We start from the raw sequence: 115,343 nt of genomic DNA on the forward strand, positions 1-115,343 counted from the left end.
ATTGTCTTTGATGAATTCTTGCCTCAGTGGAATTACACTGCTCAGCCAGAATTACAGGTTATTTAATCCACGATCCTAAGAACCAAGACCAAGGCATAGTAATCAACAAATGGTATGGATCGCGCCAGTAGTAATACCATTTATTAATCCCCTGAACGTTTAACCGTCCATTCTGCCTGACAATCGAAATAATTGGTTTACGGGGGAGACGACGCTTTGCTTTTGTCATTTGTCATTTGTCATTCGTCATTTGTCCTTGGTTGGAGGTGATTCCAACTCATGAATCGCAACTTGTGAGTTAGGCTTTACCAACTACCTCTAGATAGATATTCTGACTTGATTTGGTAAAAGAAGGGAAACAGTTGTTAATAGAGAGTGACTAGTGGCTAGTGACTGGTGACTAGAATTGCTCCTGAAGTTCCTCTGCTTCCTTGTCCCCCTTGTCTTCCTTGTCCCGACTTCTATCTCGTTTTCCGGCGACGACGATCGCGATCTGTTCTCATTCCTTGCTCGTCACGGTTTTTTTCCGTTAGCGGTATGGCATTTTTTGTTGGTACGATGCGAGAACCATATCTTCTAGCATAAACTTGAGTAAATTCTGCACCGAAAAAGAGGATTTGGGCAGCATAGTAAACCCAAACTAAGATAATGACGACTGAACCTGCCGCGCCGTAGGTAGAACCAAAACTACTGTTTCCTAGATACAGTCCCAAAGCAAACCTACCAATTGAGAATAGCAGCGAAGTAACGATCGCGCCGCTCCAAACATCGCTCCAGGCAATTTTGACATCTGGCAAGACTTTGTAAATCAGTCCGAATAGTAGTGTCGTCACGGCAAAAGAGAGGACGAAGTTAGCTATCTGTAACAATGCTCCGATTCCCGGTAGCAAGCTGCCCAAAAAATTAACCAATCCTGATAAACCTGCACTTAAAACCAGGGAAACGAGTAGCAAAAAGCCTACACCGAGTACCATCGTGAATGACAAAAAGCGATCGCGCAAGATGCCGATTAAACCCCGTCCTGGTTTCGGCTGAACTTCCCAAATCGTGTTCAAAGAGTCTTGTAGCTGAGCGAATAAACCAGAAGCGCCAAATAGTAAGACAGCAATACTAATCAGGGAGGCAATGGTTCCTGCTTTAGGTTTACTAGCGCCTTCAATTGCCGTTTCAATAAATTGTGCCCCGTCCCTACCTACCAAACCTTGAATCTGCGTCACAATTTCGCCTCTGGCTGCTTCTTCACCAAAAACTGCTCCAGCAATCGCGATCGCAATAATCAACATCGGGGCGAGGGAAAATACCGTGTAATATGCCAATGCTGCGGCTAGTCGCGAAGCTTTATCTTCGTTCCATTCAGTAAATGTCTCTCGCAATAAACTAATAATTGTCTTAATTCTCACTGCTAAATCTCCTCTTTGCCAGATGCACGGTCATTTTGATGACTATGACAAAATCGGAAATTTTACACATCTCCAAGGAGATAGAAAAAATTTAAATTTGTCTGATTTGATACTCAAAAACTAAATTCTAGTATTGTTAGTCACTATCTCAACTCGGCTAGGTTTATTTCGAGCAAAATTGATGAAGCATCTGCAACATTTTTTTAAAAAGTTATACACTCTCGCTCTCTGCAATCGAAATTACTAGATTATTCTGACGCAAACGGTTTTCATCCTCCTGGAAGAAGAAAGGCGAATTTGCCATAGTTAGCATTTCAGAGAAATCACAAATTTTCATAAATTCAAATTAGAACGAGGGAAGTTAGCAATGGCTAAAGTTAATCCTATCCAGCTGCAAAAGCATCTCAAGGGTATGGAATATCCTGCTTCTAAGCAAGATATTGTGGACTATGCCAAACAACAAGGCGCAGATGATAATGCGATCGCTATTTTAGAACAGTTACCAGAAGAAGAATATGAAACTCCTACTGATGTCAATAAAGCAGTAGGAGAAGTGCAATAGTTAGTTACTATAGCAGTTCTAAATGATTTGTAAAGCAGGCTTCTAGCCTGCTCCACGTTTATGAATTAAATAGGATTGCTATAGTTGTTAATTGTTGGTTGATAGTGCTGCAATTACAAATAGCTGTAGCTATTTTCTAATTGGATGGGGTACGAAGATCTTTAGGGGCGAATAGATGTGCGCCCCTACGAATGTATTTCACTATATAGGAAACGTTATATCAACTAACACCTGTGAAATATTATCGTTTACTAAAGATCGAATAAACCTTGATAAATTTCTAAGTGCTGCTGAGTAATATTTTGCCAGGTAAAATTTTCGCTAAAAGCTCGACTGGCTTTAGCCTGTTGTCTTCGTTTTTCGGGGCAATCGATCAGTTCTATTAATACAGTTGTCAGGGCAGCAACATCATGCGGCGGGACAAGGAATAATGGATGCGTATCTGGTAAATACGACGGCATATAAGTGGCGATCGCTGGTAAACCGTGAGATAAAAGCGACATCAAAGAACTATTATTGAGACTCACATCGCGATCTAACACTCCGATATCCGATCCTGCGAGATAGCGAGACACAATTTCCTCGTCCAAATATCCTGTGAAATGGACGAACGAATGTAATTCGAGTGCGTCAATCGTTGTTTGCAGTTGTGTTAAGTATGTATTATCGTCTTGAATCGTTGATTTTGAGCTATCTTTCCTATCCATCACCAGCAGCCTTGCTTGAGGTTGAGTTGTGAGAACCTGTTTAAAAGCTAGTAGTAAAGTCGCTAACTCCTTCCCAGAATGGAGAAAGCCTAAATAGGTAATGACGAACGTATCTTCATGCCAATTGCAAGTTTGTCGTAAAATCTGGCGTGCTGCACTACTGTCCGTTTCGCTGGCTTGTACGTTAGGAACTTTGGGAACGTGCCACAAACGACGCTCTATATTAGGTAATTTCGCTTGAATTAAGGTTTTTGCTTCCGGCGCGATCGCAATTGTAGCGTTGCTTAACGTTAGCAAAAATCCCCCTTCTCGATCCCACCACGTATACTGGTGCAACCAACCCGAAAATCGAGATAGCAATCCTCGTTGCCACTCCCAATTACCATACTCGTGTACTGTCGTCACGATGGGCGATCGCCACCCAGATAAACGCAATAACAACGGTAGTAACAAGATTGCGGGCTGATGACCGTAAATTTGCGGATGGTACTGAATGTGTACGGCATCCGCACCACTATCCCATACTGCTTTGACCAAAGCCTTTAGATCGACCCACCGCCATCCATGTACGACTCCTAACGCATGAGGATCGTAAGCCGCTTCTGCCGCGTAGTAAGTTGTCAGTACAATAGATTCCACACCGCGATCGCGGAGGGAAGTATGTAGGCGAGCAGTGTAGTCTGAAACACTATCGCTTTCTGGTAAGTACGTACCAGCAATGAAAGCAATGCGGCTCATGGCACAAGACGGCGGGTAGAAGCCAATATCTCCTTCTTGACTCTGGCTTGTACGAGTACGATCACTGCTAACAACTACTATCACGATCGGTAAATAATTTACTATTCTTCGATGATGAAAATAAAGCTGGCAGAGTTCCTAATTCTACAGTAATAATACTGATTTCAAACACCAGAAAGAGAATAATATCAGCGAAATTACGGTCTTTACTTCTTCAGGTATATGCGATCGGTCAAAGATTAGTCAACGAAAAAAGGTGAGCATTGCCCACCTTACACTGTTTTAATCATTAATTTTTAATTTTGGTACGGGAAGGTTTACTCAATAATTCCTACTCAGATAAATATTATGAATTATGAGTCAACCCATTGCTACAAATTTGACTTATGCTCCGTGCTTTCGATACCAATCAATCGTATTGGTCAATCCCTGTCTGAAACCTACTTGAGTCACAAAACCATAGGCTTGTTTTGCCCTTTCGGTATCTAAACAGCGACGGGGTTGACCGTTGGGCTTATCGGTTTGCCAAATAATTTCCCCGTCATATTCCATTAATTCGCAAATTAAATGAATCAAGTCGCGAATTGAAATTTCCTCGCCCGTTCCCAAATTAACAGGTTCGGGGTCGTTATAAAACTGAGTCCCCATGACAATTCCTCGTGCTGCATCTTCTGAGTAGAGAAATTCGCGGGTGGGAGTACCATCACCCCAAACAGGAATTTGCTTGTCTCCCCGTAGTTGAGCTTCATGCACTTTGCGGATCAAAGCTGGGATGACGTGGGAACTCTTAGGGTCGAAGTTATCTTCAGGACCGTATAAGTTGACTGGCAAGAGATAGATACCATTAAAGCCGTACTGTTGGCGATAAGCTTGCAATTGTACTAATAGGGCTTTTTTGGCAATGCCATAGGGGGCGTTGGTTTCCTCTGGGTAGCCATTCCAGAGGTCATCTTCTTTGAATGGAACTGGTGTAAATTTAGGGTAGGCACAGATCGTACCGACACAGACAAACTTTTCCACTCCTGCTTGATAAGCCGAGTGGATCAGTTGCGCCCCCATCATCAAGTTATCGTAAAATAGCTCGGCAGGTTTAGCTTGATTCAGCCCAATACCGCCAACGTGGGCAGCCAGATGAATAATAATATCTTGCTGGTCAACCGCACGCTGACAGTTTTCTAAGACTCGTAAATCGCAATCGCGCGATCGCGTTACGGTAATCTTATTTTTATCTGCACCAGCTTGACATAGTTGGTCTATTACCTGACGACCTAAGAACCCAGCACCACCAGTCACGAGAATGCGTTTGTTGTTTAAATCTAAGGCGGTCATGAGTTCAGCCTCGTAGGTAGGTTTTAGGACTAGGATAGGTAGCTGACCATATCTTGACGGATTGTTGCGATGTCATGGATGACTGAAGCACCATTTCCATTCGGGGCAGATAGACCGATCGCTTTTAAATCTGCGTCCACCATTAAAGCAACAAGCTGCTCGAATGTCACGCTAGGAGTCCATCCCAATTTTTGTCGTGCCTTGGTAGAATCTCCAATTAGTAATTCTACCTCTGCTGGTCTGAGGTAGCGATCGTCAAATTCTACGTAGTCTTGCCAATTTAAATTTACATAGCCAAAAGCTAATTCGAGAAACTCGCGCACGGAATGGGTTTCACCCGTAGAAATTACGTAATCATCAGCTTGAGACTGCTGTAACATCAACCACATTGCCCTTACGTAATCTTTCGCATAGCCCCAGTCGCGCTTTGCGTCTAAGTTACCCATGTAGATTTTCTTCTGCTTACCACCCACAATGCGGGCAACAGCGCGGGTAATTTTGCGCGTCACGAAAGTTTCACCCCGACGCGGGCTTTCGTGGTTAAATAAGATACCGTTACAGGCAAACATCCCATAAGATTCGCGATAGTTGATTGTTTGCCAGTGAGCGTAAACTTTAGCACAAGCGTAAGGACTGCGAGGATAGAAAGGAGTTGATTCTTTTTGCGGAATTTCCTGTACTAATCCATACATTTCTGAAGAACCAGCTTGATAGAACCGAACTTCTATACCCGTCCGGTGTTGGTAATCGCGAATTGCTTCTAATAACCGTAACGTTCCCATGCCTACAGAGTCCACCGTGTATTCAGGGGAGTCAAAGCTAACGCGGACGTGGGATTGAGAACCTAAATTATAGATTTCTATAGGTTTGACTTCTTCTAAAATGCGTCGGAGTGTCGTGCCGTCGGTCAAGTCCCCATAGTGCAGAAACATCCGCACTCCTTCTTTGTGCGGGTCTTCATAAATATGATCGATCCGGTCTGTGTTAAACGTCGAGGTACGGCGAATGATTCCGTGTACCTCATAACCTTGTTCCAACAGAAACTCGCTCAGGTACGAACCGTCTTGACCTGTAATACCAGTAATTAAAGCTCTCTTTGTTTGCGTCATACTTAATACTATATTTTTCTTTTTCCCTAAAACAATAGAGCGAGAACGCTGCTACAACTTAAGCAAATAATGGCAAAATTGCCCTCAGAGAGATCACCTAGTCGTGCAGTTGCCGTCTGGTTGGCGTTAATGCCAGCTTGGCTAAAATACAAATTAACTTAAAGTTTGCTTTTCATTATTAAGTAATTATTGAGTAATTGCAAAGATTGCGTGGATTGAGAGGGCGATCGCTTCAGGCTGCTCGCTCTCGGCACTGTTTAGAACAGCACTAAATATACCGCTCGTAGAAACCGTAGGACAATGGATCGAAAAGAAAAGTAGTGTTTCCGATCGAAAAGGGGCAATTGATGCCCCTAAACGCAAAACTGATAATTTTCAGCAAACCATAACAAATCTCAAATGCTGACGGCTACAAGCTAACGGATACACTTAATAAGCGCCGTTATTTTTTGGTACAATTACCACAAATACCGTCTTTAAAATGACCCACACATCTAGCCACATGCTGTAAGAGCTGGCATAGTGAACGTCTATTTGCACTCTACGATTGTAAGGAATGTCATTTCTGCCCGACACTTGCCACAAACCAGTAATTCCTGGCTTGATGGTTAAGACCTTATCAATATGACGACCATATCGCGGTAGCTCTTCTGCTACCAAAGGTCGGGGACCGACGATACTCATATCACCCATAAGCACGTTCCAAAATTGGGGAAATTCATCTAGGCTAGTTAAGCGCAAAAAATGACCGACTTTGGTAATGCGCGGGTCTTGTTTTAACTTGAAATTATCCTCAAATTCCTGCCGCAATCCTGGCGACGAGGCAATCAATTCTGACAAAATCTCATCAGCATTGGCTACCATAGTACGGAATTTAATACAATAAAAAGGCTTGTGATTCCTGCCTACTCGTTCTTGAACGTAAAAGATCGGTCCAGGCGAACTCAAGGCGATCGAGAAGCCTAACACCAGATAAACTGGCGCAAATAAAATTAGAACGGAAAGCGAAAATAAAACATCGAACAATCTTTTGGCAAACTCTTTATTGAGTCGAGCGAGCAATAAACCCTTCGGTTTAGCTCTGGTTCTAAACGGCTCTTGCCCGCGTTTGACAAAAGCCTGTAACCGCTTGCCAAAGAGGAGTGAGCTTTGGGCTGTCATCATACTCCTAAACCATCCACACCACACATAGTCCCGATCTTAAAGCCAGAAGCACCATTCTGAGGCATATTTAATTTTAGAGGCTGTAAAACCAGCTAAAAATCAACTCCTAAGAACTAGGGACGAAGAACTCCTGACACGAGCGTTCTAGAAAAGCTAAAAACTGCTCTTCAAAGATTTTAGGGGTAAATTGAGTTGCCTGGGTGCGAATGCGATCGGAATCGAACGCTACCCAGTTGGCTTCAAATTTTTCCACAGCTGCCACCAATGCGTCTACTGTTTGCTCTAAAAAAAATATTCCCGTTGCGCTATCGGGGTAGCGGTGCAAGTCTCGCACTGTTTCCAACGCTCCCCCAGCACCCAAGGCGATGACTGGAGTGCCGCAAGCTTGAGCCTCGACGATCGCGATGCCAAAATCCTCTAGAGCTGCATAAACAAACGCTTTTGCTTGAGCCATATATTTCTCTACTACATCATTAGGCTGCGCTCCTAAAATTTGAACGTGCGACTGTGCCAGTTTGCGAATCTCTGGTAGTTCTGAACCCGTACCGATTACGACTAAAGGTTTTTTGAGTTGATTGAAGGCGCGGACAATGGTTGAGACTTGCTTGTAGCTGACCAATCGCGAGACCGTGAGGTAAAAATCTTGTTTGTCTTTCACCACGGGGAAGCGATCGATATCTACAGGCGGATAAATTACTGTAGCAGGACGACGATAGCAGCGCCAAATCCGGCGTGCCGTATGGTGAGAGTTAGCAATGAAATAATCAACACGGTTAGCGGCGATCGCATCCCACTGGCGCAGGTGATGGAGTAAATACCTAGTGGCAATTCCAGGTAGACCGCGACCCATGCGGCTAGAGCGGAGGTAATCGAACGTCATATCCCAAGCAAAGCGCATCGGACTGTGACAATAACAAACATGAAGCTGCTGGGGACTGGCAAGTACGGCTTTGGCAACGGTATGAGACGAAGAAACGATCGCATCATAGGCACGCAAATCTAATTGTTCGATCGCCAACGGCAACAAAGGGAGATATTTCTGTACGCCATTGCGCGAGAACGGTAAGTGTTGCAAAAATGTCGTACCAATTTTGCGTCCGAACAAATAACTTTGGGAATTTGTAGATTCAAAGTCAATCAGTGCATAGAGATCGGCATTGATGCATCTGAGAATTTCTCGCACGACTAATTCCGAACCGCCAGTAGCTTGAGGCGTTAACCACTCATGGACAAGGGCATATTTCAAGGTTACACTTAGCTGAATTTTGACTCTATGAGAATTTATAGCTTAAAAGAGAGTGACTAGTGACTAGAAAAACATCTAGCCACTAGCCACTCACCCCTAAACTGAGAGTAGACGAATTGGGGTTGGGTAATTATGCGAATTTTGATTATGGGTGGTACGCGCTTTATTGGTGTTTACCTAACCAAAATCCTAGTGGCGCAGGGTCATGAAGTGGTGTTGTTTAATCGCGGTAATCGCCCTATTCCAGTTGAGGGGATAACTCAGATTCAAGGCGATCGCACTTCTCCAGAACAATTAAAGGCAAAGCTATCTCAAGAACATTTTGATGCCATTTATGACAATAACGGCAGGGAACTGAGCGATACTCAACCGCTAGCTGAGATCTTTCACGACCGGGTGCAGCACTTTGTCTATATGAGTTCGGCTGGCGTGTACCTCCGCTCCGACCAAATGCCTCACGTAGAAGGCGATCCAGTCGATCCTAAGAGCCGCCACCGAGGAAAATACGAAACAGAGGCATACTTAGCTCAGGTAGGCTTGCCCTTCACGGCAATTCGTCCTACGTATATCTACGGAGCTAGTAACTACAACGATTTGGAAAGCTGGTTTTTCGATCGCATCGTCCGCGATCGACCTATTCCTATTCCCGCTAACGGGCTACATATAACTCAAATGGGTCATGTTGAAGATCTAGCTCAAGCTATGGCTCGGGTATTAGGCAACGAGAGAGCCATAGGGCAGGTTTATAACGTCTCTGGCGATCGCTACGTTACTTTTGATGGTTTAGCTCGCGCTTGCGCTGTAGCTGCCGGAAAATCGCCGGAGGAGCTAGCGATCGTACACTACGAGCCGAAAAATTTCGATTTTGGCAAGCGCAAAGCTTTCCCCTTGCGAGTACAGCATTTTTTCGCCAGTGTCAATAAAGCCATTACAGAACTAAACTGGCAGCCAAAATACGACTTAATTTCTGGGTTAAAAGACTCTTTCCAAAATGACTACATAGCTACTGGACGAGACAAAGCCGAGGTAGATTTTTCTGTAGACGAAGAGATTTTGAAGTGAGGAGTGAGGAGCGAGGAGTGAGGAGTGAGGGAATTTTAGATTTTGAATTGCAATTCTTCCTCGTCCCCCTCGTCCCTCTTGTCCCCCTTGTCTCCCCTGTCCCCCTCAGCTCTCTTGTATTCCCCTCGCTCCTCGTTCCTCGCTCCTCGCTCCTAAAAAGTAAATCAACCCCGAAATCAAAGTCAAAGCGACAGAAAGCCAAAAAACTCCTAGTGCAGGAAGATGCCAAGTTGGGGGTAAGGGAGCGATCAATAAGGCGATCGCGGTAATTTGACTGACTGTTTTGAGTTTGCCCCAAAGATTTGCTCCCGCGATCGCATTTGTGCCTGTCAAGCTAGGAGAAACGCGCCAGCCTGCTATACCCAATTCTCGCGCCAAAATCAAAAATACTCCCCAAGCAGGAAGTTGTCCTAGCTGAATCAGCGATAACAGTGGAGCCAGTACCAGCAATTTGTCTACCAAAGGATCGAGGAATTTCCCCAGTTCAGTGATAGCGTTCAGTTTCCGGGCTAAATAACCATCCAGCCAATCCGTCAAAGCTGCAACCAAAAATACTGTTAAGCAAAACCAACGTGCGGTTGTTGTCGGTACTGGCAAAAGATAAAGCAGCAAAGGCAGGGCTAGAAGTCGAGAGAGAGTGACCCAGTTAGGTATATTCATCTATGCGAATGTGAGGAAATCATGAAGTTTAGATGAAGCTCAAGTCAGTAATTTGAAGAGAAATTGACTGCTGGACAGCTCTATTTTTTGAGTAAAATCTTTGAAGGAGCCAACTTTATATTATCTTTACAAAGTCCGAGTGGAACCAGGTTCTTGATAAAGATTCGGCAAAATGTAAGTTAAAGTACTGTCATTCTAGCCAAGAGAGAGATTATATTCGGGATACAAGTTCAGTAAATCTACTTCGGTAAATCTACCTCAGTAATACTACGATCTATCCGATCCAGGTTTTAGTCGTGACAATGTACCAAGCACCGTTCCCCACCGCCATCAAAACTGTCGAACTTAAGTCTCCCCAGACACTAGATGCAGTTCATCCATCAGCCAGATCGGCTTTTAAGAGATGTTTGGACATCGTTGGCAGCTTAGTCGGACTGTCGATCTTGGCAGTTATCTTCATCCCTTTAGCGATCGCCATTAAGTTAGACAGCCCAGGACCAATTTTTTACGGACAAGAGCGCTACGGACTGCAAGGAAAAACATTCCGTATGTGGAAGTTTCGTTCAATGGTTCCCAACGCAGACGCACTGAAGTCTCAAGTGCAAAATGAAGCATCGGGACTAATTTTCAAAAACACGCAAGACCCAAGAATTACGAGAGTGGGTCGTTTCTTAAGAAGCACCAGCCTAGACGAACTACCCCAATTTTGGAACGTATTAGTTGGAGACATGAGTTTAGTGGGTACTCGTCCACCAACTGCTGACGAAGTTGCTCAGTACAACGATCGCCACTGGCAAAGATTAAACGTGAAGCCGGGATTAACAGGAGAGTGGCAAGTCAGCGGACGCTCTAGCATTAAAGATTTTGAAGAGATTGTCAATCTCGACCTGCGCTACCAAAAAATGTGGCATCCCTTCTACGACTTGTTTATTATTGCTAAGACTGTGTACGTAATTTTTGCTAAAGTAGGTGCTTGCTAAGCAGCGGTTAACGATCGGCAACCAGTTGATATAGAATTCCTTGGGGGACGACCAGCCTGTATACGGCTGGTTTTTATTATGTCTAAATTATAAATGTAGGGGCGCATAGCTATGCGCCCCTACAAACATTATTACCACGAGATTTGCGATCGCTCTCGTACGACTTGTTGATACACTGCTTGGGTTTGTCGGGCTAACTTGCTCCAATTAAAGCGGCGATCTAAATCCTCATATGCATTGTCAACTAACCATTGCCGATAACCAGGATTTTTCAAAACCTCTAAAATTCCCCATGCCAGGGAGTCAGAGTTATTCGTCCAAGTCACAACTCCAGTCTTAGTATGCTGCACGACTTCTGGAAATCCGCCAGTATCGGAGACAACGACAGGCACGCGGGCAGCAAAGCTTTCTAGGGCAACAATACCAAACGGTTCGTAAAGGCTAGGAAACACGGCACAATCAGCTACCGCTTGGAATTTATCAAGAAAGTCATCGTACATAAAGCCCGTGAAATAGCATTTGTGCCAAATACCTAGATCCCAAGCTTGCCGCTTCAAAGCTTCGGTATTACCACCACCAACGAGTACGAATTTAGCACGACCTCCCATTTCCCACAGCACTTTGGGAGCTGCATTCAGCATTACGGATACGCCTTTTTCGTAAGTCATACGACCGACGTAGTAAACGATCTTCTCATCATCGTCAGCATATTGACGGCGGAAGTGCCAATAATCAAAATCTTGCCGTCTGTGCTTCTTTTCAGGACGGATACCGTTATAGATTACGTCGATTTTGTCCCAAGGACTCGCTAGCGCCCGTTCTACTTCGCGCCGCATGTAGTCGGTACAGACGATAATTCGCCAAGCATCATAAGCGAGTAATTGCTCTTTGCCATTGATGTAGCGCTGTTCTTCGGTATAGATACCGTTGTAACGACCGTGTTCTGTAGCGTGAATGGTGGCAATCAGCGGGATTTTAAAATTATGCTTGAGGGCGATCGCCGCATCTGCTACCAACCAGTCATGGGCGTGGATTAGATCGAACGGTTCTTCTTCTAAGATCAACTTTGCACCGTGGCTACCCATGCTCTCATTCATGTTCGCCACCCAATGGAAAAAGTCATTTCCCCAGGCAACGGGAACCCGGTGTACGTGGATTCCCTCAAAAAGCTCGTACATTGGTGCATGACCGAATTCCACTGTCACCATGTGGACTTCATGTCCTAGTTTGACGAGTTCGGGGTATAATTCCCCAACATGACGAGCAATGCCTCCTACAATGCGCGGCGGAAATTCCCAGCTTAATACGAGTATTTTCATCGACCCCAATCCCTGCGACTTACTTGCTGCTTACCTAAATCTATCAATCTATCTAAATGTATAGGATTGGGAATTGAATGAGTATTATCACTCAATTCTTCACAAAAATTAACTGTGTTGGTTTAGATTATAAGACTGCGATCGCCCCCCATTACCGATTACCAATTACCAATTGCCAAATTACAAATTTTGCCGAAAAGCCAACCAAGCAGATGTGGCTTCGGGAAGTGAAGTGACACCTTTATGCAGCAAAATGACTCCATCTTGAAAGCCGACGATTCCATATTCGCCAGTATTAAAGAGCCGATCGATCAGTTTTACAATGTCTTGCAACTGCTGGCGATCGCCCGTGAAAGCTACTTGATATTGTTGCAGTTGCCAGAGGTCGGCAATTATATACTCTACCTGAATGACTTCCCTGGCATCGTTACGCAATTGCAATCCTGGTAGACGCAGAATCTCGCGACGGCTGGAAAGGTGAGGCACGATATGGGTCGTTGCCGATACACTGGCTTGTGGGGGAATTTGTGCTAGCAGCGATCGCATTTGGTTGACGTGTTGCCATTGACGCGGGAGGGAAATATGTACCCAAGGTTGAATCGAGTCGGGAATTAAAAAGTAAAGCGTCCGATTGGGATTGTAGGCAATTGTAATTACGAGGGAAAGGCAAATACATCCAATCCAGAAGCGCTGAAACTTGGGCTTAAAGACTTTAGGATGCATTGACCACCACAAAATCGCGCCGTAAAATAATCCTGGGACGACACTCATGGCATAGCGAATCGTAATTGCTAGAACGGATTCACCTTGACCTAAGAATAGTTTCAAAAGAGGGAAACCCGCGATCGCCCAAGCCGTGCCAGAAAGCGCGGGAACGAAAGCCAAAGGCAACCACTGCCCTAGTAAATACAAAAATGTCCCAGGAAAAGGAGCGATCAATTCTACGAGCAATCGCCAAGGATTGCTGACAATGCCCCAAATAATCTCAACGGTAGAAGCATCTTCCCCAGTGGCATACTGTCCGAATCGCTCCATCATGAAACGCTTGGAAATATCCTCTGAAAATAGCGGCATGATCAGATTTGTCAAAGCCAGCATGTAGCCAAAACTAAGAATGCAAGTCGCTAAACCAGCACGGGGAAAGCGCCGACTTAAAACCATATAAGCGCCTACCCCAAATAACCCAATGCCGCTATCTTCTCTCACAGCTAAAAGCAACACTGCCAACAACCAAAATACCCACCACTTGCGCTTTTCCATTGCCAGCAGAATACCAAACGTCAATAAAGGTATTTGGCTGATGTCGTGGAAATTGGTTAAAGTTGGAGCAACAACAGCGATCGCGCCATAAAAACTGACGCCAACCATCGCCGCTAAGAGTGGTTCGAGATACAAGCGAGCCAAGAAATATAAAACAATCCCAGCAGCGGTTACTAGAGCGACCTGTAACACGCTCAAAGTCGCCGGGGAGGGGAAAAGGGCATATAGCGGTAGCCAAACGAGTAAGGCAGGGGTAAAATGCTGTCCTAGACGATGGTAGTAAACCTCTGGGATTTCTCCAGCATGGACGACATTCGTGGAGAGGCTGGAAGAAAGAGAACTCTGGAAAAATCTACCGTGAATCCCATTCCAGAAAACTTGATTAAATATGCCCTGGTCGAAAGTAGCATAGAAGCTATAGTACCGATGTAAGACCAGAATTAATCCCACGAGCAAAAAAGCGATCGCACCACCGAGGAATAAATGGGTTCCTGGCTGCTTTTGCCATTTCAATAACATGACTCACTCACACTTAAATTAGGAAGACAAGGGAGACAAGGGAGACAAGGGAGACAAGGGGGACAAGGGGGACAAGGGGGACAAGGGGGACAAGGAGGACAAGGAGGACAAGGGGGACAAGGGAGACAAGGGAGACAAGGGAGACAAGGGGGACAAGGGAGAATTAATTGCACGCTTGCTACTCGCTAATCACCAGTCAAGCAAGGATCTATCAAGCTCAAGCGACATCTCGGTATTTAGAATATAGTCTTTTGACACGCTCCTCACATCCCTGGTAGAGAAACACCTACAATCGAATAGTGACGACTTGAAGCCAAGATTGATTTTCACTAGGTCGATCTACATTAATTTGTATGCGCTGTAGTTATCAGAACTGCTCGTAAGAACAATTTTGCTATTTTTGACTTTTAATTTTTGACTTTTGACTTTTCTTTCCCATGCCTACTGCGCTTGCCGATACCAAAAACTTGCTCGCTGATGCGATCGCAAAATACTCTCACAAAGTCGATTATTTACTCATTCGCCTCGAAGAGTCCCAGGGAACAGATATTATGCTGCGGGGGAATAAGATAGAAACATTGAGCGAAGGAATTTCTATCGGCGGACAAGTTCGCGCGTGCTACAAAGGCGGTTGGGGATTGAGTAGCTTTAATCAGTTGTCCCAGTTCAACTCTCGCATCGAAGAAGCGATCGCGGCAGCACGAATAGTAGGTAATGATGAAACCCTACTAGCAGATATAGAACCAGTGCAAGCCACCTGCTTTGTCCCCTTAATGGGAACCGATCCGCGTCACGTTCCGCTAGCACAAAAAAAGGAATTGTGCGATCGCTATGGCGAAATTCTCAAAAGCGCCAGCGATCGAATTACGACTACGTCAGTCCGCTACGGTGATATTTGCCAACGAGTTATCATCACCAGTTCGGAAGGAACGTTAATCGATCAATCTTGGGTGGATATGGAAATGCGCTTTGCTGCAACTGCACGCGATGGCGATACAGTCCAGACAGGTAGAGAAACCACTGGTTCTCGCAAGGCTTATGAGGATTTAGTGAATTTGGATGCCCAAGTCCAAAGTGCAGCTCAAAGGGCTGTAGCGGCTCTTTCTCTACCTTCAGTTAAAGGCAATACTTATACTGTCGTGATCGATCCGATCCTCGCTGGTTTATTCGTTCACGAAGCCTTCGGGCATCTTTCTGAAGCAGATATGGCGTATGAAAACCCCGATCTGCTAGAAGTTATGAGCATGGGACGGCGCTTTGGACCCAAGGAGCTACAAATTTTTGATGGTGCAGCACCCCAAGGGCATCGCGGTAGTTATTTCTACGACGATGAAGGGACTCCGGCGACAACGACGCAATTAATTCAAGATGGCGTTTTGGTGGGTAGACTCCATTCACGCGAAACCGCTGGCAAGTTGGGAGAAACGCCCACGGGAAACGCTCGTTGTCTCAGCTATCACTACGCTCCCATCGTCCGCATGACAAACACTTGGATCGAGCGGGGAAGGACACCAGTGGCAGATTTATTTACCGATATTAAAGACGGAGTATACGCCCGCAACTGGTTGGGAGGGATGACTAATGGTGAAATGTTTACCTTCAGCGCGGGAGAAGCTTGGATAATCCGCAATGGTAAACTTGCCGAACCCGTGCGAGATGTCACACTGTCGGGAAATGTCTTTCAAACCCTAGCAGATATCGAGGCGATTGGAGATGATTTCTACTGGGATGAATCTGGTGGCTGCGGTAAAGGCGGGCAAAATGGTTTACCCGTTGGTTGCGGTGGTCCCAGTTTGAGAATTCGGAATGTGGTTGTAGGTGGAGAAGCGTATTGAATTCGGAATTCGGAATTCCGAAATCGGAATTAAATGTTTACTTCTCGTTCTTTGCGCCATTCTTTTAGAATTAAAGCCGATCGCAGAAGAAAAATTAGTAGAAAGATCCCCGCGATCGCATCTGACCAAATTAATAAATGCATCTTTCCAGAAAATACATGTTGAGCTGAATAAAAGTAATGTCCTGGGCTAGAAAGTCCAGTTATAGAATAAATTCCTAAACATGCATACGCAGCCAAAAACATATCTTTAACGTACAATAAATAACCGACAACGCCAAATATTGTTAATACACTCCACGCAAGATAAATACTGTTAGGAGTAATCCAAGTAGGTTGGGAATATTTGTCATAGTTTACAAAATTATCAATGTAGTGAAGAATAGTTGAAATTCCATTAACAATTAGTAGAGCAAGTAGTAAAATTCGGTTTTTCTGAGTATTCATCTTGCTATTTGTCCTAATTCTTCATCTTTTATTGGTCGCGCAAAGCCGCGAAGACACAAAGAAAGCTTTGCGACTTTGCGTCTTTGCGCGACAATTTTAATACAGCTTACTCTACAAGGCAAAAACAACAGTCGTCTTGTCAAATCTTCTCAAAAATAGTCAAATCTTGCTCAAATGCGATCGCGATACTTTTTGGGGGTAACGCCTGTATGCTTACGAAAAATACTCGTAAAACGACTTTGATCGTGAAAGCCAACTTGTAAAGCAATATCAGCAATAGATAAGTCTTGCTTTGCTAGTAAAGATTTTGCTGCTTGAATGCGACAATTAAGTAAATATTGATGTGGAGAAAAACCAGTTGATTGCTTGAATAATCTAGCAAAATGATGGGGACTAATTTGTGCTAACGCGGCTAATTCAACTAAACTTAAATTTTTCTCTAAATGAGTTTGAATATAATCAATGACTTTTCTTAGTTTTGATTTAGGTAAACCTCCAGAAACTTCTTTTAGAGTAGAGGTTTGGGTAGAATAATGACGAACAATATGAGCAGCTAACATTGTGGTTGCTGACTCAGCGTAAAGGCGATCGCCCCCTCCACTAGATTCTAATTCTGTTTTCAGCGCCATGCCAATACTATAAATTAGCGGATCGTTAATAGCAGATTGAGGAATAATTTTATAGCAATCAATATTTATAGAATTATCTACAAAACGGTTTAATGTTTGCGGATCGAGATCGATTTCAATAAATTCAATTTCATCATTCCAATTTACTATATGCGGGGCAAATGCCGGGTAAATTCCAACTACACCCTTGGTATAAGTTTTTTGTTGCCAGCGCCCCTCTGCTTGCAATTCTACGTTTACAGGTTGCCCTGTATAAATCGTAATTGTGTGTTGTAAAAATGTTGCTTCAGGGGTTTCCCAGGCAGGCTGACGATAATACCCGACGTGAATGCCATCCCAATCTCGATTGGCGCTAGAAAGAATGGGCGCGACTGGTAGTATGGGAAAAATTGTCCCTTGCTGAAACGTGTCAACGACTAAAGGACTTTTTGTCATCGATCGTTGGTCATTGGTTATTGATGGTGATTCTCTTTAAATTATCAGAGTGAAAAATGTAATAAGGGCATACATTTGTATGCCCCTGCGATCGCGAATATGAGTGAAAATTATTTATAACTGGTTCCGCTCTACGACTCGTTTTGAGATGTGCGGTTTTTTCAGCGGTTTTTTAAATTGGGCAAAACTGTTATTGGTAATTACAGAAATTGCCCGTGCATACTGGGGGTCTTGCCGCGTTGCAATTGAAGAAGGATTTGCAGCTAGCTGGCGTTTCTGAGCGTCGTTCAAGTCGATTTTAATATCTGGTGTAATGCCTTTATGACTAATATCCGTACCTTTAGGCGTGTAGTAATGGGCAACTGTTACTGCTAGTCCCGAACCATCGGACAGAGAATGGACTGATTGGACTAAAGCCTTACCAAAGGTTTGGCTACCAACTACGACAGCGCGTTGATGATCTTGCAATGCTCCCGCTAAAATTTCACTGGCACTGGCAGAATTACCATTGACCAAAACAACTAGAGGGCGCTGAGTCAGTGCGGTTTGATTGGCTGGTATTTCTTGACTAGCTCCCTGTCGGTCTACTGTTTTGACGATAGAGCCTTTATTCAGCCACATCCGTGAGATTTCTACCCCTGCTTGCAGCAAGCCACCTGGATTATCGCGTAAATCCAGAACGAAGGCATTCACATTCTGGCGATTCAGGTCTTGAATTGCTTTTTGCATCTGCTCTGAAGCATGAGCGCTAAATTCCCGCAAGCTAATATAACCAACCCGCTTATTGCCCTCCCGCTTTAGGGTGTGTGTAACTGTAGGCAGCTCAATTTTCGCCCGCGTTAGCTTGAGGTCGAAGGCACTTTTGCCTTGCCGCTCGATTTTCAATGTGACAGGCGTACCTGCTTTGCCCCGAATTAGGCTTGAGGCAGCCTGCACGTCCATTTGTTGAGTTGGTTTACCATCAATTGCGACTATTTTGTCCCCGGCTTTAACTCCCGCTTTGACAGCAGGGGAATTTTGAATAGTCTCAACTACAGTTAAACGCTTAGTTTGTTTATTTAATTCCATCCGAATCCCCACTCCAGTAACTTCTCCTGAAGTTTGGCTCGTCAATGCCTCATACTGCTTGGGGTCGAGAAAGCGAGTATATGGGTCGTTCAGCTTAGCCAGCGCGACTCGGACAGCGGCGTAAGCTTGTTCGCGGTTAGTATATTCTCTACTTAATAAATCTTGTCTCGTTGCTTGCCAGTCTGTCTTGTTGAACGTGCCATCCACATATTCTCTAGTAACGAGTTGCCAAACTTCGTCAACTAAAGCTTTAGGGCTATTTTGCATCAGTGCGGCACGGACAGAACCACACCAGGGAGATAGCGCCAGAAACGATGTAGTGGCGATCGCTCCACCAAACAGAGCAAGTTGTAGGGAGGAGAGGCGTTTAATATATTGCATGAGGTTAGCAAGCAGAGGTTAGCAAATCGAAAGCTATATTGCTCATTACCCAACGGGTTGAGACAGAGTAGATTTCTTTTGAATATACACCCAGATAGCGTGTGATGGCAGCGAAATCGCAATTGCGATCGCCCTTTTATCTCTTTGTTCAAGCCATTATTCCCAACATACTCAGACAGATTAGGTTCGTCACAAACACTCTGTGACAGTTTACCTATTGTCCGAAGAAATATAAAGTTTAGATTTTGTCTAGATTTGCACTGCTATTTGTAAGATTAGCAACTATTGGTCAATTATATCTATTTCATTTTTGACGAGCGATTAATGTATTTTAGTAAAGTTTTTCACATATTTATTAAATCAATTTTCAGTTATTTAGTTATTAGTGAAGAAAGGGAATTGGGAATTGGGAATTAGGAATTGGTAGTTGGTAATTGGTTGTCTTGCTCCCTCAGCTTCCTCAGCTCCCGATCGCTCCCTCAGCTCTCTTCTCCCCTGCTCCTCTGCTTCCTTGTCCCCCTTGTCCTCCTCACCCCTCACTCCTCACTCCTCACTCCTAATTGAGCGGCATGGGCTTGAATGGTAGAGAGAGGAACCGTAGAAAAATACTGGCGTTGGAATTGTTCTTCTCGGACAGCTTGGGCAAATTTGTCTATTGCTTGCATGTAAGCGGCATCGGTAGCATAGAGATTTGTAGATGCGGCAACGTGCCACGGTACTTCTTGAGAAATATGAAAATAGCGGTCTTGAAAGCTAACATAAAAGCCCAAGTAGGAAAGAGCAGTAAATCCTAATCCTAAAAGGCGATCGCTAATTCCAAGCTTTTGACTGAGTTGCACGCGAGTCACCGTTTGTCCGGTACGGCAAAGGTATTTAGCAATTCCGACTAACTGTTGCCAGACTTGTGGTGGTGAGACTGGTTCGGGTGTAGTCCATGCCAAAACTAAAGACTTATTTTCAAACTGCGATCGCCGCATCCAGACACGTAACTCGTCCCAACAAGTGGGACAGGTACGCACGACAAGCGAGGATGGATCGCCTGTGAATGTATCGTCAACTGGGGCGATCGCCATACCACGGCAGTCGAGAATTTGAGGAGTGAGGGGCGTTAGCGAAGCGGGACGAAGTCCGGAGTGAGGAGTGAGAGATAAAGAGTCGGAAGTACGGACGGCAATGAGGCGGACTTCGTAACGTTGTTTATTTTTGAACGAGTTGTAGTCGAGTTCTACAATACAGTCACAGCGTCCAGTCGGGATCTCGTCTTTATAATGTCCCCACCACACGCCAGGAAAACTAGTTTTAGTCGAGTCATCCCGCAAATTAAAATCTGTTTTGATATATTGCACTTTGTTTCCCCGCCAATCTTGCTGATTGCGATGCCAAGCATTTTCAAACCAGCAATTTTGGATCAGCAGTTTTGGCACGGGATTACCCATACCGCAAGGTTCGAGTAGTTTCAGTTCTAAAAACAAATCTCTCCCTAAATCGGCTACTGTCACCACCAGATCTGCTTGTACGGATGGCACGGCGATCGCGCTTCCCTGCTGTCGGAGTTTTTGGTTAATCGCTGCGGTAAATAGCGGTATATTCTCAACGGGTATGCTTAATCCAGCCGCAAAAGGATGTCCGCCAAACCTATGCAGTAAATGCGCTTGATCTTTCACTAACTGGTACAAATCGATATTACCGACAGACCGAGCTGAACCGCGAGCAAGTGCGGGAGTTGGGAGAGTGGCTAGTGGCTGGTGACTAGTGGCTAGAATTGCTCCCTCAGCTTCCTCAGCTCTCTTATCCCCCTTGTCGCCCTTGTCTACCTTGTCCTCCTTGTCCCTTTGTTCCCCTTCCGTACTCAACAAAATCGTAGGACGACCCGTTTCTTGAGCAATTTGTCCGGCGACGAGTCCTAAGACTCCAGGCGACCATTGGGAATCTACGAGAACGATAACGCTAGTGGTGGAGAGATCGATTTCTGACTTGAGTTTTTGGGCAACTTGCTGGGAAACTTCTTTTTGTAAAGACTTGCGACGAGTGTTTGCCAATTCGGTTTCTTGGGCAAGGCGCTCGACTAAGTTGAGATCGTCGCTGGTCAGTAATTGAACGCAAAAGCTTGCGTCACCTTGAATTCGGCTCACGGCGTTGATGCGGGGACCCAAGCCGAAAGAAATATCTGTGGGGCGATCGCCACTTTTCTGACACATTTCTAATAATCGCCCTACTCCTGGTCGCCGTCGCTGTTGAACTGGTTGTTTATAATCCTGTTGCATCCGTTCAATACCCAATTGAGCTAAATAACGGCAATCTCCACTCAGTTGTACTAAATCGGAAATTAACCCAATAGCGACGAGATCGAGTAAATCTTCTAATGGTTGTCGCGGTACATTTGGTAAAAATTGATATAAAGCTTCGACAAGTTTGTAGGCAACTGCAACCCCAGATAGATGAAAGAATTGATGCTCTGAAGGAAAGTAACGCGGATTAATTATTGCAGTCACAGGTGGACGTTCTGCGGGTAAAGTGTGGTGATCGGTGACAATCGCATCAACGCCCAAAGATTTCGCATAGAGAATTTCTGCAACATTCGTGCTACCAGTGTCGCAAGTCACGATTAACTTACAGTTATCGCGGGCAAGCAGATCGATTCCAGGGCAGTTCAACCCGTGCGACTCGGTAAGGCGGTTGGGGATGTAATAGGAAAGTTGGGTATGTTGACAGAAAAATTGTCCCAATCCATCCCATAAAACCGCTGTAGAAGTGATACCATCAGCATCAAAATCACCCCAAATTGCCACTTTTTCTTGGCGATCGCGAGCAATTTGCAATCTTTCTACTGCTAAGTGCATTTCTTGCCCAAATTCAAATGGGCTAGCAGGTTGATAGCAGCGAGGATTGAGATATCCAGGTAACTCCTCTCGCGCTTGAACTCCCCTTTGCCATAACAGTTGTGCCGCAAATCCTGCGCTAGGGGCATATTCCCTAACTGCTTGCACGAACCACTCTGGGGGCTGTTCTGTTGGGACGATCCATTGTGGCTGGGAGACGTTCATAGGGAAGGGACAAGGGGGACAAGGGGGACAAGGGGGAACTCGCTCTTCCCCGCGACCGAAGGGAGTGGGGATTAGGGGGCGAAGGGGGACAAGGAAGTAATTCCAGCCACCAGCCACCAGCCACCAACCACCAGCCACTCACCAACTACCAACTACCAATTACCAATTCCATTTGCGATCGCAGGCATAATCGCTTTATGACTATTTGAAGTGTAGCGACATGACTACTAAGCGCGTACTCGTTATTGATGATGAAGATGGTGTCAGAGAAATTATCCAATTCAGTCTCGAAGCAGTAGCAGGGTGGGAGGTTTTGCCAGCAGCTTCTGGTAGTGAAGGCATAGACATAGCTCAAGCTCAACAACCTGATGCGATTCTACTAGATGTGATGATGCCAGACTTAGATGGACCCGCAACATTTCAGCAACTACAGGCAAATACTACTACTTGTCATATTCCCACAATCTTTCTCACTGCCAAAGTCAGAACCAGCGAACAACAGCAATTACTTGATTTAGGCGTAGCGGGTACGATCGCCAAACCTTTCAAAGCCCAGGAATTGGTAGCACAAATCTGCGATATCCTGCAATGGAGTGAATAAGGAAAGATGGGAGTCGGGAGTCGAGAGTTGGGAATTGTAGGGGCGGGTTTAGCCAAAGATTTACAACTAAAGCAATCTCCCCTCAAAACCTGCCCGTACCAGAATCGGGGGAAGGTAGCAGAGGAGGCTAGGAGCAGAGGGGCAACAACCAAAAAACCATCAACCGTCAACAGTTCACAAATTATTCACATTAATATCCTAATTTCAAATTGTCGGTCACGAGTTGACTCTTTCCCGACTTGAGCAAGGCAGAATCTTCTATTTTCTTCCGATTGTTAAGACCGCTTCTTTCTTCTCCCTTGCCTTCCCTACCCGCTTACCGAGCATGGTAGAGCTGGAGCGAGAGATCGAGACTGCCTCAGCTAGCTTCCATCTTGCCAGACTAGATACTCCTACTTGAAGCGAAGCATAATTGGAATACATCATGAAATTCAAACACTCTCAACTGCTTTCTACTAAATTCGTAGCTGGATATTTGTTGTTTCCTCCTAAAAACAAAAGCAAGAGAGTCAGGATAGGAAGACAAAGATCGCTTCAACAAGCGGAAGGGCAATTGCCCGTTCAAGTTACTTTAATTAAGCAGCAAGTAAAAACTGTAGCACCTCGAAATCATCTTCAGCAGCAATCGAAACCAGCTAAACGACGAGTTTTTACTATTAAAGAGTTGTTTGAGAAATATGAAGAATCCTATCAAAACGCTCTATATTTGGAAGCAATCAAGTTTATTCTAGAGCAGATTTTTTGGGATAGCTCTAGTTATCTAGAGGAATAAGTTTAGCCAACAAGGTTAGTACGATAAATATGCGATCGCCTGGGTAGCGATCGTTTTTTGCACTCAGTTAACGTATCATGTGTTATCTAAGCAATCGGGATGATACTATGGCAGCAGGCTGGAGAACATAAATTCACTAGCAGACGATTTCACTAAATAAACTCCGATCTCCTTTCTTTTTCAGAGGTATTTAGCATGATAGATTTTCAATTGCAGGGTATCAATCATATTGCCTTGGTCTGCAAAGATATGGCGCGTACAGTAGATTTTTATACTAATACTTTAGGGCTAAAACTGATTAAAACAATTGCCCTCCCTGATGGTGGGCAGCATTTCTTCTTTGATGTTGGTAACGGCGACGCGATCGCATTTTTTTGGTTTCCCCAAGCACCAGCCGCTGCGCCTGGAATTGCATCAGTTAATCCTGAAGGATTGCAAAATGGTAATTTCACAACCGCCCATGCTTCGATGAATCATCTTGCTTTTAACGTACCTCTAGAAAAACTAGAAGAGTACAGAGAAAAGTTAGCTGCTAAAGGTGTAACAGCTACACCTGTATTACATCATGCAGATGTTCCATCTGGTTTTGTTAACGAACTCGATGAAAATACATTTATTTCATCCTTTTATTTCTTCGACCCCGATGGAATTTTGCTTGAATTTGCTGCTAATGTTCGCACTTTAGGCGATCCTGCAAGAGATATTTCACATATGCCTGCAACAGTAAATAGTAATTAAAGAGGAAACTGACAACGGGCAAAAAGAAACAGTGAAATTTAAGTTTAGAAATGAAAGTTTAGGGTGGGCATTGCCCACTGTATTACAAAATATCTGTTGTTCGTAAACGAGCTAGAAGTGATAGACGGACAAACATGGTATTAAATTGCACGAATTCATTAGTCACGTTAGCAACTCAAGATTTTGAATTGCTAGTCAATTTTTATCAGCAACTTCTAGAGCAAACTCCGCTCGATCGAATTCCTAATATTTATGCAGAATTTCAGGTGACTGGTTTGCGTTTGGGCATATTTAAACCTAAAGCATCAAACCAAGCAGAATTTATGAACTCAACTCAAAGCAGCATGAGTTTGTGTTTAGAAGTAAAAGATCTAGAAGCAGCGATCGCCCATCTCACTAAAATCGGCTGTCCACCACCAGGGCAAATTGTTACAGCCTCCCACGGCAGAGAAATTTACGCATACGATCCTGATGGTAATCGGATTATATTACATAGCAGTTCTAAATGATTTGTAAAGTAGGCTTCTAATCTGCGGCAGGCTAGAAGCCTGCTCCACGCTTATGAATCAAATAGGTTGCTATATCAGGCAAAAAACTAGGCTGTAATAGTAGTATGCAATAGAGGTGCTCGCGAAAGAATTTTGAGTACATCTGCTGAGAGAAAAAATTTTATGACATAATTTGCGATCGATACCAATACGATCGCACGACTTCTGTTTTTTTTATGAATTTCAAAAAATCTCTGTTTAGATGGTTGCCGCAGCATTCGTCACACTTCGCGATCGCGCTCTTTTTTGTAGGCTTGTTGTTGACAGCGATCGCTCTATTCAGTCAACCTAGCTTTAGTAGTTCAATTTCTGCCATGCAGCCAGCGATTCAGGAGTATGCTATGAGTAACTCTCAACTATCTGAAGCAGAATTAAAAAAAGCTTTGGGAGAATTGAGCGGCTGGAGTATAGAAGCAGGAAAACTCCACCGTCAGTATCAGTTCAAGTCTTTTGTAGAAGCCTTTGGTTTTATGTCGAGTCTGGCACTAGTTGCCGAATCAATGGGTCATCATCCAGAGTGGTTTAACGTCTACAATCGCGTTACGATCGATCTAACGACTCACGATGCTGGCGGAATTACAGCCAAAGATGTAGAACTTGCCCGTAAAGCCAACCAACTCGCGCCATCTAAGTGAGTAGTGAAGAGTGACTAGTGGCTAGCGATCGAAAAGATTCAAGCCACTAGCCGCCAGCCACTAGCCACCTACTCATAACCAATGACTAAGGAAAAACCTTTATCAGAAGCAGCACTCATCAAAGAGGTTTGTCGGCGAATTCGCGTTGCTAGAAGCTACTGGGATGCTCATAATAATGCTGCTTGTCGTGGCGAACGCGATCGCGCTTTAGCGCTCTACAATACTCTCACGCCGGAGCAAAAAGACCAAATTCCCCAAGTTTTAAGAGTTTGGCTGCGTTATCGCAGTGAAAAGTATTTCGGTTCCCACAGAACCCCACCCCGCTCGCAAGTCAAAAGTCAAAAGTCAGAAATCAAAAGTCGCAATTAACTGGTAACAGGTCACTGGTCACTAGCCACTAGCCACTAGCCACTAGTCACTGGTCACTGATGCCGGTGTTCTAGCCAAGTTAAAACTTCCTGATGCGATTCGAGTTGGAAGGTGCGATCGCTAGTTGGCTCGTAGATTTTCCATCGCGTCTGTCCGGTAGAATCTGTTATCTCGCTAATCTGCGGCTCGTTGTTGCTACACCACAAATTTTGCCAGGAACCCCAAATGTCTCGAAACAAAGACAGTATTTGGACTTCTAGTAACTCTTTGGCTGGTGGATGTCTTCTGATTAGTTCCAGCTCTCTGTAGTTGCGCCATTGTTCGTAAGTTCTCATCATAATCTTCCTCACACTTTGTTACGTTTGTTGTTTACTGAATCGATTCAGTTTCCATTTCATGCTAAACAATTTTTCTGAATCGATCAAGTTCCCTAAAATCGTATTTATAGGGAAAATTGGAGGAAGATAGATGTTAAAGGCATGAAGCAGAGTAAAGCTAGAAAATCCATCACGCTACTGGATGTTGCTAGAGCAGCAGGGGTATCTCGTACAACGGTATCAAATGCGTTTAATCGACCCGATCAACTTTCTCCAGAAGTTCAACAGAAGGTGTTGGCGGTGGCGAAGGAGATGGGTTATGCGGGTCCAAACCCAATGGCAAGAATGCTGCGGACAGGACAAACAGGTGCAATCGGCTTGATATTTTCTGAAGCACTACCTTATGCTTTTAACGATCCGGTATCGATCGCCTTTTTACAGGGAGTATCGAAAGTATGCGAGCAGGCAAAGGCTAGTTTATTGATCGTTCCAGCTTTAGACTCCGATGTTGCTCAGCAGACGATTCAACAAGCAGCAGTAGACGGCTTTATCCTTTACTGTATTCCCGATGAGAGTGAGGCAATCGTGCGTGTTTTGGAACGACAGATGCCAGTAGTAGCAGTCGATCAACCCGTACTAAAAGGTATACCATTCATTGGCATTGACGATCGCCAAGCTGCTCGTACCGCAGCATTACATTTACTCAGTCTCAATCGCAGGGACTTAGGCATCATTGCGATGGATTTACACAACGACTCCTATGCAGGACCAGTTGATGCCCAACGACTCAAAAGCGCCATTTTTCGCAATGCATTGCACCGTTGGCGCGGTTATGCTGATGCCATCCAAGCGGCAGGTATCGATCCTACTCTAGTGCCAATCGAAGAGACTCCCAACAGCCACGGTGTAGAGGGGGCTTTTGCTGCGGCGATCGCTTTATTGCAGCGTCATCCCAGACCGACAGGAATTCTTGCTATGAGCGACATGTTAGCACTGGGGGCATTACGGGCAGCAGAAAATCTAGGGTTAAAAGTTCCCGAAGATGTGGCAATCGTTGGCTTTGATGGTATTCCCCTTGCCGCTCAAGTGCGACCCTCGTTGACAACTATACAACAACCTTTAGTCGAAAAAGGCGCGATCGCGGCGGAAATTCTCTTAGGTATTCCCAATAAAAAAACAACTCTTATCTTAGAGACAAAACTCATCGTCAGGCAATCTTCTGTAAAAGGGAGCGGGGAGTAGGGAGCGCACGAGCAGGGAGCTGAGAAACTGAGAGGCTTCAGTCTCCTGCCGCAATCTCTTCTAGCTTATGGCGATCGCGCAGCACGATTTGACCACCGCGATGATAGCTGACAATTGGTTGCAACTGTTTGAACAAACGCACGCATTCTTCATAGGTAATGCCGATGCTGCGGGCAATTTGATAATAGGGAAGACGCGATCGCAAACATAGACCCGCTGTCGTTGTCTCCGTGCCTTCTTCCACCACAGAAGTATGAATTAACCGTGCCAGCCGCACGATCGCTCGTTCTGATGCCAATCCATGAACGGTATTGTGCAAATGTTGTAGGCGATCGTTCATCACAACTAAAATCCGCAAGGCAACTTCTGGATTTTGACGAATCATTTCTAAGAGTACAGCGCGATCGACGGTGAGAATTTGGCAGTCGCGATCGCTCACCACTGTTGCAGGTGAAATTCCATTACCAAATAGGGAAGGTGCGGCAAATAATTCTCCTGCTGACAAGGTTCGCAGAATGGTTTCTTTCCCCGTAGAAGCGGTTTTCTTGACCTGAATTGTGCCACTTAGAACTGAAAAGAGTTTCGCAGGTAGGCGATCGCCCTCGTGTAAAATAATTTCTCCGCGTAGATAGTTTTTGACTAAAGTATGTGGTTTTAAATATGCCAGTTGTTCTGGTTCCAAACCTGAAAAAATTGAAATTTGCTGCAATTGTTCAGTTGTTGCCTGCATAACTAACAGTTATCAGTTCTCAGTTCTCAGTTATCAGAGCATTGCCCACCTTACCATAATAGGTGGCATCTAACGAATTTACAATTAATAATTAATGAAGATTCTTCCTCTCAGACTCAAGCCCAGCCAAGATTTAAGACAAAGTTTAAAAGACTTCGTTCAGACACAGAATATCGAAGCAGAGTTTATTTTAACTGCAATTGGGAGTTTGAAGCAAGCAGCGATTCGCTTTGCCGATCGCGAGGAAATTACAACATTACACGATAAATTTGAAATTCTTTCTCTTAATGGCACGGTTGCTAATACAGGCGTTCATTTACATATTGCCATTAGCGATCGCAATGGCAAAACAATTGGTGGACATTTAGTTGATGGTTGCATCATCTACACCACTGCTGAAATAGTTATTGGTGTGAGTGAAGAATTTCGTTTTCTTAGAACCACAGATCTAGAAACGGGTTATTTAGAATTAGAAATTGATTTTAATAAATAGGAAATCTACTTTCATCATTAGTTTTTGATAACTTTCCTTTGAACAACGACACATGAATAAAAAAGATAAACTACCTTTTGCGCTCTTCTTTGCGTCTTTGCGTCTAACGCTACGCTTCGCCTACGGCTGATGCGCGAAATAAAAACATTTCTTTAAACGCACTAGGTACTGTTGTGTTTTAAAACATGAGCTACCTTAAAGAAATTCTTGCTAGGAATTGTCAGGATGTGAATAGCACGAGTACAAGCAGAGAACGATATGGTAGCCGCTCAAAAAAACACTATTGCGTCTCAAGTCGAAACCCTCGCCAGACTTTACTTAGAAGGCAACCCCGCTGAAATTTCAGATGAAGCGATCGCCCAGATGTGCGATTGGCTGATGGGTGAGTTTCAACAACTGCCTCTGAATCTGCAATTTTCAGACTATATGCGCTATGACAATCCCAAACAGATGTTTGCCGATATTGAACGAGGTCATCTCTGGGTTTCTGCTGATAGCTACGATAGCTCTATTTACCCCAACCCGATCTACGGCTTTATCTTCTTGGCAATGCACGATTACGACCACTATCTGACTGGAAGTGATTTCACCCTAGAAGGAGAAATCGCCGCATACAATGCCGCAGCCAAACGCGCACTGAGTTTAACTATTCAGAAGATTTTGTATTCGGAAATTGTCTTGCGATCGGCAGCACATTTATTTTTAGGTCATGCACCTAATCCTAAAGTTGTTTTTCCCTAGTTGGACTGCATTTGCAAGACTAAAAACGACCTGGATCGTCATCCAATGCAAGTAAGAAATTAATTAAATCGGTTTGCTGTGCCGGAGTAAATCCTGTAGTTTTATCTACATAAAATTCATGTCCCGTTCCATCTAAATTACTGCGTACTAAAGCGGGGTTAGCTTGATTAGCCGCAATAACTTGACTGCGTAATTGACGATCTAGTAAAGCCCGCAAACTACTTGCACTATCAGCAGATTGACCGATGCTGAGAGTTCCAGTTAAACCTAAACCCGTGCGATCGACTACCGTAAAACTGCCATTAGATTGTATCTTCAAGCTGCCTGCTCTGACTGCTACTCCACCATCATGCAGATAAGGTGCGCTGAGATATACTCCCCGCAAGGAAAGAGTCTTGTAACCGCCATCTGGTAAGAAACCTTTTGGTAGAGTGGTTGGACTGTCGCTAATCCCCTCTGTTGGTACGTCTAACACTTCGGCATTTGCAGGAATGGGAACGGGATTGTTAAGCGTGTAGATCTTGGGTGGTACTAGCACGTCTTTCAAAGCAAGACGCGATCGCGCACGGGCTGAGTTATTACCTAATTGTTTCAAAGGGTGAATTTTGTTGTCTGTAAAGAAAGGAGGCGCGTGACAAGTCGCGCAATTAGCTCGTTGAAAGACTTGAGCGCCGCGCCGCACGGAACCGTTTTTCAGTGCCGTGATGTTCTCTTGGGTTCGATTGGGAGGTGGTACTAGGCTATTTTGAAAGGCAGCCATAGCATTGTCGGCAAATAAGAAGGGTCCGCTAGCAATATCGTCTTGAACAAAGCTGTCAGGGCTGAAAATTGCTCCATTGTAGGTAAATAAGCTAGGTCGCAAATTGGGATACGTACCAGCACCAGGAGCCGGAATCTGATCTTCTAGTTCTGCTTGTCTGGGGTCGGGAGCCACCTGGCGCAGCCATTCCGAAGGTTTTACCCGTACTCCTTCTGGTAAACGCAAGCGAGGATCGGCAGCATTTTGCAGGACAACACCTAAATAAACTTCAGGATCTAAGCCCAGAGTCTCGGTGCTGAGCTGTGCTGCTGCTAGCAAATTACCTTCAGATGAGTGAACGCCGTTACCAGTAGCACTTAATCCAGCAAAGGGACCGATCGCAAACTGCCCGTCGAAAAAGTAGGGACCGCTCTTAAAAGTGAAAACGCTTGGTATTTGAGTGGTGTTGTTGATGCCATCAGGAGAACTCTCAAAGTGACCGAAAGGCACGTCTAATAAAGTATCGTCGAAAGCATCCTCAAACTTTTGCGGATCGGGTAAAGTGACTAAATTGCCGCGACTATCAACGATCGCCTTACCGTTGCCTTGATATTTAGGGTCGAGCGGGTCGAGATCTAAGCGAGCAAAGCCTGCTGTGGAGTTGGGTGCAAGCGCAATCAAAAAGCGAACGTTGAGATCGCCATTAGGTACTCCCTTGAGGCGATCGCCGAGTTGAGACGTAACATCATGACATACCGCACAAGTAAAGTTGCCATCAGGCTTTAAACCAATCGGGAAAGTAGCTCCCAAAAGGACATCCAGACCAGTATCGAGCGTGCTTCCTTTGGCATAGAAATGACTGCCCAGTTTTAAATCTTGCTGGAGGGTAAGTTGTAAATTAGTGGTTGGTCGCCCGCCTAATTTTCGTATTGCTGCGATTAACTCTGGTTGAATCCGAGCTAAGCCCGTACCGAAACCAAGGACACCTTGAATTCCCAGCGTGTCACCAACTTTGCGATTGAGGAAAATATCATCCCCAGCTTCTATCAACTGTTGGGTAATCTGGACAGCGCCAATTCGTTCAAAAGCACCAGGAGCGCTCGGATCTAAACCCTTTTGGCGCACGAGTTTCTCGGCTGCTTGCGGGGTGAGTAATTTTCCAAAATAGTCGTAGTAACCAAGTGGTTGAGTTGGGGCTGGTTGTAGCAGGGCTTCTGTGGCAAGAGTCAGCTTCGGAGCTAGTAAGTTTGTCGATAGCAATACCGCAGTTAAACTCACTACTAGCAACAAGCCAAACAGAGAAAATCGCTTCCGCCAACGCATATTTACCCCCAGGAAAACCCCATTCCTTGAGATTTTTCTGTAGTTTAAAATACATATTTATGATGGGTAGTAATACAATACAAAAAGTTGGGAATTTCCGTTACTTAAGTTCAAAATTTGGCATTGCAGCGATTATTTGTAATGTTTTGCGAAAAAAGATTACTGAGAGTATAAAATTTCGCTCCATCATATAGCATTCTTAGAACTTTCACGGAGCCTATCCATAAACGATCGCCACAGGCTTGACTCCCGCTGCCTATACATTTATCGATTTATCGAAACAGATGTGGCGAGAATTGAACCGCACTATTTAACTATCGGCTGCAATCCATTCCCTAGCTGCTTTTTCTGCTGCCTCAGCCGTGTAGTAAATTTTTCCCTCGCCAAAAACACCTGTTCCCCGCAACACGCGAAATTGCCATACTTGTTGTTCCTCGCAGTAAAACACCAACAGAATCAATCTGCGATCGCTAACTAGTAAGTGAATGCGAGTGGAGGTCACAAGCAATCGAGCGGGCGAATAAACACTCTTGTGTATAGAGTACCGCTAAGACAGAACCAGCGATCGCCACTAGCTTAAATTCCACCATCAAGCCAAGTATAGATTTATCTCTATACTAATTGCAATTAATCCTGTGGATAAATTTAGAACGTAAGACTGTAGATTGATGAATTAAGGATTAATTTTGGCTCGAAGTGCGTAAATTGCCAAAGGAGCGATCGCAATGCTGACTTTTTTATTGATTGTAGGAGCAATGGGCGGGGCGATTTTTTATGTTGTGTGGAGTGAAAAACAGCTACAAGAGTTAAAAAACAGGGAATAGAGGCGTTGCAATGCAATGCCTCTTTCTTTTTTAACGTTATTTAATGGCGAGATCGCTTTTTCTCAGGTAAATTCCGCAGGGGAATTTCTCGACCTTGATAAAATTGCTTTTCCAGCCTACCTAACCACAGCCAAACCGCACCTAGAATTAAAGCCACTGTTGCAAACAGAAGCGAACCTGTAGCGGCATTTTCTCCTAGAAACAGAGTCAGAGGTGGATTGATAATTGCGATGACTGCTGCAACAATCGCGAGTCCTAACCGCAGGCGTTGAAGATTTGCCAGTGCTGCTCTACAACTAGCACATTTAGAAGTATGAGAGCGATCGCGATCTAACAACTGTGCTGTTGATAACGCCGGTGGTAAAGTTTCCCCTGGGAATGGATTAGCATTGTACTGATTAACCCACTGACGCAACTCAATCACGAAAGCATCAGCCTGAGTCGGTAGATAAAAAGCTTTAGTAAAATTACCACTCCCCCCACTAGCTTCGAGATATCGCTCTTGGTAATGCAGAAAAATTTGATCGTCCTCCAAAACAGAGTTCTGCCCCAAATGAGAATACCAGCGGGGTGTGAGCTTAATTATCCAACCAGGCAATTTAGAAGCAAATTTAAACGGAAAACGGGCAAATAGCCGACATTCACCCTTGCGAATCGGAGTAGCGTAGACAGCAGTAAGGGTTCGTCCAAATTGCTTTGATGTCAAGTCGTGCCACATCAACCCTGGAGCTACAAAAGTCGTGTCTTGCCGTCCCAAAGTTCCGCGTCGAGGTCCTTCCTGCCACACCCCTGTAAAACCGTGCTTGCCAGACTCGACTACCTCCAATTCTACCGAACTGGCATTCGCCCTATTCCCTACAGAACGGTGATGAGTAAAAGGAACGTGGCTAGCGTCCAAGACATTTTCCATTAGTGTTAGCGCATCATAGGGTAAGTCGCGAAACGTGTCGATGCAAACCCATCCCTCTAAGGATTCTTCCAAGGGTTCAATAACAGGAACTTTAGTCTTGGTTGCATTCTCAGCTTTGCCGGGATAGACAAACAGCAGCCCTTGCTTAACTATTGTAGGAAGCGATCGCACGCAGGCTCTCGGAGAAGTCACTGCTGCTTGACCCGCTACCTGTTGGGGAATGCGCTGACAGTCTCCCGCACCAGCAAACGCCCATCCGTGGTAAGGGCATTCTAACAACCCATCCTCAGCTATTCTCCCTTGCGACAGAGGCGCGAGGCGATGAGGGCATTTATCCTCAAACACGCGCCAGCACTCAGCTTGCTGCTCCCACCAGATCGCAATATCTTGTCCCAATAGAGTAAATGGTGTGGGCTTAGATTTATCCAAATCTTGCACGTAATGGACGGGATACCATACTTCTTGGCAGTCAAAGAATGCTGGGTCAGTTCCACCTGCAAGCATTTGCTCGGGTTCTAGATGCGCCGTAATATTTCTCTCTACTGTTTCCATAAATCAGTTGTCAGTTATCAGTTATCAGTGTAAAGACGTTACATGTAACGTCTTTACAAAGTTGTCAGTGAAGAAAGGGAGTCGGAAGCAGTAAGATCGTGAACCAGCGATGGCGAGCCTTCACCTATCTCTATTTTCTCGCTTCTTCTCAATAACCAACAACTAGCAACCGAAATCGCCAACTACCAACTACCAACCACCAGTTATATTTGAGTGGCGAAACCTTCAGCTGGTTGAGTGCGTCGAGATTGACACATTCCCAATTTCGTGCTGTCATTTGCTACTAGTTCAGCTTCCACGCGCCGAGGTTGTTACACTACATACAGCAAATTCAGATGGGCGATACCATCTGTGATGCACTGCTTAACTCCGTGTTACCCACACTACTAATGATGCCTTCTGTACCTGCTTTTTGCCGTCCTCCTTTTTGCTGGCGCTGGATCGTACCAGTGACGCTAGCGATCGCTTCCATTTTCCTCCCATCAATTGCCAAAAGCCAAACTCCGCCACCGTCACAGGATGCTAGTCAATCTCTGACAATTAACTCTGACATTCAGGAAGCTGACTCCAAAAGTGGCATCTTTACAGCTCGCGGTAACGTACAAATATTTTATCCAGCTCGCCAAATTCAAGCTACGGCAGCTCAAGCACAATACTATCAGAAAGAACGCAAAATCGTGTTGAGTGGTAACGTTAATGTGTTGCAGCAGGGTAACAGTCTTAAAGGAGAAAGTATTACTTATTTAATCGATCAAGGTCGCTTTATTGCCACACCCAAGGCAAATCAACAAGTGAGATCTACTTATATTGTGAACGACACCAACCCTCAAACTGCCGCTCCAGCGCCAGCAACTCCCAATTTTAAACCCAAACCGCCTACATCAAAACCTCCAGCGCCCGCAACTCCCCGCTTTAACTCCAAACCCACCACCAGCACCCCAACTGCTCCGAAATGATATGTTGTCAGTTATCAGTTATCAGTGTAGAGACGTTACATGTAACGTCTTTACAAAGTTGTCAATTAGTTCTGACTTTTAACTTTTGACTTTTAACTTTTAACTTTTGACTTTTAACTGCTCTTTACTCACTCCTCCTCTCCATGAGATTTGCTCTAGAGAATATCTACAAGTCCTATAAGCAGCGCACTGTTGTCAATCGTGTCGATATTTCTGTCTCGCAGGGCGAAGTTGTCGGGTTACTCGGACCCAATGGTGCGGGAAAAACAACGACTTTTTATATTGCTACAGGGATAGAAAAACCCGATCGCGGCGTAGTTTGGTTGGATGACCGAGACATTACCAGCTTACCCATGCACAAAAGAGCGCGGTTAGGTCTTGGTTATTTAGCCCAGGAACCCAGTATATTTCGTCACCTCAGCGTACAAGATAATCTTCTTTTGGTGCTGGAGCAAACTCAAGTACCGCGTCGGGAATGGCAAACTCGACTCCACACTCTTCTGCGAGAATTCCGATTAGAAAAAGTCGCACATACGAAAGGAATTAGCGTTTCTGGGGGAGAAAGGCGCAGAACTGAATTAGCTAGAGCCTTAGCATCAGGAGTAGAAGGACCGAAGTTTTTATTCTTGGACGAGCCATTTGCTGGAGTTGACCCGATCGCAGTCGCAGAAATTCAAGGTATGGTACAAAAGCTACGCGATCGCCAAATTGGTATCCTAGTCACAGATCATAACGTCCGCGAAACTCTAGCCATTACGGATCGCGCCTATATCATGCGAGAGGGAGAAATTTTAGCTGCTGGTAGTGCGGACGAACTCTATCACAACCCCTTAGTACGAAAATACTATCTCGGTCAAAATTTTCAGTTGTAAGTGAGTAGTGAGTAGTGGCGAGCGATAACCAACAACTACCAACTACCAATTACCAGTCACCAATCACCAATTACCTTCAACCACTCCCTAGTTTTCATTCCAATGACATTTGCCAAACACAAACGCTTCCAAGCCTTTCAATTGCTGGTTCCCAAGCCAGCACTGATGGATCGCTACATTGCGGCTGAGTTAATTCCACCGTTTTTATTTGGCGTAGGAGCTTTCTCTTCAGTTTTAGTCGCAGTTGGTACAGTGTTTGAGCTGGTGCGGCGGGTGGTGGAATCGGGACTCCCAATCTCGATCGCATTTGACGTATTTCTCTTAAAGCTACCGTCTTTTGTCGTGCTGGCTTTTCCTATGTCCACTCTCCTAGCAGCTTTAATGACTTACAGTCGGCTGTCTAGCGATAGCGAACTAACGGCTCTACGTAGTTGTGGAGTCAGCATTTATCGGCTGGTATTGCCCGCATTGGTACTGAGTACTTGTGTTATGGGTTTGACTTTTTTATTTAACGAGCAAGTCGTCCCAGCTGCTAACTATCGAGCTACAACGACTCTAAGTCGAGCCCTGAAGGAAGAAAAACCCCAATTTCAAGAACAAAACATTTACTATCCAGAATATCAGGAAATTGAGCTAGCAGATGGCAGAGAAGTTAAGCGATTAACTCGCCTATTCTATGCTGATGCCTTTGACGGGCAACGAATGAGGGGTTTGACAATTATCGATCGCTCCCGTGGCGATCTCAACCAAATTGTGGTGTCAGATTCAGCCGAGTGGAACCCCAAACAGAATAAGTGGGATTTTTATAATGGCACGATCTATCTAGTTGCACCTGACAGTTCCTATCGCAATATTGTCCGGTTTGAGCATCAACAGTTACAACTACCGCGCACCCCCTTAGATGTTGCTGCTAACACCCGCGACTCAGATGAAATGAATATTGCTCAAGTCAGCGAACAATTGCAAGTCGCGATGATGAGTGGTAACGAACAAAAAATCCGCCGTTACAGCCTGCGGATTCAAGAAAAAATTGCTTTTCCATTTATTTGCACTATCTTTGGCTTAGTAGGTGCAACTCTAGGGACCAATCCTAAGGGTAAAGGTCGAGCGACCAGTTTTGGAATTAGCGTCATTATTATTTTCAGTTACTATATGCTGCTGTTTATGTGTGACGCTTTGGGTTTATCTGGCGTTCTCTCCCCGTGGTTAGCAGCATGGTTACCTAATATTTTTGGTTTTGCCACGGCTGGCTTTCTCTTATTCCGTGCTGATAAATGATATTGTTATTTGTCATTGGTCATTAACCACAACAAATGACCAATGACCGAGACAAATGAGCTTATGCTAGCTGTCTCGATTCAGCTTCGAGTAATTGAATCAGGTGGTTGTCACCTTTTTTTCTAGCTATTTGCAGCCGTCGTTCTAAGTTACGACGCAAGTGATCTAGATGGGTGCTGTGTAGTTCTTGCAACACCTGCTGGCGATCGCTCTTAGCTGGCTTTTGTTTAGTAGCGATCGCTGTCGTATTCGCAGTTGCTCCATTGACTTGCGTGTATTCTCGCCGCAACCGCACAACTTCTACATCGATTGGATCGCCAGTGGAATAAGCAACGCCGCGATACTTCAAGTCAACTTTGGGCTGCGGTACGGGAATATGTCTGAGATATTGATGGTTCCAGGTTGCACCGCGATACGTTCCGCCAGCTGCGCCTGCCATAGTTTCTATTTGGGGTGAATTTTGTTCGTAACTGACACCGCGATATGAGAGTTTCATGGCTTCGCCTCTATAGTTCAAATTTTTTAGGTCAAATTTTTTTAGTAGTTTGACTAGAATGAGGCGCGTTCCTTCGGGATGGCTCCCTACTTCCGTCTCCACATCACATCTGCCAGAAGACAGAATTTGAAAAAATTGTAGAGATGAACGATTTTGTTTCTGTATTATATTTTACTGTTTTCTAAAAAAAGCGGCAATTTTAATAAAAATTAATTGAATTTTCATTGTTAGTAAGGTGGGCAATGCCCACCTTACTCTTATCGCTTGCGCTAGCCTGCCCCAGCTCAAATATCCGTGGGAGTCAGAGACGAGCGGTGAAGATTGACCCTAAGATTCCTATCTTTTTGATTATCGACGTAATTACAAAAGAATCGACAGGACTTCAAAAAATTATCCATTGTTTTGCTGTTTTGCTTCTTCTAACTTAGTTTTTCTAGTGACTGCCTCAGCAGATGAGCAATGCAAGAGAAGAAAAAGTAAGACTATGAAGATGTTTCGCCGCGCGATCGCGTTCTTATTGGCTGTGAGTTTAATTGCTATTTCGATCGGATCGGGAAGTTCTGTCAGTGCTGACGACAATATAGCCGTCAGAAAAAATATTATTGACCTCACTTCTACAGAGAAAGCAGCCTTCATCCAGGCAATTAAAACCCTAAAAAATACCACTTTACCCGAGCATCAAATTAGCATTTACGACGAGTTTGTCGCCCAACACGTCGCGGCAATGGGGCTAATGTCAAACAATGCTAAAGGTCCAGCAGCTGGGCATGATGGCGCTCACGAAAGCTCGATATTATTACCTTGGCATCGCGAATTTATCTGGCGATTTGAAACAGCTTTGCGATCGGTCGATCCTAACGTCACGCTTCCTTATTGGGACTGGACGAACCCCCAAGCGTTAGCAGCAATTTTCTCAGATGACTTTGCGGGTGGCAACGGCGAAGGAGTCACAATCTCAATTCCAAACGCAGGCAATTTTTCGGGTGGTGCAGTTCCCGGTACTTTTAGCGCCGCCAATGGCTGGAGTTTGTACCCAGAATTGCACATTACACCAGATGGACAACCGATGGGTGAAGTGCTACTGCGCTTCATGCAACTTCCGCCAACCAACAGCTACCCAGTGCCTCAAGCAGATGTCGATCGCATTCTGGCTGCAAACGACTACGATACTTTTCGCCAAGCGATCGAAGGGTTCATTCAATTAAATCCCTCCGGTCAACCAACGACTGGAGTATTTATGCATAATTATTTTCATAGCTTTGTGGGTGGAGCTAATTTCGACCCTAGTGTAGGTCGTCCCGAACCTCTAGGTACAATGGCTTCTCTTGCGAGTTCGATTTACGATCCGGTATTTTGGTTAATCCATGCTAATGTGGATCGACTCTGGGCGGAATGGCAGCAAAGCGGTCATGCTGGTAGTCAATATTATCCCGCTCAAGGTGGTCATTATGGGGAAAATTTGAGCGATCGCATGTGGCCCTGGGATGGGGGTGAATCAACCCCAGCCAATCAAGGGACGGGAGATCAACTATCTTTATTACCTGCTGTATCTGCAAATGATATCGTTACCCCAGCCGACACATTAGATTTAACTAAGTATGACTACACATACGACACGTTGAAGATGACAAATTCTAGATCTAGCTCTCGAATAGCTGTTTTGAGTCTGACTATCTTTGCTACGATCGCTTGGCGATTGCAGTTCCAGCAATTAAGTCGTAGAAGTTAGATTTGGCGATCGTTTTGAGTGCGATCGGCAGCAGTGTTAAATCAATAGCGCTGCTGAAATTAATTTTTTATTAAACTAGTCAATTTTTTTTATACCTAACTTGTCTTCATCACTTAGTTTTTGTCGTGATGTGAAGAGCTGAATCTTAGGTTTTTCTGGGCTGAATCTGAGTGACTTTTAATACAGTAAACGCGATCGGGCGTTCTAGAAATGATTGTTTGCTACTCGAACTCTGACTGAGACTTTAGATAAGATTACACGCAAATCAACGACAAACAACACAATAGCTACTGTATTCTTAATCCCGCGTCTATCAAAAGCATGAGATTGTATGGTTTCTAAAGGTGTGTTCGATCGCACTAATTTACATAAGAGCGAGCATGAGCATATGCGTTTATATTATTTGCGTATACAGCACAACAACTCTCTAATTAAAAACAAGAATTTTCATTTTGATAGTAATTACTTATCAATATTTGCTAGCTGAATCAAAAAAAAACAAGTTAGACATAAATCAGACATAAACTACACATAGTGGCTTTCGCAGGTAGACAAAATCTCTGTTAAGCTCTTGATTAGTGACTTGTTCAGCTTTCTCAAGTATTTCCGTGTTAAGTCCGTTGCTTAATACGTATTTTCTAGAGTAACACTTAATACAGTAAACGCTTGTCTGCTAAATTGGATTGGACATATGTAGTATCTACGCTACTCTGCTCTGAAACTGTAATTAAATAGGTTATTACCGAGCGAATTTAACGACTCTTGCATTCAATGGAAGGACAAGAGTGTTGCAAAATGCTTTTGACAGATCTGTGTCATTCAGATAAATCCTTCCCATGTTAATAACGTTTTCATGGCAGAGGATATGGTGAAAAAGATTCTGGTGATAGAAGAGAGCGTCCAAACTCGCAATTTATTTTTAGAGTGTTTGGAGGCTAAAGGTTTTCATGCCATTAGTGCTGAAAATGGTGCGGTTGGTATACAACAAGTCCAAAAGCAATTACCCGATCTAATCGTGTGTGGCATTGCTAGAATAGCTGAATACGATGGGTTTGGTGTTCTAACTGCCATCCGCAAAAACCCTGCCACAGCAGTTATTCCGTTCATCTTTGTTACTAGTAGAACAACGCGAGATGACATCCGTAAAGGCATGGAGTTAGGAGCAGATGATTATCTAACTAAACCTTGTACTTTAAAGGAATTACTCAGAGCAATTAACGTCCAACTGGAAAAGAGAGAGACTATTCAGAAATGGTATACATCTAACGATCGGCAGACACTTTCAAAAGCAGCGGTTGCTGAAACTTTAAACTCTACAGCTTTGCACTCAATCTTTCCGGCAACTTCTCAAATGGCAGCTGTGTTTCGCTTCATTGAAGAGAATTACTGGCAACCAATTACTCTGTGTGACATAGCACAAGCTGTGGGTTATTCTCCAGCTTATTTAACTAATTTAGTCAGACAGCAAACTGGTAAGAGCGTTCATCGCTGGTTAGTAGAACGCCGAATGGCGCAAGCAATTTGCTTGCTGCAAAAAACCGAGCAGACTATCGGTCAAATTGCTGAAACCATTGGCTATCAAGACGTTTGCCATTTCAGTCGTTACTTTCGTCAGTTTTACGGTACGAGTCCTCAAGCTTGGAGAAACGAACACCGCTGTCGCGTTGCCGCGAGCTAAATCTAAGCTAAATCAAAAGAAATGGCAAGCGCATCAAAAAATTACTCATTGGAACCACTATGCCGCGTTATGTAAGCTTTTCGGTTAGTACCTCGCCAATTCACTTTATAATTTTGATTCTATCGGCGATCGCAGTACTGACAATTAGCTAAACCATAACTCTTAAAAGTGGCTTATTTTTTGGCGTTGAATTTGGAAGTCATCTACACGAAACTGACTGCAAATTAGCAATTGCTAATCTAAATTGACTAGCAATTCCAACTCAACGGAAGTTAGAAACAAATTTCAGCTCTAATATTTCTTTCCAGGTTTGAGTTTCTACGTTCTGACGATTCGATCGCGATCGGAACGTGCTGAAAATCCTATCACCCAAACAGCAATGACCGACAACCACATTCGCTCATCTCCTTCTATCGACTCAGAAACCACATTCCATCCAGACACTGGTAGCGCCGAATCAGCATCGTCTCTCGATCCTAGCTATAAGTATTACAACTCCAAAGATTCCAGCAACATCGCAGCCAAGCCGGGAGATAACAATACTAGTACTCAGATGCTTGTGTTGCCCTCAGTTGCAGATGCGATCGCGCAGATGCTAGCAGACTTAGGCTTCAAATATGCCTTTGGAGTTGCTGGAGGTGCAATGGCAACCATTTGGGGTGCTTTGTCTAATAGCAGCATCCAGGTGATTCACTGCCGTCACGAAGGAGGAGCGGCTTTTGCAGCTGTAGAAGCATGTTTTGCTAGCGATCGCCCCGTTGTTGTCTTTACCACTGCCGGACCGGGACTAACGAACTCGCTAACGGGATTGCTAGCAGGGCGGGGAGAAGGAGCAAAAGTTATATTAATCTCAGCTTGTACCTCTGCCGCACAGCGCGGACGCTGGGCAATACAAGAAACTAGCACCTACACCATGCCACAAGCGGGAATTTTTACCCCAGGAGTGCTGTTCGACTACGCGATTACACTTGAGTGTGCCGAGCAATTACCGCAAATTTCCCGCCAACTTGCCCTCGGACTGTCACAATCTGGCGGTTTTGTCGCTCATTTGAGTATTCCGACAGGCGTACAAACTAGCAGTCTGAGCATACCATTGCCTCAGTTAGACCTTTCCCACGCTCTCATAACCCCCAGTGAGGAAACGATCGCCCATTGCGTGCAACTTTTAACCGAAGCACCTTTTGCGATCTGGGTGGGTTTTGGCGCGAGAAATGCTGCTGAAGAGATTTATCAGCTAGCCGAACGTACCGGAGCCGCAGTGATGTGTTCTCCCCGTGGGAAAGGGATCTTTCTCGAAGACCATCCACAGTTTGTTGGCGTTACAGGCTTAGGTGGTCACACCTCAGTTCTGAAGTACATGCAAGAATCTCCACCATTGCGAACTTTAGTACTGGGAACGCGATTAGGAGAACCCACTTCATTTTGGAATCCGACGATGGTTCCTGCGAGAGGATTTATTCATGTAGACATCGATCCAGTAGTTCCAGGAGTTGCTTATCCAGCAGCTGAAACAGTACCAGTCCAAGCTGATATCGGTGCATTTTTGCGATCGCTGCTCAAGTACTTAGACAAGACGCAAAGCTTTGCAACTCTGAAAAGTCGCGCAAATAGAACGCTACCCCACCCGGAACCAGAAACAATTACCGCTGCAACTAGCGATTTAATTAGACCTGAAGTCTTGATGGCAGCAATTCAAAAGGTGATGGTTGAAGGTAGCAATGCGGCAATCGCGGCTGAGTCTGGGAATTCGTTTACTTGGGCAACGCACATGTTGCGAATTGACAAACCAAATCGCTATCGAGTCAGCACCGGAGTTGGTTCGATGGGACATATGGTCGCAGGTGTGATTGGTATAGCCTTGGGACGTAAGAGTAAAGCCGTTGCCATCACTGGAGACGGTTCAATGCTGATGAATAACGAGTTGAACACTGCCGTCAAGTATCAAATTCCTGCTATCTGGATCGTGCTGAATGACGGACGGTACAATATGTGCGAACAGGGGATGAAGATGTTGAAACTGCAAGGTGCAGATGCAACGATTCCCCAAGTCGATTTTGTGGCGATCGCCCGCGGGATGAGAGCTGATGGCATTCGCATCGAAAAAGAGTCTGAGCTTGAAGCAGCATTACAATGCGCGATCGATTCTCCTCTTCCTTTTGTCGTCGATGTCATCATCGACCCTTCGCGACTCGCACCTTCCGGCGGACGTAACAAGAGCCTGCAAGCGCAAGGGGTTAAATCAACTGCTAAAGAACAAGTTTCATTCCCCATGATTAGCGAATAGTGAATAGTGAGTGGCTAGTGGCTAGTAGCTAGTTAATTGCGACTTGCGACTTGCAACTTGAATTGTCCCCAGCCCCTAATTTGAGGATAGATGCGTGAAGCTGTTTGAGACCGTTAAAGAAATGGGACACGAGCAAGTCCTGTTTTTTCAAGATAAAGAACTGAATTTTAAAGCCATAATTGCTCTCCACGACACGAGTTTGGGACGAGCGATGGGCGCAACTCGGCTATTTCCTTATGCTAGTGAAGAAGATGCTTTACAAGATGTTCTGCGTCTGAGTCGCGGTATGACCTATAAGGCTGCTTGTGCCAATATTCCAGTAGGTGGTGGCAAGGCAGTAATTATTGCCAATCCCGACCAGAAGACAGACAAAATGCTCAGGGCGTATGGGCGTTTTGTCGATAGTCTTCAAGGACGTTTTATTACAGGTCAAGATGTGAATATTTGTCCTGAAGACGTGCAGGAGATGCGGCGCGAAACTAGATATGTTGTTGGATTAACGGGAAAAGCTGGTGGTCCAGCTCCAGCAACAGCTTTAGGAGTGTTTTTAGGAATTCAAGCTGCTGTTTTCTTTCAGTTCAACAAACAAGATTTGAACGGACTGCGAGTTGCCGTTCAAGGATTAGGAAATGTTGGCGGAAAACTGTGTGATTATTTACATCGGCGTGGGGTAAAACTTTTTGTCACGGATCTAAATCACAATAGAGCAGAGGAAATTAAGCAACTCTATGGGGCAAAAGTTGTAGAACCTGAAGACATATATTCACTCGACGTTGATATTTTTGCTCCTTGTGCAATGGGAGCAATTCTTAATAGCGAGACAATTCCCTTAATCCAAGCTTCTATTATTGCAGGCTGTGCTAATAATCAACTGCAAGATGAGAACATTCACAGCGCAATGCTGAAATCAAAAGGAATTATTTACTGTCCCGATTATGTAATTAATTCTGGCGGCTTAATTAATGTTTACCACGAACTTACATTTTCAGATGAGGCAAGTTACTTAAAACAAATTCATAGCATCTACGATACTTTGCTAGAAATTTTCACCAAGTCAAAAGCAGAAAATATCACAACTCAAGATGCTTCTAAGCGTCTTGCAGAAGAACGGATATTAAAAGCAAGAAAACTTGCGATCGCGGCGTAAATCAGTTCTCAGTGTAAAGACGTTACATGTAACGTCTTTATAAAGTTATCAGTATCTACATGCTACTGACAAATGACAAATAACCAATTAGTAATTCTCAATTCGGATGGAAAAAAATACGTTTGCTACGTCAGCTTATATTGCGACTTCACCAGAGATAGCTTTTGACTATCTTTGTAGTTTAAAGAATCTGGATGAATGGACTCTTTTTAGCCGGATGATCGAACAGATCGATGAGAATACCTGGCGAGGAACTGCTTCTGGCTATCAACGAGATCTTTTCTACCACGTTAGAAAGATTGAAAATCCGCTTTTTTTCGGTATAGAATGGCACTGTGGCTTTGAGTACCAAAAATACTTTCAAGTGTATCCTGTTCTATTATTTCCACCCGAATATGTAGAGCCAGGAACAGATGAGAAAGGAGTTTATTTTCACTGGTTGAGTTTTGTCGATCCAGCGCGCCGAACTCCAATGATTATGGAGGGAATTCATACAGTTCATACATCTGAATGTCGATCGCTCAAGGCAATTTTGGAACGCAATGCTGGCGAGACTCAAGCAGCTCAAGGACGTTACAAAATTGATACTGATACGATTTACATTGACGCGCCGCTTGATACTGCGATCGCCTACTTACGAGATTTACGTAATTTAGATGAATGGGCGCATCTACTCCGAGCGGATGGTGAAGTCAGTAGCGAATCTGGTGAATTCTTAGATGAATATAACCAGAAAGTAAAAGTTACATTTCGCACCCACGATCTCAAGAATTACTACCTTGTAGAACAGGATTATTTTTATCCTGAATACAATTTTATTCAGCGCAGTCCTGTGATTCTGATTCCTTGTGCCTATGCCTTTGGTAACTCAGAAGCCCGTGGATGTATCCAACATCGCATTAGTTTCTGGGAAGTCGGCAAAGCTCCGCGTCACGGTAAATTAAAAGTAGAGGACTTTGGCGCTGAAAGTATGAATATTAAGCGTTTTCTAGAAGCTAAAGCTGGTAATTTTGACACCTTTGCCAGAGGGATGAGCTATCTTTTACCTTCTGCTTAGAAGAATACGAGAAGGCGCGATCGCGTTTTGTTTTTAAATTGAGGAAAAGGGATTCGGTGTCTTCATCAGGGGCATTAAAATTTTTCACTTCATTTACTAATTAGTTGCCAAAAGTATGAAGCTCAAACAACTTACGATTGCACTTATAACTGTTTCTATTGCCCTTGTTTTTGGACCGCAAGCCGCCAGAGCTGCGTCATTAACAACACTCGCTGATGGACTCAACAATGCACGGGGTCTTAGTTTTGACTCTGACGGTAATGCCTACATAGGCGAGACAGGATTAGGGGGTGATGGTGTGTGTCAACCGTCTCCTAGTACCCAATTTGAGCTAATTTGTGAGGGGAACACTGGTTCAGTCACAAAAGTTACGCCTGACGGAACGCAAAGTCGCGTTATCGACGGGACTGAATCTTTAGCCTTACAACAAACCAAAGAGCAAGGTGCAGGTCCGCAAGAACTCAATTTTGATTCTAGTGGTAATGCTTATCTGCTGACCGGTTTTGCTGGTAATCCAGCCAACCGAGATGCAGAATTAAATGCTCTTTCTACTAACATCCAGTTCCCTTCTCAGCAACAGCAGGCTGCACCTCCAGTTGCGCCCGACCAAGTGTTAGGCACGACTACTTTGGGAAAATTGTACAAAACAGATCTAAACACGGGTAGTTTAACAGAGGTTGCCGATTTGTCGAAAGCCGAACTTACAAGTAATCCCGACGGCGGCGATGTAATTAGCAATCCCTATGATTTTGTGATTAAAGATAATACTGCGTATATCGGTGATGGGGGTGCTAACGTTATTTGGAACGTGAATCTTGATAGCGGCGAGACTAAAGCAACTAAAATTCCTGGGCAAACCTTAGAAAATCCAGAATTTCCCCCAAATGTATCTATTCCAGGTGCGGGGCAAGAGCAACCTCCAGCCGGACAGCAAGGACAAGATGCGATTCCTGGCGTACCAGCCGAGCAAGAGGCATCTGGACCACCAGCAGGGCAAATACCAAGCCAGGTAGATATTCAATCGGTAGTTACAGGTGTAGATATCGGTCCTGATGGAGCCGTATATGCTGGCGAACTCACGGGCTTTCCATATCCCGAAGGTAAAGCAAAAGTTTGGCGGATCGGGGAGAACGGTGAGCCAGAAGTTTTTGCTGATGGTTTTACGCAAATTACCGATATCAAATTCGATCGAGACGGTAATTTACTGGTGTTGCAATTTGCTGATGAAGCCCAGTGGAAAGGTGGTGGTCAGAGCTTACAAGATCTACCAGGGTCTCTAATCAAACTTGCTCCTGATGGTACGCGCACGACTCTTGTAGCTGCGGGTGAAGGACTCGCCTCGGCTGCGGGTCTGAATATTGGTCCTGATGGTGAGATCTATGTCGTTAACAATGGGGTTGGACCAGGTACGGGGGAACTCGTACGAGTTGATGGTGTCGGGTCTGCGGCAGCCGTTCCCGAACCTTCATCTATTTTGGGCTTAGTCGTATTTGGCGCGATAGGTAGCGGTGCTTGGCTAAAGCGCAAGCGCAACCAGCAGCTACTAAGTGAAGTAAAGTTCGCTAGTGACTTGGATGATTAGGGCAACATTGTTAATAGTTATTGGTGTCTTCATCAGGGGTATTGAAAATTCTCATTCCACTTATCACTTGGTTGCCAAAAGTATGAAACTCAAACAGATTACGATTACATTTATAACTGTTTGTATTGCCACTATCTTTGGACCGCAAGCAGCACGAGCTGTATCGCTAACACCAATTGCTGATGGTCTTAATCAACCACGCGGAATTGACTTTGGTTCTGATGGTAGTATCTATGTGGGAGAGACAGGTTCTGGCGGAGATGGAAATTGTCAAGGCTCGCCTAGTACGCAAGGTGAACTAATATGTGCTGGGAATACTGGCTCAGTCACCAAAATTGCACCGGATGGTCAGCAAGAGCGTCTTTTTGAGAATTTTGAATCTCTAGCGTTACAGCCAACTGGCAATCAGGGAGCTGGTCCTCAAGAACTAAGTTTTGACTCAAGCGGTGATGCTTATCTTCTGACTGGGTATGCTGGTTTCCCAGGCAACCGCGATCCAGAATTAAATGCCCTTTCAACTAATATTCCACTTTCACCAGAGCAAGGTCCTTTTGCTCCAGTTCCAGCAGATCGATTGTTAAATACTCCTGACTTAGGACAATTGTACAAAGCTGACTTGAACACCCAACAGTTGACACCTATTTTCGATTTTGCCAAATACGAACTTCTCAATAACCCAGATGGGGGAGATGTAGTTAGCAATCCCTACGATATGACAATTAGTGGTAATACTGCTTATGTTGCTGATGGCGGCGCAAACGTCTTGTATACTGTGAAACTCGACGGTAGCGATACCAAAGCAATTCCAATACCCAGGCAAACCATAGAGAACCCAGAATTTCCACCCGCTCCACCAGGACAGGAGCCGTTTCGACTACCAGGACAAACCGAGACGGAGGCAGAGGTTCAAGCAGTACCGACAGGTGTTACCATTGGACCCGATGGTGCTGCATATCTTGGCGAATACACGGGTTATCCTTATGCAGAAGGTGGAGCAAGAGTTTACCGCCTTAACGACAAGGGCGAACTAGAAGTTTATGCTGATGGGTTTAACGCAATTACCGACATCAAGTTCGATAAAGACGGCAATTTGTTAGTCTTACAATTCACCGATGAAGCTGAGTGGAAGGGTAAAGACATAACTCAACTACCAGGCTCTCTCATCAAAGTAGCGCCTGATGGGACTCGCACAGTTCTGGTGAGTGCGGGTGAAGGGTTGGAGTCGGCTACTGGTCTCGCAGTTGGTTCTGACGGTCAAATTTATGTCACAAACAAAGGCGTTGGTCCAGGAAACGGGGAAGTTTTTCGCGTTGATGGTACTGGTGTTACAGCAGAAGCCGTTCCCGAACCTTCTTCTATTTTGGGCTTGCTCTTGTTTGGTGTTATAGGCGGTGGTACGTGGTTCAATCGCAAACAGCAACAAGATCGAGAAGCGATCGCACCAGAACTAGAACAAACCTTATCTCAGTCCGCAATTTATACCACATAATCATACATTTGCTCGGCAAGAGGAGTCAGACAGATGAGTTTATTTAGAAATTTCTCGATCGCGATCGCTACTGCTGGATGTGTCATCGCCACCACAACCCAAGCTAACGCTTCCATTACCTTAGAATATGAGGGTGATATCGGTAGACCAGCCAACTTTGCCGCAGGAGAAACTCCATTCACTCCAGGTACGCTTGCCATTCCCCAAGGCGTAGCAGTACAGGAAGAAACAGGAAATGTTTTCGTAGCTAATGACGTAACCGATCAAATCCAAGTTTTCGATTCCCAAGGTAATTATCTTCAAGGCATTGGCGGTACGGGTAGCGGACCTGGGCAATCTGACGGACAATCAGCGATCGCCTTTGAACCAAATACTGGGAATTTGTATGCGGGTGATGTTAACAACAACCGGATTAACGTCTTCGATCCGCAAGGCAACTATGTCAATTCCATTGCTCAAGGTCAATTTAGCGGACTTATTGAAGGCAGACCTTTCTTTGGACCATCGGGCATTGTATTCGATAATAAAGGCAATGGATACGTGGGTGATTATAGTAGCGATCGCATCTTGAAATTTAATTCATCAAGTGGCGAGGTTACTGGTTCTATTGGCAGCAGTGGAACTACACCTGGACAATTTCAAGGACCGTCAGGCATAGCAGTCAGGTCTGATGGAAATTTAGTTGTGACCGATCAGTTCAACAACCGCATTCAAGTCGTTAGCCCAGAAGGTGACGCGCTGCTTACTTTTGGCAAAGAAGGCACTGGAGAGGGAGAATTCAATCAGCCAATCGATGTTGAAGTGGACGAGAAAGATAATCTCTACGTGACGGATTCTATCAATAGTCGCGTTCAAGTATTCGATAAAAATGGTAACTTTCTAAGTGCATTTGGCGAACCTGCCCGCGATGCAAATGGCAATGTCGTACCACCTTTATCGTTAGGCGCACCCTCTCCCTATGGCGATCCCTTAGATCTCGAACCTGGTAAGTTTAACTGGACGGCAGGTTCGGACTTGAAAGATGGCAAGCTTTATGTTGGCGACTTTTTCCAAGGTCGCGTCCAAGTGTTAGATGTTGTAGATAGCTCCTCATCATCTGCTGAAGTTCCCGAACCTTCTGCATTTTTGGGTGTAGCTGTTTTAGGTGCTGGCGTTGCTGCGGTCAAGTTGAAAAAGGTAATGGGTAATGGGTGATGGGGAATTGGTAATGGCAATTATCAGCCATTAACAATTACTAATTAATATCAAATTCATCTGAACAATCGTATTGTCGCGGTGTTAGGGCGGGTTTGACGAGATCTTGAAATAAAAGTAGAGATTGTTGGTGAACCCGCCCCTACAAATACCGATCGCCAATGACCAATTACCAACTACCAACTACCAATGACTACAACACAAGTTAGCATCACTGATTTAATTCATAGTTGGTTGGAGCGGAATGTCGATCGCGCGGGTTTGAATTGGTTGGAGGAAAAGCGATCGCAAATTGCTCAAGGAGCGGCTGTAAAAGTATTTTTTACAGCTTTTAGTGCTACGCCGCGCTATACGGGCAAAAACAGCTTGCAGTTAACGCCATCTGACTTGCAAGCAGCTGCGATCGCCCGAAAAGGTTGGTTTCCGATCGATTGGAGTGTAGAGCGAGCTGCGCGGATACTCCTAGTCCTAGCTCTACCACAGCATGACGAGTCACAATACTTGCAAACGTTAGAGCAAGTCTTTACTGCTGCTGATATAGGGGAGTTAGTCGCACTCTACCAAGCTCTACCATTGCTATCTTACCCAGAGCGATTGAAAGCGCGGGCGGCTGAGGGAGTACGCAGCAACATGACTGATGTATTTAATGCTGTAGCCTTACAAAATCCATATCCAGCCGAGTATTTTGACAATCTTGCTTGGAATCAAATGATATTGAAAGCATTATTTGTTGGTAGTCCACTGCATTTAATTCAAGGACTCGATCGCCGTGCCAATCCAGAACTAGCCAAGATGTTAGTCGATTATGCCAGCGAACGCCAAGCCGCTAACCGCTCGGTATCTCCCGAATTGTGGGAATTAGTGAAAAAGTCAAAAGTCAAAAGCTAAAAGTCAAAACTAATATCTAATGACCAATGAGCAACAACAAAAGAGTATAAATTATGAATAATTCCGAATTCCGAATTCCGAATTCCGAATTCTATATAGATCCTCACATCCACATGACCGCTCGCACTACATACGATTACATAATTATGCGGGAGTCAGGGATTGTGGCGACGATTGAACCTGCCTTTTGGTTGGGACAACCTCGCACCCACGTTGGCACGTTTCAGGATTATTTTAATAGTTTGGTAGGGTGGGAAAGATTTCGCGCGAGTCAGTTTGGCATTCAACATTACTGCACGATCGGCATCAATCCGAAAGAGGCTAATAACGAAGCTCTAGCCGAGGCAGTGATGGAGTTGTTACCACTGTACGTTTGCAAAGAAGGTGTGGTAGCAATTGGCGAAATTGGTTATGACGACCAAACCCCAGCCGAAGACAAATACTTTCGCCTGCAATTAGAACTAGCGAAAGAACTAGATATGCTGGTGTTAATTCATACGCCCCATCGCAACAAAAAAGCAGGAACGAGCCGTAGTATGGATGCTTGCGTCGAGCATGGCTTAGATCCAGCACGGGTCATTATTGACCATAACAATGAAGAGACAGTACGGGAAGTTTTAGATCGGGGATTCTGGGCAGCTTTTACCATTTACCCGCAAACCAAAATGGGGAATGCACGTATGGTGGAAATTGTCAAGCAATACGGTTGCGATCGCATTATTGTCGATAGCAGTGCTGACTGGGGCATTAGCGATCCGCTTGCCGTGCCCAAAACTGCCCAACTGATGCGAGAACGGGGAATTCCAGAGACTTACGTTCGAGCAGTTTGCTACGAAAATGCCCTAGCTGCATATAGCCAAAGCGGACAAATACAAGAAACAGACTGGCTGGCTTCAGATGCGATCGATCAGCGACACATGTTTAACGGTAACTCAGTGCTACGCGGACAAGAACCAACCGTGAGATCGAGCAGAGAATGCATTTTGATCGAGTAAACAGTTATCAGTTATTAGTTATCAGGTGTGGGTAATTGGTAATTGCTAATTGTTGGTTGTCTCTCACCTGCGCACCTGCTCCCTTGTCTCGCTTGTCCCTTTCTTACCCTCACCCCTCGCCCCTCACTCCTCACCCCTTATGAGTGCCACAAGTTTAAATTCCTATCGCCTTTGGGCATATCTTCAGTTGATGCGTCCAGCTAATATTGTCACTGCTTGGGCAGATATTCTGGCTGGATTTGCGATTTCTGGCTTTATGGTGATTCAAGCTGGAACTTTAGAATTGGAGGCACTCGGATGGTTGCTGTTAGCGACTACGGGTTTGTATGGTGGTGGAGTCGTGTTTAATGATGTTTTTGATGCCGAACTAGATAATAAAGAGCGACCCGAAAGACCTATCCCTAGTGGGAGAGCATCGCGTCAAAGCGCGGCTACACTAGCTAGCGTGCTGTTACTTGTTGGTATAGTCGCGGCTGCTCAAGTCTCTTTTCTAAGTGCAATTTTGGCTATTTGCATTGCAGTTGGGGCAGTCGTGTATGACAGTTTAGGCAAACATCAGGCTCTAGTAGGGGCGCTGAATATGGGTTTGTGTCGTGGTGGCAATCTCCTCCTCGGTATGAGTGCCGTGCCTGCAATAGTTGGTGAATATTGGTTTTTAGCACTTATTCCGATTTTTTACATTGCTGCAATTACTAGCCTCAGCCAGGGTGAAGTGCATGGAGCTAAAGGTAATACTCCGACGATCGCGCTTTTACTAATTATTACAGTCATTACCGCACTATTCGGATTAGAGCTGCTGCCCAATTATCACATCCTCACAGCATTACCCGCGATCGCTCTATTTACAGGCTACTTATTACCACCCGTTATTCAAGCTGTAAGCCAACCCACCCCAGAACAGATCCGTAATGCCGTGCGATCGGGCATACTATCGCTCGTCATTCTCGATGCAACAATTGCCACTGGTTTCGCCAGTTTGCCTTATGGCTTATTCGTTTTGTGTCTTTTACCTATTTCGATCGCACTCGCACAAATATTTGCTGTGACATGAAGTCGGTCAGTGTAGAGACGTTACATGTAACGTCTCTACAAAGTTATCAATTAACAGTCAATCAATAACAAATGACCAATGACTAATGACCAATGACAAATTTTAATAGATCTCGAAAAATAACGATTATTGGTGGAAGGGGTAGAATGGGTCAGTTTTTTACCCATCAGCTGTCTACAGCCGGACATCAAGTCAGTAGTTTGGGAAACCAGGACTGGGATCGAGCCAGTCAACTGCTGGGTGAAGCAGAACTTGTCATAGTTAGCGTTCCCATCGAACGGACAGTAGCTGTTATCGAACGTGCAGCCAAGTATCTGTCGCCAACTACAGCTTTAGCTGACATTACAAGTATCAAAGCTCAACCCGTACAGGCAATGCTGGCGAGTCATGCCGGAGCCGTGATGGGATTGCATCCGATGTTTGGTCCTAGCGTTAAATCGTTTGCTGGACAAAAAGTCGTTATTTGTTCTGGGCGAAACGACGAAATATTTCAGTGGTTATTAGATTTTATTGCCGATCGCGGTGGCGAATTAATTAGCTGCACACCTGAAGAACACGATCGCATTATGGTAACGATCCAAGCAACGCGACACTTTTCTCGATTTTGTTGCGGTGCGTTCTTGTCAGCAGAAAATACCGATATCGATCGAAGCTTATTAATGTCAACTCCTAGTTATCGGCAAGAAATTGAGATTGTTAATCGCTTATTCGCGCAAAATCCAGCTTTATGCGTAGATATTATGCTAGCCACAGAAGAAAGATGTGAAGCGATCGCGAGATTAGCACAAACCTACAGCCGTTTAGCAGAACTTATTCTTCAAAAAGACCGTTCGGCATTAATCCGAGAATTTGAAATTGCCCAAAGCTTTTTGACTCAAGAAAATCTGGCTTCCACCAAACAGAAAGAATACGCGATCGCGGCTACTCAGTTGTAGAGACGTTACATGTAAAGTCTCTACAAAGCAATCGATTAATTTCGACTTACGACTTACAAATTACCAATTGCCCATTACCCCTATGCTTATTGATATTTTTCATGATTTTGCTTGCCCTTGGTGCTGGATTGGCAAAAAACACTTGTTTGATGCGATCGCTCAATGGCATGGTGAAGCTGTTCGCATCCGCTGGCATCCATTCTTATTAGATAACTCCATTCCGCCAGAAGGATATGAGTTTCGTAGCTTTATGCAGGCAAGAAAAGGAATCGAAGCAGTAGCACTACAGCAAATGTTCGATCGCACTCGTCAAGTAGGTGAGAGAGCAGGAGTTAAGCTAGATTTTAATCAGATATCTTTGGCTGTTAACACAACTCTTGCTCATCAATTAGTTGCTTTAACACCCGAAGATCTCAAAACAACTTTAGTTGAAGCAATTTATCAAGCTTATTTTGAACGTAACCTCAATCTTGGCGATCGAGAAACTTTGATTTCTATAGGCGATTCTGTTGGCGTAAATACAAATAAGCTGCGTAATTTTTTAGGCAGTCATGCGTTAGTTAACTCAGTTATTGCTGAGTCAACATTTGCGCGGCTAAATGGAATTACCAGCGTGCCATTATTCATCTTTAACAACAAAGTCAGAGTTGACGGTTCTCACTCAGTCGAAGTATTCAAACAAGCCATGACTCGCGCTGCATTAATGGAAAAAAGTAATTTGTCGGAAGTTGTAGGGGCGCACAGCTGTGCGCCCGTACGGGAGTCGGGAGTCGGGAGTCGGTGAAGATATCGCTCGGGAGCAACTACCAATGACCAATGACTAATTACTAATTACTAATTACTAATTCCCCACGCACCACGCACTACGCACTACACCTCACTCCTCACATGATTCTCGAAATTCAGCGTCAGACTAATTACAGTCTGCAACCAATTCATCAACGTGTATCTGTTACCTTTCGCTATCAAGTGCATTTCACTAAAGGATTGTTTCAATTAGATAATCCGTTGTTAGCACGGGTGATGACAGCTAGTGAAAATAGTCCTAAACAAGCAATTGCGATCGTCGATGCGGGATTAGTATCTCAGCATCAAGATCTGATTGCCCAACTATCTACTTATGCTCGGCGATATAACCATGCATTCCAGCTAGCTGCTGTGAAAGTCGTTGCTGGTGGAGAAGCTACCAAAAACGATCCCCAGGCAATTGAACAAATTCAACAGCTAATTCACCAAACTGGCTTATGCCGTCACTCTTATGTATTGGCAATCGGTGGTGGTGCTGTATTGGATATGGCAGGATATGCAGCCGCAACCGCTCACCGAGGCGTTCGTCTCATCCGAGTCCCGACAACCGTATTAGCTCAAAACGATTCTGGTGTAGGGGTTAAAAATGGGATTAATGCCTTTGGCAAGAAAAACTTTCTCGGCACGTTTGCGCCTCCCTATGCTGTTTTAAATGACTGCGACTTTCTCTACAGCTTGGACGATCGCGATTGGCGATCGGGGATTGCCGAAGCAATCAAGGTTGCTTTAATCAAAGACGCAAGCTTCTTTGACGCGATCGCTAGCTCTGTTCCTGCGTTGGTGCGGCGAGACATGGATGCCATGCAACAACTAATTTATCGTTGCGCTCAGTTGCATCTAGAACATATAGCTAACAGTGGCGATCCATTTGAAATGGGTTCGTCCCGTCCTCTAGATTTCGGTCATTGGGCTGCGCACAAACTAGAGCAATTGACTGACTACAGCTTGCGCCACGGGGAAGCAGTCGCGATCGGCATCGCATTGGACAGCACCTATTCTTATCTACTAGGGCTACTTTCGCGCGGTGAGTGGCAACAGATACTCGATCTTCTGGAGGCGCTAGGCTTTGCCTTATACGTCCCCCAAATGAGACAAGACTGCTTATTTCAGGGACTCACCGAGTTTCGAGAGCATTTGGGCGGCGAGTTAACTCTGATGTTACTACAAGCGCTTGGACAGGGAATTGAAGTTCACGAAGTCGATCCGCTGTTGTACGGGGAAGCGATCGCAATTTTAGCTGACAGAAGTAGGGAGTAGGGAGCAGGGAGACAAGGGAGAGGGGGGAGACAAGGGAGACAAGGGAGACAAGGGAGACAAGGGAGACAAGGGAGCAACCAATTACCAACTAACCCCATGTGCGACTTTTTTATAGCCCCCTTTTTAAGGGGGTTGGGGGATCGGAAAACTATGGTATTTGCGAAGAGATCCCCCCTAGCCCCCCTTGGAAAGGGGGGAACAAGAGTAAAGTTCCACATCGCGTAACTACCAATTACCACTAATGAAAATCGATCGTAATTTACATTTAACCTACTGTACTAACATTCATCCTGGTGAGGGGTGGAACCAAGTTTTTGCTAACCTCCAGCAGTACATTCCCGCATTGAAGCAACGGCTGGCTCCTGAAAAACCATTTGGGATTGGGTTGCGTTTGGCAGATGTGGCGGCTAGGGAACTATTAGTAGAAAATAATCTAATTGAATTACGCTCGTGGCTGCGCGATCGCAATTTATATGTTTTTACCTTGAATGGCTTTCCCTATGGCGGGTTTCATCATCAAGTGGTGAAAGATCGGGTTTATGCTCCCGATTGGTCTATGTTAGAGCGGTTGAATTACACGTTGCGACTGACAAGAATTCTGGCGGAGTTGTTGCCAGATGGGATAGATGGTGGTATTTCCACATTACCACTATCGTATAAACCCTGGTTTGAAGAAAATTCAACGACTCGCGCATTTGTTTACAGGATTGCCAGCATTCACATTGCGCAAGTTGTTGCAGAAATGGTGCGTGTTCGTGCCGAAACGGGTAAATTGTTGCATCTAGATTTAGAACCAGAACCGGATGGATTAGTTGAAAATTCTGCCGAAGTGATTAATTATTTCCAGACACAACTTTTGCCCGTAGGGGGAAGATATTTAGCAAAGCAATTAGGCACTTCTTTAGCCGCAGCCGAAACACACTTACTAGAACACGTCAGAATTTGTTACGACACTTGCCATTTTGCCGTGGAATATGAAGAACCTGCGACTGTATTTCAAAGATTTCGTGCCGCAGGAATTCAAATTGGGAAGATTCAACTCAGTTCTGCTTTACAGCTAATCGTTCCCGAACCAGCTGCACAGCGTCGTCAGGTTGTAGAAAAGTTGCGTCCGTTTGCGGAATCGACCTATCTCCATCAAGCGATCGCCCGCGATCGCAATGGTAAACTTTATCGATATTCCGATTTAGTCACTGCCTTACCCGATTTAGAGCAAATACCAGCTTGCGAGTTGCGGATTCACTTTCACGTCCCGATTTTTATTCGCGACTATCAATTTTTGCAGTCTACCCAAGACCACATTAAAACCGTACTCGAACTATTGCAACGCGATCGCATTTGCAGCTGTTTAGAAATTGAAACCTACACCTGGGATGTTCTTCCAGAAGATATGAAACTAGATTTAGTCAGCTCAATTCAACGCGAATATGAATCAGTTGTCAGTTATCAGTTAACAGTTATTAGTTAACAATTATTGGTTATCAGTGGTAGTTGGTAGTTGCTCATAGTTTCCTCGGCTCCCTTGTCCCCCTTTGCCCCCTAATCCCCACTCCCTCCGGTCGCGGGGTCCCCGAGTTCCCCCTTGTCCTTTTTAGTTTCCACTCTCCTCTAATCATGCTAAAACTCTACGGTGGCGTTCTTAGCCGTGCTTCAATCGTGCAATGGTATTTAGAAGAATTGCAGATTCCCTATGAATACATACAGTTAGATATGCAGGCTCAAGACCACAAACAGCCTGAATTTCTGAATATCAATCCGATGGGAAGATTACCAGCGATCGCAGATGAAGATTTTCAATTATGGGAATCTGGCGCGATATTACTGTATCTTGCCGAAAAGTATGGCGAACCTATAACTTTTGAACGGCGATCGCTCTTAAATCAATGGATTTTATTCGGTAATTCTACACTTTCGTCGGCAATTTTTGTTAAAGAAAATCTCCACGAAGTCCCAGAATTATTAACAGCGATTAATCAAATTCTTCAACAACAACCTTTTTTAACAGGCGATCGTTTTACTATAGCAGATGTAGCAGTGGGTGCGCTCTTGGCTTATATTCCTATTATGATGCGAATGGATGTCAGCGCTTATCCAGATGTGGTAAACGATATCAAGCAAACAATGTCCAAGGTAGATTTAAATTTATATCCTGCTGTTTTGGAATACGTGCAAAGGTTAACTGCAAGAGCGGCATTTCAAAAAAGTATCGCGTCGCGACATAAAGCTAAATGCTAATGAAAAAAACTGTTGTACTCAACGTTGTCGGTTTAACACCCAACCTTTTAGGACAGCATACGCCGTTTTTGTCCAACTGGGCGGCGCGAGGGCGAGTCGTTCCTGTTAAATCGATGTTACCTGCGGTTACTTGTTCGGTACAGGCGACTTATTTAACAGGGAAATATCCTAACGAACATGGCATTGTCGGTAATGGTTGGTATTTTCGGGACGAGGGCGAAATCAAGTTTTGGCGACAGTCTAACAAATTAATTCAGGCTCCCAAAATTTGGGAAGTGGCGCGTTCGTACGATCCTACATTTACCTGCGCGAATTTGTTCTGGTGGTACAATATGTACTCCACGGTCGATTATGCCGTTACCCCACGACCGATGTATCCTGCTGATGGTCGAAAAATTCCCGATATTTACACCCAGCCAGCTAACTTGCGATCGCAACTTCAAACTGAATTAGGTCAATTTCCCTTATTTAATTTTTGGGGTCCTAACACTTCGATAGCGTCTACCCAATGGATTGCTAATTCAGCAAAATGGGTGGAGGATCGCTATAGCCCCACATTATCGCTGGTTTATTTGCCTCATTTAGATTATTGCTTGCAAAAGTACGGCGCTGATGCAAGTTTGGTGGCAAAAGATTTACAAGAAATTGATACCGTTTGTCGCGATTTGATTCAATTCTATGAAGCGCGCAACACTCAAGTTATAGTTGTGTCCGAGTACGGGATTACATCCGTGTCTCAACCCGTTCACTTAAATCGAATCCTGCGGGAAAATGGTTTATTAGCAGTACGAGAAGAATTAGGGCGGGAATTACTGGATGCTGGTGCAAGTATAGCCTTTGCGGTTGCCGACCATCAAATTGCCCATGTTTATGTTAACGATCCAGCCTACATCCCCAAGGTACGCGACATACTAGAAGCAACGGAGGGTGTCGAGCGAGTTTTAGATGAGGCAGATAAATCAGCTTACCATCTCGATCATCCGCGCTCGGGGGAACTCATTGCGATCGCCAACTCGAAGGCTTGGTTTACTTATTATTACTGGCTGGACGACAGCTGCGCTCCCGATTTTGCTAAGACAGTGGACATTCACCGCAAACCCGGTTACGATCCCGTCGAACTGTTTCTCGATCCTCAGCTCAAGTTTCCCCGAGCGAAATTAGGCTTAACTCTGCTCAAAAAGCAGTTAGGTTTCCGCTACCTCATGAATGTTATTCCTCTAGATGGATCGCTTGTCGGTGGTTGTCATGGTATGCATACAGGGTTGAGTGAAGGTCCACTTTTGATTACACAAAAACCTGACTTGCTAGAAGATCGCGAAGTACTCGAACCAACAGAAGTTTTTTGGTCAATACTTCAGCATCTTGAAGAAGTCGTAAGTCGTAAGTCGTAAGTCGTAAGTTAGAATTAACTGATAACTGTTCCCCGTTCCCTGATAACTGATAACTGATAACTGATAACTGATAAAGGTTTTTGTAATGGGAAAAAGGGCTGGGCGATCGCTCAAAGCATCTACTATCGGTATTAGTCGCGCTAACCAATCACTGCTCAATTTTGAGTCTAAACTTTCTCTTGCTGATGAATTGGAAATCTCTCGCGCTACGGTACAAAAATTTTTCGTTGGTAAACCGATTGGACGGGAAAACTTTCACAAAATTTGTCAGAAGTTACAATTACCTTGGCAAGCGATCGCGGAAATACCAGATGATGAATTTAGTTTAGAGGAGTTGATTGTTACCTCAAAAGATGATGTTGAGACGCTTGTAAAAGATGTTAGGCAAAAAACACGCACCTATATTGAATCGAAGTGCGGTATCGTGCGCATCCTGAATATGTCTCAGCCTACTAAATTAAATGATGTTTTTACTAACGTAAATGTTTTAGAGAAGATTGGTAGAAACCAACGCTTAAGCATCAACGATTTACTAAGTGTTCGTCTCGATTGCCACTCGAAACGCTCGCATTTTTATCCCGATATTTCCCAGCTAATTCCAGGCATAAAAGCGATTGAAAAATATCCCAAACTGATGATTTTGGGCAACCCTGGCTCTGGCAAAACCACCTTTTTAAAATATATCGCAATTCAGTGTATTCAAGGACGATTATTTGAGGATCTGATCCCAGTTTTTATTAGCTTAAAAGTTTTTACCGAATTAGAACATCACCCAACGCTATTAGAGTGGATTTCAACAATTTTTGATAATTATGGAGTCGAACCAAATGCTGCTAAAGATCTGCTAGTACAAGGTAGAATGCTAGTTTTATTAGATGGACTTGACGAAGTTAGAGATATAGATAGCGAAAGAGTTTTAATTGCAATTAATAGCTTTTACAATCAGTTCGACCGTAATCGCTTTATAATTACTTGTCGGACAGCAGCTCAAGAGTTTACTATTGAAGAATTTGTAGAAGTAGAGTTGGGAGACTTTAACGATAATAATATTGCTGAATTTGCTAGCAAATGGTTTGCTCAAAAACCAGATAAAATACCCAAGTTCTTACAGACACTAAGGTGTAATGCGTCGATTCGAGAATTGGCAAATAATCCCTTACTACTTACTTTATTATGCTCGATCTTTGAAGAAACTAATCTTCCTGCTAGTCGATTAGAAATTTATCGAGAAGGGGTAGATCTTCTTTTAAGAAAGTGGGATGCTAAACGCAACATTGAACGGAAACAAATTTATCAAAACTTATCAACGCAACATAAAGAAGAATTACTCAGTCACATCGCATTTACTTCTTTTGTCAAAGGTGAATACTTTTTAAAACAGCAAGAACTAGAGCAGTATATTATTAACTATGTAGAATCCGTCTTGCAGGGAGAAAAAATAGATTTGTGCGATAGTACAGCAATACTCCAGTCGATTGAAGCCCAACATGGACTATTGGTAGAACGAGCGCGAGGAATTTATTCATTTTCTCATTTAACTTTTCAAGAGTACTTTACAGCTAGAAAAATTGCTCAGTCTCCGCCTCAAACATTAAATTTAACGTTAGAACGACTGAGCGATCGCCTAGTTACAGATAAAAGATGGCGAGAGGTTGCTTTATTAACTGTAGGAATGCTAAAAAATGCTGATTATTTCCTATTGATGATGAAGCAAAAAACTGATAATTTAATATTAGAACCCAGCTTGCAAAGATTTTTACAGTGGGTGAATTGCAAAGCCGCTGCATCTGTTAATAGCAAATCTGCTACAGTTAAAGCTTTTTATTACGATTTAGCGCTCGCTCATATCTTATCTCTTTTTGGTAGTACTTTTGAGATTTCTAGAACTTTAGAAGTTAACTTTAATCGCACTCTTGAACCTAGTCTTGCTCTCGATCTTGCTCTCGATCGCACTCTGCTTTTGCCTGAATCTATACATCGCGTTTCCGATCCAGAACGCATGATTGAAAGAGTATTAAACCGGGCAATATTTCGCGCTCGTAATAGCGAACCAGAGCTAGCACGAGAGTTGCAAAAAATGAAACAGCAGTTATCCAACTTAGGTCGAAACAAACAACAGTTTCAGCAGTGGTGGCAAGTTAATGGTAAAGCTTGGACGGAGCATTTAAAACAACGAATCCGGTTAAAACGCAATATTGGGCATAATTGGCAGTTCAGCCAGCAACAGAAACAAATATTGAAACAATATTATGATGCTAATTTATTATTGGCAAAATGTTTAACTACTAGTTTATTTGTGAGTCGTGAAGTTCGAGAAAAAATCGAGCATACGCTGTTATTACCATTAATTGAAACTAGTGATTAGGACATTGAGTCAAGGTACTTTTGCAGCTTCGCGCCAACTCAGGGTTTGTATAATTGATTACCAAACATAGAATTGAGCGATCGCGATCGCTATACGATTTGGAGTATATAACTACCATCTCATCAATTATATTGGTAAATAGTAAACAAAAAATAGATTTGATTCTAGCGTAATTTAATATACTTAAAAATATTGCGAATCTCACCCTTTCGATAGAAGTGAGCTTGTAGGAAAACTATATAGCCTACTGAATATGTGCGATCGCAAATAGCAAATAGAAATATGATAGAAGGGCGTGAGAGGTAGCTACTAAGGTGAGACTGGTTAACCAAACTGCTTTTCTAGTGATGCTGAATCAATTAATTTAGCGATTGTTACGAGCAGCAAAAATGTTTCAAAGATTTTGAGATATTTCATATCGAATTCTACAGAAAATGGAAATTAAAAGGAGCTATCGATCGTAATGTTTGATTACCTAATTGTGGGAGCGGGTTTCGCAGGTAGCGTCTTAGCAGAACGACTGGCGAGTCAGTTAGGCAAAAAAATTCTGATAATTGATACGCGATCGCATATAGGTGGCAATGCTTACGATTGCTTCAATGAGGATGGTATTCTGATTCACAAATACGGTCCCCACATTTTCCACACAAACTCTCGGGACGTTTTCGAGTACCTCTCGCAATTTACTCAGTGGCGGTCTTACGAACACCGCGTACTGGCTAGCGTAGACGGTCAATTAGTCCCGATTCCAATTAACCTCGATACGGTAAATCGGCTGTATGGATTGAGTCTCACTTCTTTTGAGCTGGAAAATTTCTTTGCCTCGGTAGCAGAACCCAAAGAATACATTCGCACTTCTGAAGATGTTGTCGTGAATAAGGTCGGTCGAGAACTCTACGAAAAGTTCTTCCGCAACTACACGCGCAAGCAATGGGATATGGACCCATCTGAACTGGATAAGTCGGTGACTTCCCGGGTGGCGACGCGCACGAACCGCGATAATCGGTATTTTACAGATACTTATCAAGCCATGCCACTACACGGCTTTACCCGCATGTTTGAGAAGATGCTATCTCATCCCAATATTAAGGTGATGCTGAACACTGACTACAGAGAAATTCTGGATGTCATACCGTTTAGCAAGATGATCTATACAGGTCCCATTGACTTGTTCTTTAACTATCGCTACGGCAAGTTACCATACCGTTCTTTGGAATTCAAGCACGAAACTATCAATACGCCCGTGCATCAGCCAGTTGCCGTCGTGAACTACCCTAACGAACACCTGTATACTCGCGTTACAGAGTTCAAGTACCTCACCGGGCAAGAACATTTAAAAACAGGTATCGTTTACGAGTTTCCTCGCGCCCAGGGCGATCCTTACTACCCCGTACCGCGACCGGAAAATACCGAACTTTACAAAAAATACAAGGCGTTAGCCGATGCAACACCAGAAGTACATTTTGTAGGACGGCTAGCAACTTATAAGTACTACAACATGGATCAAGTAGTGGCTCAAGCGCTGATGGTCTACAAGAAAATCGTAGAAGCTGGCGACGATACGTCAGAAAAAGCGAATCGAGAATTAGCGCGCGTTTAGAACGGCGTGTGGGGGAATTGGAATTTAAACACTCAATCCTCCCCCAGCTTCACAGGAGTTAAAGCCCGCGAATCAAAACTCAGTAGGAGATTTCATGCATATAGTAGGTAGAACAAAACTACCAAAATCGGCAGAAGTTGCTAAATTATATCTACAATGCAACGACAAAGCAGCAATCGACTATAGTGCAGAGACTCCAGAAGTGGTGTTTGCTCTACAAGGATTTATTTCTACTAATTCATACTTCAATTCTTTATACGAAACATTTTACACTAAGTACACGACTTTAGATCGACTTTTTTATTTGCTGAACCTAGAGGGAGATTTTCAAGTTTCAGTTTATAGAGAAATATCTACTAGGGTCTCTGAAGCAAATTGTCGTCAATTACTCAGTCGAGAAAAATTTCTCAACTGCAAGATCGGCAAGGCAACAGAAATTGAGCTACCTGAGCTACAACAAATACAAACTGAGCGAGGTAGAATCTATTTTGAATTAGAATGTTTGAGTCAATCGGGAAAACTACGAGAAAGCTTTCTCGCGACTCCACAATTACCAGAACGCGAAGTCTCGTTAGCAGTTGTTGCTTGTACTTTTCAAAAAGAGACTTTTATTAAACGAACCATCAAAACTATTTTACAGGATAAATTATTACAGAGCAAATCGATAGAAATCTTAATTGTAGATAATGCTGGAACTTTGAATCACTCGGAGTTTAGCGATCGCAGAACAAAATTAATTAGTCAGAGAAATATTGGTGGGAGTGGTGGATTTACGAGAGGAATCGTTGAAGCCTTGAGCAGCAATCGCAATTCTCACATTTTGTTATTAGATGATGATATTGAGCTAGAAAGCGAAGCCATTTATCGAGTTATTACCTTAAACGAATATGCCAAACACGATTTAGTTATAGCTGGTAGTATGCTCGATTTATCTCAAAAGCATCAATTATATGAAGCAGGCGCTTTGTATAATAAAGCACTACACAATAGAGATTTTCAAGCATTTAATATAGTTAGATTACATCATCATCTCGACTTGCAAAACGTCAGCAATCTAAATCTACTCGTCGAAACAGAACCGATAGATTCGGCAGGTTTCTACTTTTTGAGCGTCCCGCGAACAATTTTTGAATCAGTCGGGTTACTCTTACCTTTATTCCTTAAGGTAGATGACACTGAATTTTGTTTGAGAGTTCAAGAGAGGTTTGGCAACGATGTAATTGTAGCTTTTCCTGGGATTGCGGTATGGCACGAACCTTTTTTCGCGAAATCTTCAATTTGGAACTATTACTATTACCGGAACGACTCGATCGTTCAAGCCATGCATGGAACTTTAAGGTATGCAGATGCGATCGCACATTTTACGAAAGCTATTGTTTCCAGTTTGTTAGTTTTTGACTATAAAAACGCTCAAATGCTTATTCAAGCTTTTGAAGATTATCTTCAAGGGGCAAAAATTCTTCAGCACGCCGATCCCGAACAGTGGCACAGTCAAATTGTTAAACTCGATCGTAGTTGTCAAACTCAACATATCCAATATCATAACTTACCATCCCACCGCCAAACAGAACAAGACTCGACGGCTACTTTCATGGAGAAAATTGTCAGTTTATTAACTCTCAACGGTCATTTTCTCCCTAACGTTTTTACACAAGACAAAGATGTATTACTATGGCAAACAGCCGAACATGCAGATCGGCGATCGCGAGCCTTTAGAAAGAAAAGAATTCTCATCTTTAAAGAAGGAGGTCAATGTTTATACCGAAATGAGCTTGACAAATCGAGGGGAATCAAGTTGCTAGTTCGATGGATTGCAATTGCAATGAAAAGTCGAATTGAATGGTCGAAGGTAACGAGAGAATGGCAGCAGGCAAGAAGAGAACTGACCTCTTTGCAATTCTGGCGGCGATATCTCAATTTAGAAAAATCGAGCTTAGAAAAATCTGAGCATCAGGATTTAGTAGTTTAAAATTCATTTGAGCAAAACCGAAATTTCTAAGCCGATAGAGGATGTATGTACTACGTAGTAAATCGTATTAATTTTCCGAAAACGGAGGACACTTTCAACTTATACTTTGCCAGCAGTAAAACTGAAGGTATTGATGTAGACTGCGAGACAGGAAAGATCGCTCTGGCGCAGAATGAAATTGTTTCAACTAACTCTTATTTCAATTCTTTTTATGAAAGCTATTATGCTAAATATACAAATCTAAATTCGCTTTACTATTTGTTGAGACTAAATGGTGATTTTCAAGTTTCAGTTTATAGAGAAGGGTACGAACGAGAGCGAGAATTACTCGGACAAGAGATATTCAAACAGTGCCAAATGACAGATGGCGTTAAAATTGCCTTACCTACTCTCCAGCAAAGTCATACACCTCAAGGCAGAATTTATTTAGAAATTCAGTGCTTGAGCGATCGCGGCATATTTATAGAGGGAGCGATCGTCACTGAAGAACAACCTGTGAGAAATATCTCGCTGGCAATTATTAGTTGTACTTTTAAAAAAGAAGCATATATCAAAAATACAGTCAAGACAATTTTTCAAGATCTTTTATTAGCGAATAAGTCTTGGCAAATCTTTGTAGTTGATAACGGTCAAACCTTAAATGAAGATGATTTCCCTGATACCAAACTTCAGTTAATTCCAAATGAAAATTTGGGAGGGAGTGGTGGTTTTACAAAAGGAATGGTGACAGCTTTACAATCCGACTGCTACACTCATCTTTTATTAATGGACGACGATATCTTACTAGATACAGAGGCAATCTATCGTTTATTTGGCATTTACGAATACGCTAAAGAAGATTTTGCTGTTGCTGGTAGTATGCTGGATTTATATAAAAAACATATTTTATATGAGGCTGGAGCCGCATACGATAAAGACCCGCAAAGCTTTAAGAAAGCACCGTTTCGCGTTGCTCCTCTTAAGCACAATCTCGAACTCCAAAAAACTGATTCTCTGAACTTACTCTTATCAGAAGATGATATAGATTACGGGGGTTTTTGGTTTTTCGCTGTCCCCAGTCAGTTTGTTAAGGAAATCGGATTTCTCCTACCTTTCTTTATTAAGATAGATGACATGGAATTCGGTCTCAGGATAAAAAGGCGGCTGGGTAAGCAGATTGTAGCATTTCCATCTATTGCTGCTTGGCACGAACCATTTTATAGCAAAGTTATCGTATGGGATGGTTATTACTACACTCGCAATAATCTGATTGCACGAACTATTTATGGAACTATAAAGTATACGAACACGCTGTTTAAATTTACTCAAGATTTAATTTACGCGCTATTAATATTTGAATACAATTATGCCGAGATGATAGTCAGAGCTTTTGAAGATTACCTTCAAGGACCAAATCTTCTCAAAAAGAACTCTCCCGAAAAATTACACCAAGAAATAGTTCAATTGAGCAAAAGTTACAAGACTCAAACTTTACAGCCAAACTATTATCTGGATACTGAGCTTAGTCCACCCAGAACGAAAGCTAAAATTTGGCAGAAATTAGCAAGTTTATTGACGATTAACGGTCATTTACTTCCAAATTTTATTCATAGCGACGGCGAAGTCATGCTTTGGCAAAACAGCGCTCATGCTGGGACGATTAGTCGCGTTTTTAGGAAAAAGAAAGTGACTATTTATCGAGAAGAAAATAGTTGTTTATTACAAAACGAATTAGATAAGCCAATTGGAATTAACTTAATAATACGCTGGCTTAAGATTGTCATTATAAGTACTAGAAAATGGTCGGCGATTGTTAGAGAATGGAAAACTGCTGCGCCTGAATTGACTTCCATGAGTTTTTGGCAACAATATCTCAAGCTTGAAGAATCAAAATAGGAAATGAAGAAGCGACAGTATGCAGACGAAACCGCAAGAATTAACAATTAAAGCAGGACGCACGGAAGCATTATATTGGCAAGATTTATGGCGCTATCGCGAATTATTTTACTTCTTAGCTTGGCGAGATATTTTAGTCCGTTATAAACAAACAGCGATTGGCATTACTTGGGCGTTAATTCGACCATTTTTAGCAATGTTAATTTCTACATTTGTTTTTGGAAACTTAGCAAAACTACCTTCTGGTGGCGTACCATATCCACTGCTTGTATTTGCTGCCATGTTGCCTTGGCAGTTTTTTGCTAACTCTTTATCAGAGTCTAGCCTCAGTTTAATTAATAATGCTAATTTAGTCTCTAAAATTTATTTTCCTCGGGCAATTGTTCCGGCTAGTTCGGTGATTGTGAGTTTCGTAGATTTATTAATTTCTGGGATGCTGCTATTAGCGTTGATGATTTGGTACAATTTTGTCCCAGATTGGCGAATTTTAACGCTACCATTTTTTACGGCGATCGCGATCGCCGCTGCAATTGGTGGTGGATTGTGGTTAGCAGCGTTAAACGTTAGATACCGAGATTTTCGGCACATCGTACCGTTTATCGTTCAGTTTGGTTTCTATATTTCGCCAGTCGCTTACAGTAGTAGCATTATCCCGCAAAAATGGCGCTTGCTATACTCGTTAAATCCAATGGTAGGGGTGATTGATGGCTTTCGTTGGGCAACGTTAAGCGGCACATCAACCATTTATTTACCTGGATTTATTCTATCTACAATATTAGTTGCCGTACTTTTAGCCAGCGGCATTTGGTACTTTCGGAAAACCGAACGTACTTTCGCAGATGTTATTTAGTGGGGGTTTCATGCTTTTACTTAAAATTGCCAGCCTTACTATTTATGGGATTGAAGGAGAGACTCTAAATGAGGGTGTCAGAGCCGCTACTTAGCATAGTTTTTGATTAAAGTAGGAGTAACTGAAGCGGCTCTGACAAAGGCTGGCAATTTTAAGAAAGGTAACCCAAGGAGTTGAGAGCGTGTCTAATATTGTATTACGGGTAGAAGATTTAGGAAAGAAATATCTCATCAGCCATCAGCAGCCAAACTCAACTTTACGGGATGCGATCGCTAGTACTGCCAAATCTATCAAACATAAATTTTTAGCAAAATCTACAGCTAATAGTTTAGCTAAAGAAGAATTTTGGGCTTTAAAAAGTGTTTCTTTTGAAGTGAAACAAGGCGATGTTTTAGGAATTGTCGGTCGCAATGGCGCGGGAAAATCTACACTTTTGAAGCTGTTGAGCCGAATTACCGAACCTACCAAAGGAGAGATTTGGATTCAAGGGAGAGTCGCGAGTCTTTTGGAAGTAGGAACGGGATTTCATCATGAACTTACAGGTCGAGAAAATATTTTTCTCAACGGCTCTATTTTAGGCATGAGTCGAGTTGAAATTAAACAGAAATTTGATGAAATTGTTGCCTTTGCTGAAGTCGAGAAATTTTTAGATACTCCAGTTAAATACTATTCTTCTGGGATGTACGTGCGGCTGGCTTTTGCGGTTGCGGCTCACTTAGAACCAGAAATTTTAATTGTAGACGAAGTACTGGCAGTCGGCGACGTGCAGTTTCAGAAAAAATGCTTGGGAAAAATGGGAGATGTTGCCAGAGAAGGACGGACAATTTTATTCGTCAGTCACAGCATGAGTACGGTAGAATCTCTCTGCAATCGAGGTGTTTTACTTGAATCTGGTATTGTTAGTTTAAATGCTAGTTCTGAAGAAGTTGTCAGAGCTTACCTAGAAAAAGCTTACGGTACAGCTAAAGAACTTCCCTTAAGTCAAAGAAGAGATCGGAGTGGCTCGGGAAGAATAAGAGTTTCTAGTTTTAAACTTTTAAACGAACAAGGCGAAGAAGAACCAGCATTACAATCGGGAAAAAACTATGATTTTGCAATTGGCTATTCAAATAATACAGGAGAGCGTTTGAATAACGTCGTTGTTTGTGTAGATTTGATTGACGAGCGCGGCGTTAGAGTCATTTTATTAAAAAGTACTTTTACAAATCATAACCTCACGCTGAATTCCGACCGAGGTTATATTTTATGCCGGGTTAAGAATTTTCCTTTAGTTCAAGGTATGTATCGGGTAACATTACATCTAGCTCACGCCGATAGAGAAGTACTCGACCACATAGAAGACGCTGCGAATGTTAGCGTAGATGGAGGTGATTTCTTTGGTACGGGTAATCCGGGTATTCCTAACCTCTGCAAGTTTTTAGTTAATGCTGATTGGTCTACAACTTCGGCTAATACCTTCTCTAATACGCAAATAATTTAAGTCTTAATTTACTTAGGAAAATAACTATGGCTGTAGAATCTGTCACGAACGATCTGTATTCGCTCGAACACTTATCTCATAGATTTCAAATTACGCCAGATCGTATTGCTCAAATTGCTACAGATAGGAACTTAAAGCAACATCAAATTAGCGGACAATTGTATTTACAAAAAAATGAAGTTCAGCAGTTAATTGAGGAATTATTTCCAGGTATTAACGATGAGAGTCTCGGTTACGAAATACCAGAGTACTTACAAAATAGTCCTGATGCGTGGGCAGAAACTCTAGTTAAAATGTATCGGGAAAAATTTACTTATCCTGCTTCTGTTTCGCCATCGCAAGGAGAGTTTTTAAAATCTCTTACAGGCAATATTGCCCCAAAAAATGTAGTAGAAATTGGTTGTTTCACGGGAATTTCTACAATTTGGCTAGCTGCTGGATTAGAACAAACTGGAGGCGCGGGAAAGATTAATTCAATCGATCTATTTGAGGATATCATACCCGCTCCCCCCTATCATCGTGCCTACTTACCTAATCCACTAGAATACGCTCAAAATTCTGTAGCAAATGCCCAACTAGCGCATAGAGTTAAGTTTCATAAATCGAACTCTGTAGCCGTAGGAGAAAGAATTCATGAAATTCTGAGCGAACCTATAGATTTTATCTATATTGACGGAGATCATACTAAAGAAGGATGCGAAAAAGATTTTCTACTTTTTTACCCTCATGTAGCGATTGGCGGATATATCGTGTTGCATGACATTTATCCAGAATATTGCAACTGGGATGGTCCTCGATATGTTATCGATAAATACATTAAAACTTCTCCTCATTTTGAGTTAATGGAAGTCAAGACAAGTCCAGTTAATTACGGTATGGCGGTAATTCGTAAAGTGAGCCACGATAAAAGTTTGGAATTACGTACCAAGCTAAAAAATACAGCCTTGTGGCAAGGAATCAAAGATAAGCCATTGGGTAATTTTATTAAGAATAATATCTTTTAAATTCTTATTATTCGCTCCTCTATAACCCCCAAATAAACTGGGGGAAGCATCTTTATGAATCAAAAGAAAAAGATTTATCTCAGAGGTGCTTACAATTTATATAACTTTGGAGACGATCTTTTACTCATCTCAACTCTAGAATTTTTCAGCAAGCATCTGAGACTAACCCGAGAAAATTTAGAATTATATGGCTCGAAAAATTTTGAATCGCGATCGCAACTCAAATTTGATAGCGATTTAGAGTTAAAGCATTCGGTAGAGTGGTCGGATATCATTTACCGAATTAACTTGAAACTAGAACAGTTGCGAATACCGATTCAATTTCCCTTAGTCGTACACCAACTCCTCGGACATGTTTTGAGAGGAGAATGGTTAGAACAATCGCGTTTTTTCAGCTTTTGTCAATTAGTGGCGATCGCAATTATTATTTTTACCGACATCATTTCATATAAATTATTTCAAAAAGCTCTGTTTACCAAAGAATATATTAATTTTTTAAAGCAACTAGATGTCATTCACTACATAGGCGGAGGATATCTTAACGAACGTTGGTTAGAGGTGATTATTTACGAATACATAACTATTAGCTTAGCACGCAGTTTCAATCCTCATCTAAAAGTTATTGGTACGGGTTTGGGTTTAGGACCTTTTAAAAGTAGAGCAAGTCTCTTAATTTTTAAGCTTTTTGTCCAAAAGTTTAATTATTTGTTTGTGAGAGAACTGGAGTCTTTGTCGATAATTAAAAATTTGAAAGTTAACGTAGCTACTAAAGTTTTAGGCGACGATGTTATTTTGCTTTTGCCTACACTCGCTCAGCTAAAATTCGAGCAACGCAATTACAATTATAGTTCAAATCCTATTACAGCTATTAATCTGAAATCTTTTCCAGACTATAACTACAATTTAATTAAAATCAGTTTAGAGAACTATCTTAAACAGTTACTAGATAATCAAAATTCTCAACCAGAATACTTTTGTTTTGGTAGAGAACCGGGTCCAGGCGATCGCAACTTACTCGAAATCCTCGATCGCTGTTATCAAAATAGTTTAGTTATTCGCGATCCTTATGAAGAGGGATGGCGCAGTTTTTTAAGTCGCTTGGCTGGCGCTCGTGTAGGAATCGGTTGTGCTTACCACTTTAATATAATCCTAGCTCTGTTTAATATTCCTACTGTGGGAATTTACTCTGGAAGTTATTACAAACAGAAAATAGTAGGAGTTATGCAACTTCTGAGCAAAGATACACTCGTATTATCACTCGATGAGTTGGGATTGGAAAAAGATTTAGCCGAGGTTGTCAATGTAGCGATTAATGCTCATACATCGGGAGAAAATAAATTAGAGCAGATGTATGCAGCAATGAAACAAGAATATGTAGATGCTTATAGAAGTATTTTGAGTTGATAGATATAATCGCTATTTGATTTTTGAAATACACGTAGGATGGGCATTGCTCTTTGATTTTTGATAGCGGTTCTCAATTGGATGCAATGCACGTCTGGTAGGGGCGCACAGAGAAAGCGCCCCTACAAATGTCATCCACACAACCGAGAATTGCGATGAAATACACGTAGGATGGGCATTGCTACCTTATGTAGTATAATTGTAGTTTGTTGCAGGCTAGTAACAAACTCATGATTCATGAGTTCACCTACGGCAAGCTGGCAGATGAGATAGAGAAGCGGCAACTGGGGCAGATTGTCGAACAATGTTTTATCGGCTCTCCCAGCGATACGGAGCCATACCTTAACAGGATTGGCGTAGACAATTTTCGCGTTATCCGGCAAGCCAAAGAAGTTGTGGGAGGTTTGGGGCTGCTGCCGATGGGACAGTGGTATGGTGGTCTCTGCGTGCCGATGACAGGCATTGCAGCCGTGGGGATTGCGCCAGAACATCGGGGATCGGGGGCAGCGATCGCTCTGATGCAAAATGTAGTACGGGAACTGCATGAGAGTGGAATGCCGCTTTCGGTACTTTATCCAGCTACGCAACGCTTATACAGAAAAGCTGGTTACGAACAAGGTGGAAGCTATTGTAGCTGGGAAATTCCAACTCAGAGTATTCAGATAATAGAGCAGCCGCTACCTGCTATACCTGTAGCACTAGAGAACTTTGAATGGCAAAAGCTTTATCAGCAGCAGGCAAAGTCAAATAATGGTAATCTCGAACGTCATCAAGCGATTTGGCAAAGACTGATGCAGCCAGATGAAAAAGAAACCATCTATGCTTATTTGCTAGGTTCATTAGACCAACCCCAAGGTTATATTATCTTTCGGCAACGCCGAGGAGAAAATGAATCCTATTTGGTGGTGAGAGACTGGGTTATTCTTACCACAGCAGCAGCTAAAAGTTTTTGGGCTTTTCTTGCTAAACATCGTTCAATGGTCAATAAGGTACAGTGGCGAGGTTCTGTAGTTGAATCTTTGAGCTTATTACTACCAGAGCAAACCCTCGACCCCAAGTTTGTTGAGCGTTGGGTATTGCGAATTATTAATGTAGAAAAAGCTCTAGCCGCACGGGGTTATCCCTCTGGTGTCGAATCAGAGTTGCACTTAGAAGTCCAAGACGATCTGTTAGACGCAAATCAGGGCAAGTTTATTCTGTCTGTAGCCAACGGACGGGGTGAGGTGACAAGAGGTGGTAAAGGTGAGATGAAGTTAGACGTACGCGGTTTAGCACCGTTGTATACAAACTTATTCACTCCCCAGCAACTACAGCAAATGGGATATCTCCAGGCTACGGAATCAGCGATCGCCACAGCAACGGCTTTATTTGCTAATTCATCACCCTGGATGCCTGATTTCTTCTAGTGAAAGTCCTGTTTTAGCAAGATCGAAAAAAATCGCAAGCCTATCGAAACAATTCTCATAGTAAGGCTTGCTGGATTTTTATAAGCTTTTCTCTAACGGACAAAATAAAAGTTAGTTATCAGTAGAGAGTGACTAGTGGCTGGTGACTAGAAAAAAATCCAGCCACTAGCCACTGGCTCCACTAGCCACTAGCCACTCCATCAATCCCTGTTTGCATCCCAAATATCTTTTAGCTCTCCGTATGATACCTGATTCCCATTGCTATAAAACCGAAGGCGGTATTCGCATTTCTTACTCTACCACCGAGATTCCGGTCGATTCTGCGATCGCAGAGGTGTTATTGCAACTCAATTCTCAGCGGGGAGGGGTATTGACGAGTAGCTATGAGTATCCTGGGCGTTACAAGCGATGGGCGATTGGCTTTGTCAATCCACCCTTGGAACTTGCTACCCGCGAGAATACTTTTACTCTGAGGGCGCATAACGATCGCGGCGTGGTTTTATTACCATATTTGGCAGCGCGTCTATCTGAAGACGCACAATTAGAAACAGTCCAGCTAGAAAACAATTGTATTGTTGGCACGGTTAAATTAGCCGAAAGAATATATTCCGAGGAAGAACGCAGCAGGCAACCATCTGTTTTCACCGTAATTCGTCGGTTGTTACATACTTTCCACAGTAGCGAAGACGATCGCTTAGGCTTGTATGGTGCATTCGGCTACGATTTGGTATTTCAGTTTGAGTCAATGCCAAAGTTGCATTCTCGTCCCACAGACCAACGAGACTTAGTATTATATTTGCCAGATGAACTCGTCGTTGTCGATCGCTATCAACAAACGGCGTTTCGCTATCAGTATGATTTTGAGATAGACAACAGCAGCACCAGAGGTTTACCGCGTACAGGTGAATCTATGGACTACAAGGGTCAACATCTAACTCCAACCCAAGATTGCGATCGCGCCCCTGGTGAATATGCTCAACTGGTACGAGAAGCACTAGGATACTTTCAAAGAGGCGATCTATTTGAAGTTGTTCCCAGCCAAACTTTTTTTGCTGCTTGCGAAGCATCTCCGGCTCAATTATTTCAAACATTACAGCAAGTCAATCCCAGTCCCTACGGATTTATTTTTAACTTAGGTAACGAATATTTAATTGGTTCCTCTCCAGAAATGTTCGTGCGGGTGGAAGGTAAGCATATTGAAACCTGCCCGATTAGCGGCACGATCGAGCGCGGACAGGATGCGATTGAAGATGCGGAACAAATTCGTCAGTTGCTCAACTCCCGCAAAGATGAAGCCGAACTAACGATGTGTACTGATGTCGATCGCAACGATAAATCGCGGATTTGCGAACCTGGATCGGTGCAAGTGATCGGTCGCCGCCAAATCGAATTGTACAGTCATCTAATTCATACAGTCGATCACGTAGAAGGACAACTGCGACCGGAATTTGATGCCTTAGATGCCTTTTTAACGCACACTTGGGCAGTAACGGTGACAGGCGCACCCAAGCGTGCAGCAATGCAGTTTATCGAACGGCACGAACCTAGTTCTCGGCGTTGGTATGGTGGTGCAGTTGGCTGGTTAAACTTCAACGGTAACTTGAATACAGGGCTGATTTTACGCACGATTAGATTGCAAGATGCGATCGCCGAAGTCAGAGTTGGCGCTACCGTCTTGTATGACTCAATTCCAGAGGCAGAAGCGCAAGAAACTATTACGAAAGCTGCTGCCATGTTTGAAACCATCAACCGCGCCCAGCAAATCGGTAACGATTTGTCAAGTGAAATAAAAGAATTAATAAGCGATCGCCCGCAACAGCGTCCATACGTGCTGCTGATTGACTACGAGGACTCTTTCGTTCACACCCTCGCCAACTACATTCGTCAAACTGGGGCGATCGTCAAAACGCTACGCCACGGCTTTAGCGAAACATTTTTCGACACCGAGCGTCCAGATTTGGTAGTTTTTTCGCCCGGTCCTGGTAGACCCAAGGATTTTCGCGTTCCAGAAACAGTTTTAGCCTGCGTCAATCGACGAATTCCGATTTTTGGCGTTTGTTTGGGACTACAAGGAATTGTCGAAGCTTTTGGCGGAGAACTAGGAGTACTGAATTATCCTCAACACGGCAAAGTTTCTCGCGTTTTTGTTACAGATTCAGAGTCTCATTTGTTCGAGAACTTACCCACATCCTTTGAAGTCGGTAGATACCATTCATTATTTGCGCTACCGAAACTCTTACCCCCAGATTTAAAAGTTACAGCAATTTCTCATGATGATGTAATTATGGGCATCGAGCATCGAGAAATGCCAATTGCCGCAGTTCAGTTTCATCCCGAATCAATCATGACCCTAAACAGCGACATCGGCTTAAAAATTGTCAAAAATATTGTTGGCAACTATGCCAATCTTCAAGCATCAAAATCTGTTGTTGTTGGGTAATGGTTAATGGGTAATTGCGAGTAGCTAGTAACTAATTTTAACTTTTAACTTTTGACTTTGACTTATCCCTCACAACCGAGTTCTCAATGGCTACTATCGAAATCAATCATCAGGTTGCATCTAACAGTAAATCGCGTCATATTTTGGCTGAAATTGTGTGGCATAAACAGCAGGAAATTGTTCAACTACAAGCAGATATGCCATTAGCTGAGTTGCAAAAACAGGTCAACGATACACCGTGGGCAGAAGACTTTTTGATGGCGATCGAGCAAAGCGATCGCCAACCAAGTTTGATTGCCGAAGTCAAAAAAGCATCGCCAAGTAAAGGAGTTATCTGTGCTGACTTCGATCCGGTACAAATTGCCCAAGCATACGAACAAAGCGGCGCAACCTGTATTTCAGTTTTGACCGATCGCAAATTCTTTCAAGGCAGTTTTGACAATCTGCGGAAAATTCGGCAAAGTGTGGCACTACCGCTATTATGCAAAGAGTTCGTTATCGATCCGTATCAAATTTATCTAGCGCGAGCTGCTGGAGCAGATGCAGTATTGCTAATTGCAGCCATTTTATCAGATAGCAGTTTGCAAAACTTTTTAAAAATTGCTCATGAATTGGGCATGACTGCTTTAGTTGAAGTACACACACTTGACGAACTCGATCGCGTACTAGCACTATCCGATGTGCGCCTGATTGGAATTAATAATCGCAACCTAGAAAACTTTCACGTCGATTTGGAAACAACACGGCTACTAATGGCACAGCGTCGGCAACAAATTAGCGATTTGGGCATTACCGTTGTCAGCGAGTCTGGCTTACATACAGCTGAAGATTTATCCCTGGTTGCCAACGCTGGCGTTCGTGCAGTTCTAGTCGGAGAGTCACTCGTTAAACAACCCGATGTAGAACAAGCTGTACGTAGTTTATTGAATACTAAGACTGGTAGTTGGTAATTGGTAGTTGCTAGTTGTTAGGTACTTCTAACTTACGACTTACGACTTACGACTTACGACTTACGACTTACCTATTACCCATGACCTATTACCCATGACCCAAATAATTTCAAATCGCTTCCAATCTCTACGTAGCCGCCAAGAGTGTGCTTTGATTCCTTTTATTACAGCTGGCGATCCTTACTTAGAAACGACGGCTGAAGCTTTATATACTCTCGATCGCAATGGTGCGGATTTTATCGAGTTGGGCGTTCCCTATGCCGATCCACTGGCTGATGGACCTGTAATTCAAGCAGCGGCAACCCGTGCGTTGCAAAGAGGTACGCGCTTAGAGCAGGTGCTAGAAATGGTAGCAACTGTCAGCCCCAATCTCAAAGCACCGTTGATTTTATTTACCTACTACAACCCGATTTTAAACCGAGGCGTTCGTGCCTTTTGCCAACAAATTGCCAGCGCTGGGGTGCGGGGGTTAGTCGTGCCGGATTTACCTCTAGAAGAAGCGACAGAGTTAATTCAAGCTGCGGCTGATTCTGGCATTGAGACCACCTTACTCGTAGCACCTACTAGCTCTCCCGAAAGGATAGCCGCGATCGCTCGTCAATCGCAAGGTTTTATCTACCTTGTCAGCGTTACGGGTGTAACGGGAGTGCGATCGCACTTACAAGAACGGGTAAAAACTCTGCTAACAGACATGCGCCGCATTACCGATAAACCGATTGGTGTTGGTTTTGGGATTTCTGGAGCCGAACAAGCACGTCAGGTCAAAGATTGGGGCGCAGATGCGGCGATCGTCGGTAGTGCCTTTGTCAAACATTTAGCAGCCGCAAACTCAACTGAAGGATTGCAGGCGATCGCTCAATTATGTCGAGAACTAAAATCAGCAATTTCTGTGAGAAGCGAGGAGCGAGGAGCAGAGGGGCAGAGGAGCAGAGGGGCAGAGGAGCAGAGGGGCGGAGAAGCGACTACCAATTACCAACTACCAATTACCAATAAAAACCGTGGTTAGCATCAAAGAAACTAATAATCTTTCACAAGTACAACCCGATTCCTTGGGTCGGTTTGGGCGTTTCGGTGGTAAGTACGTGCCGGAAACATTAATGCCTGCACTAACCGAACTAGAAGCAGCCTACGCGCAATATCGGGTCGATCCCAGCTTTCAGGCTGAGTTGCAACAACTACTGCATGACTATGTTGGCAGACCCAGCCCTTTATATTTTGCCGAGCGTCTGACCCAACACTACCAGCGACCCGATGGCACGGGAGCGCAGATCTATTTAAAGCGAGAAGACTTAAACCATACGGGCGCTCATAAAATTAATAATGCTCTCGCTCAAGTTTTATTAGCAAAACGGATGGGCAAGCAAAGAATTATTGCCGAGACGGGAGCGGGTCAGCATGGGGTTGCAACTGCTACTGTCTGCGCTCGCTTTGGGTTGCAGTGCATCGTCTACATGGGCATTCACGACATGGAACGGCAAGCCCTAAATGTATTTCGGATGCGGCTGATGGGGACGGAGGTGCGCCCAGTAGAGGCAGGTACGGGAACGTTAAAAGATGCAACTTCGGAGGCAATTCGGGATTGGGTCACAAACGTAGAATCAACTCATTATATTTTAGGTTCCGTTGCTGGACCTCATCCCTATCCGATGATGGTACGAGACTTTCATGCTGTTATTGGTACGGAAACTCGCGCCCAATGTCAGCAAAAATGGGGCGGGTTGCCAGATATTCTCTTAGCCTGCGTCGGAGGAGGTTCTAACGCAATTGGAATGTTCTACGAGTTTGTCAACGAACCAACAGTGCGGTTAATTGGAGTTGAAGCAGCTGGGGAAGGAGTCAGCACGGAAAAACACGCAGCAACTCTCACGCAAGGACGAGTCGGCGTGTTGCACGGTGCAATGAGCTACTTACTGCAAGATGAAGACGGTCAAGTTGTAGAAGCACATTCAATTAGCGCTGGACTAGACTATCCTGGTGTGGGTCCCGAACATAGCTATTTAAAGGATATCGGACGCGGCGAATATTACAGCGTCACGGACGCACAAGCACTAGATGCATTCAAGAATTTGGCTCAACTAGAGGGGATTATTCCAGCTCTAGAAACTGCCCACGCGATCGCCTATTTAGATATTCTCTGTCCGCAATTAAGTGGCAGTCCGCGTATTGTCATCAACTGCTCTGGACGTGGCGATAAGGACGTACAAACTGTCGTGAAGTTAGGGATTGGGAGTTAGAAGAGAGCTGAGGGAGCCCAGGGAGCAGGGAGCAGGGAGCAGGGAGCAGTGACCAGTGACCAGCCAGCAATCCACTATACCCCACACCCCACATCCTTTCTTCACTAGCCACTAGTCACCAGCCACTAGTCACTGATAACTAACAAATTAACAGGAAGATTAAATATGATCGTAGTAATGAAAAGCGGTACTCCAGAAGAGGAAATCGCTCGCATTTCTGAGGAATTAAGCAGTTGGGGTTTGAAAGTAGAAAAAAGTGTTGGCAAACACAAAATTGTTCTCGGTCTAGTTGGGAACACAGCTGAATTAGATCCGTTCCGAGTCCAAGAACTCAGTCCTTGGATCGAACAAGTCGTGCGGGTCGAACAACCATTCAAGCGCGTCAGCCGCGAGTTTCGTCATGGTGAACCTAGCGAAGTCGTTGTGTCAACTCCAAATGGTTTCGTCCCTTTTGGGGAACACCACCCGCTCGTAACGATCGCAGGTCCTTGCTCGGTAGAAAACGAAGAAATGATCGTCTATACTGCTCAAAGAGTCAAGGCAGCAGGCGCAAAGTTCCTGCGCGGTGGTGCTTACAAACCTCGTACATCCCCTTATGCATTTCAAGGACATGGGGAGAGTGCTTTAAATTTACTTATTGCAGCCCGCGATGCAACGGGTTTAGGAATTATTACTGAAGTGATGGACACTGCCGATCTGGAAAAGGTGGCAGCGGTAGCAGATATCGTGCAGGTAGGGGCGAGAAATATGCAGAATTTTCCCCTACTCAAGAAGGTGGGAGCGCAGGACAAACCGGTGTTCCTCAAGCGGGGAATGTCAGCCACGATTGAAGAGTGGCTGATGGCAGCCGAATATATCATGGCAGCAGGAAACCCAAATGTGATTCTCTGCGAACGGGGTATTCGCGGTTTCGATCGCCAGTATGCACGGAATACACTCGATTTATCAGTTATTCCCGTGTTGCGATCGCTCACCCATCTACCAATCGCGATCGATCCCAGCCACGGTACAGGTAAAGCCGAGTACGTTCCCTCAATGGCAATGGCAGCGATCGCAGCAGGTACGGATTCGTTAATGATCGAAGTCCATCCCAATCCCGCCAAAGCTTTATCCGATGGACCTCAATCACTTACTCCAGAACGGTTCGATTCCTTGATGCAAGAACTCGCCGTTGTCGGTAAAGCCATGAATCGCTGGACTAAAGAATCAGTTAACAGTTATCAGTTACCAGTTGTCAGTGGAAAGTGAGGAGTGAGGAGTGGCTGGTGGCTAGTGACTAGTGACTAGCGACCAATTACCAATTACCAATTACCAACTACCAATCACATGCAAACACCGCGATCGCGAGAACAAGCACGTCAGGTGATGGAATATCTCTTGTCGGGTGAAGCTGAGTTCAATGAAATTGTCAGCTTTTTGCAAACTCGACCAGTAGTCGATGCCCAAACTCAAGAACTCCTGGGATATCGCGATGTCCTTTGGGACAGAAGGCGGCGAGCAAACTTCGGTCATGTCGATCTCGATATTGTCGGTACTGGCGGGGTGCGCCGACCGCGCTATAACGTTTCTACCACAGCAGCATTTATTGTCGCCGCTTTGGGGATTCGAGTTGCTAAGCACGGTAATCGAGGCTCAGTTAAACCTAACGGTTCCTGCGATCTGCTGGAAGTTTTGGGAATTTCTCTAACAGCGATGACAGCGCAGGCTGTTGAAAGTTTAGCGACGACTGGGCTGAGTTTTCTATTTGCCCGGGATTGGCATCCAGCTTTTAAGGCAATCGCAGCTGCTAGAGCTGAAGTCGGTTATCCTACTGTGTTTAATCTACTAGGACCATTACTCAATCCCAGCCAACCCAAACATCAACTTGTCGGTTGTGGCGATCCAGCAGTAGCGCAAATTATTGCAGAAACTTTAATGGAATTAGGGATAGAGGCTTTAGTTGTTACTGGTTCGGATGGACTAGATGAGATCACCTTAGCGGGTGCTTCTCAAGTTATAGAAGTACGGGGCGATCGCATCAGTACAAAGCAAATCGTGCCTGAAGATTTTGGTATGGAAACCGTCCCAGAATCGGAGTTAGCTGGAGGCAATGCTACAGATAACGCCGCAGAATTTCTCGCTATTCTTAGCGGACAGGGACGAAAAGCACTGGTCGATCTCGTCACTTTAAATGCCGCTTTTGCACTGTATCTAGTAGACAAAAGTTACGACATAGAATCAGCAATTCGTACTAGCAGACATTCATTAATTGATGGTACTGCCAAGACATATTTCCTTCAGTTTCGCGAGTTCATTATGACTGATAACTTAGTGAGTGTGTACGATAATTGACTCGCTCCTACAATACCTGATTTCTAATTTTTTGATTTCTGACTTTTAACTTTTGACTTCAAAAAGGTAAATTTTCATGTCTCAATCTAGTAGTGAAGAATTTTGGTTTAGTCCGCTTTTTCGCATAGCTGGTTATGTCTTATTGGCTTTGTCACTTTTAGATATTATTAGTATTTTTATTCCTCCAGGTTTTACCAATCCTGCGTGGGAGTTTCAAATGGCAAGCCATCTGGTTGAGCGATCGCCTGTGCCATTAATTGGATTAGTATTTCTCTTAATTGGCGAGAAAAACTTTAAAATTTTCAAGTTTTTGTCTAGAGCGGCTCTGGTAGCTGGCATATTGTTTCTATTGCTACTGCCTTTAATTGTCAGTTCTGCTTGGCGCATACACGAAGGAGGCGATCGCCAAATCGCGCAACAATCAGCACAGCTTCAAGTTATCAAGCAACAACTCAGTCAAGCTCAAACAGATCGAGAAATTACAGATACATTGTCTCGGTTTAATTTACGAATTAATGCGCCAACATCTCAAAATCCTCAGCAATTAAAAAGTCAAATTCTAGCTGGAATTGCTAAGTCTGAGCAGAAATTTCAAGCACAAGCATCACAAAATACAGCCAATAGTCTAAACTTGACAAAAAATGTCATAAAAACTGGCTTGGGAACCTTAATTGCTGGAGCTTTTTTCCTAATGGTTTGGCGCGGTACTGCCAACACAGTGAAAGGTAGTCAAACCAAAAAGCAAAAACTCAGAAATAATCTGCCACTTGTAAACGAATAACATAGTATGTTGGATAATAGTAGCGCTGCTAGCGATCGCACGAGTAATCACAGCGATATTTTGCTAGGTTCGCCTTCTAGTCGCTTCAGTGAAGCTCTCGAACCGGACAGGTCGAGCAACGTTTTTGGTAATAGCGATTCGTTCGATCGCAATACCAACGAGGAGGATATTTCTCCTATGGGTAACGATTTCCTCTACGGTGGCAATCCTTTTGCTGGTGACAACTTTTGGAATATCTTTGCTGACGGGAACAATCAGAATAGTGGCAATTTTCCCGATCCGATTGGTAGCGATTGGAATTTCAGTGGTGCAGCTACTCCGAGTCAAGTCTTAACTATTAGTAATGACGCGATCGTAGTTCCTCATAGCGATGAGTACAATAATTTATTGCTAAATGCTCCTCAAGCCCAAGCCAGTCTTGACACAAATTCAGCTTCGGTAATTTGGCTATAACCATATTAGAGGCGTTGCAGGACGTAAGTAAAAATAATCAATAAGCTGCAAATCATGACTTGCAGCTTATTGATTTTAGATCGATTAGAAAAAAATAAATAACAAATTGCTCGAAAGATTCGTCACTGACAATCATGTCTTACGAAGTATAGACTATTTTAGTATCAAATACAGTATTAATTAATTTTGCAATTGTATTCGTAGTTCAAGTGCTAACTCTTAGCAACTCAGCTTTGATAGCAAGACAAGTATTTTTTGCAAAGATAATGCGCAAAGCATTAGCAATTAATACTAATTAATTTCTGGATATATAGAATATTTTTGCCACTTAGAACTCTGTACTAGTAATTAGGAGAAGTAGCTTCATGTCCACCTCTGAGTCTAACTCTTTTGAACCAGGTAACAATGGTTCCTCGGGCGACGTAAACGATTTACTGCTACAATCGCCGTTCGGTCGCTTAAGTGAAGTCTTAGATGTTGAGGATCTTGCTAATATTTTTAGTGGTGTTGGTGATGCTGCTGATAGCAATAATGCAGAGAATCCATTTGCTAGCGACAACCCCAATTCAGAAAGCGATTTAGCTTACGGTGGTAATCCTTTTGCTGGTGATAACTTTTGGAATATATTCGCTGGTGGTGTTAATCCAGGTGAAGAGGATAATCCATTTACTAGTGCTGAAAGCCCTCTAGTTAGCGAAGACAATACTACTAGTAGCGATAATCTCGTTCCGACTCAAAACGATCTTTCCTCTACCGATTTAAATAACCTACTGCAACAGTCGCCATTTGGTCCTTTAAGCGAAGTTACAGGCGAAGAAGGTTTAACCAATATCTTTAGCGGTATTGGTAGTCCTCCTGAAGGCAGTACAGCTTCCTCTGCTGACAGCAATAATCCGCCTACAGGTAGCGAAGATAGTAACCCGTTTGCTGGAGGTGGCAATCCTTTTATCAATACTGATAACCTGAGTACGAGTGGTAGTAGCACGTACCATGACAACAACAATTCTATTACTGGTAGCGGTAATTGGATATTTGCTAATGGAGACTGGCAGCAATTAATCGATCTTAATTCTTCTAGTGAAGGCAACTCGCCTTTTGGTAGCGATACTACTCTTCAAGGTGCGATCGCATACTTCAAAGGTAACGGTTTAACCACTGATAATAACTCGTCTTCTAGCGATAGTAATAGTAACCTTGCCTTTAACAATCTACCCATACCTATTAATAATAGTGACTGGCTGACGAGTCTTGCCGATTTAGCCGATCCTGAAAGTGCGGCTAGTGCTACTAATAATAGAACTATTGGCAATGGCAACTGGCATTATGGTAGTGGTAATGAAGTTGTTGGTAACGGTAACTGGCTTTTTGCTAGTTACAACGATCTTCTCGGTAACGGCAACTGGTATTACAATAACGATAACGCTACTGTTGGTAATGGTAACTGGTATTTTGGAACTGAGAATGCAACCATTGGTAACGGTAACTGGCTTTTTGCTAATGCTAATGAAAGCATCGGTAACGGTAACTGGTACTTTGATGATGCCAACAAAACCGTTGGTAATGGCAACTGGCATTTTGGTAGTGAAAATGCAACGATTGGCAATGGTAACTGGTATTTCGGTAGTGGCAATGCAACGATTGGTAATGGCAACAGATTTAGCGGTAACGATAACTTAGTTATTGGTAATCCTTTAGCCAATGGCTTCAAGGATATTGGTGATGGGAAGCTAGTTATTGGGAATAGCGATTGGACGTTTGTTACCGATCGCAATGCCATTAGCGATGAGGTTGACAGCTTGCTAACCAGTAGTTTGGGAAATTTCTATAATAGCGATGCCGATAGCAACCAACTTAGTCAAGGTATTGACTCGCTGATCGATCGAGTCGGGAAAGATTTCTTGAGTTTACTCGGTAGTGGTTGGAATTCCGAGTCATCAACAACGACTCCAAGTATTGACATCAATGAAAGCATTTTTAGCGATCGCGAAGTCAATACCGAGCTGGATATTAGTATTAACTCTTTAGCCGAACAAATCAAACAAGATTTACTAACGTCGCTTGGTAGCGGTTCCCCTTCTGGACAAACAGAATTGACTCAAACTACCGAAGGCAACCTCTTCAATAGCGAGAATTTTCTCGCCGCTTTTAACTCCGATCTCACAAATACTAATCTTTCTTCTGTCACACTAGCAGAATAAAAGTTGAAGTTGAAGTAGATTGAGTATGACGAGTCTGGGCTGGGGTGCGAAAGTCATTTGCGTGCCAACTAATTAATTCATAAATAGGCACTCAAAACTATTTCCCACCACCGCTCAATACTGGTATAGTCAGTGACTCGAAAATCTGCCCTTCCCCTGTTCATTTTTCACCTGTTTAAATCCATACTCAATCCAACCGCGAAGGCTATAGCGTTTCCCCAATTGTAACTGCCAAGATTTAGGTAGATTAGTCATCACAAACCAAGTCTCAAGTGGATTTGTAGTTGGGCTGTTTGTTTTACTGATTTTGTAGTAGCGGATTGGATGGGCTTTGCTAAAGACAATTTCGCGCTCTCTAGCAAGTTTCATCTGGTCGATGAGAGAGAGCTTGAACGGATGCACGCGGCTCGGTTGTAATGGACTTTCTGACCTGCTACTACTAGTAGCACACCATGAGGACTACGAATTGCAACCAGACAAGGAAGTTTTAAGCGAAGAAATTCGTGAATCACATCTCCACTTTCTCCATATCAGCTGTCTGCTAGTACTAGCACAAGAGCGGAATTTCCATTCCTCAAGTGCTTGTAAAATTTCCACCGCTAATTGGGGCGCGCCTTTTACATACATCACCCGGTTGCAGTCGTGAGCGTGGTTTGAATATCTTCAATTGCAATGGGTACGTGATGTTATCTACGACTGCATCAGCGTTGACCGACACAATTCCACGATCTGTTTTACCCAAGTTACCAATGTATTGCTTGGCAACAGAATCGGTAGTTTTTCCGGCTTTTTTATCGCCTGTTGCATCAATACAGGCGCTGGATTGAACGTTCTCCAACCAACTGTTCGATCGACTCTAACCGCCTGGCTCGAATCTGTTCCACCTGCCACGGGGTGCGCTGCGTCCGCACATCGCCAAACAGGTCTTGGTAGTCATTGCACTCATCATCGACGAAGCCAACAGTAGTAACGGCAGGACGTGGCTCAACCATGCTCTAGCAGTGAAAGAGAAAGTTTTACCATCTATTTTTCTCCCGCTAAGGTGACAGAAGAAAGATTAAGGATTCATCAGACAAGCAAGTAACTGTAAATTTGCTTACAAATAGTACGACACAATTACTGCTTCGATCTTTAGATATTAAACATTCGCTCTAGCAGAGATAGATCTATGGTCAGTACTGCCAGTGAGAAGTCAGCCAAGGAAAAATCAGTCGTATTTGGTGCTTGTCCCCACGACTGCCCCGATACTTGCGCGATGTTGGTGACAGTGGAAAACGGTCGCGCTACTAAGGTAGAAGGAAACCCAGACCATCCCTTTACCCGTGGTACGCTCTGCGGCAAAGTGAGCGATTATCTAGATCGAGTTTACAGTAGCGATCGCATTCTCTATCCGATGCGGCGCGTGGGTGCGAAGGGTAGCAAACAGTTCGAGCGTATTTCTTGGGATGATGCTTTAGATGAGATTGCCAGCCGCTTTGGGCAAATTATTGACGAATATGGGGCTGAGGCAATTATGCCCTGTAGCTATCTCGGACATGAAGGTTTGCTGAATGGCTTAACTGTGGGTGATGCTTTCTTCAATCGCTTGGGTGCAACTATTAGCGAACGTACCTTCTGCGCTTCCTGCACCAGTACCGCTTACATGATGACTTGCGGACTAACTCACGGTACTGACCCCGATACATTCAAGCACTCTAAATACATTATTCTTTGGGGCTGTAACGCTCTCAGCACTAACGTGCATTTATGGTCATTTATCCAAGAGGCACGTAAAAACGGGGCGAAATTAGTCTCAATTGACCCCGTGCGAACTCGTACTGCAAATCAGTCTGACTGGCATATCCCCTTGCGTCCAGGTACGGATGGGGCGTTGGCTTTGGGAATGATGCACGTTATTATTAGCGAAAATCTGATCGATGCCGAGTATGTAGAAAAGTATACTCTCGGCTACGCAGAACTGAAAGAACGAGTTGCCCAGTATCCACCAGAGAAAGTTGCCCAAATAACGGGTGTCCCCGTGTCAGATATCTTGACACTAGCAAGGGAATATGCATCTAGCCAGCCATCAGTAATCCGCTTGGGAGTGGCGCTAGAAAAACAAACAGGTGGTGGTCAGGGTGTCCGAGCTATTTGCTGTTTGCCTGCCCTAGTCGGTGCGTGGCGACATTTGGGCGGCGGATTGCTGCAAGCTCCGATGTGGCCCTTCCCCATCCGTTGGGAAGTCGTGCATCGCCCTGAATTTATTCAGCCTGGGACGCGATTAATTAACTTGTGGCAGTTAGGTGCGGCGCTAACGGGTGAACTGAGTCTCGAACCCCCAATTAAGGCGCTATTTGTTTACAACTGCAACCCTGTGACGCAATCGGCAGAGCAAGACAAGATTGTCGCTGGTTTGGCGCGGGAAGATTTATTTACAGTAGTCAGCGAACATTTTATGACTGATACTGCCGACTACGCTGATATTCTCCTGCCTGCAACGACTCAAGTTGAAAATTTAGATTTGATGTTTTCTTGGGGTCATACCTATGTAACATTAAACCAACCCGCGATCGCACCTTTGGGTGAAGCCGTCCCCAATACCGAATTATTCCGCCGTTTGGCGGCGCGGATGGGTTTTGAGGAAGAATGCTTCAAATTGACTGACGAACAACTGGCGATGGAAGTCCTCGACTGGTCGGCTCCCGTCATGCAGGATATGAGTATGGAGTCGCTGCAACAGCAAGGGTATGGCAAGTTGAAAGTCGATCTCGTTCCCCATGCTGAGGGTAATTTTCCCACACCGTCAGGGAAATGCGAGTTTCTGGCTACCGCAAAAGTAGATAGTAACTTCGTCTTGCCAGCATTTCGTCAGGGATATGAGGAATATCAACCAGGAGAACCAATCGATCCTCTACCTACCTACACGCCACAACGGGAATCAGCAGCAAGCAACCCCGAACTCGCAAAGCGGTATCCGTTGAATCTCCTCTCGGCGAAACCACACCAATTCATCAATTCCTGTTTTGCCAATTTACCCAAGCACGCCAAACTTCAAGGCGAACCGAGAGTGATTATTCATCCCGACGATGCAGCTAAGCGGGGTATAGCTGACGGTCAAGTGGTGAAGGTATTTAACGATCGCGGTTCTTTCCAAGTGCCTGCAATTGTCAGCGATATGACTCGCTCTGGGGTGGCGATCGCACCTTTGGGATATTGGCGTAAACTCAGCCTTGCCAATAATACCATCAATGCTGCTACCTCGTCTGCGTTTGCAGATATGGGTCACGCCGCCGCTGTTGGCGATGCTTTAGTTGAGGTGAATGCACTCTAGTCAGGTGCAAAGGATTTGATTTTAATGCATTTCGGGCGCTTGAGTTCAATTCTTCGCAGATCCCCCCTAGCCCCCCTTAAAAAGGGGGAACAAAGCCCTGCTTCACAACCAGAGAACAAAGCCCCCCTTACAAAGGGGGGTTGGGGGGATCTTCTATGGCGTAGTCCGATCGCAATAGTAGGAGTAAAATTCGATACCAAGAACAATCTTTGCTCGTGCTAACTTGTCTCCATTTGCAGACAAGTGAATTATGTTAAATTGTCAACTGAAAAAACTCGTTTCTGGATTAGCGATCGCAGCTATTGCCGCTACTTTTTGCTTGCCAAATTCTGCCATAGCTAGCGATCGTCCAATTCGAGTTATCTTCGATCACGATGGCGCGTTTGAAGATTATTATGCCATCTTAACTCTAGCCCTTGCTTCGCAACAGAAATCTCCGCCAGTCAAACTGATTGGAATCACCACGATGGCACACGGAGAATCTTATTGTAATAATTCTGAAGGTTATCCAGAATTAAAACGAGAGCTGCTAGGCGATTTTAGTCCTGAAGCAGGATCGATTGACGGACTGACACAAAAAGTTTTAGCGATCGCTCAATATCGCGATGCAAAAATATATTCTGGTTGTGATGAAAGTGCGACAACTATTGACGTACCGAACGAGGCTGACGATTTTGGTCAACCCGTCCCTGGAACTGAATTTACTCCAGTACGGGTACAGTTGCCATTTGCAGGTAAACCAGCTTTAGAACCTTGTCTATTCCATCAAGAATTCGTGTCGTCTCCCCGCGATTTTGTCTGCTGGAACGAGTTTAATCGAACGTTTCGCGATGAAACTTTAAGGTATATTCTGCCGCAAGCTCAAGCAGCTTTAGAGCAATTTCAACTACGAGAAGTAGATCTGATCGATCCGAAAAAGAAAGCGGCTAATTATTTAGCAACTTCTATCTGTGAAGCATACAAAAAAGACGATCCACTGACAATCGCTACTGTTGGACCCGTAACTAACTTAGCAAGAGCCTATTCTTACATAGAAAAAAATCCTCGCAAGTACGGCTGTCCTAAGAAAATCAAACTTGCCGATTTGAGTTCTGTTATTTCTACTATTCACATGGGTGGTGTTTTGGATGAAAATAAAGCCGATAATTTTGATGTTAATGGTAATTATCGTTTAAACGAACCATTTCCAGTTTGGACGGAAGGTAACATTTACTATCAAGATGGAGAACATGTTTTTGGTTCGCACCATTTACCATTTCCAGGAACGAATTTTGAGAATATTCAAACTGGAGAACACAAAAAAGCTTTCAATTCCCTGAATAATGCCGAAGTCAATTTTTGGATTGATGCGCCTGCGGTAGATAAAGTTCTCAATTCAGGAATTCCGGCGGATGTCGTCCCGTTAAATGCTACAAATTTCGCCCGCTTGCAAGGCTTTGCCCAACGCATTCAAGATAATCCTTCTCAGTGTAATACTGCCCCCGCACAATATATCAAAAATGTTCAATTTGCTAATTTGCCCGCTCCTGGTGTTTTCGTTTTTGATACACTATTTTTCTGGGATACTTTAACTGTAGCTAGTCTATGGAATGATTTTCTAAATTTTGAAGATTTCGCCGATTTAGAAATAACAACATTGACGAATGGAGATCCGAGTACGGTAACGGGACAATTACCAGAGGCAGAACTTTTTCGGCGAGATATTGGCAATCTTTTTGCTTTGGGAAGAGTCAAAAATCCCGTAAGGTTGAGTTTGTCGGTGAAGCCTGCTGCTGGCGATCCTGATTTTAAGACGACGATTCAAGATTTTGTCTTTGGTTTGGTTTGTACTAGCAATTGATCGTAAATTATTCTAACTTTTTACTCTTAGAAGTTACGAACTCGATTTCCTAAAACTCTTTTCTAGGGGGCTTTGTTCCCCCCTTCTCAAGGAGGGAACTAGGGAGAAGCGAGATCTAAAACTTCAAGCGCGGAACTCTAGATATTCTTACACTAACTTGTTTTGGAAAAACGAAACGGATTAAAATTCGTATTGGTATCGTAGTAATCTTCTTGCTCTTGACGCTTTAACCAATTAGTAACCATATAAGTCATAGGTGTAAATAAAATCTCAATTCCACATTTAAATAAATAATTAGATACAATCAGCGCCCATATTACACTATTGGGAACAATTCCAAAAAAAGCAATCAAAATAAATATTACCGTATCCAAAACTTGCCCTACTAAAGTTGAGCCAATCGTGCGAGTCCACAGCCACTTACCGCGAGTTAAGATCTTCAATTTTGCTAAAATAAAAGAATTAGAAAACTCTCCTACCCAGTAAGCTATTAAACTTGCAGCGACAATTCTCGGAGTAGAGCCTAAAATTTGATGATACGCCTCTTGATATTTCCAATCTGCTGCTGGAGGTAACGCGCCAACAAGACTAAAAGTTACAGCCATTAAAAAAGCACAGAAAAACCCCAACCAAATAACCTTTCTAGAACGAGAGTATCCGTATACTTCAGTTAAGATATCGCCAAAAATATAACTGAGTGGAAAAATTAGCGTTCCGCCATCAAAGGTAAACCATCCTAAGCTAACGATTTTAGTCGAGGTAATATTTGAGATGAGTAAAACAGTAACAAATAAAGTCGCGATCGCGTCTAGATGTTTGTAAGATTTAGACATTCGGAATGAGGGAGTGGGAGAGTGGGAGTCGGGAGTAGGGGAATCGTTATGAATCCTATCTCCTCAGTTTTGACTTCTGACTTTTGACTTTTGACTTTTGAATTATGAATCAGACGCAAGTACCAGTAGATCGATACGTTAAAGTTGATTCTATTAATACTCGTTATTGGATGATGGGAAGTGGAAATCCCGTTATTTTGTTACATGGGGGTCAAGGTTCGGTAGAGTTTTGGTTGTATAACATTGGTACTCTAGCAAAATCTCACTGCGTCTACGCACTCGATATGGTGGGTTCTGGACGTTCGGATAAGCCTCAAGCTTCCTATTCACTCACATACCAGGCTCAGTTTATCAAAGATTTTATGGATACCCTTGGGATTGAATCTGCGACTTTAATAGGCAATTCTATGGGTGGTGGTGCGGCTTTACAACTGGCTTTGCTATTTCCCCAACGGGTGAATAAGTTGGTGTTGGTAGATAGCATGGGATTTGGTAAGGAAATCGCTTTAGGTATCCGCCTAACAACTTTACCCTTGCTGATTAGGTTACTGCGTCCGTCACGCCGCCTGCTAGCGCCGATGTTAAAAAATAATTTTTTCAACCCGCAAAGCATTCCTTCTGAGTGGGTGGAACTGCGATATCCCATCTTTGCTTTACCTGGAAGAAAACCCGCACTGATGGCGATGGTTAAGACGAATTTTCACTTGTTAGGAGTGCGATCGCAAGTGTTTCGTCCAATTCTCAGTCAACTTGCTACCATTACCGTACCAACTTTAGTAATTTGGGGCAAACAAGACAGAATTATACCAGTAGCTCACGCGCATATTGCAGCTAAAACTATACCTAACGCTCATCTCCACATTTTCGATCGCTGCGGGCATCATCCTCATTTAGAATATCCAGAGAAGTTTAATAATTTGGTGTTAGAGTTTTTGGCTAGTGAGTATAAAAATTAATACTTGACTTATCCCTTAATTACAGAGGAAGATACTGAATTTGCCCTTCTAATTCACTCTCAGAACTACACTCTAGCAGCAAGATAATATCTTCTATAACTTTACCAACTGCTGCATCTAAACTAATTTCTATAACTCCTGGCATCGGCTGACTTGCTACCACTCTTTCATAGGCATAGCGCGTAATTGTAGCAACATCATGAGTAAGTAATATTCGGTTTTCTCGTGCTGCCCATGCCAATATAGTTGGGTCATCTTTACCCGATAAACCTACATCTTGAACGCGAATGATATCAATGTTGGAGTTACGGCGAATTAAACCCCTGATAATTGTGTTGTCGAAGTTTTCATCAGCTAAAAACTTCATTTTGAAGAACGCTCTACTCTACGGGCAAGCAATCTGTCACGTAATCCTTGCGAATCAAACCTCGATTCATTGACTTTGCGAATCTCTTGCGATTGTTTCTGCCGTTGCCGGAGATACGCTTCAACTTCTTGCTGATGGTTGAGATAAAATCCAATCGTTGCATACACATCAGCTAATTTGAGCGATGGAAAACGATAAACAATTTCTTCTGCCGTTACTCCTTGTTTGAAAACAGCAACCACAGTATCGAGAGTTACGCGAGTCTTTCCTACTCGAACCACGCCATCAGCATTAGTATCTAGTGGAGCAGTTTCAGCTACGATTGTTAACACCATAACAATTTTTACTATTACTATGTTGATTGAGGTAATCTTACTGTTTATGTTAACACAATTTTTACTAGAAACGGTCACTAACTGCTTAATAAAATTAGTTTTGACAAGTAGAGCCAAAATTTATTATATGAATCATCCCCTTCCTATTGATAAATATTTTCAAAGTCTCAATGAAGATGAATTAAGCGACATATTTTTCAACTATGCATTGCAAGCTTATATCCAGGCTTTTGGAGTAAAAGGAGTTGTAGAAGAATTAGTACTTTATTGTGAGACCATGTTTAAAGATCCATTGCCAGAAGAAACTATAGAACAACAAAAATCTTGGGAGCGCGATTATAAAAAACTCAAGAAATTAAAGCTAGAAAATTAATATACAATCAAGAATAACATAGGCTGTACTATATGCTGATACAAAAATAACTGGCTAAGTATATGAAAATTAAAGCAATAATTCACTCAGCAGAAGAGAGAGGCTACTGGGCAGAGGTTCCTGCACTTCCTGGTTGCATTACTGAAGGAGAAACAATGGAAGAAGTAATGACTAACTTGAAAGATGCTATTGAAGGTTGGCTTGAGGTTGCCAATGAAAGCCACTCTACTACGTCAACGAATTAATTTTATGCCACTCTGAAGCCAGATCGCGAATTTTTCCCAATTCTTCCCCTGACATTCTTTCTAAATTTCGCAACATTTGACTCATACGGTGATTGTTTTTTAAACTATCGTAATGACGGGCGAGAAAATCCCAGTAGAAGAAGTTGAAAGGACAAGCTTTTTCACCCGTGCGATCGCGAGGGTTATAATAACAATTCTTACAATAATCGCTCATTTTATTGACATAATTTGCCGACGCTGCATAAGGCTTCGATGCCATCATTCCCCCATCAGCAAACTGTCCCATGCCAATGACATTTGTTTGCATTACCCAATCATAAGCATCAATAAATGCGGCGTGAAACCAATCTTCTAATTCTTGCGGTGAAATCCCTGCAATTAAGGCAAAGTTATTTAAGATCATCAACCGCTGAATGTGGTGAGCATAGCCAATTTCTTTTACCTGCTTGAGAATCTGGTACAAACAATTCATTTGCGTATTTCCAGTCCAATAAAACTCAGGTAAGGGTTGAGCGTGATTAAACCAATTTTTTGTGGGATAATCTTCACCCATATAGATATAAATGCCGTGCATATATTCGCGCCAACCCAAAATTTGACGAATAAATCCCTCGATACTATTGAGTTCCCACTCACCCTGATTTTCGTAATATGCTTTTTCTGCGGCTTGCACGACTTCTAAAGGATGAATTAACCCCAGATTGAGGTAAGGAGACAGCATCGCGTGCCACATTGTCTGTTCTCCCGTTACCATTGCATCTTGGTAGGGTCCAAAATTAGACAAGCGAGTTTGAATGAAAAAGTCAAGAACTTGTAATGCTTGTTGACGGGTAACTCCCCAGCGAAAAGGTTGGATTTGCCAGTACTTTTGACTATCTTTAAATGCAGGTGACTGTATGACAAAATCAATTACGTCTTGAGTAATGCGATCGCATTCAAACCATAAAGCTTCCGGTAATTTTAGTTTACCTTTAGGTGGCTGGCGGTTGTCTTTGTCAAAATTCCAACGTCCGCCTGCGGGTAAATCGCCTACCATAAGAATATCAAACCGCTTTCTACCTTCTCGATAGAAATCTTCCATAATCAGGCGCTTGCGAGAACTCGCCCACTGGATAAATTCTGCATCACCCCAAATGAAACGATTATTAGGTGTAAATGTAACTTGACAAGGGAGATTTAAGCTTTCTATTAATTTAGCAAAAGGGCGATCGCTCGGTGTCATTACCCGTAATTCTGCAATCTGATTTTGTTTAATCCACTCTATTAGAGGAGTTTGAAAATCTTCAGCTTGCTTGTAAGTAACATTCCATCCTGCTTGTTTTAACTCCTCGGCAAAATGGCGCATCGCCGACCATACTAATACCAATTTTTGTAAGTGGTAGGGTAATTCTTGAGCATGGCGCAAAGATTCAATAAAAATAACTTGATGGTGTTTTTTATCGACACAACTTTGTAGTGCTGATTGTCCCATCCAAAGTTGATCGCCTAAAATCCAAATACCTATAATTTTGTCATCTGTCATTTGTGGGTAGTGAGGAGTACTAATTGGTAGTTGACTGTTGTTTTTTTCTCCCTTGTCTTCCTTGTCCCCCTTGTCTTCCTTGTCCCCTGACTGGTCACTGTTCGCTGATAACTGTTCCAGGCTACGCCAAAGATACCAGGATGCGATCGTACAATAAGGTTTCCATTGCTGTCCCAATTGTTCTACAGTTTTACGGTGGGGTAGCTCTGCCAAATTGTAGACTTTGCGCACGCCAGCTCGAATACCTAAGTCATCTATAGGTAACACATCCCATCGATGCAATCGAAAAATTAATAACATCTGCACCGTCCAACGTCCAATTCCTTTAACCTGGGTAAGCGTCTGAACGATTGTTTCGTCGTCCATTAATTCCAACTCGGCGATGGTAGGCAATCCATTTGTCACCTTGGCTGCCAAGTCTTTCAAGTAAACAATTTTGGGACGAGAAATACCCACTCCCCGCAAAACTTCATCTGGAGTGTTGAGGATATCTAAGGCGGAGGGAAGTTGTGCGGGAGAAATTTTCAAAAATCGCTGGTGAATCGCAGTTGCAGATTTAGTTGAAAGTTGTTGGTGGATAATGGCTTTGGAGAGGGAGAAAAATAAATCTCCCGTTTGCTGGACTCGATCGAGGCGACAAGTACCAACTTGGTGAATCAGAGTAGCAAGGATAGGATCGGATTTTGTAAGTGCCGCGATCGCAACTGAATAATCCATTCTTGACCCTCAGAGCTTGCCATCTTAACATTGTATTTCTTGCCAGGGTTTTGCGATCGCGCATCTGAGCGAAATGACATCCTTAACAGTGGCAGCTAATGCTTTAGACTAAATCTGAGATCGTCAAGGCACAAGGGAACGTTAATGGCAGAGAAAGCTGATGCACTCAAAATCACCAGACGCGATGAAGACTACTCCCGCTGGTATCTAGACATTGTAGACAGAGCTAAGCTAGCCGAAGACTCTGGGATTCGCGGTTGCATGATTATTCGACCGGAAGGATTTGCGATTTGGGAGAAAATGCAGCAAACCCTGGACGGAATGTTTAAAGACACCGGACACACGAATGCTTACTTTCCGGTATTTATTCCCGTCAGCTACTTCTCTAAAGAAGCCGAACACGTTTCTGGCTTTGCCAAAGAATGCGCTGTTGTGACTCACCATCGGCTACAACTGACTGAATCGGGAGAAATTACCGTCGATCCCGACGCTGAACTATCCGAACCACTCGTTGTCAGACCGACTAGCGAAACTATTATTTGGTCAGCATATCGTAATTGGATTCAAAGCTATCGAGATTTACCAATTCTGTTGAATCAATGGGCAAATATTTGTCGCTGGGAGTTGAGAACTAGACCTTTCTTACGCACAACCGAATTTCTTTGGCAAGAAGGACATACAGCTCATGCAACTGCTGATGAAGCTGAAGCTGAAGCAAGGCAAATGTTAGAAATTTACAAAACTTTTGTCGAGCAGTATTTAGCTATTCCAGTATTTGCCGGACGCAAGACAGAAAATGAAAAGTTTCCTGGGGCAGTACATACTTATACAATCGAAACAATGACGCAAGATAAACGCGCCATTCAAGTCGGTACGAGCCACAATTTAGGCACCACTTTTTCTAAAGCCTTTGACGTGAAATATTTGTCTGCTGAAGGAACACAAGAGTATCCATTTGCAACGAGTTGGGGCATTACAACTAGAATGATCGGTACTCTCATTATGGTTCACTCCGACGATCGCGGTTTTGTCTGTCCGCCGCGCATTGCTCCTCTACAGGTGATTGGCGTGCCGATTTATCGTAAGGACGCGGAAAAAGAGCAAGTATTAGCTCGATTTACCGAACTACAAGAGCAGTTTAAAGCCACAAAAGCGTTTTCATTTAAAGTCGATACGCGGGATAATTTAAGTCCAGGGTTCAAGTTTAACGATTGGGAATTAAAAGGCATTCCTTTACGTTTAGAAATGGGTCCGAGAGACTTAGCAAATGGTACTGCCGTGTTAGTTCGTCGCGATACTGGTGAAAAAATTAATGTGGCTCAAACTGATTTGGAATCGCAAATCAAAACTTTATTAGAGGATATCCAAATTAGCTTATTCAAACGGGCGCAAGAATTTCAGCAACAGAATTTGCACTTTGTCGAAACCTACGCTGAATTTCAGCAACAGATCGAAGAAAAAGCAGGTTTTTATGTTGCTTACTTTGATGGTAATTCTGACGACGAAGAGAAAATCAAAGAAGAAACCAAAGCAACCGGACGCTGCATTCCTTTCGACTTACAACAAGGTACGGGGAAATGTTTTTATACGGGTAGGCAAACAGATCGGCGAGTCATTTTTGCTAGAGCGTACTAGCGGGAGCCAGGTATGGTAGGGGCGGGTTGACCGAGCAACTTTGTAACTCACAAATATTTCGGGTGAACCCGCCCGTACAGGTATCAGAAAATTGGGAAAGAGAAGTAGTGCGTGGTGAATAGTTAATTCCCCCGTGCCCCTCTGCTCCTCTGCCCCTCTGCTCCAATCTTCCGCGCAGCAGCCAGGAGCAATCTTTGCTCAGCACGGGCGATCGCCCTATAAGTCTGTTCGACGGCATTCGGTTCGACGGAAATAGAGGTAATGCCCGATTGGATCAAAGAGTCGATAATTTCTGGATATAGGACGGGAGCCTGACCGCAGATCGAGCAGGAAATATTAGCTTGCTGCGCCATTTGGATAATTTGGGCGATCGCTTGCAGGACTGCTGGGTGGCGTTCGTTTAAATTAGCGGCTAACTCGCCGCGATCGCGGTCTACTCCCAGCAACAATTGAGTCAAGTCGTTCGTGCCAATGGAGACTCCTTGAACTCCTGCTTTGACGTATTGGGGTAGTAGAAATAGCACTGAAGGCACTTCTGCCACGATCCACAGTTGAAATTGCGCAACTTGAGTTAGTCCTGCTTGCTCGACGCGCTGACGGCAGAAACTAAACTCTTCGACACTGCGGACAAACGGTAACATGAGGTGAAGATTTGTTTGACCGGACTGCTGCACGGCGGCTAAAGCAGCTAGTTCCAAGTCAAAAACTTTCGGATCTTTGAGATAACTCAACGTCCCGCGCTGTCCCAGGATGGAATTACGGCTGTTACCAGCAGAAGCATCCACACCATCCAGATTCAAAGACTGAAATTCTGGCGATCGCCAATCTAAAGAGCGATAGAATACGGGTCTGGGAGCAAAAGCATTGACGAATTGACTAATTTGTGATTTCCATAAATCTAATAATTCTGCCTGTCGTCCCTGTTGCAACCACACTCTCGGGTGCTGTCCCTCTAACACGTTCAACATCATCAGTTCCGATCGCAACAACCCCACGCCATCGACGGGTAAATCCTTAACCTGAGCAATTAAACTCGGCTGACTCAAATTGAGCATGAGTTGAGTGGCTATAGTCGGGAGTTGGGAGTCGGGAGTCGGGAGTCGGGAAATTTTGACTTTTGAATTTTGACTTTTGACTTCTCCCTTGTCCCCCTTGTCTCCCTTGTCGCCTCTTCTCCACACTTCACCGCGATCGCCATTCAATTCCAATAATTCTCCTGTTCGGATCGATCCTGTGGCGCGCGCAACACTCACAACAGCCGGAATACCTAATTCTCTAGCCAGGATGGCGCTGTGAGAAGTCAATCCTCCTTGCTCAGTGATGATTCCCGCTGCTTGTTGCAATAGGGGTAGCCAGTCAGGGGCGATCGCTGGAGCGACTAAAATCGATCCTGCTGGTATAGTTACAGGTCGCGGTTCGCTTTTTGCGATCACGTATGCTGGAGCAATGACCTCTCCCCTTGCTGCTGCGATGCCTGAGATAAATTCCGAATTCCGTAGCTTGCTTAAGCGAGGAGGTATTCGGAATTCCGAATCTTCTTTTGGCTGTTGGCTGTTGGCTGCTGGCTCCCGAACTCTATAGGTATTCGCGTGGGTCAGGTAGAGTTGCGGTTTTGCGTCGATCCCTGTTTGAGCCAACGTCCACTCTAAATAGAATGCTGCGCCCAAATCTGTTTTTAGTTGTTGCGTGAGTTGAATCAGTTGTTGGAGAGACTCATCGCTGAGAGCATACTGCTGCTGTTGTGCTTCGCTCAACAAGTATGTTTGCAAGCAAGGGGTGACAGATGAGGGTAAAAGAGAAGTCGTACAAAGAGTTAAATCTGAAATGAAGGGAATATTGCCGACTCCATAAGCCAATATTTTATTACCCAACTGCCGCGATCGCACTTGATTCGTTGCGGTGGAAACGAAGTAGAGATCGGGTGAAACTTCCCCACGGGCGATCGCTATCCCTAAACCCCAAGTAGCGCTAATCTCAATCTCAGAGGGGTTACACGTTAAAATTCCCGAGGCGATCGCATTTTGTAGGGGTTGTACCAAGACTGCTAGATGAATGTCTCGCCATTCAATCCTGTGGCGCTGCCAATACAAAAGACTTCTAGCGCGAAATAACTGGCTCCAAGTTTGCTTCAAAGCTAGGGCGATCGCTTCCGGTTCTGGACAACATATTTGAGCTTCTAGCAGTCCAGAGAAATTGAGATTTTGGATTGCCGTAGTTTTCAGAATTAAAGAAGGGCGAAAAATTAATGCCGATGCTTGCCACGATTGCGTCGCTTCTAGCAGCGATCGCCAGTACTCTTCTGGTAAGGGTGCGGCAAGAATTTCTTGCTGTAGGCGTTGGGCAACTTTCTGGAGTTGATGACTATCATCAACATTTATTCTCAATGAAGATTCTGGCAGATCGGCAATTAATGGATCGGACGAATTTAACTGCGCGAGAAATTTCCACAGAGTTTGAGCGGGAACGACACAACTAGGTACTACTGGATAACCGTTTGTCGCAATCCGACCGAGATGGAATGCCTTTTCTCCTATCTGTAGGCGTTCTGCGGCTGAAATTTGCTCCAGTAAGTAGAGTGTGTTCAAGAATTTTCTCTCGTCAGTTATCAGTAAAGAGTGGCTAGTGACTAGTGGCTGGTGGCTAGATAATTTTGAATGCGTGAATGCGTGAATTCTTCCCCCGACTCCCGACTCCCTTCTTATTTGTTTATTTAAGCAAATTCCTGGGAAAACTAGATCGAGCATAGCTAGAAACCAATAAGCGTGCTGTCTATGCAAATCCCTTTGAACGCTTACTCAAGAGGTCAAGATTACTATGTTACTAAAAGCCCAACAGTATCGATTAGTTACGAGAAGCGATTTTGACGGTCTCGTCTGTGCTGTTTTACTAAAAAGTTTAAATTTAATCAATGAGATTAAGTTCGTCCATCCGAAAGATATGCAAGATGGCAAAATTGAAATTACTAATCATGATATTACTACAAATTTACCTTATGTTGAAGGTGCGTATTTAGCCTTCGACCATCATTTTAGCGAAACGCTGAGAAATCGCGATCGCTCCTCCACTCATATCATCGATCCTAACGCTCCATCTGCTGCCAGAGTTGTTTACGATTATTTTGGTGGAGCGGAAAAATTCCCTCATATTTCCCAAGAGATGATGACAGCAGTTGATCGAGCGGACTCGGCTCAATTTACTTTAGAGGAAGTTTTACGACCTCAAGGCTGGGTACTGCTGAATTTTTTGATGGATGCGAGAACGGGGTTAGGTAGATTTAGAGATTTTAGAATTTCTAATTACGATTTAATGATGAATTCGATCGATGCTTGTAAAGACAGTACGATTGACGAGATTTTAAATCTTCCTGACGTGAAAGAAAGGGTCGATGTTTATCGCGAACACGAAGCTAAATTTCAAGCACAAATTAAAAAGTGTGCGACTGTTCGTGACAAAACAGTTGTATTAGATCTGAGGCAAGAAGAGACAATTTACGCGGGGAATCGGTTTATGGTTTACGCTTTATATCCTGAGTGTACTGTCTCAATTCATGTCATGTGGGGTTTGAAGCAACAAAATACAGTGTTTGCAGTTGGCAAATCGATTTTCGATCGCAGTTCTCAAGTTAATATTGGCGAGTTGATGTTAAAGTATGGTGGTGGTGGTCATGCCAACGCTGGAACTTGTCAAGTCGCGCATGAAGTAGTGGATGAAACATTAAGGGAAATCATTAGCCAAATTAAGGCGAACGAGTAATTTAAATTTGATTTTATTGGTTTGAATATCATATTCGTGTAGGGGTGGGTTCACCAAAAATACTTGAAATACTTGCAGTTTATTGATAAACTCACCCCAGCAGATCTGTAAAAATTGACGCATTTTGATAAATGTTGCTGCGATCGCAAATTTAATACAATATGTGGGAATTACTGGGTCTTGGTAGGGCGGGTTTATCGATCTCCTCGTGAGAAGATAAAGATTGTTGGTAAACCCGCCCCTACGTTTTATTTATTTAACTTCATTGACAACCCAATTCGTTTTCTCTGCACGTCAATTTCTAATACGCGCACTTTGACAATTTGTCCAACCTTGACAAACTTTTTCGGATCGTCCACAAAGCGATCGGCTAGTTGAGAAATATGAACTAAACCATCTTGGTGTACGCCAATATCTACAAACGCGCCAAAGTTGGCTACGTTAGTGACGATTCCTTCTAATTCCATGCCCGATTTGAGATCGGAGATTTCTTTGATATCCTCTCGAAATGTAGCATATTTAAATTCAGCTCTAGGATCTCTGCCGGGTTTTTCTAATTCGCCGATAATGTCTCTTAATGTTGGTTCGCCTACAGTTTCAGTCACGTATTTTTTCAGATTCGTTCCTTTGAGCTTAGATGCAACTTGAGAAATTTGAGTTAATGATACGTTTAAGTCTTTAGCGATCGCCTCCACAATTTTATAACTTTCCGGGTGAACGGCTGTATTATCTAAAGGATTTTCTCCACCTCGAATCCGTAAAAATCCGGCAGCTTGCTCGAAGGCTTTTGGTCCTAATTTGGCTACCTTGAGTAACTGACGACGGTTTTTAAATACACCGTTTTCATTCCGATAGGCAACAATGTTATTGGCAATTGTTGTCGTAATTCCAGATACATAACCCAGTAACTCCTGAGAAGCAGTATTAAGGTCTACGCCTACGTAGTTCACGCAACTTTCTACGGTTTCCTCTAGCTTTTGCTTCAAAAGTTTTTGGTCTACATCATGCTGATATTGTCCCACACCAATTGATTTGGGATCGATTTTAACTAATTCTGCTAGCGGATCTTGCAAGCGTCTGCCAATACTAATTGCACCGCGCACGGTAATATCAAGTTCGGGAAATTCCGCGATCGCAACTTGACTGGCAGAATAGATCGATGCGCCCGATTCATTGACCATCACCTTAATTGGTTTGCGTTCCACCGTTTGCAAGACTTCTGAAATAAATTCATCCGTCTCTCGTCCTGCCGTACCGTTACCGATCGCAATTAACTCAATGCGGTATTTTTCCAACAATTGCTTAACAGTTTGTGCTGCTTGCGATCGCGCTGCTGCTGATTGGTGGGGAAAAATTGCTTGATATGCTAAAAATTGCCCTGTTTGCGATAGTACGGCTACCTTACATCCCGTCCTAAACCCAGGATCGATCGCCAGTGTCGGACGCATTCCGGCTGGACTGGATAACAATAAATCGCGTAAATTTGCCTCAAAAGTTTTAATTGATTCAACATCGGCAAAGCTTTTTTTCTCATTACGGACGGCACTAATTAATGACTCTTTCATCAATCGCGTCCATCCATCTTTGAGTAAATCGTGGTAGAATTTCCTCAAACTGGGGTTCTTCGTGCGAATTTCCTGCGATTCTAGATAGGACAATACCACCCCTTCATCAAAACTGAGATCGAAATCCAAGATTCCTTCGGCTTCACCGCGATATAGCGCGAGTAGATTGTGCGGTGCGATATCTTCAACTCGAATTTGATAGTTGCGGTACATTTCAAATTTTGTCGTACCTTCGGGGTAATCGTCCTTGACTCGCGAGACAAACACCCCTTCGTTGAGTAGATATTCGCGGATGTAAGCGCGTAATTCGGCTTTTTCAGCAATTTCCTCTGCCAAGATATCAGATGCACCTTTAAGCGCTTCCTCCTTTGACTTAACTCCCTTTTCCTCAGAAATATATTTTACTGCTTCTGATTCTAAAGGTACGATAGGGGCGTTTTTGACATTGAGAGATTTAATCCACTCGGCGAGTGGTTCTAATCCCTTTTCTCGCGCCGCCGTAGCGCGGGTGCGGCGTTTGGGGCGATAGGGAAGGTATAAATCTTCTAATTCAGTTTTCTGCAAGCAGGCGGTGATTTTTGCCTGTAGTTCCTCTGTCAGTTTACCAAGAGAGGCGATCGCGCTTAAAATCGCTGCTTTTCTTTCTTCTAGTTCTGTGAGGTAGGCGTGTCTCTCAGCTAGTTCCCGCAGTTGGGTTTCGTTCATCTCCCCCGTGCGTTCTTTGCGGTAACGAGCGATAAATGGAATTGTTGCACCCTCCGCCATCAGTTCGAGTGCGCTTTGCACCTGGAAGGGTTTGAGATTTAGTTCTTGAGCTAGTAGTTGGGGAATGTTTACCATCGAGTCAGTTTATGCAGTCTCTCTTAAAGGTAATATGCCATATGATTCAAAAGTGCAACGGTGAGCGAAGTGGCGAAATTACCCGATGAAACATTTTCTACTATCTTTAGCTTGCAACGACGACTGCTAGAACGCATCGACGAAGCTACAGCTACAGATGCAGCCATCTTTGAGCGGTTTGGAGAAGTGGAGGAAACAAGACCAGAACTAGAAGAACTCCAAAGTATTAGGGAGAGATCGACATCTGCTTACACTCGACTCTACACTCTTTTGTTAAGAGTGGCAGAGGCTCAACCAGTAGCTAGTTCAGCTACGCTAAATTTATTTACTGGAGCAATCGATAGAGCAGACACAAGCCTACGTTGATTCAGCAGCAGCAAGTATTATGGATGTCAAAAGGAACTGGAATTTGCCATGAGTAACCAACCTAGAATACCCGATCCAGAAACCAGAAAGCGATCTGTTGAGAAGTTAAAGGAAGTTTGTCGTCAGTTTGACGAGTTGAATGAGTTACTCGATCGCGCGATCGCAAGTGCAGAAGCAGATATTCGCAATAGTCCATCATCCGCTTATCGGACGCGACAGCAGCAGAAAAGGAGACAAATGGAAATATAAATGGAAATAAAGATTGACGATCTTTCTGGCTCTGAAATTGCTGAGTTTTTGGAAGAACATATCAGAGAAATGAAGTCCGTTTCGCCTCCTGAAAGTAAACATGCTCTAGATTTGGCAGGGTTGAGAAAACCACAAATTACATTTTGGACGATTTGGGATAGTAGTTGCTTAATAGGCTGTGGTGCAATGAAAGAATTAGATGCAAGCCATGCTGAAATTAAGTCGATGCGTACAACAACCTCATATAGAGGGAAAGGTGTTGCATCAATGCTACTTCAGCATATCTTGAACGAAGCGAAGCTACGAGGTTATCGGCGTATAAGTTTAGAAACTGGATCGATGCCTTTTTTTGAGCCAGCACGCAATTTATATGCGAAATACGGCTTTAAGAACTGTGCGCCTTTTTCTAAATATAAAGAAGCTCCAAACAGTGTGTTTATGACAAAGGATTTGTAATTTAAAATCTTCTTCTTTGTGTCTTTGCGTCTTTGCGCGACACAAAACTAGATCTTGAAATGCACCTGAGAATTAAGCTGACACAAAATTTCTACTAATTGCTCAATCTGACTCAATTCATGAGTCGCCATCACAGAAAATCTTATTCTACTTGTCGGTACGGTAGGGGGACGAATTGCTGGCGCAAAAATTCCCGACTCTTTCAAATTTGAACCAAATTTTAAAGCCGTGGCTGCATCTGCTAATTGCAAACACAAAATTGGCGACTCAGAAGGTAATAATTTTAATTGCGGTAATTCTTGAGTCATTAAATGTTTTAAATAATTAATATTTTGCCAAAGTTGCTGTCTGCGTTCTGGTTCTTCTCGTACAATAGAAATTGCCGCGATCGCAGCCGCAGTATCGGCAGGAGAAAGAGCTGTGGTATAAATCCAACTAGCCGCACGGTTGCGTAGAAAATCAATTAAAGCGGCTGAACCTGCGACGTAACCGCCTAAACTTCCCAAGGCTTTGCTCAGCGTGCCAACTTGAATTAACGGGCTACTAGTAAGATTGAAATATTCTACACAACCAGCCCCAGTTTTACCAAAAACTCCGGTAGCGTGAGCCTCATCAATTAATAGCATACAGTTAAATTGAGCTGCTAAATCTATTAATTCTGGTAACGGGCATAAATCTCCATCCATACTAAAGACGCTATCAGTCATAATTAAACAACGACGGTAGCGATTGCGTTGTTCTAACTGGGTTTTTAAAAATAAAATATCGTTATGGGGATACTCAATAATTGTTGCACCGCTGAGAATCGCTCCATTTTTTAAGCAAGAATGATTGTATTGGTCTGAAAGAATTAGATCTCGTTTGCCAACTAAAGCCGCAATTGTACCCAAATTTGCCAAATATCCCGAACTGAAAACTACAGCATCTTCAGTTTGTTTTAGAATTGCGATCGCTCGTTCCAATTCTCGATGCAATTCTCGATGTCCGCTAAGTAAACGAGAACCCGTACTTCCCGCACCGTATATCTGCGTAGCTGTTATAGCTGCTTGAATTAGTCTTTCATCGCCTGCTAACCCTAAGTAGTCGTTACTAGCAAAATTAATCAGCGATCGCCCTTCCATTTGGATAATAGCACCAGGGCGGCTGTCAATTGTCTGTACGGCACGATACCAATCGGCTTTGTGGATGGTTGCTAAAGATTGTTCTATCCAAGCATAAGGATCTTTTGACATGGGGGATGAGAACGTAAATATTCTATACAGCATGATACTTGTAGGGGCGCACACCTGTGCGCCCCTACTACAGGTTACGTGTTTCATCTCAGCAATTCAGTAACCTTACCGATATACCTTTTAGAATAGGCGATCGCATCTTCTCACCTGAGAATATACCAACAAATACCTAGTAACATCTAAGTAGGAATGCGGAGACAGCTGCACAAGTGCAGAATAAACCAGTGAATTTGCGGTTAAATAAAAATCAGCCTCATTCTAGGATGATCTCATATTCAATTTTCACTTAGAAAACAAAAGGTGCGTTGTGGCTTCAAACGGTAACATTAAACGTACATTAGATGAAGTTCTGCCTCTTGCAGAAAGTTTGCCACTAGAAGATAAAGCTGAATTAGTACAGCGGTTGATTGGCGAACACTCAGGCTTAAATGTTGTTATTGATAATAGCTGTTTATCTGGTTCAATTATTGGGTTAGTTAACTTAATGAGTCGCGATGAGGTTGCAGAAACATTAATTGCGATCGCTAACAGAGTGATTCTTGAAGGAAAAATTTCTAAAGGATAGTCGGAGGGTGCGTTATTAACGCACCTGACTATTTTAAATAGTGGCAAAACTAGGATTCATCGGCTGAGTTTTTTGCTCTTGAGCTACGTTTAACTTCTGAACGAATTCCTGAGTTAGCTGACTAAAAGCTTTGGCTCCAGCAGAGTGAGGATTGCTCAAAACTACGGGCATAAAACTATCAACTGCTTTAGCAACGTTGACATCCATTGGAATTTGAGTATTAAAGATTTTATCAGGGGTAAAATCCTGATTGATTCGCTGTACGACTTGCCTTTGGTATCTACCTGTAAATAGATTACCAGCCATTGTAAACACGATACCGATCAGTTGAATTCCCATGACAGCCTCGGCTTCATGGCTTTTTTTCAATTCGGCAATGCGTCTTTCTAATAACTGAATTCCTACAATCGATAGCGGTTCTGGCTTAGCTGGTAAAATATAGAAATCGCTGGCAGCAAGGGCGCTACGAGTCATGAGATTGTAGCCAGGAGCGCAATCAAAAATAATGCAATCGTAGTCAGACATAATTGGCTGCAAAATCTGTCTGAGCAAAGTTCTCTCAAACCGATTCCAGACAACTTCAAAGTCCAAGCGATCGACTTCAAAAGCTTTTTCATGTAGCATTTCTGCTACCATATATTCGTCATATAACTCAATATCTCCTGGCAATAAGTCCAGGTTATTAATATTACAGACCGAACGATGAATTGCATCTTGGATGGTAATTCTAGCTTGTGGATTTGGCTGAATAATTTGGTTGATAAAATTCTTGAGGGTGCGTTTTCTTTTTCTATAGTTAGCAAACTCTGTGGGAGCCATCAAGCTGAGAGTGGCGCTAATTTGGGTATCTAAGTCAAAAATCAAGACTCGCTTACCATGCTCTTTTGCTAGCGCCGTGGCTAGATTAACGCTGAGAGTTGTTTTGCCGACACCCCCTTTCATATTAGCAGTGGCGATCGTATAGGTCATATTTGACATCCTCGCTATACAGCTCTTGGTCGGTTTGAATCTCCGAATAGCTTAGCTGCACTTGCATAAATGGGAGAAAATTGTTTGAATATCTTTATGAAATTTAGTCATCTAGTCGTGGCTTGGAAAATGTAAGGGCGGGTTCACCGAGATCTAGATAAACAGCAGAGATTGCTGGTAAACCCGCCCCTACCCACCTGCAATCCATTTCTTTTGAATTGCCAACACTGCCGCCTGGGTGCGATCGCGTACTCCTAATTTCTGGATAATGGTATGGACGTGTACCCTAACCGTACCAGGAGTAATGTATAGGGTAGAAGCAATTTCTTGGTTAGACTTACCCGCCGCAATTAAAGCTAAAATTTCTTGTTCTCGTTGCGTTAGCGGTTGGTTAGATTCTGCTGGAGTTGCGATCGCCTCACTCGTATCTGGGTTATGCTCGAATGTAGTGCGAATTTCTGTAGTTGCCGTGCGATCCCACCAAGAAGCACCAGCAGCCACCGAACGAATTGCTAAAATCAAAGTCTCGGCAGCAATCCCTTTCAAACAATAACCCGCCGCCCCTGCGGCAATCAACCGCGCAATTAAAGACTTTTGGGAATGAGAAGTTAAGACTAAAACTGGTAACTGGGGATTTTGCTGTTTAATTTGCCGACACGCCTCTACACCGCCAATTCCAGGTAATCCTACATCGAGTAATACCACATCGAGGGCGTGACGCTGTACCATTTCTACGGCTGTTTCCCCATCCTCCGCTTCAGCAACGATTTCTATACCTGATTCTTGTTGCAATTTGACTTCTAAACCAAGGCGAAAGAGTTCGTCATCTTCAACCAGGAGTAACCGTAAGGAAGGAGACATTCTTATGTATAAACTGACAAAGCTGGTAAGCGAAAACAGAAAAGCGCGCCTTGAGGCAAACAATTCTCTGCCCAAATTGTACCGCCATGCGCGGAAATAATTTGCCGTGTTAGATAGAGTCCCAAACCCGAACCTTTCGCTTGGCGATCGCTATGTCCTTGATAAAATCGTTCAAATAGATGTGGTAATTGTGCGGCAGTAATTCCCAAACCGTTATCCAAAACTTTGACAAGACAATATTCCGCCTGAGATTCAAATACCACTTCTACCTTACCACCGCGACGGGAATGATTAATTCCGTTTGTGAGGAGATTGGTAAACACCCGCGCTAATTGCAGCGCGTCACCCTGAACCCACATGGCACGACGAAAATCTGAGTCTCCGTACCCCAAACTAATATAAACCTGACGCGAAGCAGCGAGATCTGTCAAGGAGGCGATCGCTGCTTGCGCTATTGTGACTAAATCCACAGGCGCTAGTTGTAATTGCAATCCTTCCGTATCGTTGCGATAAACGTCTAGCAAGGTTTCCACCAATTGTAATGTAGACTGATGCGAACGGATCATCTTTTCTAAAATCTTGTAATGGGTAGGCGTAACCGTACCAAATTTTCCTTGTTCCCAAGCCTTGAGAGTTTCAATCGCACCGAGTAGCGGAGTTTTCAAGTCGTGGGTAAGCGTAGAGGCAAAATCTTCTCTCACTCTAGCTAACTGTTCCTGAGACTGTAATTTAGCTTGTTGAGAAGCGATCGCAATTTCGTATTGATGGTTGCGATCGCCCAAGATTCCTGTCACAATCAGAGCGATCGCGGCAATGATCCGACTAGCGATCGTTGAAGCTTTTGCAATCTCATCTCCAGGCAGCCATAAATTTAAAATTGTCAGTCCTACAGCAGCAAGAGTAGTGTAAAATGTTGCTTTCCTACCCAAGCGGGAAGCTGAAATTAGGATTGGTCCCGTGTAAAGATAGCCAAAGACATAATCTACAGGAGTCACGAACTCTAGTATCAGCACTACTACAAATAGGCTAATAACTTGCCACAGCGAACTCCAGCTAAAGTTTTTGTGAAGTGCGATGGTCTTATCCTCGTTCGATTCTTTAATTATTATTTTGTCATCTTTAACGAGACAATCTAGGCAATCTCCGATATATCTTACTGTTTGTTTCTACTGGAGGTAGTGTTTAGTCAGTGTTTAGTTCTAACTATACCGACAGATATAGCAAGAGAATAAATTATATATATAGTCTGCTCTATGCGATCGCTGCTATTTTTATTGTCATTGTCTAAACAGTAGCAATATAAAACTTATATCTAAACTCAATTGTAGAATTTAAGTAACATCAGCTAAGTTATTACAAGTCATAAATATTTAGCAGACTGCTCAAATAATTATGTTGCTATAGTTTGGAACAGAAAAAACTCTTGATATTCGCAGGTGGTGAGCCTACTCTACAAGATGAAGTCAGCAGAATCTCAAGCATAAGGTAAATAAAACCTACTTTGCTATCAAACATATCAATTTTAAATATATATGTGGCAAGGATTTCTTCAAATCGCAATAACACTAATTATTTTGGTAGCTATTACCCCTTCTTTTAGTAGCTACATTGCCTCCGTTTTCTTAGAAAAGAAAACATTTCTCGATCCAGTAGCGAAGCCTATAGAACGTGTCATCTACGCTTTAGGTGGCATTCCTACCAAGAGTGATATGACTGGATGGCAATATGCTCAGGCGATACTTTACAGCAACATCGTCATGGGCATTTTTGTTTACCTCATCTTCATGTTGCAGGGAATTCTACCTCTTAATCCGACCAACTTACAAGCACCGAGTTGGGACTTAGCACTGCACACAACCATCTCATTCGTTACTAACACCAATCAACAGCATTATTCTGGCGAGACAACATTTAGTTATGCTAGTCAAATGCTAGCTTTAGGATTTCTGATGTTTACCTCAGCCGCCACTGGATTATCTGTAGGAATTGCCTTTATTCGCGGTTTAACAGGTAGACCTTTAGGAAACTTCTATGTCGATTTGGTGCGATCGATTACGCGAATTTTACTGCCAATTTCCATAATTGGGGCGATCGCATTACTCATGGCAGGCGTTCCAGAAACTTTAGCAGCACCAGCTACAGTTACAACTTTAGAAGGTACAACTCAAGTTATTGCCAGAGGACCGGTTGCTCATTTTGAAATTATCAAGCAACTGGGAGAAAATGGCGGTGGCTTTTTTGGGATCAATTCCGCTCATCCATTTGAAAATCCAAATGCTTTTACTAATTTAGTAGAAATACTAGCGATGGTATCTATTCCCGCTGCTTTAATTATCACATACGGCATTTTTGCAAATAATAAAAAGCAAGGGTGGTTGCTGTTTTGGATGGTATTTATCATTTTTGTCACGCTAGTTGTGGTGACAGGAGTAGGCGAATACCAAGGTAATCCTCTAGTAAATAATTTAATTGGTGATAGTCCCAACTTAGAAGGCAAAGAAGTTAGATTTGGTTGGGCAGAAACAGCATTGTGGGCAGTTTTAACTACAGGAACGATGTGCGGTGCAGTCAACGGAATGCACGATTCTCTGATGCCAAATGGCGGCTTTTCCACCCTATTTAATATGTTCGTGCAAATGATCTGGGGTGGTCAAGGAACGGGAACGGCTTATTTGTTCGTTTACCTAATTTTGACCGTGTTTCTCACAGGTTTAATGGTAGGTAGAACCCCAGAATTTTTAGGACGCAAAATTGAAAAAAGAGAAATCGTTCTCGCTAGCGTTATTTTACTCGTCCACCCGATCGCGATTTTAATTCCTAGCGCGATTACTCTTGCCTTTCCCGATACGCTTGCAGGAATTAGCAACCCTGGGTTTCATGGTATTTCTCAAGTTGTCTACGAATATACCTCAGCATCAGCTAACAATGGTTCCGGTTTTGAAGGATTAGGGGATGCTACTTTATGGTGGAATTTAAGTGCTTGTTTCAGCTTATTAGCAGGACGCTATTTACCAATTACTGCCTTGTTGCTATTAGCCGACAGCATGACACGCAAACAACCAGTACCAGAAACAACTGGCACTTTGAGAACTGACACGCTGCTATTTACTGGCGTTACGGCTGGTGTAATTCTCATCCTTGGCGTACTCACATTCTTCCCCGTCCTAGCTTTAGGACCGATCGCAGAAGGATTTCAAATTGGTAATTGGTAATTGGTTTAACACTTCTCCCTTGTCCCCCTTCGCCCCCTAATCCCCACTCCCTTCGGTCGTGGGGTCCCCGAGTTCCCCCTTGTCCCCCATCTATGAATTCTATAGCCTCTACAAAACCTCCACGTCCTAGACCGCAAGGACCTCGCGGCGATCGCAAGCATACACCAAAAGTCAACACTCAAGGACTTTACAAAAGAGCAATAAAAGAATCTTTTGTCAAGCTTAAGCCACGAGTGATGTTAAAAAATCCCGTCATGTTTGTGGTTTACGTAGGAACAATTATCACCGTCTTGATGATATTTGACCCTTATTTATTTGGACCAGTTCAAGGCGAAAACCTGAGATTTTTTAATGGGTTAATCGCATTAATTTTATTCTTTACTGTAGTATTTGCCAATTTTGCTGAAGCTGTGGCAGAAGGACGAGGCAAGGCGCAAGCCGATGCTTTGCGATCGACAAAATCAGATACGATCGCCAAAAAACTTTTACCCGATGGATCGATTCAAGAAATTTCTTCTACCCAACTGCATTGCGGCGATATGGTTAAGGTGGTGGCTGGCGATATTATTCCCGCTGATGGTGAAGTGTTAGCAGGTGTAGCTTCAGTCGATGAATCGGCAATTACGGGGGAATCCGCACCCGTATTGAAAGAACCAGGTTCGGACGTGGCTAGTTCCGTCACGGGTGGGACGCGCATTCTCTCCGACGAACTCAGTATCCGCATTACAGCCGATCCTGGTAAAGGCTTTATCGATCGCATGATTTCCCTGGTAGAAGGGGCAGAACGCGCTAAAACTCCCAATGAAATTGCTTTAACGGTGTTATTAGCAGTTTTAACGTTGGTGTTTCTGTTTGTTGTAGCGACATTACCAACAATTGCTAGCTATGTAAATAGTCCCGTCAGTATCGCAATTTTAATTGCCTTATTAGTCGCACTCATCCCAACTACCATCGGCGGTTTATTGAGCGCGATCGGAATTGCAGGTATGGATCGGGTGGCACAATTTAACGTCATAGCCACCTCTGGACGCGCCGTAGAAGCCTGCGGCGATGTCAACACTCTCATTTTGGACAAAACAGGTACGATCACGTTAGGAAACCGTTTGGCAGAGGAGTTTGTGCCTGTCAACGGTCATACGATGAATGACATTGCGCGAGTGGCGTTAGCAGCCAGCTTGTTTGACAATACACCGGAAGGAAAATCAATCGTCCGCCTTGCAGAAAAATTGGGAGCAATAGTAGACTTCGATCGCAACCTTGCTGAAGGAATTGAATTTTCTGCTAAAACCCGTATGAGTGGGACGAATTTACCCGATGGTAGCGAGGTGCGTAAGGGTGCGGTAGGCGCGATTAAAGGGTTCGTGCGTTCCCGTAGCGGACGCGAAACCCCCGAACTCGATACAGCCTACGAACGCATTTCTCAATTAGGTGGTACGCCCTTAGCAGTTGCACTTAATGGCGAAATTTACGGCGTAATTTACCTCAAGGATATCGTCAAACCAGGCATACGCGATCGCTTCGATCAGTTGCGGCGCATGGGTGTACGCACAGTCATGTTAACTGGAGATAACCGCATTACTGCTAGTGTAATTGCTCAAGAAGCTGGGGTAGATGACTTTATTGCCGAAGCCACACCCGAAGACAAAATCGAGGTAATTCAACGGGAACAAGCGCAAGGCAAAATTGTTGCCATGACAGGAGACGGAACGAATGACGCGCCAGCATTAGCACAGGCAAATGTGGGAGTTGCGATGAATTCAGGAACTCAGGCGGCGAAAGAAGCAGCGAATATGGTCGATTTAGATTCCGATCCAACAAAGCTAATTGACATCGTGACTATTGGTAAACAACTGCTAATTACCCGTGGGGCGCTGACAACTTTTTCTATTGCCAATGATATCGCTAAGTATTTTGCAATTATCCCCGTCATTTTTGCTTCAGCTAATTTACAAAGCTTGAATCTGATGGGATTAACTAGCACAAACTCAGCTGTATTATCAGCATTAATTTACAACGCTTTGATTATTCCGGCTCTAATTCCTCTAGCTTTGAAGGGTGTAAAGTTTCGTCCGCTATCAGCAAATCAGTTGCTACAACGAAATATTCTAATTTACGGTTTAGGTGGGGTAATTGTACCATTTATTGCAATTAAGTTAATTGATGTTTTGGTGTCAGCAGTGGGATTAGCCTGACAAGGAGTATAAAGAAATGAAACGACAGACAAAATTAAATCGATTACCAACTACCAACTACCAACTACCAACTACCAATTTATGTATCCGTCCCAAACTACCCCTCGTCATTTTCCTCGTTCTATCCCTTAACGCCATCCTCGCTCCAATAGTATATGCAGCCACAGATGAAACATGGCAACGAACCCAAGCCTATGCACTAGGAATTTTAGGTTTCATAACATTGGCACTAGTAATTTATTTATTTGATGTCGTATTTCGACCGGAGCGATACTAATGTCTATATTTCGAGAAATTCTGCGAGGAATTCGTCTAACTCTGGCGCTGTGGTTACTAACAGCAGTTCTTTATCCCGGTTTAATTCTCTTAGTGGGACAATTACCATTTTTACAAAGTCAAGCTAATGGCAGCATAGTAGTAAATTTAGAAAATCAACCTGTAGGCTCGGTTTTAACTGGTCAACCATTTACATCTGAAAGATATTTTCAAAGTCGTCCTAGTACAGTTGACTATAGTACTAGCACAGAAACTACATCCACTGGTGTATCTGGTGCGAGTAATTTAGCTCCTAGCAATCCAGAATTACTCAAACGAATTGAAGCACAAGCCAAACAGTTGCAAGAGAACGGTATTCAACCCACTGCCGATCTGGTTTATACCTCTGGTTCTGGCTTAGATCCTCATATTACATTAGAAGCAGTAGAAGCACAGTTAGTAAGAGTTGCCAAAGCACGGAATTTTTCAACTGATGAAATTGTACCTTTTGTAAATAAGCATACTCAAGGTAGATTCTTGGGAATATTTGGCGAACCTGGAGTTAATGTATTAAAGCTAAATCAAGAATTAGATGTTTTGGAAATCACAAAGGGGAAGTCGTAAGTCAAAAGTCAAAAGTTAAAAGTCAAAAGTTATCAACTACTAACTTCTCACTACTGACAAATGACAAATGACAAATGACAAAAAAAGGTAAGCATAAAATTTTTATTGGTATGGCTCCTGGGGTAGGAAAAACCTATCGAATGCTAGATGAAGGTCACGCCTTAAAGCGAGAAGGAATTGATATTGTTATTGGATTGCTAGAGACCCACGGAAGGAAAGAAACAGCACAAAAAGCGGAGGGATTAGAGATCGTACCGCGCCAACACATTATGCGTAGCGGTATGACATTAACAGAAATGGATACAGAGGCAATTATCAAGCGATCGCCTCAGTTAGTATTAGTAGATGAACTCGCTCATACGAATGTCCCTGGTTCCTTCCACGAAAAACGCTATCAGGATGTAGAAGATATTTTAAGAGCGGGAATTGATGTCTACTCTACTGTCAACATTCAACACCTCGAAAGTCTTAACGATCTCGTAGCGCGGATAACAGGAATTGTAGTACGAGAGCGCGTTCCCGATCGCCTACTCGACGAAGCAGATGAGGTGGTGGTAGTCGATGTCACGCCAGAAACTTTAGAAGAAAGATTGTTAGAAGGTAAAATTTACGCTTCTAACAAAATTGACCAATGTTTGCAAAACTTTTTCCAACGCCGCAATTTGATCGCTTTGCGCGAACTAGCACTAAGAGAAGTCGCCGATAACGTTGAAGACGATGCCCTAGAACTGAGCGCCCGTAACAACGGCAATGACCTAGACGGACAGTATTGTAACATTCACGAACGAGTATTAGTCTGCGTATCAACTTATCCTAACTCCGTTCAGCTCTTGCGGCGAGGGGCGAGAATTGCTGGTTACATGAATGCACCACTCTACACTGTGTTTGTGGAAGATCCAGATAAATTCCTCACTAGGGAAGAAAGCCTACACGTCGAGACTTGTGAAAAATTGTGTCAAGAATTTGGCGGTACATTTATTCGCGTCAAGAATCATGACATTGCCAAAGCGATCGCGGATGTAGCCTGTAAGTATCATGTCACGCAAATCGTCATTGGGGAAAGCCAACGATCTCGTTGGAAAATCCTATTGAAAGGCTCCTTAACTCAAAAATTAGTCCGCCTACTTAAAAATATCGATCTGCACATCATCGCAACCGACAAAAAAGAACCATTATGAAGTCGTAAGTCGTAAGTCATTTTTCTCCCTCAGCAACCTTGCGCCTCCTCAGCTCCCCCAGCTCTCTTACCTCCCTGCTCCCTAACAAATGTACTAGGATAAAACAGAGAAATCTTCCAGATGCAGCAGGCATGAACTTTTTAACTTACGTTCTCCATGTGGTAGGTTCGGGTGCGATCGCGTACTATACTGCTCGACAAATCCGCGATCCCCTCACACGTCCCAATACTCTCGCTGGCTTCCAATTAGCAGAATCAGGCTCGGTTCCCTTCTTGACAAAATTGAGTCAACGTGCTGGCGGAGAAGGCGATGAGTGGTTGGCTGAGAAATTGGCAAAACACGCAGCTGATGAAACTAGGCACGGTCAAATTTTCGCCCATGCTTTGAAACAACTGAATAAACAAGTCATCGATTTCAAGCGGGAGCGCGAAAAAACGCCAGAGGAAAAACCGAAGGAACAGCAGCGCAGTCCCTTTTTTGATGCTTTCTTCAAAGGCTACTCCCCAGAGCAGCTTAAGCCGGAAAATATGGAGTGGAATGTATTTCTAGCTAGCACCTACATTTTAGAGTTGGATGCTAGCAAAGATTTCGTCCGCATGGCAAATGTATTACCTGAAGACGAACCAACTAGCCGTAACCTGAAAAAGAGCCTTCTGAGTGTAGCTCAAGATGAAACTGGTCACGCCAACTACCTCTATGAAGCCATGATGCGGCGAATGCCTGCAAACCAAGTGCAACAACTCGTAGACGAGTGGCGCACCCGCAAAGTCAATGCTCTCATCGCATTTACCAGCAATATGCTTCA

General features: G+C 43.6%; 103 protein-coding genes, 1 pseudogene and 1 riboswitch (1 of these 105 running past the window's edge). Of the genes and pseudogenes, 68 read left to right on the forward strand and 36 right to left on the reverse strand.

From position 1 onward, the window contains the following. Positions 1-58: 58 nt before the first annotated feature. Both DSM107010_RS08790 and DSM107010_RS08795 read right to left on the reverse strand, forming a co-directional pair. Positions 59-229: a hypothetical protein gene (locus DSM107010_RS08790; protein ID WP_241994162.1), complete on the reverse strand. Its 171-nt coding sequence runs from the start codon at positions 227-229 to the stop codon at positions 59-61. Positions 230-461: 232 nt separating this feature from the next. Further along, entirely contained in the window at positions 462-1,400 is a 939-nt protein-coding gene (locus tag DSM107010_RS08795) for a YihY/virulence factor BrkB family protein (RefSeq protein ID WP_106168570.1), read from the reverse strand. A gap of 367 nt (positions 1,401-1,767) precedes the next feature. Here DSM107010_RS08795 and DSM107010_RS08800 point away from each other — a divergent pair, with 367 nt between their 5' ends. Next, positions 1,768-1,962, forward strand: a complete 195-nt coding sequence (locus DSM107010_RS08800; RefSeq protein ID WP_015155093.1) for a DUF2795 domain-containing protein — start codon at positions 1,768-1,770, stop codon at positions 1,960-1,962. 251 nt (positions 1,963-2,213) lie between these two features. Here the strand turns inward: DSM107010_RS08800 and DSM107010_RS08805 are convergent, their stop codons facing one another. From DSM107010_RS08805 to DSM107010_RS08825, 5 genes are all read right to left on the reverse strand, one after another. Then, positions 2,214-3,491 carry a glycosyltransferase family 4 protein gene (locus tag DSM107010_RS08805; RefSeq protein WP_127022787.1) on the reverse strand — a complete coding sequence of 426 codons (1,278 nt, stop codon included), beginning with the start codon at positions 3,489-3,491 and terminating at the stop codon, positions 2,214-2,216. A 300-nt stretch (positions 3,492-3,791) separates the two neighbouring features. Further along, positions 3,792-4,736 (reverse strand): GDP-L-fucose synthase family protein, encoded by a 945-nt coding sequence (locus DSM107010_RS08810; RefSeq protein ID WP_106168568.1) that lies wholly within the window; start codon positions 4,734-4,736, stop codon positions 3,792-3,794. Positions 4,737-4,765: 29 nt separating this feature from the next. Continuing rightward, positions 4,766-5,845, reverse strand: coding sequence for a GDP-mannose 4,6-dehydratase (gmd, locus tag DSM107010_RS08815; protein WP_015155096.1), 1,080 nt, complete (start codon positions 5,843-5,845; stop codon positions 4,766-4,768). A 429-nt stretch (positions 5,846-6,274) separates the two neighbouring features. Continuing rightward, positions 6,275-7,006, reverse strand: coding sequence for an undecaprenyl-phosphate galactose phosphotransferase family protein (locus tag DSM107010_RS08820; protein WP_015155097.1), 732 nt, complete (start codon positions 7,004-7,006; stop codon positions 6,275-6,277). 109 nt (positions 7,007-7,115) lie between these two features. Next, positions 7,116-8,255 (reverse strand): glycosyltransferase, encoded by a 1,140-nt coding sequence (locus DSM107010_RS08825; protein ID WP_015155098.1) that lies wholly within the window; start codon positions 8,253-8,255, stop codon positions 7,116-7,118. 132 nt (positions 8,256-8,387) lie between these two features. On the opposite strand from DSM107010_RS08825, the gene DSM107010_RS08830 reads away from it, so the two are divergent. Next, positions 8,388-9,317 carry an NAD-dependent epimerase/dehydratase family protein gene (locus tag DSM107010_RS08830; RefSeq protein ID WP_106168567.1) on the forward strand — a complete coding sequence of 310 codons (930 nt, stop codon included), beginning with the start codon at positions 8,388-8,390 and terminating at the stop codon, positions 9,315-9,317. Between the two features lie 105 nt (positions 9,318-9,422). On the opposite strand, the gene pgsA is transcribed toward DSM107010_RS08830, so the two are convergent. Beyond that, a complete protein-coding gene (pgsA, locus tag DSM107010_RS08835; RefSeq protein WP_015155100.1) occupies positions 9,423-9,977 on the reverse strand; it encodes a CDP-diacylglycerol--glycerol-3-phosphate 3-phosphatidyltransferase in 555 nt (184 codons plus the stop codon). Between the two features lie 302 nt (positions 9,978-10,279). Here pgsA and DSM107010_RS08840 point away from each other — a divergent pair, with 302 nt between their 5' ends. After that, the gene (locus DSM107010_RS08840) at positions 10,280-10,957 is read left to right on the forward strand and encodes a sugar transferase (RefSeq protein WP_015155101.1); all 678 of its coding nucleotides are present in this window, start codon (positions 10,280-10,282) and stop codon (positions 10,955-10,957) included. A 131-nt stretch (positions 10,958-11,088) separates the two neighbouring features. Here the strand turns inward: DSM107010_RS08840 and DSM107010_RS08845 are convergent, their stop codons facing one another. Continuing rightward, positions 11,089-12,276, reverse strand: a complete 1,188-nt coding sequence (locus DSM107010_RS08845; RefSeq protein WP_015155102.1) for a glycosyltransferase family 4 protein — start codon at positions 12,274-12,276, stop codon at positions 11,089-11,091. Between the two features lie 180 nt (positions 12,277-12,456). After that, on the reverse strand, positions 12,457-14,055 hold the full coding sequence (locus tag DSM107010_RS08850) for a DUF2079 domain-containing protein (protein ID WP_106170065.1): 1,599 nt from the start codon (positions 14,053-14,055) through the stop codon (positions 12,457-12,459). A 437-nt stretch (positions 14,056-14,492) separates the two neighbouring features. Between DSM107010_RS08850 and DSM107010_RS08855 the strand changes: the two genes are divergently transcribed. Beyond that, positions 14,493-15,890 carry a TldD/PmbA family protein gene (locus tag DSM107010_RS08855; RefSeq protein WP_106171216.1) on the forward strand — a complete coding sequence of 466 codons (1,398 nt, stop codon included), beginning with the start codon at positions 14,493-14,495 and terminating at the stop codon, positions 15,888-15,890. 29 nt (positions 15,891-15,919) lie between these two features. Here DSM107010_RS08855 and DSM107010_RS08860 read toward each other — a convergent pair whose 3' ends face one another. From DSM107010_RS08860 to DSM107010_RS08875, 5 genes are all read right to left on the reverse strand, one after another. Then, the gene (locus tag DSM107010_RS08860; protein WP_106171214.1) at positions 15,920-16,336 is read right to left on the reverse strand and encodes a hypothetical protein; all 417 of its coding nucleotides are present in this window, start codon (positions 16,334-16,336) and stop codon (positions 15,920-15,922) included. A 170-nt stretch (positions 16,337-16,506) separates the two neighbouring features. Further along, positions 16,507-17,400, reverse strand: a complete 894-nt coding sequence (locus DSM107010_RS08865) for a helix-turn-helix domain-containing protein (protein WP_106218890.1) — start codon at positions 17,398-17,400, stop codon at positions 16,507-16,509. A 114-nt stretch (positions 17,401-17,514) separates the two neighbouring features. Beyond that, positions 17,515-18,849 carry a carboxyl-terminal processing protease CtpB gene (gene ctpB, locus DSM107010_RS08870; protein WP_106218889.1) on the reverse strand — a complete coding sequence of 445 codons (1,335 nt, stop codon included), beginning with the start codon at positions 18,847-18,849 and terminating at the stop codon, positions 17,515-17,517. 375 nt (positions 18,850-19,224) lie between these two features. Next, entirely contained in the window at positions 19,225-19,389 is a 165-nt protein-coding gene (locus tag DSM107010_RS38265) for a hypothetical protein (protein WP_158631756.1), read from the reverse strand. Beyond that, positions 19,386-21,893: a single-stranded-DNA-specific exonuclease RecJ gene (locus DSM107010_RS08875; protein ID WP_127022844.1), complete on the reverse strand. Its 2,508-nt coding sequence runs from the start codon at positions 21,891-21,893 to the stop codon at positions 19,386-19,388. Before DSM107010_RS08875 ends, DSM107010_RS38265 begins: the two co-directional genes overlap by 4 nt. A gap of 220 nt (positions 21,894-22,113) precedes the next feature. On the opposite strand from DSM107010_RS08875, the gene DSM107010_RS08880 reads away from it, so the two are divergent. Further along, the gene (locus DSM107010_RS08880; RefSeq protein ID WP_015155109.1) at positions 22,114-22,494 is read left to right on the forward strand and encodes a response regulator; all 381 of its coding nucleotides are present in this window, start codon (positions 22,114-22,116) and stop codon (positions 22,492-22,494) included. 258 nt (positions 22,495-22,752) lie between these two features. Here DSM107010_RS08880 and DSM107010_RS38270 read toward each other — a convergent pair whose 3' ends face one another. After that, positions 22,753-22,920: a hypothetical protein gene (locus tag DSM107010_RS38270; RefSeq protein WP_158266000.1), complete on the reverse strand. Its 168-nt coding sequence runs from the start codon at positions 22,918-22,920 to the stop codon at positions 22,753-22,755. Here DSM107010_RS38270 and DSM107010_RS08885 point away from each other — a divergent pair. The 5 genes from DSM107010_RS08885 (at position 22,919) to DSM107010_RS08905 (ending at position 25,556) form a co-directional block, all read left to right on the forward strand. Continuing rightward, complete coding sequence (locus DSM107010_RS08885) at positions 22,919-23,266, forward strand: hypothetical protein (protein WP_015155110.1); 348 nt, start codon at positions 22,919-22,921, stop codon at positions 23,264-23,266. The genes DSM107010_RS38270 and DSM107010_RS08885 overlap by 2 nt on opposite strands. A 195-nt stretch (positions 23,267-23,461) precedes the next feature. Further along, the gene (locus DSM107010_RS08890) at positions 23,462-24,004 is read left to right on the forward strand and encodes a VOC family protein (RefSeq protein WP_106169740.1); all 543 of its coding nucleotides are present in this window, start codon (positions 23,462-23,464) and stop codon (positions 24,002-24,004) included. 134 nt (positions 24,005-24,138) lie between these two features. Continuing rightward, positions 24,139-24,513 (forward strand): VOC family protein, encoded by a 375-nt coding sequence (locus DSM107010_RS08895; protein WP_015155112.1) that lies wholly within the window; start codon positions 24,139-24,141, stop codon positions 24,511-24,513. A 215-nt stretch (positions 24,514-24,728) separates the two neighbouring features. Further along, positions 24,729-25,187, forward strand: a complete 459-nt coding sequence (locus DSM107010_RS41150) for a 4a-hydroxytetrahydrobiopterin dehydratase (RefSeq protein ID WP_241994164.1) — start codon at positions 24,729-24,731, stop codon at positions 25,185-25,187. Positions 25,188-25,268: 81 nt separating this feature from the next. Further along, positions 25,269-25,556, forward strand: coding sequence for a hypothetical protein (locus DSM107010_RS08905; protein WP_015155114.1), 288 nt, complete (start codon positions 25,269-25,271; stop codon positions 25,554-25,556). 53 nt (positions 25,557-25,609) lie between these two features. Here DSM107010_RS08905 and DSM107010_RS08910 read toward each other — a convergent pair whose 3' ends face one another. Continuing rightward, entirely contained in the window at positions 25,610-25,894 is a 285-nt protein-coding gene (locus tag DSM107010_RS08910; RefSeq protein WP_127022790.1) for a hypothetical protein, read from the reverse strand. Between the two features lie 141 nt (positions 25,895-26,035). On the opposite strand from DSM107010_RS08910, the gene DSM107010_RS08915 reads away from it, so the two are divergent. Beyond that, positions 26,036-27,115: a substrate-binding domain-containing protein gene (locus DSM107010_RS08915; protein ID WP_015155116.1), complete on the forward strand. Its 1,080-nt coding sequence runs from the start codon at positions 26,036-26,038 to the stop codon at positions 27,113-27,115. Positions 27,116-27,152: 37 nt separating this feature from the next. Here the strand turns inward: DSM107010_RS08915 and DSM107010_RS08920 are convergent, their stop codons facing one another. Further along, positions 27,153-27,845, reverse strand: a complete 693-nt coding sequence (locus tag DSM107010_RS08920) for a Crp/Fnr family transcriptional regulator (RefSeq protein WP_106169745.1) — start codon at positions 27,843-27,845, stop codon at positions 27,153-27,155. 94 nt (positions 27,846-27,939) lie between these two features. On the opposite strand from DSM107010_RS08920, the gene DSM107010_RS08925 reads away from it, so the two are divergent. Together DSM107010_RS08925 and DSM107010_RS08930 are read left to right on the forward strand one after the other, a co-directional pair. Next, complete coding sequence (locus DSM107010_RS08925) at positions 27,940-28,338, forward strand: PPC domain-containing DNA-binding protein (RefSeq protein WP_127022793.1); 399 nt, start codon at positions 27,940-27,942, stop codon at positions 28,336-28,338. 258 nt (positions 28,339-28,596) lie between these two features. Further along, on the forward strand, positions 28,597-29,079 hold the full coding sequence (locus tag DSM107010_RS08930) for a transposase (RefSeq protein ID WP_106167983.1): 483 nt from the start codon (positions 28,597-28,599) through the stop codon (positions 29,077-29,079). 19 nt (positions 29,080-29,098) lie between these two features. Here the strand turns inward: DSM107010_RS08930 and DSM107010_RS08935 are convergent, their stop codons facing one another. The 4 genes from DSM107010_RS08935 to DSM107010_RS42130 form a co-directional block, all read right to left on the reverse strand. Continuing rightward, a complete protein-coding gene (locus tag DSM107010_RS08935; RefSeq protein ID WP_106167982.1) occupies positions 29,099-31,141 on the reverse strand; it encodes a di-heme oxidoredictase family protein in 2,043 nt (680 codons plus the stop codon). A 310-nt stretch (positions 31,142-31,451) separates the two neighbouring features. Further along, entirely contained in the window at positions 31,452-31,643 is a 192-nt protein-coding gene (locus DSM107010_RS08940) for a hypothetical protein (RefSeq protein WP_015155121.1), read from the reverse strand. A gap of 362 nt (positions 31,644-32,005) precedes the next feature. Next, positions 32,006-33,427: an aromatic ring-hydroxylating dioxygenase subunit alpha gene (locus tag DSM107010_RS08945; protein WP_106167981.1), complete on the reverse strand. Its 1,422-nt coding sequence runs from the start codon at positions 33,425-33,427 to the stop codon at positions 32,006-32,008. Positions 33,428-33,575: 148 nt separating this feature from the next. Further along, positions 33,576-33,704, reverse strand: coding sequence for a hypothetical protein (locus DSM107010_RS42130; protein ID WP_256498125.1), 129 nt, complete (start codon positions 33,702-33,704; stop codon positions 33,576-33,578). A 58-nt stretch (positions 33,705-33,762) separates the two neighbouring features. Here DSM107010_RS42130 and DSM107010_RS08950 point away from each other — a divergent pair, with 58 nt between their 5' ends. The 3 genes from DSM107010_RS08950 to DSM107010_RS08960 all read left to right on the forward strand — a co-directional run bounded on the left by DSM107010_RS08950 (position 33,763) and on the right by DSM107010_RS08960 (position 36,533). Further along, the gene (locus DSM107010_RS08950; protein ID WP_199755451.1) at positions 33,763-34,383 is read left to right on the forward strand and encodes an LptA/OstA family protein; all 621 of its coding nucleotides are present in this window, start codon (positions 33,763-33,765) and stop codon (positions 34,381-34,383) included. A gap of 143 nt (positions 34,384-34,526) precedes the next feature. Then, entirely contained in the window at positions 34,527-35,255 is a 729-nt protein-coding gene (lptB, locus tag DSM107010_RS08955; RefSeq protein WP_015155125.1) for an LPS export ABC transporter ATP-binding protein, read from the forward strand. 102 nt (positions 35,256-35,357) lie between these two features. Further along, positions 35,358-36,533 (forward strand): LptF/LptG family permease, encoded by a 1,176-nt coding sequence (locus DSM107010_RS08960; RefSeq protein WP_199755452.1) that lies wholly within the window; start codon positions 35,358-35,360, stop codon positions 36,531-36,533. Positions 36,534-36,594: 61 nt separating this feature from the next. Here the strand turns inward: DSM107010_RS08960 and pirA are convergent, their stop codons facing one another. After that, positions 36,595-37,029, reverse strand: coding sequence for an arginine synthesis PII-interacting regulator PirA (pirA, locus tag DSM107010_RS08965; protein ID WP_106167984.1), 435 nt, complete (start codon positions 37,027-37,029; stop codon positions 36,595-36,597). A 62-nt stretch (positions 37,030-37,091) separates the two neighbouring features. Next, a riboswitch (Glutamine riboswitch) is annotated at positions 37,092-37,181 on the reverse strand. Between the two features lie 332 nt (positions 37,182-37,513). Between pirA and DSM107010_RS08970 the strand changes: the two genes are divergently transcribed. The 35 genes from DSM107010_RS08970 to DSM107010_RS09140 all read left to right on the forward strand — a co-directional run bounded on the left by DSM107010_RS08970 (position 37,514) and on the right by DSM107010_RS09140 (position 84,088). Then, positions 37,514-38,758, forward strand: coding sequence for a tyrosinase family protein (locus DSM107010_RS08970; protein ID WP_106167980.1), 1,245 nt, complete (start codon positions 37,514-37,516; stop codon positions 38,756-38,758). Positions 38,759-39,623: 865 nt separating this feature from the next. Next, positions 39,624-40,436, forward strand: coding sequence for a response regulator transcription factor (locus tag DSM107010_RS08975; RefSeq protein WP_199197612.1), 813 nt, complete (start codon positions 39,624-39,626; stop codon positions 40,434-40,436). Positions 40,437-40,815: 379 nt separating this feature from the next. After that, positions 40,816-42,720, forward strand: a complete 1,905-nt coding sequence (gene scyA, locus DSM107010_RS08980; RefSeq protein WP_106169478.1) for a scytonemin biosynthesis protein ScyA — start codon at positions 40,816-40,818, stop codon at positions 42,718-42,720. 94 nt (positions 42,721-42,814) lie between these two features. Further along, a complete protein-coding gene (gene scyB / locus DSM107010_RS08985; protein ID WP_015155131.1) occupies positions 42,815-43,867 on the forward strand; it encodes a tryptophan dehydrogenase ScyB in 1,053 nt (350 codons plus the stop codon). A gap of 106 nt (positions 43,868-43,973) precedes the next feature. Then, positions 43,974-44,924 (forward strand): scytonemin biosynthesis cyclase/decarboxylase ScyC, encoded by a 951-nt coding sequence (gene scyC / locus DSM107010_RS08990; RefSeq protein ID WP_106169476.1) that lies wholly within the window; start codon positions 43,974-43,976, stop codon positions 44,922-44,924. Between the two features lie 115 nt (positions 44,925-45,039). After that, entirely contained in the window at positions 45,040-46,506 is a 1,467-nt protein-coding gene (locus tag DSM107010_RS08995; RefSeq protein WP_127022796.1) for a ScyD/ScyE family protein, read from the forward strand. Between the two features lie 82 nt (positions 46,507-46,588). After that, on the forward strand, positions 46,589-47,995 hold the full coding sequence (locus tag DSM107010_RS09000; protein WP_127022798.1) for a ScyD/ScyE family protein: 1,407 nt from the start codon (positions 46,589-46,591) through the stop codon (positions 47,993-47,995). 33 nt (positions 47,996-48,028) lie between these two features. Next, complete coding sequence (scyF, locus tag DSM107010_RS09005) at positions 48,029-49,189, forward strand: scytonemin biosynthesis PEP-CTERM protein ScyF (RefSeq protein WP_015155134.1); 1,161 nt, start codon at positions 48,029-48,031, stop codon at positions 49,187-49,189. A gap of 189 nt (positions 49,190-49,378) precedes the next feature. Continuing rightward, a complete protein-coding gene (locus DSM107010_RS09010; protein WP_106167511.1) occupies positions 49,379-50,077 on the forward strand; it encodes an EboA family metabolite traffic protein in 699 nt (232 codons plus the stop codon). Positions 50,078-50,130: 53 nt separating this feature from the next. Beyond that, positions 50,131-51,072: a TatD family hydrolase gene (locus DSM107010_RS09015; RefSeq protein ID WP_106167512.1), complete on the forward strand. Its 942-nt coding sequence runs from the start codon at positions 50,131-50,133 to the stop codon at positions 51,070-51,072. A gap of 139 nt (positions 51,073-51,211) precedes the next feature. After that, positions 51,212-52,123 carry a UbiA-like protein EboC gene (gene eboC, locus DSM107010_RS09020; RefSeq protein WP_106167513.1) on the forward strand — a complete coding sequence of 304 codons (912 nt, stop codon included), beginning with the start codon at positions 51,212-51,214 and terminating at the stop codon, positions 52,121-52,123. 92 nt (positions 52,124-52,215) lie between these two features. Beyond that, positions 52,216-53,058: a bifunctional chorismate mutase/prephenate dehydrogenase gene (gene tyrA, locus DSM107010_RS09025; protein ID WP_106167514.1), complete on the forward strand. Its 843-nt coding sequence runs from the start codon at positions 52,216-52,218 to the stop codon at positions 53,056-53,058. A gap of 82 nt (positions 53,059-53,140) precedes the next feature. After that, positions 53,141-53,842 (forward strand): DsbA family oxidoreductase, encoded by a 702-nt coding sequence (locus tag DSM107010_RS09030; protein ID WP_106167515.1) that lies wholly within the window; start codon positions 53,141-53,143, stop codon positions 53,840-53,842. A 104-nt stretch (positions 53,843-53,946) separates the two neighbouring features. Further along, on the forward strand, positions 53,947-55,122 hold the full coding sequence (locus tag DSM107010_RS09035) for a 3-dehydroquinate synthase (RefSeq protein WP_106167516.1): 1,176 nt from the start codon (positions 53,947-53,949) through the stop codon (positions 55,120-55,122). A gap of 241 nt (positions 55,123-55,363) precedes the next feature. After that, the gene (eboE, locus tag DSM107010_RS09040; protein WP_106167517.1) at positions 55,364-56,590 is read left to right on the forward strand and encodes a metabolite traffic protein EboE; all 1,227 of its coding nucleotides are present in this window, start codon (positions 55,364-55,366) and stop codon (positions 56,588-56,590) included. Between the two features lie 146 nt (positions 56,591-56,736). Then, a complete protein-coding gene (locus DSM107010_RS09045) occupies positions 56,737-57,357 on the forward strand; it encodes a glutathione S-transferase family protein (RefSeq protein WP_106167518.1) in 621 nt (206 codons plus the stop codon). Beyond that, positions 57,357-58,748, forward strand: a complete 1,392-nt coding sequence (locus DSM107010_RS09050; protein ID WP_106167519.1) for an alkaline phosphatase family protein — start codon at positions 57,357-57,359, stop codon at positions 58,746-58,748. Before DSM107010_RS09045 ends, DSM107010_RS09050 begins: the two co-directional genes overlap by 1 nt. Positions 58,749-58,833: 85 nt before the next feature. Continuing rightward, positions 58,834-61,113, forward strand: coding sequence for an NACHT domain-containing protein (locus tag DSM107010_RS09055; RefSeq protein ID WP_127022801.1), 2,280 nt, complete (start codon positions 58,834-58,836; stop codon positions 61,111-61,113). 463 nt (positions 61,114-61,576) lie between these two features. After that, positions 61,577-62,713, forward strand: a complete 1,137-nt coding sequence (gene glf, locus DSM107010_RS09060; protein ID WP_015155145.1) for a UDP-galactopyranose mutase — start codon at positions 61,577-61,579, stop codon at positions 62,711-62,713. A 94-nt stretch (positions 62,714-62,807) separates the two neighbouring features. Beyond that, positions 62,808-64,682 (forward strand): glycosyltransferase family 2 protein, encoded by a 1,875-nt coding sequence (locus tag DSM107010_RS09065; RefSeq protein ID WP_106169596.1) that lies wholly within the window; start codon positions 62,808-62,810, stop codon positions 64,680-64,682. Between the two features lie 45 nt (positions 64,683-64,727). Beyond that, complete coding sequence (locus DSM107010_RS09070) at positions 64,728-66,557, forward strand: glycosyltransferase (protein ID WP_127022804.1); 1,830 nt, start codon at positions 64,728-64,730, stop codon at positions 66,555-66,557. A gap of 19 nt (positions 66,558-66,576) precedes the next feature. Further along, a complete protein-coding gene (locus DSM107010_RS09075; protein WP_015155148.1) occupies positions 66,577-67,407 on the forward strand; it encodes an ABC transporter permease in 831 nt (276 codons plus the stop codon). A gap of 181 nt (positions 67,408-67,588) precedes the next feature. Further along, entirely contained in the window at positions 67,589-68,887 is a 1,299-nt protein-coding gene (locus tag DSM107010_RS09080; protein ID WP_127022807.1) for an ABC transporter ATP-binding protein, read from the forward strand. A 26-nt stretch (positions 68,888-68,913) separates the two neighbouring features. Beyond that, on the forward strand, positions 68,914-69,891 hold the full coding sequence (locus DSM107010_RS09085) for an O-methyltransferase (protein WP_106168266.1): 978 nt from the start codon (positions 68,914-68,916) through the stop codon (positions 69,889-69,891). Positions 69,892-69,945: 54 nt separating this feature from the next. Continuing rightward, positions 69,946-71,295 carry a polysaccharide pyruvyl transferase family protein gene (locus DSM107010_RS09090; protein WP_106168267.1) on the forward strand — a complete coding sequence of 450 codons (1,350 nt, stop codon included), beginning with the start codon at positions 69,946-69,948 and terminating at the stop codon, positions 71,293-71,295. Between the two features lie 230 nt (positions 71,296-71,525). Next, on the forward strand, positions 71,526-72,701 hold the full coding sequence (locus DSM107010_RS09095; protein WP_106168268.1) for a GNAT family N-acetyltransferase: 1,176 nt from the start codon (positions 71,526-71,528) through the stop codon (positions 72,699-72,701). A gap of 241 nt (positions 72,702-72,942) precedes the next feature. Next, positions 72,943-75,141: an anthranilate synthase gene (locus tag DSM107010_RS09100; protein WP_106168269.1), complete on the forward strand. Its 2,199-nt coding sequence runs from the start codon at positions 72,943-72,945 to the stop codon at positions 75,139-75,141. Positions 75,142-75,227: 86 nt separating this feature from the next. Then, the gene (gene trpC, locus DSM107010_RS09105) at positions 75,228-76,091 is read left to right on the forward strand and encodes an indole-3-glycerol phosphate synthase TrpC (protein WP_106168270.1); all 864 of its coding nucleotides are present in this window, start codon (positions 75,228-75,230) and stop codon (positions 76,089-76,091) included. A 94-nt stretch (positions 76,092-76,185) separates the two neighbouring features. Then, positions 76,186-77,097, forward strand: a complete 912-nt coding sequence (gene trpA, locus DSM107010_RS09110; protein ID WP_127022810.1) for a tryptophan synthase subunit alpha — start codon at positions 76,186-76,188, stop codon at positions 77,095-77,097. Continuing rightward, positions 77,090-78,325, forward strand: a complete 1,236-nt coding sequence (trpB, locus tag DSM107010_RS09115; RefSeq protein ID WP_015155156.1) for a tryptophan synthase subunit beta — start codon at positions 77,090-77,092, stop codon at positions 78,323-78,325. The genes trpA and trpB overlap by 8 nt, the downstream gene beginning before the upstream one ends. Positions 78,326-78,490: 165 nt before the next feature. Further along, the gene (aroF, locus tag DSM107010_RS09120) at positions 78,491-79,573 is read left to right on the forward strand and encodes a 3-deoxy-7-phosphoheptulonate synthase (protein ID WP_106166620.1); all 1,083 of its coding nucleotides are present in this window, start codon (positions 78,491-78,493) and stop codon (positions 79,571-79,573) included. Between the two features lie 78 nt (positions 79,574-79,651). Next, complete coding sequence (trpD, locus tag DSM107010_RS09125) at positions 79,652-80,656, forward strand: anthranilate phosphoribosyltransferase (RefSeq protein ID WP_106166619.1); 1,005 nt, start codon at positions 79,652-79,654, stop codon at positions 80,654-80,656. A gap of 76 nt (positions 80,657-80,732) precedes the next feature. After that, entirely contained in the window at positions 80,733-81,437 is a 705-nt protein-coding gene (gene hpsJ-A / locus DSM107010_RS09130) for an HpsJ-like protein, cyanoexosortase A-associated (protein WP_015155159.1), read from the forward strand. A 6-nt stretch (positions 81,438-81,443) separates the two neighbouring features. Further along, a complete protein-coding gene (locus DSM107010_RS09135; protein WP_106166618.1) occupies positions 81,444-81,890 on the forward strand; it encodes a hypothetical protein in 447 nt (148 codons plus the stop codon). Positions 81,891-82,255: 365 nt separating this feature from the next. Then, entirely contained in the window at positions 82,256-84,088 is a 1,833-nt protein-coding gene (locus tag DSM107010_RS09140) for a hypothetical protein (protein ID WP_106166617.1), read from the forward strand. A gap of 574 nt (positions 84,089-84,662) precedes the next feature. On the opposite strand, the gene DSM107010_RS09145 is transcribed toward DSM107010_RS09140, so the two are convergent. Further along, positions 84,663-84,926, reverse strand: coding sequence for a transposase (locus DSM107010_RS09145; protein ID WP_106169950.1), 264 nt, complete (start codon positions 84,924-84,926; stop codon positions 84,663-84,665). After that, entirely contained in the window at positions 84,895-85,080 is a 186-nt protein-coding gene (locus DSM107010_RS09150; RefSeq protein WP_106169948.1) for a hypothetical protein, read from the reverse strand. Before DSM107010_RS09150 ends, DSM107010_RS09145 begins: the two co-directional genes overlap by 32 nt. A gap of 176 nt (positions 85,081-85,256) precedes the next feature. On the opposite strand from DSM107010_RS09150, the gene DSM107010_RS09155 reads away from it, so the two are divergent. Next, positions 85,257-87,398, forward strand: a complete 2,142-nt coding sequence (locus DSM107010_RS09155; protein ID WP_015155162.1) for a molybdopterin-containing oxidoreductase family protein — start codon at positions 85,257-85,259, stop codon at positions 87,396-87,398. Positions 87,399-87,648: 250 nt separating this feature from the next. After that, positions 87,649-89,238, forward strand: coding sequence for a nucleoside hydrolase (locus DSM107010_RS09160; protein WP_106169945.1), 1,590 nt, complete (start codon positions 87,649-87,651; stop codon positions 89,236-89,238). A 152-nt stretch (positions 89,239-89,390) separates the two neighbouring features. On the opposite strand, the gene DSM107010_RS09165 is transcribed toward DSM107010_RS09160, so the two are convergent. Continuing rightward, the gene (locus DSM107010_RS09165; protein ID WP_127022813.1) at positions 89,391-90,071 is read right to left on the reverse strand and encodes a queuosine precursor transporter; all 681 of its coding nucleotides are present in this window, start codon (positions 90,069-90,071) and stop codon (positions 89,391-89,393) included. Positions 90,072-90,175: 104 nt separating this feature from the next. Between DSM107010_RS09165 and DSM107010_RS09170 the strand changes: the two genes are divergently transcribed. Next, the gene (locus DSM107010_RS09170; RefSeq protein ID WP_015155165.1) at positions 90,176-91,027 is read left to right on the forward strand and encodes an alpha/beta fold hydrolase; all 852 of its coding nucleotides are present in this window, start codon (positions 90,176-90,178) and stop codon (positions 91,025-91,027) included. A gap of 19 nt (positions 91,028-91,046) precedes the next feature. Here the strand turns inward: DSM107010_RS09170 and DSM107010_RS09175 are convergent, their stop codons facing one another. Together DSM107010_RS09175 and DSM107010_RS09180 are read right to left on the reverse strand one after the other, a co-directional pair. Beyond that, positions 91,047-91,394, reverse strand: a complete 348-nt coding sequence (locus DSM107010_RS09175) for a DUF5615 family PIN-like protein (RefSeq protein WP_015155166.1) — start codon at positions 91,392-91,394, stop codon at positions 91,047-91,049. Then, the gene (locus tag DSM107010_RS09180) at positions 91,391-91,729 is read right to left on the reverse strand and encodes a DUF433 domain-containing protein (protein WP_015155167.1); all 339 of its coding nucleotides are present in this window, start codon (positions 91,727-91,729) and stop codon (positions 91,391-91,393) included. Before DSM107010_RS09180 ends, DSM107010_RS09175 begins: the two co-directional genes overlap by 4 nt. 46 nt (positions 91,730-91,775) lie before the next feature. On the opposite strand from DSM107010_RS09180, the gene DSM107010_RS09185 reads away from it, so the two are divergent. Then, on the forward strand, positions 91,776-92,102 hold the full coding sequence (locus DSM107010_RS09185; protein ID WP_127022816.1) for a hypothetical protein: 327 nt from the start codon (positions 91,776-91,778) through the stop codon (positions 92,100-92,102). A 62-nt stretch (positions 92,103-92,164) separates the two neighbouring features. Next, positions 92,165-92,347, forward strand: a complete 183-nt coding sequence (locus DSM107010_RS09190; protein ID WP_015155169.1) for a type II toxin-antitoxin system HicB family antitoxin — start codon at positions 92,165-92,167, stop codon at positions 92,345-92,347. Here DSM107010_RS09190 and DSM107010_RS09195 read toward each other — a convergent pair. Both DSM107010_RS09195 and DSM107010_RS42880 read right to left on the reverse strand, forming a co-directional pair. Then, the gene (locus DSM107010_RS09195) at positions 92,331-93,869 is read right to left on the reverse strand and encodes a cryptochrome/photolyase family protein (protein WP_181246368.1); all 1,539 of its coding nucleotides are present in this window, start codon (positions 93,867-93,869) and stop codon (positions 92,331-92,333) included. The genes DSM107010_RS09190 and DSM107010_RS09195 overlap by 17 nt on opposite strands. A 174-nt stretch (positions 93,870-94,043) precedes the next feature. Further along, positions 94,044-94,586 (reverse strand): annotated as a pseudogene (locus tag DSM107010_RS42880) (DNA-3-methyladenine glycosylase family protein); the annotation flags it as partial. Positions 94,587-94,730: 144 nt separating this feature from the next. Between DSM107010_RS42880 and proS the strand changes: the two are divergent. Then, complete coding sequence (gene proS / locus DSM107010_RS09200; RefSeq protein ID WP_015155172.1) at positions 94,731-96,221, forward strand: proline--tRNA ligase; 1,491 nt, start codon at positions 94,731-94,733, stop codon at positions 96,219-96,221. 122 nt (positions 96,222-96,343) lie between these two features. Here the strand turns inward: proS and DSM107010_RS09205 are convergent, their stop codons facing one another. Further along, a complete protein-coding gene (locus tag DSM107010_RS09205; protein ID WP_106167845.1) occupies positions 96,344-98,806 on the reverse strand; it encodes a putative PEP-binding protein in 2,463 nt (820 codons plus the stop codon). Between the two features lie 229 nt (positions 98,807-99,035). Here DSM107010_RS09205 and DSM107010_RS09210 point away from each other — a divergent pair, with 229 nt between their 5' ends. Then, positions 99,036-99,974 carry an exopolyphosphatase gene (locus DSM107010_RS09210; protein ID WP_106167844.1) on the forward strand — a complete coding sequence of 313 codons (939 nt, stop codon included), beginning with the start codon at positions 99,036-99,038 and terminating at the stop codon, positions 99,972-99,974. 248 nt (positions 99,975-100,222) lie between these two features. Here the strand turns inward: DSM107010_RS09210 and DSM107010_RS09215 are convergent, their stop codons facing one another. Further along, on the reverse strand, positions 100,223-102,379 hold the full coding sequence (locus DSM107010_RS09215) for a Tex family protein (RefSeq protein ID WP_127022819.1): 2,157 nt from the start codon (positions 102,377-102,379) through the stop codon (positions 100,223-100,225). A gap of 60 nt (positions 102,380-102,439) precedes the next feature. Between DSM107010_RS09215 and DSM107010_RS09220 the strand changes: the two genes are divergently transcribed. From DSM107010_RS09220 to DSM107010_RS09230, 3 genes are read left to right on the forward strand one after another with little or no spacing between them, the layout of a single operon-like run. Further along, a complete protein-coding gene (locus tag DSM107010_RS09220; RefSeq protein ID WP_199197415.1) occupies positions 102,440-102,745 on the forward strand; it encodes a hypothetical protein in 306 nt (101 codons plus the stop codon). 48 nt (positions 102,746-102,793) lie between these two features. Next, positions 102,794-102,994: a hypothetical protein gene (locus DSM107010_RS09225; RefSeq protein WP_015155177.1), complete on the forward strand. Its 201-nt coding sequence runs from the start codon at positions 102,794-102,796 to the stop codon at positions 102,992-102,994. Further along, positions 102,995-103,450: a GNAT family N-acetyltransferase gene (locus DSM107010_RS09230; RefSeq protein ID WP_106170228.1), complete on the forward strand. Its 456-nt coding sequence runs from the start codon at positions 102,995-102,997 to the stop codon at positions 103,448-103,450. Positions 103,451-103,497: 47 nt separating this feature from the next. On the opposite strand, the gene bioF is transcribed toward DSM107010_RS09230, so the two are convergent. After that, the gene (bioF, locus tag DSM107010_RS09235) at positions 103,498-104,682 is read right to left on the reverse strand and encodes an 8-amino-7-oxononanoate synthase (RefSeq protein ID WP_106170226.1); all 1,185 of its coding nucleotides are present in this window, start codon (positions 104,680-104,682) and stop codon (positions 103,498-103,500) included. A 307-nt stretch (positions 104,683-104,989) separates the two neighbouring features. Here bioF and DSM107010_RS09240 point away from each other — a divergent pair, with 307 nt between their 5' ends. After that, positions 104,990-105,247: a hypothetical protein gene (locus DSM107010_RS09240; protein WP_015155180.1), complete on the forward strand. Its 258-nt coding sequence runs from the start codon at positions 104,990-104,992 to the stop codon at positions 105,245-105,247. A 33-nt stretch (positions 105,248-105,280) separates the two neighbouring features. Here the strand turns inward: DSM107010_RS09240 and DSM107010_RS09245 are convergent, their stop codons facing one another. The 3 genes from DSM107010_RS09245 to DSM107010_RS09255 all read right to left on the reverse strand — a co-directional run bounded on the left by DSM107010_RS09245 (position 105,281) and on the right by DSM107010_RS09255 (position 108,153). Beyond that, a complete protein-coding gene (locus tag DSM107010_RS09245) occupies positions 105,281-106,216 on the reverse strand; it encodes a ParA family protein (RefSeq protein WP_015155181.1) in 936 nt (311 codons plus the stop codon). A 189-nt stretch (positions 106,217-106,405) separates the two neighbouring features. Next, entirely contained in the window at positions 106,406-107,077 is a 672-nt protein-coding gene (locus tag DSM107010_RS09250) for a response regulator transcription factor (RefSeq protein ID WP_015155182.1), read from the reverse strand. A gap of 2 nt (positions 107,078-107,079) precedes the next feature. Continuing rightward, positions 107,080-108,153: a sensor histidine kinase gene (locus DSM107010_RS09255; RefSeq protein ID WP_181246357.1), complete on the reverse strand. Its 1,074-nt coding sequence runs from the start codon at positions 108,151-108,153 to the stop codon at positions 107,080-107,082. Positions 108,154-108,609: 456 nt separating this feature from the next. Between DSM107010_RS09255 and kdpA the strand changes: the two genes are divergently transcribed. From kdpA to DSM107010_RS09290, 6 genes are all read left to right on the forward strand, one after another. Continuing rightward, on the forward strand, positions 108,610-110,289 hold the full coding sequence (gene kdpA / locus DSM107010_RS09260; RefSeq protein ID WP_127022822.1) for a potassium-transporting ATPase subunit KdpA: 1,680 nt from the start codon (positions 108,610-108,612) through the stop codon (positions 110,287-110,289). A 92-nt stretch (positions 110,290-110,381) separates the two neighbouring features. Then, positions 110,382-112,481 (forward strand): potassium-transporting ATPase subunit KdpB, encoded by a 2,100-nt coding sequence (gene kdpB, locus DSM107010_RS09270; RefSeq protein ID WP_127022829.1) that lies wholly within the window; start codon positions 110,382-110,384, stop codon positions 112,479-112,481. Between the two features lie 16 nt (positions 112,482-112,497). Further along, entirely contained in the window at positions 112,498-112,758 is a 261-nt protein-coding gene (locus DSM107010_RS09275) for a potassium-transporting ATPase subunit F (RefSeq protein WP_106218051.1), read from the forward strand. Then, a complete protein-coding gene (gene kdpC / locus DSM107010_RS09280; protein ID WP_127022832.1) occupies positions 112,758-113,360 on the forward strand; it encodes a K(+)-transporting ATPase subunit C in 603 nt (200 codons plus the stop codon). Before DSM107010_RS09275 ends, kdpC begins: the two co-directional genes overlap by 1 nt. A gap of 74 nt (positions 113,361-113,434) precedes the next feature. Further along, entirely contained in the window at positions 113,435-114,538 is a 1,104-nt protein-coding gene (locus DSM107010_RS09285) for a universal stress protein (protein ID WP_127022835.1), read from the forward strand. A gap of 131 nt (positions 114,539-114,669) precedes the next feature. Beyond that, positions 114,670-115,343 carry the 5' portion of a ferritin-like domain-containing protein gene (locus DSM107010_RS09290; protein ID WP_015155189.1) on the forward strand. 91 nt of this gene lie beyond the right edge of the window, so 674 of the gene's 765 nt are visible here — the first part of the coding sequence; it begins with the start codon at positions 114,670-114,672; its stop codon lies off the right edge, out of view.

Origin of the sequence: Chroococcidiopsis cubana SAG 39.79 (assembly GCF_003991895.1) — a bacterium.
Lineage (GTDB): Bacteria > Cyanobacteriota > Cyanobacteriia > Cyanobacteriales > Chroococcidiopsidaceae > Chroococcidiopsis > Chroococcidiopsis thermalis.

Excerpts from the sequence above, each read along its gene's own strand:
- DSM107010_RS08850 (WP_106170065.1), bottom strand. The coding sequence starts at position 14,055 with ATGTTATTGAAATGGCAAAAGCAGCCAGGAACCCATTTATTCCTCGGT.
- DSM107010_RS08840 (WP_015155101.1), top strand. The coding sequence starts at position 10,280 with ATGTACCAAGCACCGTTCCCCACCGCCATCAAAACTGTCGAACTTAAG.
- DSM107010_RS09150 (WP_106169948.1), bottom strand. The coding sequence starts at position 85,080 with ATGGTTGAGCCACGTCCTGCCGTTACTACTGTTGGCTTCGTCGATGAT.
- DSM107010_RS09185 (WP_127022816.1), top strand. The coding sequence starts at position 91,776 with ATGTTAACACAATTTTTACTAGAAACGGTCACTAACTGCTTAATAAAA.
- DSM107010_RS09215 (WP_127022819.1), bottom strand. The coding sequence starts at position 102,379 with ATGGTAAACATTCCCCAACTACTAGCTCAAGAACTAAATCTCAAACCC.
- DSM107010_RS09055 (WP_127022801.1), top strand. The coding sequence starts at position 58,834 with ATGGGAAAAAGGGCTGGGCGATCGCTCAAAGCATCTACTATCGGTATT.
- kdpC (WP_127022832.1), top strand. The coding sequence starts at position 112,758 with ATGTCTATATTTCGAGAAATTCTGCGAGGAATTCGTCTAACTCTGGCG.
- bioF (WP_106170226.1), bottom strand. The coding sequence starts at position 104,682 with ATGTCAAAAGATCCTTATGCTTGGATAGAACAATCTTTAGCAACCATC.
- aroF (WP_106166620.1), top strand. The coding sequence starts at position 78,491 with ATGATCGTAGTAATGAAAAGCGGTACTCCAGAAGAGGAAATCGCTCGC.
- DSM107010_RS09230 (WP_106170228.1), top strand. The coding sequence starts at position 102,995 with ATGGAAATAAAGATTGACGATCTTTCTGGCTCTGAAATTGCTGAGTTT.
- DSM107010_RS09000 (WP_127022798.1), top strand. The coding sequence starts at position 46,589 with ATGAAACTCAAACAGATTACGATTACATTTATAACTGTTTGTATTGCC.
- gmd (WP_015155096.1), bottom strand. The coding sequence starts at position 5,845 with ATGACGCAAACAAAGAGAGCTTTAATTACTGGTATTACAGGTCAAGAC.
- scyC (WP_106169476.1), top strand. The coding sequence starts at position 43,974 with ATGGAAAAAAATACGTTTGCTACGTCAGCTTATATTGCGACTTCACCA.
- DSM107010_RS09160 (WP_106169945.1), top strand. The coding sequence starts at position 87,649 with ATGTTAAATTGTCAACTGAAAAAACTCGTTTCTGGATTAGCGATCGCA.
- scyF (WP_015155134.1), top strand. The coding sequence starts at position 48,029 with ATGAGTTTATTTAGAAATTTCTCGATCGCGATCGCTACTGCTGGATGT.
- DSM107010_RS08970 (WP_106167980.1), top strand. The coding sequence starts at position 37,514 with ATGAAGATGTTTCGCCGCGCGATCGCGTTCTTATTGGCTGTGAGTTTA.
- DSM107010_RS08880 (WP_015155109.1), top strand. The coding sequence starts at position 22,114 with ATGACTACTAAGCGCGTACTCGTTATTGATGATGAAGATGGTGTCAGA.
- DSM107010_RS09070 (WP_127022804.1), top strand. The coding sequence starts at position 64,728 with ATGTACTACGTAGTAAATCGTATTAATTTTCCGAAAACGGAGGACACT.
- DSM107010_RS08800 (WP_015155093.1), top strand. The coding sequence starts at position 1,768 with ATGGCTAAAGTTAATCCTATCCAGCTGCAAAAGCATCTCAAGGGTATG.
- DSM107010_RS09135 (WP_106166618.1), top strand. The coding sequence starts at position 81,444 with ATGTTGGATAATAGTAGCGCTGCTAGCGATCGCACGAGTAATCACAGC.
- trpD (WP_106166619.1), top strand. The coding sequence starts at position 79,652 with ATGCAAACACCGCGATCGCGAGAACAAGCACGTCAGGTGATGGAATAT.
- DSM107010_RS08960 (WP_199755452.1), top strand. The coding sequence starts at position 35,358 with ATGACATTTGCCAAACACAAACGCTTCCAAGCCTTTCAATTGCTGGTT.
- proS (WP_015155172.1), top strand. The coding sequence starts at position 94,731 with ATGGCAGAGAAAGCTGATGCACTCAAAATCACCAGACGCGATGAAGAC.
- trpA (WP_127022810.1), top strand. The coding sequence starts at position 76,186 with ATGACCCAAATAATTTCAAATCGCTTCCAATCTCTACGTAGCCGCCAA.
- DSM107010_RS08845 (WP_015155102.1), bottom strand. The coding sequence starts at position 12,276 with ATGAAAATACTCGTATTAAGCTGGGAATTTCCGCCGCGCATTGTAGGA.
- DSM107010_RS08995 (WP_127022796.1), top strand. The coding sequence starts at position 45,040 with ATGAAGCTCAAACAACTTACGATTGCACTTATAACTGTTTCTATTGCC.
- DSM107010_RS09095 (WP_106168268.1), top strand. The coding sequence starts at position 71,526 with ATGATTCATGAGTTCACCTACGGCAAGCTGGCAGATGAGATAGAGAAG.
- ctpB (WP_106218889.1), bottom strand. The coding sequence starts at position 18,849 with ATGCAATATATTAAACGCCTCTCCTCCCTACAACTTGCTCTGTTTGGT.
- DSM107010_RS09195 (WP_181246368.1), bottom strand. The coding sequence starts at position 93,869 with ATGACAGATGACAAAATTATAGGTATTTGGATTTTAGGCGATCAACTT.
- DSM107010_RS08915 (WP_015155116.1), top strand. The coding sequence starts at position 26,036 with ATGAAGCAGAGTAAAGCTAGAAAATCCATCACGCTACTGGATGTTGCT.
- kdpB (WP_127022829.1), top strand. The coding sequence starts at position 110,382 with ATGAATTCTATAGCCTCTACAAAACCTCCACGTCCTAGACCGCAAGGA.
- DSM107010_RS08890 (WP_106169740.1), top strand. The coding sequence starts at position 23,462 with ATGATAGATTTTCAATTGCAGGGTATCAATCATATTGCCTTGGTCTGC.
- DSM107010_RS08905 (WP_015155114.1), top strand. The coding sequence starts at position 25,269 with ATGACTAAGGAAAAACCTTTATCAGAAGCAGCACTCATCAAAGAGGTT.
- DSM107010_RS08810 (WP_106168568.1), bottom strand. The coding sequence starts at position 4,736 with ATGACCGCCTTAGATTTAAACAACAAACGCATTCTCGTGACTGGTGGT.
- DSM107010_RS08875 (WP_127022844.1), bottom strand. The coding sequence starts at position 21,893 with ATGAACGTCTCCCAGCCACAATGGATCGTCCCAACAGAACAGCCCCCA.
- DSM107010_RS09155 (WP_015155162.1), top strand. The coding sequence starts at position 85,257 with ATGGTCAGTACTGCCAGTGAGAAGTCAGCCAAGGAAAAATCAGTCGTA.
- DSM107010_RS08885 (WP_015155110.1), top strand. The coding sequence starts at position 22,919 with ATGAAATTCAAACACTCTCAACTGCTTTCTACTAAATTCGTAGCTGGA.
- kdpA (WP_127022822.1), top strand. The coding sequence starts at position 108,610 with ATGTGGCAAGGATTTCTTCAAATCGCAATAACACTAATTATTTTGGTA.
- DSM107010_RS09245 (WP_015155181.1), bottom strand. The coding sequence starts at position 106,216 with ATGACCTATACGATCGCCACTGCTAATATGAAAGGGGGTGTCGGCAAA.
- DSM107010_RS09250 (WP_015155182.1), bottom strand. The coding sequence starts at position 107,077 with ATGTCTCCTTCCTTACGGTTACTCCTGGTTGAAGATGACGAACTCTTT.
- eboC (WP_106167513.1), top strand. The coding sequence starts at position 51,212 with ATGAGTGCCACAAGTTTAAATTCCTATCGCCTTTGGGCATATCTTCAG.
- DSM107010_RS08930 (WP_106167983.1), top strand. The coding sequence starts at position 28,597 with ATGGTAGCCGCTCAAAAAAACACTATTGCGTCTCAAGTCGAAACCCTC.
- DSM107010_RS09190 (WP_015155169.1), top strand. The coding sequence starts at position 92,165 with ATGAAAATTAAAGCAATAATTCACTCAGCAGAAGAGAGAGGCTACTGG.
- DSM107010_RS09210 (WP_106167844.1), top strand. The coding sequence starts at position 99,036 with ATGTTACTAAAAGCCCAACAGTATCGATTAGTTACGAGAAGCGATTTT.
- DSM107010_RS09010 (WP_106167511.1), top strand. The coding sequence starts at position 49,379 with ATGACTACAACACAAGTTAGCATCACTGATTTAATTCATAGTTGGTTG.
- tyrA (WP_106167514.1), top strand. The coding sequence starts at position 52,216 with ATGACAAATTTTAATAGATCTCGAAAAATAACGATTATTGGTGGAAGG.
- DSM107010_RS09015 (WP_106167512.1), top strand. The coding sequence starts at position 50,131 with ATGAATAATTCCGAATTCCGAATTCCGAATTCCGAATTCTATATAGAT.
- DSM107010_RS09045 (WP_106167518.1), top strand. The coding sequence starts at position 56,737 with ATGCTAAAACTCTACGGTGGCGTTCTTAGCCGTGCTTCAATCGTGCAA.
- DSM107010_RS42130 (WP_256498125.1), bottom strand. The coding sequence starts at position 33,704 with ATGACAGCACGAAATTGGGAATGTGTCAATCTCGACGCACTCAACCAG.
- DSM107010_RS09180 (WP_015155167.1), bottom strand. The coding sequence starts at position 91,729 with ATGGTGTTAACAATCGTAGCTGAAACTGCTCCACTAGATACTAATGCT.
- DSM107010_RS09065 (WP_106169596.1), top strand. The coding sequence starts at position 62,808 with ATGCATATAGTAGGTAGAACAAAACTACCAAAATCGGCAGAAGTTGCT.
- DSM107010_RS08950 (WP_199755451.1), top strand. The coding sequence starts at position 33,763 with ATGGGCGATACCATCTGTGATGCACTGCTTAACTCCGTGTTACCCACA.
- DSM107010_RS09275 (WP_106218051.1), top strand. The coding sequence starts at position 112,498 with ATGAAACGACAGACAAAATTAAATCGATTACCAACTACCAACTACCAA.
- DSM107010_RS09085 (WP_106168266.1), top strand. The coding sequence starts at position 68,914 with ATGGCTGTAGAATCTGTCACGAACGATCTGTATTCGCTCGAACACTTA.
- DSM107010_RS08935 (WP_106167982.1), bottom strand. The coding sequence starts at position 31,141 with ATGCGTTGGCGGAAGCGATTTTCTCTGTTTGGCTTGTTGCTAGTAGTG.
- DSM107010_RS08855 (WP_106171216.1), top strand. The coding sequence starts at position 14,493 with ATGCCTACTGCGCTTGCCGATACCAAAAACTTGCTCGCTGATGCGATC.
- DSM107010_RS09090 (WP_106168267.1), top strand. The coding sequence starts at position 69,946 with ATGAATCAAAAGAAAAAGATTTATCTCAGAGGTGCTTACAATTTATAT.
- DSM107010_RS08895 (WP_015155112.1), top strand. The coding sequence starts at position 24,139 with ATGGTATTAAATTGCACGAATTCATTAGTCACGTTAGCAACTCAAGAT.
- trpC (WP_106168270.1), top strand. The coding sequence starts at position 75,228 with ATGGCTACTATCGAAATCAATCATCAGGTTGCATCTAACAGTAAATCG.
- DSM107010_RS09050 (WP_106167519.1), top strand. The coding sequence starts at position 57,357 with ATGAAAAAAACTGTTGTACTCAACGTTGTCGGTTTAACACCCAACCTT.
- DSM107010_RS08925 (WP_127022793.1), top strand. The coding sequence starts at position 27,940 with ATGAAGATTCTTCCTCTCAGACTCAAGCCCAGCCAAGATTTAAGACAA.
- DSM107010_RS08865 (WP_106218890.1), bottom strand. The coding sequence starts at position 17,400 with ATGACAAAAAGTCCTTTAGTCGTTGACACGTTTCAGCAAGGGACAATT.
- DSM107010_RS08820 (WP_015155097.1), bottom strand. The coding sequence starts at position 7,006 with ATGACAGCCCAAAGCTCACTCCTCTTTGGCAAGCGGTTACAGGCTTTT.
- DSM107010_RS09030 (WP_106167515.1), top strand. The coding sequence starts at position 53,141 with ATGCTTATTGATATTTTTCATGATTTTGCTTGCCCTTGGTGCTGGATT.
- DSM107010_RS09140 (WP_106166617.1), top strand. The coding sequence starts at position 82,256 with ATGTCCACCTCTGAGTCTAACTCTTTTGAACCAGGTAACAATGGTTCC.
- DSM107010_RS09175 (WP_015155166.1), bottom strand. The coding sequence starts at position 91,394 with ATGAAGTTTTTAGCTGATGAAAACTTCGACAACACAATTATCAGGGGT.
- DSM107010_RS08945 (WP_106167981.1), bottom strand. The coding sequence starts at position 33,427 with ATGGAAACAGTAGAGAGAAATATTACGGCGCATCTAGAACCCGAGCAA.
- pgsA (WP_015155100.1), bottom strand. The coding sequence starts at position 9,977 with ATGAATATACCTAACTGGGTCACTCTCTCTCGACTTCTAGCCCTGCCT.
- DSM107010_RS41150 (WP_241994164.1), top strand. The coding sequence starts at position 24,729 with ATGAATTTCAAAAAATCTCTGTTTAGATGGTTGCCGCAGCATTCGTCA.
- DSM107010_RS09100 (WP_106168269.1), top strand. The coding sequence starts at position 72,943 with ATGATACCTGATTCCCATTGCTATAAAACCGAAGGCGGTATTCGCATT.
- DSM107010_RS09285 (WP_127022835.1), top strand. The coding sequence starts at position 113,435 with ATGACAAAAAAAGGTAAGCATAAAATTTTTATTGGTATGGCTCCTGGG.
- DSM107010_RS09035 (WP_106167516.1), top strand. The coding sequence starts at position 53,947 with ATGATTCTCGAAATTCAGCGTCAGACTAATTACAGTCTGCAACCAATT.
- DSM107010_RS08860 (WP_106171214.1), bottom strand. The coding sequence starts at position 16,336 with ATGAATACTCAGAAAAACCGAATTTTACTACTTGCTCTACTAATTGTT.
- eboE (WP_106167517.1), top strand. The coding sequence starts at position 55,364 with ATGAAAATCGATCGTAATTTACATTTAACCTACTGTACTAACATTCAT.
- lptB (WP_015155125.1), top strand. The coding sequence starts at position 34,527 with ATGAGATTTGCTCTAGAGAATATCTACAAGTCCTATAAGCAGCGCACT.
- DSM107010_RS09075 (WP_015155148.1), top strand. The coding sequence starts at position 66,577 with ATGCAGACGAAACCGCAAGAATTAACAATTAAAGCAGGACGCACGGAA.
- pirA (WP_106167984.1), bottom strand. The coding sequence starts at position 37,029 with ATGAAACTCTCATATCGCGGTGTCAGTTACGAACAAAATTCACCCCAA.
- DSM107010_RS08830 (WP_106168567.1), top strand. The coding sequence starts at position 8,388 with ATGCGAATTTTGATTATGGGTGGTACGCGCTTTATTGGTGTTTACCTA.
- glf (WP_015155145.1), top strand. The coding sequence starts at position 61,577 with ATGTTTGATTACCTAATTGTGGGAGCGGGTTTCGCAGGTAGCGTCTTA.
- DSM107010_RS08920 (WP_106169745.1), bottom strand. The coding sequence starts at position 27,845 with ATGCAGGCAACAACTGAACAATTGCAGCAAATTTCAATTTTTTCAGGT.
- DSM107010_RS08910 (WP_127022790.1), bottom strand. The coding sequence starts at position 25,894 with ATGATGAGAACTTACGAACAATGGCGCAACTACAGAGAGCTGGAACTA.
- scyA (WP_106169478.1), top strand. The coding sequence starts at position 40,816 with ATGACCGACAACCACATTCGCTCATCTCCTTCTATCGACTCAGAAACC.
- DSM107010_RS38270 (WP_158266000.1), bottom strand. The coding sequence starts at position 22,920 with ATGATGTATTCCAATTATGCTTCGCTTCAAGTAGGAGTATCTAGTCTG.
- hpsJ-A (WP_015155159.1), top strand. The coding sequence starts at position 80,733 with ATGTCTCAATCTAGTAGTGAAGAATTTTGGTTTAGTCCGCTTTTTCGC.
- DSM107010_RS09165 (WP_127022813.1), bottom strand. The coding sequence starts at position 90,071 with ATGTCTAAATCTTACAAACATCTAGACGCGATCGCGACTTTATTTGTT.
- DSM107010_RS08975 (WP_199197612.1), top strand. The coding sequence starts at position 39,624 with ATGGTGAAAAAGATTCTGGTGATAGAAGAGAGCGTCCAAACTCGCAAT.
- DSM107010_RS08790 (WP_241994162.1), bottom strand. The coding sequence starts at position 229 with ATGACAAAAGCAAAGCGTCGTCTCCCCCGTAAACCAATTATTTCGATT.
- DSM107010_RS09225 (WP_015155177.1), top strand. The coding sequence starts at position 102,794 with ATGAGTAACCAACCTAGAATACCCGATCCAGAAACCAGAAAGCGATCT.
- DSM107010_RS09170 (WP_015155165.1), top strand. The coding sequence starts at position 90,176 with ATGAATCAGACGCAAGTACCAGTAGATCGATACGTTAAAGTTGATTCT.